Origin of the sequence: Cohnella endophytica (genome assembly GCF_003628305.1) — a bacterium.
Lineage (GTDB): Bacteria > Bacillota > Bacilli > Paenibacillales > Paenibacillaceae > Cohnella > Cohnella endophytica.
In genome coordinates this window covers 1-114927 of sequence record NZ_RBZM01000012.1, presented here as the reverse complement: position 1 = coordinate 114927, position 114927 = coordinate 1, and the positions used below count along the sequence as shown (strand labels likewise).

Annotated in this window: 94 protein-coding genes and 1 pseudogene; 68 read left to right on the top strand and 27 right to left on the bottom strand. The window is 52.2% G+C overall.

The window, feature by feature from the left end; all coding sequences use genetic code 11:
- From D7Z26_RS24570 to D7Z26_RS24545, 6 genes are all read left to right on the top strand, one after another.
- On the top strand, window positions 1–980 hold a 980-nt coding region (locus D7Z26_RS24570; RefSeq protein WP_147423900.1), incomplete at its 5' end, for a carbohydrate-binding protein.
- 167 nt (window positions 981–1147) lie between these two features.
- Window positions 1148–1609, top strand: coding sequence for an SHOCT domain-containing protein (locus D7Z26_RS24565; RefSeq protein WP_120979679.1), 462 nt, complete (start codon window positions 1148–1150; stop codon window positions 1607–1609).
- A 36-nt stretch (window positions 1610–1645) separates the two neighbouring features.
- Window positions 1646–2110, top strand: coding sequence for an SHOCT domain-containing protein (locus D7Z26_RS24560; protein WP_120979678.1), 465 nt, complete (start codon window positions 1646–1648; stop codon window positions 2108–2110).
- Between the two features lie 228 nt (window positions 2111–2338).
- On the top strand, window positions 2339–5065 hold the full coding sequence (locus D7Z26_RS24555) for an ATP-binding protein (protein WP_120979677.1): 2727 nt from the start codon (window positions 2339–2341) through the stop codon (window positions 5063–5065).
- Window positions 5066–5073: 8 nt separating this feature from the next.
- On the top strand, window positions 5074–5958 hold the full coding sequence (locus tag D7Z26_RS24550; RefSeq protein WP_120979676.1) for a CheR family methyltransferase: 885 nt from the start codon (window positions 5074–5076) through the stop codon (window positions 5956–5958).
- Between the two features lie 9 nt (window positions 5959–5967).
- On the top strand, window positions 5968–7101 hold the full coding sequence (locus D7Z26_RS24545; protein WP_120979675.1) for a response regulator: 1134 nt from the start codon (window positions 5968–5970) through the stop codon (window positions 7099–7101).
- 36 nt (window positions 7102–7137) lie between these two features.
- Here D7Z26_RS24545 and D7Z26_RS24540 read toward each other — a convergent pair whose 3' ends face one another.
- From D7Z26_RS24540 to D7Z26_RS24530, 3 genes are read right to left on the bottom strand one after another with little or no spacing between them, the layout of a single operon-like run.
- Window positions 7138–8760 carry an extracellular solute-binding protein gene (locus tag D7Z26_RS24540; protein WP_120979674.1) on the bottom strand — a complete coding sequence of 541 codons (1623 nt, stop codon included), beginning with the start codon at window positions 8758–8760 and terminating at the stop codon, window positions 7138–7140.
- Window positions 8757–10238 carry a response regulator transcription factor gene (locus tag D7Z26_RS24535; RefSeq protein WP_120979673.1) on the bottom strand — a complete coding sequence of 494 codons (1482 nt, stop codon included), beginning with the start codon at window positions 10236–10238 and terminating at the stop codon, window positions 8757–8759. Before D7Z26_RS24535 ends, D7Z26_RS24540 begins: the two co-directional genes overlap by 4 nt.
- A complete protein-coding gene (locus D7Z26_RS24530) occupies window positions 10231–12036 on the bottom strand; it encodes a sensor histidine kinase (protein WP_120979672.1) in 1806 nt (601 codons plus the stop codon). The genes D7Z26_RS24535 and D7Z26_RS24530 overlap by 8 nt, the downstream gene beginning before the upstream one ends.
- A gap of 240 nt (window positions 12037–12276) precedes the next feature.
- Between D7Z26_RS24530 and D7Z26_RS24525 the strand changes: the two genes are divergently transcribed.
- The 7 genes from D7Z26_RS24525 to D7Z26_RS24495 all read left to right on the top strand — a co-directional run bounded on the left by D7Z26_RS24525 (window position 12277) and on the right by D7Z26_RS24495 (window position 20035).
- Window positions 12277–13689 carry an ABC transporter substrate-binding protein gene (locus tag D7Z26_RS24525; protein ID WP_233567186.1) on the top strand — a complete coding sequence of 471 codons (1413 nt, stop codon included), beginning with the start codon at window positions 12277–12279 and terminating at the stop codon, window positions 13687–13689.
- Between the two features lie 92 nt (window positions 13690–13781).
- Complete coding sequence (locus tag D7Z26_RS24520; protein ID WP_120979670.1) at window positions 13782–14690, top strand: carbohydrate ABC transporter permease; 909 nt, start codon at window positions 13782–13784, stop codon at window positions 14688–14690.
- A gap of 15 nt (window positions 14691–14705) precedes the next feature.
- Window positions 14706–15548 carry a carbohydrate ABC transporter permease gene (locus tag D7Z26_RS24515; protein ID WP_120979669.1) on the top strand — a complete coding sequence of 281 codons (843 nt, stop codon included), beginning with the start codon at window positions 14706–14708 and terminating at the stop codon, window positions 15546–15548.
- Window positions 15549–15573: 25 nt separating this feature from the next.
- Window positions 15574–17625 (top strand): DUF5107 domain-containing protein, encoded by a 2052-nt coding sequence (locus tag D7Z26_RS24510; protein WP_120979668.1) that lies wholly within the window; start codon window positions 15574–15576, stop codon window positions 17623–17625.
- 246 nt (window positions 17626–17871) lie between these two features.
- A complete protein-coding gene (locus tag D7Z26_RS24505) occupies window positions 17872–18165 on the top strand; it encodes a hypothetical protein (RefSeq protein WP_120979667.1) in 294 nt (97 codons plus the stop codon).
- A 155-nt stretch (window positions 18166–18320) separates the two neighbouring features.
- Entirely contained in the window at window positions 18321–19415 is a 1095-nt protein-coding gene (locus D7Z26_RS24500) for a glycosyltransferase (protein WP_120979666.1), read from the top strand.
- Complete coding sequence (locus tag D7Z26_RS24495) at window positions 19412–20035, top strand: glycerol-3-phosphate acyltransferase (protein ID WP_325050474.1); 624 nt, start codon at window positions 19412–19414, stop codon at window positions 20033–20035. Before D7Z26_RS24500 ends, D7Z26_RS24495 begins: the two co-directional genes overlap by 4 nt.
- 82 nt (window positions 20036–20117) lie before the next feature.
- On the opposite strand, the gene D7Z26_RS24490 is transcribed toward D7Z26_RS24495, so the two are convergent.
- On the bottom strand, window positions 20118–20816 hold the full coding sequence (locus D7Z26_RS24490) for a metal-dependent hydrolase (RefSeq protein WP_120979664.1): 699 nt from the start codon (window positions 20814–20816) through the stop codon (window positions 20118–20120).
- A 199-nt stretch (window positions 20817–21015) separates the two neighbouring features.
- Between D7Z26_RS24490 and D7Z26_RS24485 the strand changes: the two genes are divergently transcribed.
- The 3 genes from D7Z26_RS24485 (at window position 21016) to D7Z26_RS24475 (ending at window position 24332) form a co-directional block, all read left to right on the top strand.
- Window positions 21016–21633, top strand: coding sequence for a hypothetical protein (locus D7Z26_RS24485; protein WP_120979663.1), 618 nt, complete (start codon window positions 21016–21018; stop codon window positions 21631–21633).
- Between the two features lie 14 nt (window positions 21634–21647).
- Window positions 21648–23474, top strand: coding sequence for a cyclic nucleotide-binding domain-containing protein (locus D7Z26_RS24480; RefSeq protein ID WP_120979662.1), 1827 nt, complete (start codon window positions 21648–21650; stop codon window positions 23472–23474).
- A gap of 108 nt (window positions 23475–23582) precedes the next feature.
- Window positions 23583–24332 carry a class I SAM-dependent methyltransferase gene (locus tag D7Z26_RS24475; RefSeq protein ID WP_120979661.1) on the top strand — a complete coding sequence of 250 codons (750 nt, stop codon included), beginning with the start codon at window positions 23583–23585 and terminating at the stop codon, window positions 24330–24332.
- Between the two features lie 86 nt (window positions 24333–24418).
- On the opposite strand, the gene D7Z26_RS24470 is transcribed toward D7Z26_RS24475, so the two are convergent.
- On the bottom strand, window positions 24419–24898 hold the full coding sequence (locus D7Z26_RS24470) for a MarR family winged helix-turn-helix transcriptional regulator (RefSeq protein ID WP_120979660.1): 480 nt from the start codon (window positions 24896–24898) through the stop codon (window positions 24419–24421).
- Window positions 24899–25046: 148 nt separating this feature from the next.
- On the opposite strand from D7Z26_RS24470, the gene D7Z26_RS24465 reads away from it, so the two are divergent.
- The 6 genes from D7Z26_RS24465 to D7Z26_RS24440 all read left to right on the top strand — a co-directional run bounded on the left by D7Z26_RS24465 (window position 25047) and on the right by D7Z26_RS24440 (window position 34662).
- Window positions 25047–25970, top strand: a complete 924-nt coding sequence (locus tag D7Z26_RS24465) for an NADP-dependent oxidoreductase (RefSeq protein WP_120979659.1) — start codon at window positions 25047–25049, stop codon at window positions 25968–25970.
- An 86-nt stretch (window positions 25971–26056) separates the two neighbouring features.
- The gene (locus D7Z26_RS24460) at window positions 26057–26992 is read left to right on the top strand and encodes an aldo/keto reductase (RefSeq protein ID WP_120979658.1); all 936 of its coding nucleotides are present in this window, start codon (window positions 26057–26059) and stop codon (window positions 26990–26992) included.
- A gap of 522 nt (window positions 26993–27514) precedes the next feature.
- On the top strand, window positions 27515–30301 hold the full coding sequence (locus tag D7Z26_RS24455) for a carbohydrate-binding domain-containing protein (protein WP_120979657.1): 2787 nt from the start codon (window positions 27515–27517) through the stop codon (window positions 30299–30301).
- A gap of 263 nt (window positions 30302–30564) precedes the next feature.
- Window positions 30565–32448: a molecular chaperone HtpG gene (htpG, locus tag D7Z26_RS24450; protein ID WP_120979656.1), complete on the top strand. Its 1884-nt coding sequence runs from the start codon at window positions 30565–30567 to the stop codon at window positions 32446–32448.
- A gap of 95 nt (window positions 32449–32543) precedes the next feature.
- A complete protein-coding gene (locus D7Z26_RS24445) occupies window positions 32544–33779 on the top strand; it encodes an amidohydrolase family protein (RefSeq protein WP_120979655.1) in 1236 nt (411 codons plus the stop codon).
- Between the two features lie 418 nt (window positions 33780–34197).
- Window positions 34198–34662, top strand: coding sequence for a YdeI/OmpD-associated family protein (locus D7Z26_RS24440; protein WP_147423897.1), 465 nt, complete (start codon window positions 34198–34200; stop codon window positions 34660–34662).
- A 620-nt stretch (window positions 34663–35282) separates the two neighbouring features.
- On the opposite strand, the gene D7Z26_RS24430 is transcribed toward D7Z26_RS24440, so the two are convergent.
- The 5 genes from D7Z26_RS24430 to D7Z26_RS24410 form a co-directional block, all read right to left on the bottom strand.
- Window positions 35283–36275 carry a lipoate--protein ligase gene (locus D7Z26_RS24430; RefSeq protein WP_120979652.1) on the bottom strand — a complete coding sequence of 331 codons (993 nt, stop codon included), beginning with the start codon at window positions 36273–36275 and terminating at the stop codon, window positions 35283–35285.
- A 115-nt stretch (window positions 36276–36390) separates the two neighbouring features.
- The gene (locus D7Z26_RS24425; protein WP_120979651.1) at window positions 36391–37224 is read right to left on the bottom strand and encodes a sugar phosphate isomerase/epimerase family protein; all 834 of its coding nucleotides are present in this window, start codon (window positions 37222–37224) and stop codon (window positions 36391–36393) included.
- A gap of 13 nt (window positions 37225–37237) precedes the next feature.
- Window positions 37238–38161: a helix-turn-helix domain-containing protein gene (locus D7Z26_RS24420; RefSeq protein ID WP_120979650.1), complete on the bottom strand. Its 924-nt coding sequence runs from the start codon at window positions 38159–38161 to the stop codon at window positions 37238–37240.
- Between the two features lie 28 nt (window positions 38162–38189).
- Entirely contained in the window at window positions 38190–38954 is a 765-nt protein-coding gene (locus D7Z26_RS24415; RefSeq protein ID WP_120979649.1) for a sugar phosphate isomerase/epimerase family protein, read from the bottom strand.
- A gap of 31 nt (window positions 38955–38985) precedes the next feature.
- Window positions 38986–40095: a Gfo/Idh/MocA family protein gene (locus D7Z26_RS24410; protein WP_120979648.1), complete on the bottom strand. Its 1110-nt coding sequence runs from the start codon at window positions 40093–40095 to the stop codon at window positions 38986–38988.
- 187 nt (window positions 40096–40282) lie between these two features.
- Here D7Z26_RS24410 and D7Z26_RS24405 point away from each other — a divergent pair, with 187 nt between their 5' ends.
- A complete protein-coding gene (locus D7Z26_RS24405) occupies window positions 40283–40840 on the top strand; it encodes a DUF1273 domain-containing protein (protein ID WP_120979647.1) in 558 nt (185 codons plus the stop codon).
- 30 nt (window positions 40841–40870) lie between these two features.
- Here the strand turns inward: D7Z26_RS24405 and D7Z26_RS24400 are convergent, their stop codons facing one another.
- Entirely contained in the window at window positions 40871–42478 is a 1608-nt protein-coding gene (locus tag D7Z26_RS24400) for a response regulator transcription factor (protein WP_120979646.1), read from the bottom strand.
- Window positions 42479–42482: 4 nt separating this feature from the next.
- On the bottom strand, window positions 42483–44225 hold the full coding sequence (locus tag D7Z26_RS24395) for a sensor histidine kinase (RefSeq protein ID WP_120979645.1): 1743 nt from the start codon (window positions 44223–44225) through the stop codon (window positions 42483–42485).
- Window positions 44226–44438: 213 nt separating this feature from the next.
- On the opposite strand from D7Z26_RS24395, the gene D7Z26_RS24390 reads away from it, so the two are divergent.
- From D7Z26_RS24390 to D7Z26_RS24330, 12 genes and pseudogenes are all read left to right on the top strand, one after another.
- On the top strand, window positions 44439–45821 hold the full coding sequence (locus D7Z26_RS24390) for an extracellular solute-binding protein (RefSeq protein ID WP_199731776.1): 1383 nt from the start codon (window positions 44439–44441) through the stop codon (window positions 45819–45821).
- Window positions 45822–45893: 72 nt separating this feature from the next.
- Window positions 45894–46778, top strand: coding sequence for a carbohydrate ABC transporter permease (locus D7Z26_RS24385; protein WP_120979644.1), 885 nt, complete (start codon window positions 45894–45896; stop codon window positions 46776–46778).
- Window positions 46779–47618 carry a carbohydrate ABC transporter permease gene (locus D7Z26_RS24380; RefSeq protein ID WP_120979643.1) on the top strand — a complete coding sequence of 280 codons (840 nt, stop codon included), beginning with the start codon at window positions 46779–46781 and terminating at the stop codon, window positions 47616–47618.
- 28 nt (window positions 47619–47646) lie between these two features.
- Window positions 47647–48669 carry a glycoside hydrolase family 130 protein gene (locus D7Z26_RS24375; RefSeq protein ID WP_120979642.1) on the top strand — a complete coding sequence of 341 codons (1023 nt, stop codon included), beginning with the start codon at window positions 47647–47649 and terminating at the stop codon, window positions 48667–48669.
- A gap of 813 nt (window positions 48670–49482) precedes the next feature.
- Window positions 49483–50091: a DUF2087 domain-containing protein gene (locus tag D7Z26_RS24365; protein ID WP_120979641.1), complete on the top strand. Its 609-nt coding sequence runs from the start codon at window positions 49483–49485 to the stop codon at window positions 50089–50091.
- An 82-nt stretch (window positions 50092–50173) separates the two neighbouring features.
- Window positions 50174–51004 (top strand): MerR family transcriptional regulator, encoded by an 831-nt coding sequence (locus D7Z26_RS24360; protein WP_120979640.1) that lies wholly within the window; start codon window positions 50174–50176, stop codon window positions 51002–51004.
- 214 nt (window positions 51005–51218) lie between these two features.
- Complete coding sequence (locus D7Z26_RS24355) at window positions 51219–52997, top strand: sensor histidine kinase (RefSeq protein ID WP_120979639.1); 1779 nt, start codon at window positions 51219–51221, stop codon at window positions 52995–52997.
- Between the two features lie 16 nt (window positions 52998–53013).
- On the top strand, window positions 53014–54342 hold the full coding sequence (locus D7Z26_RS24350; protein ID WP_120979638.1) for a response regulator: 1329 nt from the start codon (window positions 53014–53016) through the stop codon (window positions 54340–54342).
- A gap of 105 nt (window positions 54343–54447) precedes the next feature.
- Window positions 54448–55896, top strand: coding sequence for an ABC transporter substrate-binding protein (locus D7Z26_RS24345; RefSeq protein ID WP_233567183.1), 1449 nt, complete (start codon window positions 54448–54450; stop codon window positions 55894–55896).
- 75 nt (window positions 55897–55971) lie between these two features.
- Window positions 55972–56877 (top strand): carbohydrate ABC transporter permease, encoded by a 906-nt coding sequence (locus tag D7Z26_RS24340; protein WP_325050473.1) that lies wholly within the window; start codon window positions 55972–55974, stop codon window positions 56875–56877.
- Complete coding sequence (locus D7Z26_RS24335; RefSeq protein WP_120979637.1) at window positions 56874–57749, top strand: carbohydrate ABC transporter permease; 876 nt, start codon at window positions 56874–56876, stop codon at window positions 57747–57749. Before D7Z26_RS24340 ends, D7Z26_RS24335 begins: the two co-directional genes overlap by 4 nt.
- Window positions 57750–58156: 407 nt before the next feature.
- Window positions 58157–58294, top strand: a pseudogene (locus D7Z26_RS24330) (SDR family oxidoreductase); the annotation flags it as partial.
- A gap of 76 nt (window positions 58295–58370) precedes the next feature.
- Here D7Z26_RS24330 and D7Z26_RS24325 read toward each other — a convergent pair.
- The 3 genes from D7Z26_RS24325 to D7Z26_RS24315 are packed head-to-tail and all read right to left on the bottom strand — an operon-like array spanning window position 58371 to window position 61843.
- Window positions 58371–59927 carry a DUF3369 domain-containing protein gene (locus D7Z26_RS24325; protein ID WP_199731775.1) on the bottom strand — a complete coding sequence of 519 codons (1557 nt, stop codon included), beginning with the start codon at window positions 59925–59927 and terminating at the stop codon, window positions 58371–58373.
- Between the two features lie 5 nt (window positions 59928–59932).
- The gene (locus tag D7Z26_RS24320) at window positions 59933–61435 is read right to left on the bottom strand and encodes a sensor histidine kinase (protein WP_120979635.1); all 1503 of its coding nucleotides are present in this window, start codon (window positions 61433–61435) and stop codon (window positions 59933–59935) included.
- A gap of 27 nt (window positions 61436–61462) precedes the next feature.
- Window positions 61463–61843: a hypothetical protein gene (locus D7Z26_RS24315; RefSeq protein ID WP_147423896.1), complete on the bottom strand. Its 381-nt coding sequence runs from the start codon at window positions 61841–61843 to the stop codon at window positions 61463–61465.
- A gap of 175 nt (window positions 61844–62018) precedes the next feature.
- Between D7Z26_RS24315 and speD the strand changes: the two genes are divergently transcribed.
- The 4 genes from speD to D7Z26_RS24300 all read left to right on the top strand — a co-directional run bounded on the left by speD (window position 62019) and on the right by D7Z26_RS24300 (window position 65311).
- Window positions 62019–62822 (top strand): adenosylmethionine decarboxylase, encoded by an 804-nt coding sequence (speD, locus tag D7Z26_RS24310; protein ID WP_120979685.1) that lies wholly within the window; start codon window positions 62019–62021, stop codon window positions 62820–62822.
- Window positions 62823–62872: 50 nt separating this feature from the next.
- Complete coding sequence (locus D7Z26_RS27355) at window positions 62873–63028, top strand: hypothetical protein (protein ID WP_158602428.1); 156 nt, start codon at window positions 62873–62875, stop codon at window positions 63026–63028.
- A 130-nt stretch (window positions 63029–63158) separates the two neighbouring features.
- Window positions 63159–64343 carry an ROK family transcriptional regulator gene (locus D7Z26_RS24305; protein ID WP_120979633.1) on the top strand — a complete coding sequence of 395 codons (1185 nt, stop codon included), beginning with the start codon at window positions 63159–63161 and terminating at the stop codon, window positions 64341–64343.
- Window positions 64344–64363: 20 nt separating this feature from the next.
- Window positions 64364–65311 (top strand): ROK family protein, encoded by a 948-nt coding sequence (locus D7Z26_RS24300; protein WP_120979632.1) that lies wholly within the window; start codon window positions 64364–64366, stop codon window positions 65309–65311.
- Between the two features lie 121 nt (window positions 65312–65432).
- Here the strand turns inward: D7Z26_RS24300 and odhB are convergent, their stop codons facing one another.
- Both odhB and D7Z26_RS24290 read right to left on the bottom strand, forming a co-directional pair.
- A complete protein-coding gene (odhB, locus tag D7Z26_RS24295; protein ID WP_120979631.1) occupies window positions 65433–66692 on the bottom strand; it encodes a 2-oxoglutarate dehydrogenase complex dihydrolipoyllysine-residue succinyltransferase in 1260 nt (419 codons plus the stop codon).
- Between the two features lie 5 nt (window positions 66693–66697).
- Window positions 66698–69586 (bottom strand): 2-oxoglutarate dehydrogenase E1 component, encoded by a 2889-nt coding sequence (locus D7Z26_RS24290; protein WP_120979630.1) that lies wholly within the window; start codon window positions 69584–69586, stop codon window positions 66698–66700.
- Between the two features lie 309 nt (window positions 69587–69895).
- Between D7Z26_RS24290 and fliD the strand changes: the two genes are divergently transcribed.
- Window positions 69896–71155 carry a flagellar filament capping protein FliD gene (fliD, locus tag D7Z26_RS24285; RefSeq protein ID WP_120979629.1) on the top strand — a complete coding sequence of 420 codons (1260 nt, stop codon included), beginning with the start codon at window positions 69896–69898 and terminating at the stop codon, window positions 71153–71155.
- Window positions 71156–72002: 847 nt separating this feature from the next.
- On the opposite strand, the gene D7Z26_RS24280 is transcribed toward fliD, so the two are convergent.
- Window positions 72003–72305, bottom strand: a complete 303-nt coding sequence (locus D7Z26_RS24280) for a hypothetical protein (protein ID WP_147423895.1) — start codon at window positions 72303–72305, stop codon at window positions 72003–72005.
- 197 nt (window positions 72306–72502) lie between these two features.
- Between D7Z26_RS24280 and D7Z26_RS24275 the strand changes: the two genes are divergently transcribed.
- Genes D7Z26_RS24275 through D7Z26_RS24265 form a run of 3 tightly spaced genes read left to right on the top strand, consistent with a single transcriptional unit; the run spans window position 72503 to window position 74814 of the window.
- The gene (locus D7Z26_RS24275) at window positions 72503–73420 is read left to right on the top strand and encodes an ABC transporter ATP-binding protein (RefSeq protein ID WP_120979627.1); all 918 of its coding nucleotides are present in this window, start codon (window positions 72503–72505) and stop codon (window positions 73418–73420) included.
- Window positions 73377–74213 (top strand): ABC transporter permease subunit, encoded by an 837-nt coding sequence (locus tag D7Z26_RS24270; protein WP_120979626.1) that lies wholly within the window; start codon window positions 73377–73379, stop codon window positions 74211–74213. Before D7Z26_RS24275 ends, D7Z26_RS24270 begins: the two co-directional genes overlap by 44 nt.
- A gap of 25 nt (window positions 74214–74238) precedes the next feature.
- Window positions 74239–74814 carry a TetR/AcrR family transcriptional regulator gene (locus D7Z26_RS24265; protein ID WP_120979625.1) on the top strand — a complete coding sequence of 192 codons (576 nt, stop codon included), beginning with the start codon at window positions 74239–74241 and terminating at the stop codon, window positions 74812–74814.
- A gap of 73 nt (window positions 74815–74887) precedes the next feature.
- Here D7Z26_RS24265 and D7Z26_RS24260 read toward each other — a convergent pair whose 3' ends face one another.
- Entirely contained in the window at window positions 74888–75721 is an 834-nt protein-coding gene (locus D7Z26_RS24260) for a 1,4-dihydroxy-6-naphthoate synthase (protein ID WP_120979624.1), read from the bottom strand.
- Window positions 75718–76371, bottom strand: a complete 654-nt coding sequence (locus D7Z26_RS24255) for a futalosine hydrolase (RefSeq protein ID WP_120979623.1) — start codon at window positions 76369–76371, stop codon at window positions 75718–75720. Before D7Z26_RS24255 ends, D7Z26_RS24260 begins: the two co-directional genes overlap by 4 nt.
- A gap of 195 nt (window positions 76372–76566) precedes the next feature.
- Between D7Z26_RS24255 and D7Z26_RS24250 the strand changes: the two genes are divergently transcribed.
- Window positions 76567–77136 carry a ribonuclease H-like YkuK family protein gene (locus D7Z26_RS24250; protein WP_407643549.1) on the top strand — a complete coding sequence of 190 codons (570 nt, stop codon included), beginning with the start codon at window positions 76567–76569 and terminating at the stop codon, window positions 77134–77136.
- Window positions 77137–77178: 42 nt separating this feature from the next.
- Here the strand turns inward: D7Z26_RS24250 and D7Z26_RS24245 are convergent, their stop codons facing one another.
- Window positions 77179–78057, bottom strand: a complete 879-nt coding sequence (locus D7Z26_RS24245; protein WP_120979622.1) for an AraC family transcriptional regulator — start codon at window positions 78055–78057, stop codon at window positions 77179–77181.
- Window positions 78058–78191: 134 nt separating this feature from the next.
- On the opposite strand from D7Z26_RS24245, the gene D7Z26_RS24240 reads away from it, so the two are divergent.
- The 16 genes from D7Z26_RS24240 to D7Z26_RS24165 all read left to right on the top strand — a co-directional run bounded on the left by D7Z26_RS24240 (window position 78192) and on the right by D7Z26_RS24165 (window position 98077).
- Window positions 78192–79253: a Gfo/Idh/MocA family protein gene (locus D7Z26_RS24240; protein WP_120979621.1), complete on the top strand. Its 1062-nt coding sequence runs from the start codon at window positions 78192–78194 to the stop codon at window positions 79251–79253.
- Window positions 79250–80128, top strand: coding sequence for a sugar phosphate isomerase/epimerase family protein (locus D7Z26_RS24235; RefSeq protein ID WP_120979620.1), 879 nt, complete (start codon window positions 79250–79252; stop codon window positions 80126–80128). Before D7Z26_RS24240 ends, D7Z26_RS24235 begins: the two co-directional genes overlap by 4 nt.
- Before the next feature lie 2 nt (window positions 80129–80130).
- Entirely contained in the window at window positions 80131–81015 is an 885-nt protein-coding gene (locus D7Z26_RS24230; RefSeq protein ID WP_120979619.1) for a sugar phosphate isomerase/epimerase family protein, read from the top strand.
- Between the two features lie 20 nt (window positions 81016–81035).
- Window positions 81036–81254, top strand: coding sequence for a cysteine-rich CWC family protein (locus tag D7Z26_RS24225; RefSeq protein WP_120979618.1), 219 nt, complete (start codon window positions 81036–81038; stop codon window positions 81252–81254).
- A 101-nt stretch (window positions 81255–81355) separates the two neighbouring features.
- Window positions 81356–81649, top strand: a complete 294-nt coding sequence (locus D7Z26_RS24220; RefSeq protein WP_120979617.1) for a late competence development ComFB family protein — start codon at window positions 81356–81358, stop codon at window positions 81647–81649.
- Window positions 81650–81782: 133 nt separating this feature from the next.
- Complete coding sequence (locus D7Z26_RS24215; RefSeq protein WP_233567182.1) at window positions 81783–83144, top strand: MDR family MFS transporter; 1362 nt, start codon at window positions 81783–81785, stop codon at window positions 83142–83144.
- A gap of 48 nt (window positions 83145–83192) precedes the next feature.
- Complete coding sequence (locus D7Z26_RS24210; RefSeq protein WP_158602427.1) at window positions 83193–83528, top strand: cupin domain-containing protein; 336 nt, start codon at window positions 83193–83195, stop codon at window positions 83526–83528.
- Window positions 83525–84532 carry a Gfo/Idh/MocA family protein gene (locus D7Z26_RS24205; protein ID WP_120979615.1) on the top strand — a complete coding sequence of 336 codons (1008 nt, stop codon included), beginning with the start codon at window positions 83525–83527 and terminating at the stop codon, window positions 84530–84532. The genes D7Z26_RS24210 and D7Z26_RS24205 overlap by 4 nt, the downstream gene beginning before the upstream one ends.
- Before the next feature lie 132 nt (window positions 84533–84664).
- Window positions 84665–85678, top strand: coding sequence for a LacI family DNA-binding transcriptional regulator (locus tag D7Z26_RS24200; protein WP_120979614.1), 1014 nt, complete (start codon window positions 84665–84667; stop codon window positions 85676–85678).
- A 163-nt stretch (window positions 85679–85841) separates the two neighbouring features.
- Entirely contained in the window at window positions 85842–87977 is a 2136-nt protein-coding gene (locus tag D7Z26_RS24195; RefSeq protein WP_120979613.1) for an amylo-alpha-1,6-glucosidase, read from the top strand.
- 70 nt (window positions 87978–88047) lie between these two features.
- Window positions 88048–89403 (top strand): ABC transporter substrate-binding protein, encoded by a 1356-nt coding sequence (locus tag D7Z26_RS24190; protein ID WP_120979612.1) that lies wholly within the window; start codon window positions 88048–88050, stop codon window positions 89401–89403.
- A gap of 125 nt (window positions 89404–89528) precedes the next feature.
- Window positions 89529–90470 (top strand): carbohydrate ABC transporter permease, encoded by a 942-nt coding sequence (locus tag D7Z26_RS24185; RefSeq protein WP_120979611.1) that lies wholly within the window; start codon window positions 89529–89531, stop codon window positions 90468–90470.
- A 7-nt stretch (window positions 90471–90477) separates the two neighbouring features.
- Window positions 90478–91314 (top strand): carbohydrate ABC transporter permease, encoded by an 837-nt coding sequence (locus D7Z26_RS24180; RefSeq protein WP_120979610.1) that lies wholly within the window; start codon window positions 90478–90480, stop codon window positions 91312–91314.
- Between the two features lie 7 nt (window positions 91315–91321).
- Window positions 91322–93691, top strand: a complete 2370-nt coding sequence (locus tag D7Z26_RS24175) for a hypothetical protein (RefSeq protein ID WP_120979609.1) — start codon at window positions 91322–91324, stop codon at window positions 93689–93691.
- Entirely contained in the window at window positions 93660–95978 is a 2319-nt protein-coding gene (locus tag D7Z26_RS24170; protein WP_120979608.1) for an alpha-L-rhamnosidase-related protein, read from the top strand. Before D7Z26_RS24175 ends, D7Z26_RS24170 begins: the two co-directional genes overlap by 32 nt.
- 8 nt (window positions 95979–95986) lie before the next feature.
- On the top strand, window positions 95987–98077 hold the full coding sequence (locus tag D7Z26_RS24165) for an alpha-galactosidase (protein ID WP_120979607.1): 2091 nt from the start codon (window positions 95987–95989) through the stop codon (window positions 98075–98077).
- A gap of 73 nt (window positions 98078–98150) precedes the next feature.
- Here the strand turns inward: D7Z26_RS24165 and D7Z26_RS24160 are convergent, their stop codons facing one another.
- From D7Z26_RS24160 to D7Z26_RS24140, 5 genes are all read right to left on the bottom strand, one after another.
- Entirely contained in the window at window positions 98151–98846 is a 696-nt protein-coding gene (locus tag D7Z26_RS24160) for a hypothetical protein (RefSeq protein WP_120979606.1), read from the bottom strand.
- Between the two features lie 489 nt (window positions 98847–99335).
- The gene (locus D7Z26_RS24155; protein WP_120979605.1) at window positions 99336–100613 is read right to left on the bottom strand and encodes an MFS transporter; all 1278 of its coding nucleotides are present in this window, start codon (window positions 100611–100613) and stop codon (window positions 99336–99338) included.
- A 53-nt stretch (window positions 100614–100666) separates the two neighbouring features.
- Window positions 100667–101008, bottom strand: coding sequence for a hypothetical protein (locus D7Z26_RS24150; RefSeq protein ID WP_120979604.1), 342 nt, complete (start codon window positions 101006–101008; stop codon window positions 100667–100669).
- A 152-nt stretch (window positions 101009–101160) separates the two neighbouring features.
- A complete protein-coding gene (locus D7Z26_RS24145; RefSeq protein ID WP_120979603.1) occupies window positions 101161–102246 on the bottom strand; it encodes a phosphodiester glycosidase family protein in 1086 nt (361 codons plus the stop codon).
- Window positions 102243–102683 carry a hypothetical protein gene (locus D7Z26_RS24140; RefSeq protein ID WP_120979602.1) on the bottom strand — a complete coding sequence of 147 codons (441 nt, stop codon included), beginning with the start codon at window positions 102681–102683 and terminating at the stop codon, window positions 102243–102245. Before D7Z26_RS24140 ends, D7Z26_RS24145 begins: the two co-directional genes overlap by 4 nt.
- A gap of 235 nt (window positions 102684–102918) precedes the next feature.
- Between D7Z26_RS24140 and D7Z26_RS24135 the strand changes: the two genes are divergently transcribed.
- From D7Z26_RS24135 to D7Z26_RS24100, 8 genes are all read left to right on the top strand, one after another.
- Window positions 102919–103782 (top strand): DUF72 domain-containing protein, encoded by an 864-nt coding sequence (locus D7Z26_RS24135; protein WP_120979601.1) that lies wholly within the window; start codon window positions 102919–102921, stop codon window positions 103780–103782.
- A 21-nt stretch (window positions 103783–103803) separates the two neighbouring features.
- Window positions 103804–104790 (top strand): Gfo/Idh/MocA family protein, encoded by a 987-nt coding sequence (locus tag D7Z26_RS24130; RefSeq protein WP_120979600.1) that lies wholly within the window; start codon window positions 103804–103806, stop codon window positions 104788–104790.
- 247 nt (window positions 104791–105037) lie between these two features.
- Entirely contained in the window at window positions 105038–106003 is a 966-nt protein-coding gene (locus D7Z26_RS24125) for an ABC transporter permease (protein ID WP_120979599.1), read from the top strand.
- Between the two features lie 82 nt (window positions 106004–106085).
- Window positions 106086–106913, top strand: a complete 828-nt coding sequence (locus tag D7Z26_RS24120) for a carbohydrate ABC transporter permease (protein WP_407643552.1) — start codon at window positions 106086–106088, stop codon at window positions 106911–106913.
- Between the two features lie 64 nt (window positions 106914–106977).
- A complete protein-coding gene (locus D7Z26_RS24115) occupies window positions 106978–108681 on the top strand; it encodes a type 2 periplasmic-binding domain-containing protein (RefSeq protein ID WP_233567180.1) in 1704 nt (567 codons plus the stop codon).
- 124 nt (window positions 108682–108805) lie between these two features.
- The gene (locus tag D7Z26_RS24110) at window positions 108806–110713 is read left to right on the top strand and encodes a sensor histidine kinase (RefSeq protein ID WP_120979598.1); all 1908 of its coding nucleotides are present in this window, start codon (window positions 108806–108808) and stop codon (window positions 110711–110713) included.
- Window positions 110688–112229 (top strand): response regulator transcription factor, encoded by a 1542-nt coding sequence (locus tag D7Z26_RS24105; RefSeq protein WP_120979597.1) that lies wholly within the window; start codon window positions 110688–110690, stop codon window positions 112227–112229. The genes D7Z26_RS24110 and D7Z26_RS24105 overlap by 26 nt, the downstream gene beginning before the upstream one ends.
- Window positions 112230–112412: 183 nt before the next feature.
- Window positions 112413–113570 (top strand): MFS transporter, encoded by a 1158-nt coding sequence (locus tag D7Z26_RS24100; protein ID WP_158602426.1) that lies wholly within the window; start codon window positions 112413–112415, stop codon window positions 113568–113570.
- Between the two features lie 198 nt (window positions 113571–113768).
- On the opposite strand, the gene D7Z26_RS24095 is transcribed toward D7Z26_RS24100, so the two are convergent.
- Entirely contained in the window at window positions 113769–113996 is a 228-nt protein-coding gene (locus D7Z26_RS24095; RefSeq protein WP_147423894.1) for a hypothetical protein, read from the bottom strand.
- Window positions 113997–114927 lie beyond the last annotated feature (931 nt).

Here is a 114927-nt window from a genome sequence, read left to right as displayed (position 1 = left end):
CAACACCAACACCAACACCAACACCAACACCAACACCAACACCAACACCAACACCAACACCAACACCAACACCAACACCAACACCAACACCAACACCAACACCAACACCAACACCAACACCAACACCAACACCAACACCAACACCAACGCCAACAGCGACGCCGACACCGATAACCCAGTTGGAAGCGGAAGACGCGGATCTGGTCATCGCCAAGAAAGCGACGGACCATAGCAATTATTCGGGCACCGGCTTTGTAGACAATTACAACACGGGTAACATAGGGGCCGCAACGACGTTTACGGTCTATATGGCAAGCGCCGGACCCGCCAATATAACGCTAAGATATGCGAATGGCTCGGGAAGCTCCAAGACATTAAGTCTTTACGTAAACGGCGTGAAAATCAAACAAACCTCGCTACCGGCAACCGCGAATTGGGATACTTGGGGCAACAAAGCGGAATCGCTTACCCTTAAAGCCGGCAGCAATACGATCGCTTATAAATACGACGCCGGAGATACAGCGAACGTAAATTTAGATTATATTTCGTATGCGGGAGGCACTTCCCCGCCACCGACTCCGACGACAAAAGCCGAAGCGGAAAATGCGGCATTAGTAATTGCTAAGAAAGCCACGGATCATAGTAATTACTCGGGCACCGGTTTTGTCGATAATTACAATACGGGCAACATCGGGGCATCAACGACTTTTACGGTCTATACGGCAAGCGCCGGACTCTCGAATGTAACGCTAAGGTATAGCAATGGAATGGGAATCTCCGAAACCTTAAGTCTTTACGTGAATGGCGTAAAAATCAAACAAACGTCGCTACCCGCTACCGCGAATTGGGATACTTGGGGCGACAAGACGGAATCGCTGAACCTTAATGCCGGGTTCAACACGATTGCTTATAAGTACGACGTTGGAGACACGGCAAACGTGAACTTGGATTATATCTTGATGTCGACTCCTACGCCCTGATACCTCCAAAGTAGCGATATTTTCATATTTCCGATCTAACCGACCTCTAGAGGTCGGTTTTTTTATGGTGAACGTTCGTCTCGCAAGCCTTCCAACGAAGCTTAGATCTTTTTCTTTGATTAATGTGGTAAAATAGACCAAAAAACGCGTTTTGTGGAGGTTGCGGAATGGAGCAAGAATTCCACGGAGTGGGCGGTTGGATAATCGTGGATCCCGTAAAGGTTACTCTTAAATTCAGAAAGTCGTTTGGCGACGGGAGAAATTCGACGGAAATTTATTTACGCAGCATTTCGGCTATCGAAATAAGAGAGCCCAAAATGTTCGCGGAGGGATTTATCGAATTCATCTATGCAGGCAATCATCCCACGCCGGGAGGCTCAGCGAAGAGCGAGAATAAGATCGTTTTAGCTACGGGTTCCCAGTATCGCGAGATGTTAAAAGCCAAATATTTAATAGAAAGGTATATCGCGAATCCGAATTTCCAGGAACAAAACCATGCAACCGCAGAGCCCGTTCCTCATTCAACGCTTTCCGTTCTCGAAGAGATCAAGAAAGCCGCCGAGCTGCGCGATGCCGGCGTACTATCGAACGAAGAGTTCGAAGACTTCAAGAAAAGATTGCTGAGTTAAAGGGACGTAGACAAAAAAAGTCGGAGGTTGTTGGAGATGCAAACGGATAGCAAAGAATTCGAAGGGACCAATGGGATCATTATCGTGGATTCTACTAAAGTCATTTTGAAATTCAAGAAAATGTTTCAAAAACCAAACACGGAAATCAATATCTCCGATATCTCCTCGATAGAAATCAAAAAACCGCCTGCTTTAATAAATCGGATCGGATACATTCAGTTTATACTTAAAGGCGAATTTTATCGCGCGCCAATGGAAACCGTAAATGATATAGTGGCCAATGACTACGCTATATTCGTGGCCAAAAATGATCATTTCGAGCAAGCGATGAAGGCCAAGCAATTAATCGAAGAGCGCATGGCTACTTTGAACGCTCGCGCTCAAGTTGCCGCGACTTCGGTTTCCGTCATGGACGAGCTAAAAAAAGCGCTCGAGCTTAAAAATGCAGGCATACTGACGCAAGAAGAATTCGACAAGCTGAAAAGCAAGCTTATGGGTTAATAGAAGGGGCGAGCCGAATGCGGGCTGCGCCCTTTTTTGTTGTGCCACGCAGTTGCGATTAGTCCAATTATGTCGTAATTTGGCGTTAAAATAGGTACTTTGATCGCTTTAAAATGATAAAGTTCAACATTATTTTTTGTCTTCCATATTTTTCTGGCGCATCGTGAAAAATTCGGATATAACTATTGTTGTAGGCTATTTTTCGTTCCTAGAAGGGTGCTACCTCTCATGAAATTTCGCACGAAATTATTTGTTGGTTTTGGCACCATTTTGACCTTATTAATCATTTTTTCTGTTTTTGCGCTTAGAATGTTCTTTAGTATGAATCGAGCCATGCACGGAGTCGTCGACGATAATTATTCCAAGGTCAAGCTTGCCAACACCGTTCGATGGGATATTAATATGCTCAATACGGAGACAAGCGCGTTTTTGCTGGATGACAATTTGGATAGGCTGAACGAAAGTTCCGATAAAATCAATGCAACTAAATTAAACATGGATGCGAATCTGAATAAGCTGGAACATATGTTCGAAGATCAGCCGGATGCGCGTAAGCTAGTACAGGAGATGCACCGGCTGCACGATTCGTTTCTTGATAGCACGGATCTTGAAATAAAACTGTTGCTTGAAAATAAGAAGGAAGAGGCAATTAAATGGCATAACGGAAACACGGAGCCGATTCGAATAAATCTGTTCCAGAATATCAATAAATTCAACAACCTGCAGGAGCAGGATATGGATCAGGCCTTAATACGGTCGACCGATACTTATAATTTCGCCATCCGCCTCATTATCGTACTTGTTATCGTTACGATATTATGCGGAGTATTTGTCGCTGCATGGGTTTTCAGGAGCGTAATCAAGGGTTTAGGGCATATTATATCCGTTATGAAACAAGCTTCAGTTGCTGAACGCAACGATCAGTTGCCCAGAATAGAGGTACAAACAAAGGATGAAATGGCTAGTATCGGTCTTGCCTATAATGTCATGGCCGCTGCTCTTGAAGAACAAGCCGTGTTTCAACAACAAGCGAATCTGCTATTGCAGGATCAGAATTGGAATAAATCCAAGGTTGCCGAAATAACGGCCCTGTACCAAGGAGTTCAAACGCTGAGCGGGCTCGCTAAAATTTTCATTACGGCAGTCTCTCCGGCAATCGGGGCGAGCTACGGAGTTTTCTATCTTCGCAAGGAAACGGATAGCGGCATCCCTCGGTTGATTAAAAGCGCTGCCTATGCGGCTGACAATACGGACATTGGTGCGGATGGTTTTGCCTTTGGGGAGGGATTAGCGGGACAGAGCGCCGCGGAGAATAGAACGATTATTCTAAGCGAACCTCCGAAAGATTATATACAGATAGGCTCGGGTCTTGGAGCGGCAACGCCCTTTCAGATTGTCATCGTACCCGTACAGTTCGAGAACAATGTAGTAGCCGTCATCGAGCTTGCTTCCTTTCATGAGTTTACCCGATCCCATCTGCAACTGCTGGACAATCTGACGGATCTATTGGGCATTACGATCAATAGCGTTTCCGGACATATGAAAATTCAACAATTGTTGAGCGAATCCCAGATCTTTACCGAAGAGCTGCAGACGCAATCGGAAGAACTGCAGCTGCAGCAAGAAGAATTAAGGACGCTAAACGATCAGTTGAGGGATCAGGTCGAGGCTTCGGAGAAGAAGAGCACGGAGCTGGGGAAGATCAAGGATGAGCTTGAAGAAAAAAACGAGCATATTCTGCTTGCATCCGGATATAAGACGGAGTTTCTGACGAATATGTCGCACGAGCTTCGAACGCCGTTGAACAGTCTTCTGATTTTGTCCCAAATGTTGGCAGGTAATAAAGAGGGCAATCTTAGCCCCAAACAGGTCGAGTATTCCCAAACGATCTATTCCTCGGGAAAAGATCTTCTCGGTTTAATTAACGAAGTGCTGGATTTATCGAAAATCGAATCGGGGAAACTCGAGGTTGCATTCGATTGGGTCAAAGTAAAGAACTTCGTCGATTTCGTAGAACGCCAATTCGATCCAGTCGCCAGCGATAAAGGCCTCCTGTTTAACGTAAAGGTAGACGAAGAAATATCCGATCTGATGATCCATACGGACGAGCTACGGTTGCAGCAAATTTTACAGAACCTGCTGTCCAACGCCTTTAAGTTTACGGAAAAAGGAAGCGTCTCCATGGAGATGCGAATTATTGCGAAGGAGGAAGTTGAAGGAACGTCAGTCGCTTTGATGGGCGATTATGGGATTGCTATCGTGGTGTCGGATTCCGGCATCGGCATTCCCAAGGAAAAGCAGGCGGTCATTTTCGAAGCTTTCCGCCAGGCGGACGGTACGACCAGCCGCAAATACGGAGGAACCGGATTAGGGTTATCCATATGCCAGAAAATCGCTCAGTTGTTGGACGGAGTTATTCGGGTCGAAAGCGAAATAGGAATCGGCAGCACATTTACCTTGTACCTTCCGATCAGTAAAGTTCGAGGCGAATTATTAGCTTCATCCGTTCATGAAGCGGCTGCCACCCATGACACAGGTGCCGCCGACTCGCCGGATGGAGCGAGCTCAATCGATAACACGTTAGAAGGTAAGAAAATCTTGCTCGTTGACGATGATTTGCGAAATATTTATGCGTTGACCACGGTACTGGAGGCTTATCGAATTCAAGTCCTATTTGCCGAGAATGGACAAGAAGGAATAAATCTATTACTCGAGAACAGCGATATCGATCTTGTCATTATGGACATTATGATGCCTAAAATGGACGGTTACGAAGCCATTCGGGAAGTTCGTAAAATCGCGCAATTCGAAAGCTTGCCTATTATCGCATTGACGGCCAAAGCTATGAAATACGACAGAGAAAAGTGTATAGAAGCGGGCGCGAACGACTACATCAGCAAACCGATCCTCTTGGATCAACTCATGTCCTTAATCCGGGTATGGTTGTACAGATAGGAGAATAAATGGCCAAGAACAATGAATCTTTAACGCCGCATGAGGATATCGAGAAGCTTGAAATCAATTTGCTGCTAGAAGGCATATATCGGCACTACGGTTACGACTTCAGGAATTATTCCTTCCAGTCGATCCGAAGAAGGATTCAGTATCGCATGCAGGGAGAAAATCTGGATTCGATTCTGGCCCTATTGGAAAAAGTGCTTCATGATCGGCAAACGATGGAGCGGTTGTTTGCGGATTTCTCGATCAATGTCACGGAAATGTTCAGAGAGCCTAGTTTCTTCCTTTCGTTCCGCAGAAACATCGTTCCTCTGCTCCGTAACTTGCCCGCGATCCGTATTTGGCATGCCGGCTGTTCAACCGGAGAAGAAGTATATTCGATGGCTATTCTATTGCACGAGGAAGGCTTGTATCCTAAGACGATGCTGTACGCTACGGATATGAACGACAGAGTATTGGGGCAAGCGGCACGAAGAGTGTTTCCTCTTAATAAGATGCAATTGTATACGAGAAACTATTTGTGTTCCGGCGGCGAGGAGGCGTTCTCGAAGTATTATACCGTTATAGAAGAGGGAGTCGAATTCAAGCCGTATCTGTCCGAGAATATGATATTTTCTCAGCATAACTTGGCTATCGATCATTCCTTTAACGAATTCCATGTCATTATTTGCCGGAATGTATTGATCTACTTCAACGATGTTCTACAGCGGCGCGTTCTCCGTTTATTTAACGAAAGTCTCGTTCAATCGGGCTATTTGGGCCTTGGGAACAAAGAAGGACTCCTGAGATCGCATGCGGTGAGTTTTGAAGAGTTGGATTCAAAGGAAAAAATATATCGCAAAATCGTCGAGCCTACCATGAATGACATTTTTCCAATTTTGTATGAATGAGGGCCTATCATGGAAACCAAGATCGATATCTTAATGGTTGACGACCATCCCGAAAACCTATTGACCCTTGAAGCGGTGCTCTCCTCTCCCGATTATCGATTAATCGGTCTAAAATCGGGAGAGGATGCGCTTCGTTATACGATGCGCGAGGATATGCAAAATGTTGCCGTCATTCTTCTTGACGTGCAGATGCCGGGCATGAACGGCTTTGAAACGGCCAAGCTGATCAAAAATCGGGAGAAAACGAAAGATATTCCGATTATTTTTATTACGGCCATCAATAAATCCGCGGATCATGTTCTTCAAGGATACCAAGCGGGTTCGATTGATTATATGTTTAAACCCTTTCATCCCGATGTTCTGAAATTAAAGGTCGATGCTTTCGTAAAGATGCACCGTTTTCATCAAAATCAGTATGAATTTCTGGAGCAGATCGTTCGTGAACGCACGAGCGAGCTCATTATCGCCAATGAAGAAAGGGTCGCTTGGGAGAAAGAAATGGCGAAGCTGGCCCGACTGAATCTGATCGGCGAGATGGCGGCGGGCATCGCTCACGAAATTAGAAACCCGATGACGACAATTCGCGGGTTTCTGCAGATGTCGAAAAAAAACCAAAGTCTTACCGTCGATTACATTGATATCATGCTTGAAGAACTGAACAGAGCCAATGGCATTATTACCGAATTCCTGTCCTTGGCGAAGAACAAAACGACTCATCTTAAACGCCAGAACCTGAACGAAATTATCGCCTCCATGGAACCGCTCATTCAAGCGGAAGCTATGCTCTCGGGCAAGCATTTACACGTTCATTATGGAACGATTGACGATCTGCAGTTAGATGACAAAGAAATCCGTCAACTCATTCTGAATATGGCGATAAACGGTCTGGAAGCCATGTCTCCGGGCGGGGCATTTACGATCAGCACCTATACGGAAGGCAAGAAAGTCATTTTGAAATTAGAGGATCAGGGGAGCGGAATTAAAGAAGAGTATGTGGAGAAACTGGGCACGCCGTTTTTCACCACCAAAGAAACGGGCACAGGACTTGGCTTAGCGGTCTGCTACAGTATTGCTGCACGCCACAAAGCGGAAATCGAACTGAAAAGCGGAGACAAAGGGACCGTTTTTTTTATCAAATTCTGACTGCCGTCCATCTAAATCGGTCCTCTTCTTTTCCCCCTACTCCATACCCATTTCCTTCGCCTTCGCATTAACTTCCGCGATCATTTTATCCAACCCCTTTTCCTTGTAGCCGTCGACGATATCTTTCCAGATGGCTTCTACAGGCAGCTTGCTGATCATGACCCGGATCATATCGTCGCTATCGAAGATCGTGAAGCTGTCTTTCGTCGGAGTAGACAGATTCGTAAGTCGGCTTTCGTAATTTTGCTTTTTCGTGTTTGCCAGGGAATAGTCGAGTAATTCCTGCTGCGCCGCATGGCCCTCGGGCGAGATGCCGACGTATTCGGGATTCAACTTGAACATGCCGTCCCAGTCCAACAGGTTCGCTAGATTCGAGAAATATTTGTATTTCGTTAGCAAGCTGACGTTCGGATCGATCATGCGGTTCGTATTCCCGTTCCGGGTATAATCGACGTCTTTGAGTCCGTAATGGCGCATTTCTTCGAATTCGGGAGAGTTCATGTAGTCGAACAATTGCAAAATACGATCCAGCTTTTTGTCGTCGACTTTGGACGAAATGTAGCTTTCCGACCAAAAAGTCTTAAATAGCGCGTGATATCTGTTCCCGTCCATCGAGGGAAGCGGCTTCAATACTTTGATTTTGTCGTAAAAACGGGTGTCGCCGGGATGAAGCTTCTGCCAACGCTCTTGATTGATATTGATATCGACGCTTTGAATCGACCCCGCGATGAGAAGGGCGGCGGCTTTGCCTTGCGCGAATTTGTCTCTTCCCATTTCCCCGCGGGTAGCAGGTAGCTCGGGATCGATTAAACCTTCCGTATAGAAATCTCTGAGCAGCTTCAATGAATCCACGGAATGCTCGGAGAACACCGCAGGGATGAATTTCCCGTTTTCTTTGATCCATTTAAAGTCGCTTCCGCTGCCGTCGCTTGTCGCCGCCGGCGAGCTATATAACCAGAACAGTCCGCCAAGAAGCAAATTGCCGACGCTCGTAAGCCCGGTAATGTTTTGGTTCTCGGGGTCCTTATCGACGATCGCCTTGAGCATGGCCCGGAATTCCTCCCAAGTCTCCGGTTCCTTGGCGATGCCGGCTTGCTGGGCGAGATCCCAACGGTAGATGACGAGTCTGTCCAATACGTTGTAATCGGTGCTGTCGTACGTGTTTCTTGGAATGAAATATAGCTTGCCATTCTCCTTTAGATCTTCGATTTCCTGCGTTGCCAAATACTTGGCAAGATGAGGGTAAGGGGACAAGTCGTCAGGGATCGCCTTAATGACGCCCCGTTCTCTCCAATTTTTGTAATACTGGGAGTTGATCGCGTCGCTGGAAAAGATGTCGGGCAATTGATCCGTAGAAGCCCAGATTTGAAATTGCTGCATGTAATTCTCCGTAGTGATAGGAACGGGTTTGATCGTGATGTTGAGCTTTTTCTCCAAATGTCGAACGAGCGGATCGTCAACCGTCATGTTCTCGGCTAGATCCCATAAGGCAATCGAAATGTCCATATGCTCGGAGGGGGAGGATCCGGTCGAAGCATTCGGTGGCGCCTGCATTTTGTTGAATTCGTAAGAGGAGTCGCTATCCCGACAGCCCGCGATCAAGGAAATCAACAGGATAACTACGAGAGTTGAAGCCATTCGTCGCTTCGCGCCGTTCATGCTTTTTCCTCCGCCCGTCGTCCGGATTCGGGATTAATCTCTCCGTGTTTGTCTTTGAACCGATATTGACGCGGGGTTTGCAGCGTGTGTTTCTTGAAGAGCCGGATGAAATAAAAGTAATCCTTAAATCCGACGCCGTCCGCGACCTCTCCGATCGATAGACCTGTAGCCGACAACAAGTGTTTCGCTTCCTGTAGTCGAATCTTCGTTAAGTACTCGGTAAACGTAACCTTCAGTTCCCGTTTGAACAGTTGGCTGAGATAGTTCGGATTCAAGAAGAAAATTTTGCTGATGCTTTGGATGGAAATATCGCCGCGATAGTGTTCATTCATGTATTTGACGATTTCCTTGAGGTTGGCATGTTCCGTCGCGCGCTCCGTAGGAAGGGCAGAAGACGTATCGGATTCGCTCAGGAGCTCCTTCAAGCATTCGATCATCTGATCGAAGTTATGGTAGAGGTGGTACAGCTGGTCTTTGCTGAAAATGTAATCGTCCACGGATGAATTTCTGCGGTCGTAGGAGTCGTGGAAGTAGACGATGTTATAAATTTTAAGCGCATGGTGAATACGCAGGTTGCGTTTGTTAGTTGGCAATCTCATCTCGTCGAGATGGGCTCGCACGAGGGAAGGTTCCTTTTTCGCGACGGCGATCTCGAGATTACGGACGAGCGAGTTCGCGGCCTCGTTCATCGTCTCGTCTTCTTGGGCTTCCTCTTGGCGGCATATACGCCCATGGATGAAAAAATCCCAAGCGCATGTGGTGGCCAACTCGATGTGCTTCATCAACTCGTTCATACGGCGGTCGGATCGGACGACGCCGATTCCGACTATGCTTTCGGGAATCGTCTCGAATAACGTTTCGTCCGCGTTTGCCGGCACGGGGAACTGAACGAAATAACCGCATCGCGAGCTTCCGAGATGAATGCCGATCGCTTTCGTTCCTTCCGGGAAGGCTAATCTGCCTTTGCCGACGGAGACGACGACATGAACGGTATCCGCGATAAGCCCCACATCCGCTAGTATCCGGTCAAAAGCCGTTTCGGACATCTCAGAAGGCCAATGATCCATGAGATCGAGAAGGTGGCTTTCGCGCTTCATATTGATTTCTTCGATGATTTTGGCGGCGGACCTGAGCAAGGCGTCGATCTCGTAATCATCGAACGGCTTCAGGCAATATCCCAATACGCCGTAATTCAGAGATTTCTGGACATAAGCGAATTCGGCATAGCCGCTAATGACTACGACCTGGATATCATTGTCGAATTCCTTGATTTTCTTGATCAGTTCAAGGCCGGACATACCCGGCATCCGAATATCCGTGAATACGATATGGGGCTTCAACTCCTGGACCAGTTGCAAGGCTCTGGAGCCGTTGTTGGCTTTGCCCGCGACCCGAAAGCCCGACTTCGGCCAATCAACGCCGGCTTCGAGGCTTTTGATGACCCAATTTTCATCGTCCACTAGCAGCACTTTATACATCGCCGTTCCCTCCTGACAGCCTTGTTTCGACGGGCATCGTTAGCGTAATGCGAGTCCCTTTCCCGGTTTCGCTCTCGAACGATATCCCATTCCCCGGTCCGTATGCCAATCTCAGACGATTATTGACGTTAAGCAAGCCGATGCTATCGTTATCGGGCAAATCTTGTCCATCTCGGCTAAGAGCGGAAGGTTTCTCGAGCAGCTTGCTTTGAATGAGCTCTAAGCGTTCGCTTTCAAGGCCGACCCCGTCGTCTTGTATCCGGACGACGAGCGTAGCGCCATTCTCCTTCGCGACTTCGCCGCTAATCGTAAGATGTCCTTTGGATGTCTTCGGCTCCAAGCCATGGAAGATGGCGTTCTCGACGAGAGGCTGCAATATCATTTTCATGACCGGCACCCGTAACGCAGCCTCCGTAAAGTCGTACTTCACTTCGAACCTTCCCTCGAAGCGGATCAACTGAAGAAAAACGTAAGATTTAACGGCGTTCAGCTCCTGATCGAGCGTAACGTAGCCGGAACCCTTGATACTGTAATGAAACAGTCTTCCAAGCGCTTTCGTCATATCCACGACCTGAGGGGCTCCGACTTCGAGCGCGACCCCTTTAATCGATTCCAGCGTGTTATATAGAAAATGCGGATTGATCTGGCTGCGCAAATAAGCCGTGGCGGCTTTCTCCTTCTCGATCTCGGCCTCGAGAAGGTGGGTCGTCGTCTCGACGAGCTTATGGGTAAGGGCGTCGATTTCCCCTAGCATCCCGTTCAGTTTCTCGGCGACGACCGCCATTTCTACGTTTCCTTCGAGCTTTAAAGTTAATTTCAAGTCTTTGATGCTGCCGGATTTAATGCTATTGATGAACTTCACGAGAATTTGAATCGGTTGGAGAATGTTATTGACGATCATCGCGAAAGGAAGCGCCATCATAATCAAAGCCAAGATAACGATTAGAATACTGCGGGTGCGCACCGAACTCAGTTCCGCCAATAGCGCCTCTTCCGGAACGAAGCTGAGCACGGAAGCTTGAATCGGGTCCAGCTTCTGAATTTGAATGGCCCCCTTGACCCCGCCGACGTAATCCGTCAGCTTCCGTTCTTCGCCCGGACTTCGGCTTAGTGCGCTAATGCTTCTCGCGATGTCGGGAGAATGGGTTTCCGGGAAAATTTTGCCGTACCTATCGATAAGGTAGAAGCCGACGCCGGGTTCGCCGCTGGCATTGTCGATATCGAAAAACATGGAATCCACGTTGACGATAACGGCGATATAGCCGATTTGCTTCCCGTCGGCCCCGGCGCTCATGTCGATGGAATAAATGTTTTGCGCGAATACCATGCTGTTCTGCAGGTTGTTGCTATAGTTAAACTTTTTCAATCCGCTGACGTATGCGGATTTGCTGGCTTGGATTTCCGGCTCCAATTGCCGCACGTATTCGATGCCCCCGTTAAGGCTGTACTTCGTTCCGAGTTTCCCGATCAGAACGATATCTTCGAAGCCTTTCCGGCCGGCTTTGAGAGAGATGATTTTGCGATCCAGTTCCTTGCCCATTTCGTAGGACAGGCTCGGATCGTTCTGATTCAAGTACTTCTGGACGAATGGATCGAACCCGAGATTCAGCATGATCTGGCCGATCTCGTCTGTCTTCTGCGAGAGGGAGAGCTTGAATTTACGGATGGTATCTTCCGAATATTGATCGTTGTCATGAATGACGATCCGGGAAGTTTGGGCGTACAAGGAATAAATGATGATGAGCATAATGACTAAAATACAGGCTACCGCGATCGTGATTTGTGTTTTTATGCGCAATTTCTTCAGCAGACTCAGGGTAGCACCACCTTCGGGAAAGCAAGGATTATAACGTTACGAACCATTCAAGTCTATGCACTCTGATTATATCATCTTCTTTTCCGCAAGAATCGGTTCCTGGCGCAGTCCTAATCTAAGTCCATGTTTAACTAATTGGGAGACATACTTTACGCGGAATAAGTTCCCTATACTCACACTTGTAACCATAACGCCACCTACAGGGGGAATCGATCCGTGAACATGAAGAGAAAAGCATTCGCGTCCGTATTGTTGTCCACAATGTTAGCGCTTACAGTAATTACGGGCTGCGGTAAGTCCAACGAATCGGAAGCCTCGATGTCCTCGCCGAGTGCTTCGCCGTCTTCGTCTCCATCCGCATCGGCATCTGCCTCCGCGTCCGCGTCGGAATCGCCGGCGTCCGAGCTTTCGGGCAAAGTCGTCTTCTGGTCGATGTGGAGTAACGCCGAACCGCAAGCCAAAGTCATCGACGAAGCCGTCGCCGACTTTAAGGTAGCTAACCCGAACGTGGAAGTGGAAGTGAAGTATAACGGACGGGACATCAACAAGCTGCTTAAGCCGGCTTTGGAAAGCGGACAGCAGATCGATATTTTCGAACAGGATCCGGGGGCCGCGCTCTCCACGCTCAAGGATCACGTGCTCAAGCTTGACGACCTGCTTGCGCAGCAAGCGATCGGCAGCGACGGCAAAACCGTGAAGGACTCGATCATCCCTTCCTTGCTGGATTGGGTCAAATCCCTCGCCGTGCCGGCAGGGCTGGAAGACGGCTATTACGCGATTCCGCAACAGCCGTACGCGGTATTATTCTTCTACAATAAAGCGTTGTTCGCCAAAGCGGGCATTACCGCGGTTCCGACGTCATGGGAAGAGTTCCTGGCGGATTGCGAACTGTTGAAGCAAGCGGGCATCGAACCGATCACGTTCGACGACGCTTACCGCGACCTCTTCATCGGCGGTTATTTGGGAAGCGCGATGGGCAGCGATTGGACCGACAGTCTCGTTAAAGATAAAACCGGTGAAATGTGGAAGGATCCGATCGTTCTTCAATTCGCGAACGATATGCAGAACCTGCAGGCCAAAGGATATTTCTCCAAGAAGATCGCGGGCAACAAGTACCCTGCGGGACAGCAAGACTTGGCGCTAGGCAAGACCGCGATGTATTTGAACGGAACTTGGTTGCCTAACGAGATTGCCGCTACGGCCGGGCCGGATTTCCAATGGGGTTCGTTCCAATTCCCTGTCGTTCCTAATGGCAATGGCAAAGGCGGGTTCCAAGGTCTAAGCTTCGGCGCTCAAGGGCTGCTGATGAACAAAAACGGCAAAAACGTTTCCGCGGCGTTCGAGCTCGTGAAATACTTGGTCGGCAAGAAGGCGCAAGAAGGCATGGCAACGAAAGCGTTGGCCATTCCGGCAACCGTCGATTCGACATGGCCGGCTCCGCTGGCCGAAGCGGAAGTCGCCTTCCAGAACGCGAAAGTGAACATGCCATGGGGGTTCGGAATCGATAACGGCGGCGACTTCTCGACGGGTACGGTTATCCCTACGTTTATGGAGCTGGCGACGGGTAAGCTCAGCCCGGATAAGTACGTCGCGAAAATGGCGGAGCAAGCGAAGAAGTTTTACTCCGGCAAATAGGAGGTTGTCCGAGCGCGGCGGCTTTGGCATCGTGCCGCGCTCGGTTTTCCCGTTAGGCCACAATATGGAGGATTCGCTACGGAGGTGTCGTCATGAGACTGAATAAATCGATTATCGCGCTGTTCCTCTTACCTGCCGTCATCATCTATCTCGCTATTTTTCTCTACCCGACCCTGAGAACGCTGGCGATGAGCTTCTACGATATTCCCGCCCTCTCCAGCAAGGTCGCCGAATGGAAATACGTCGGATTGGTCAATTACGAGGATCTTGTGCATAGCTCTTATTTCGTCGGTTCGATGAAGAACGTGCTTGGCATATGGTTGATCGGCGGAGTTCTTATTTTCGCCTTCGCCTTTCTGTATGCGGTTATTCTGACTTCCAAGGTTCGGGGAGTTCATTTCTGGAGATCGTTGATTTTCTTGCCTAATACGGTTTCGGCCGTCGTCTTGTCGGTCGTATGGCTTCAATACGTTTTTAATTCGAGTTACGGTTTGCTCACTTCCGTATTTAATCGCCTCGGTTTGACGGCGCTCGCCAATATACAGTGGACGGATAACGAACACATTTATTTCTCGATGATCATCGCGTTCAGCTTCGGCTCGATCGGTTATTTCATGCTCATCCTGAATGCCGGAATTAATCGGATTCCGGGAGATTACTACGAGGCGGCGACTTTGGAAGGCGCCAGCCCGTGGACGAAGTTTTTCCGAATTACTTTGCCGCTATTGCGGGACGTGTTCCGCACGACGCTGGTCTTATGGACGATAACGGCGTTTAACTTCTTCGTATGGTCGGCGACCTTCGGATTAGACGACCCACATACGGTTACGCCCGCCTTCTACATGTATCAGAAAGTATTCGGAAAGGGCGGCAACGTGTATGTGGAAGAAGCCTTTAACGTCGGATCCGGCGCGAGCGTCGGCATTCTGATTACGCTGGCGACGCTGATCGTTTCCGCGCTCATCGGTCGGCTATTCCCTAAGGAACGATTAGAATACTGAGGAGGAGGGGCTCAGGTGAACACTGGTACATCGAAGACAACGAGAGGTTCATGGCTGGCTTACATTCCGCTTTACGCTTGGCTGATTTTTAGCGTTATCCTTTTCGGGTGGGTCATTTTAGCCTCGCTCAGCACGACAAGAGAAATATTCACGAATTCGCTTCTCGGCAGCGGAATTCATTGGTCGAATTATACGGGCTTGTTCAAGGATCAAGGAATGGGCCGTTATTTCTTGAACAGCATCGTCTATACGGTCGTTTCGTGTGTCGGCATCGTCGTAGTCGCGGCGCCGGCAGCCTATATCATGGGACGCGTCAGGTTCAGAGGGAGCCGTTGGGTCGGCACGATGTTCATGTCCGCTCTAGCCATTCCAAGCATTTTGATTACGATCCCTTTGTTTTCCATTTTCGTAGAGCTAAAGCTTACCGGATCCATTATTACTTTGATTATCGTCTATGTCTGCACGAATGTTCCTTTCGGCGTGTTTTTCCTGACGGGGTTTTTCTCGTCCATTCCGAAAGAGTTCGAGGAATCCGCTTCGATGGACGGTTCCGGGCCGATCAAAACTTTCGTCTCGATCATATTGCCTATTGCCCAGCCGGGGATCATTACCTTATCGATCTTTAACTTTCTCGGCATATGGAACGAGTATTTTTACGCGTTGATCTTCGCGAACGATCCCAGCACGCGAACGTTGGCTCTTTCCTTGCAATCCATCGTGTACGGATTTGCCAACACGGGTAACTACGGGGGCATTTTCGCTGCCTGTATGATCGTGTTCTTGCCTAGCTTTATCGTATATATGCTCGTATCCAAGAGAATAATCGCAGGCCTGACCGTCGGTGCCGTAAAAGGATAATCATAGAGGGAGACGAATCGAGCAAATGAGAGTAACCACTTCGTCATTAACGTTGGAAGGCACCAAGCCGGAAGGCGAAAATCCGCTCCCGGTATTCAGGAGCCGCAACCCGCATCGCGAAGCCGCGAATAACGGAAGCCTTACGCCCGAGTTGATGCTTCATATGGGCGAGAACGCAGGCGAGAGAATATTGCCGTATCGGCTGCAGGACAGATATACGAGACATCGGGAAACGATCCGACTGAAGACGATTACGCTCGAGAACGAAAGCCTTAAAGCCGTATTCCTGCCCGAATATGGAGGTAGATTATATTCCCTTAAGGACAAACGGGCGGACAGGGAAATCTTATATAAGAATCCCGTGTTTCAACCCGCCAATCTGGCGATTCTGAATGCCTGGTTCTCCGGGGGAATCGAGTGGAACGTCGGACATTTGGGGCATACGTTCACGACGTGCTCGAACGTTCATTGCGCCAAGCTGACCGATGGCGAAGGGAACGAGTTTCTCCGGATTTCCGAGTACGAGCGTTGCAAAAACGTATTCTGGCACATCGATTTTCATTTGCCGAAGGGTGCCGAGCAGCTTCAAGTCTACGTGCGAATCGTAAATGACAACGATCGCCCCGTCCCGATGTATTGGTGGACCAACATTGCCGTGCAAGAAACCGAGAAAGCCCGCGTTTTTTCTTCGACCGGCAACGTGATCTACATCGATCCGAATTTCAAAGGATACGGCTTCGATCGCTTGCCCTATTTGCCTTCCGTTCCCGATGTCGACGTCTCTTACCCGATGGGATTTCCGTATTCCAGCGAATACTTTTTCCAGACTCCCGTCGACTATAAATCGCCTTGGGAAGCTGTCGCTTACGAGGATGGACGCCTGTTCTATGAACGATCGACTTCCCGATTGCGGTATCGGAAAATGTTCTGCTGGGGCCATCATGCGGGCGGCAGGCGCTGGTGCGACTTCTTGGCGAAGCCGGGAGAAGGCAATTACATCGAAGTGCAAGGCGGACTGGCACCGACACAGCTTCACGACATCGAGATGCCCGCCCGTTCGGTATGGGATTTCACCCAGTTGATCGGCATGACCGACGTCGAGACGAATCCGGTCTATCAAGAGAGCTGGGATGACGCGAACGAATACGTGGGAAGACGGATTGGCGAGTTACTTAGCGAAGACGAGGTTTATGCCATCCATGAGCGCTTGCAATCGTATGCCGATGATTACCCGTCGGATTCTCTGCATGACGGCTCCGGTTGGGGAGCACTGGAGAAGATGCGCAGGGAGCAGACGGAAGGAAGAACGGTTCCGGACGGCTTCGAATTCGCGGAGCGGACGCTGGGTGCTGCTCAGAAACCTTGGATTGCGTTGCTTCGAGAGGGACGGATGCCCGATCATGGGGTTGAAGAAGTACCGGCATCATGGATGATTCAAGAGGAATGGAAGGAGCTCGTCGAAGCGAGCGTTCGATCGGCGGATTCGGGAGAAGGTTCGACTGAGCAAAGCTTGTCTTGGATCGCTCTTATGCATGCGGGAGTGATGGATTTCGAACAAGGAAAGGAAGCGTCGGCGATCGAGAGCTGGGAGAAATCGATCCGCGTTCAACCCTCCGCATGGGTGTTCCGCCATTTGGCCGAAGCGATGAGACTGCGCGGAAACACGGACGAGGCTCTCGTATACATGGAACGGGCTTACGGCGTCTCGAACGGCTACCCGGACAGGGCTTTTGCCGAGGAGCACTTGAATCTGATCATTCAGGCCAAACAATTCGAGCGGGCATGGAATTTGTACGAGTCATTGCCTGAGGAATTCGCCGAGAGCGATCGCATTCGGATTATCATTGGCGCGGTGGCGCTGGAGATGAACAACGACGAGTTCTTGGAGAAGCTCTTCGGAACGGAGTTCGCCGTCATTCGCGAAGGCGAAACGTTGATCATCGAGCTCTGGTACGCATACAACGCCAAGAAGCTTGCCCGTGCCAGAAACGTCGAATTCACGCCGAAGCTGCTGGAGGAAGCGATCGAGAAGTTCCCTCCGCCGGCATCTCTCGATTTCAGGATGATCGGAGCCTAAGCGGCGGGAAGCACGGGCTATCCCAAAGCCGGTTTCCGCTCGGAAAAGGTTGTTTTTTATACGGTTAAACGAACCGGTTAAAGGATAACCCTTTGTTTGTCTTGCAAGAAAGGGTATAGTATGAATGTCCCTAATTCACGTCTGATGCCAGCGCAAAGAAAAAATAACTTCATGGGCCGGTTTAGATTAGAATGAAGTCATTCATATAAAAACTCTAGGAGTGGTACTTTGAGAAAGCAAAAACCAATGTCGTTCGATGAACTGTTGAAGGATTTGCAAGGCCAGAAATCGATTCAGGAAGATCCGAATCATATTTCCTTGGACGAGTTGTTTAATGAATCGTTCATGAGCAAGCATTCGACTTGCAAAAGTTTTGAAGAGTTTTCCGAGAAGGGCAATTTTCAAATAAAGACTCGCGAAGATATCGCCAACGTTCTGGAAGAGCTCTGGGATCGGCACGTCGCAAGGGAGACGAATTTTGCCAATTGGCAATCCATGCTGGATACGGCGAATGCCGAGTTGCCTGCCAAAAAAGGATGAAAGTATTAAATACCGTGAATGGATCGCTTTATCCCCGTACGGCCTAACGGCTGCTCGGGGATTTTTTGCGTCGCTCAGGAAATGGCCGAAATCCGAAACGAAAATAATACACGCCAGTCCCTCATATAGATAGAAATAGGAAGGGGGATTCGTGTATGTGGATTATCGTTCTCGCGCTGGCAGGTTGCGCTTCCGGCTTTTTTCTGTTCAGAAGAAACACGTTGCCCCTCTCTCGCGAACCCTACCGGGGAGAGCGGAAATTGTCCGTGATCATCCCGGCTCGGAATGAACAATGCAATTTGCCCTATTTGTTGGCCTCTCTCAAGTCGCAAACCGTACAACCCTTTGAAATTATCGTCGTGGACGACTTTTCGAATGACCGAACGAAGGAAATCGCCGAAAGCTACGGAGTCAAGGTCATTGCCAATAGCAATCTCCCGCAAGGCTGGACAGGGAAGAATTGGGCCGTATGGAACGGCTATTTACGCGCTTCCGGCGATCTATTCGTTTTTTTGGATGCCGACGTCAGATTAGAGCCTAACGCGATAGCATCCTTGATTCAGGCCACGGAACGAACGAAGGGAGTCATTTCCGTCGTTCCTTACCATCATACGGAGAAGCTGTACGAGAAGCTCGCTCTGATCATAAACGTGCTGGGCGTATTCGCGTTTACGTCGGTTTTCGAAAAGAGCAATCCCCGGAAAGGTCTTTACGGCTCCTGCATAGTGGCTTCGAGGGAGGATTACGAGAAAATCAACGGACACGAAAGCATCAAGTCCGAGGTGCTGGACGACCTGTTCCTAGGCTCGAAATTCATGGACGCGGGCATTCCGGTGACCAATTATATCGGGCGCGGCTTGGTGTCGTTCCGCATGTATCCGCAAGGTATTCGCAGCGAAATCGAAGGCTTTAGCAAAAGCGCTGTGCTAAGCACCTCGACGTTAAGCCTATGGACGATTATCCCCATTGCGTTGTGGGTGATCGGGCTTCTCGCATCCGAATCCGTCGTTATTTTCGCGAACACTTCTTGGGCGCTGCCATTGCTCATCGGATATGTCCTCTATTTGCTTCAATTATCGTATTTCATGAGATACGTCGGCGTATTCGGGATCGTAATCCCCGTTCTTCATCTCGTCTCTTCCTTGTTCTTTCTTATGATCATGCTTTATTCGTTATATCAGGTCGTCGTATTAGGGAATGTCAGATGGAAAGGAAGGAACGTGCAAGTGGGGGGCAAAAGAGGCCGATGATGCTATTGTTGTTGTCCGCGGGAGCGTTTCTATCGGGTTCTCTTATGTTCTCGTACTGGCTTGGTCTATTGGCCCGAAAAAATCTGAAAGACGTTGGAGACGGGAACCCCGGCGCCTTGAACTTGTGGAAGGCATCCGGTTACCGCCTCGGCATCGCCGGAATCGCGCTGGATTTCTTGAAAGGTTATCTTCCTCTTATGTTCGTTAGCGGCAGTGATTATGCGCAGGGATATTCCATAATTCCGCTTGCGTTGGCACCGATTGCGGGTCATGCCTTTTCACCGTTCCTTAGAGGAAAAGGAGGCAAGGCTATAGCCGTCACCTTCGGGGTATGGAGCGCTTTGACGGGTTTCGAGGTTTCATTGGCCTATGCCATGATTTTGGCGCTTATGACGGCCGTTGCCCGTTTGGCTCGCAGAAGCGGAAGCGCGGAGTCGGACGGCTTGCAGGTCGTGAGCGGAATGCTGTTGCTTTTCGTCTATTTGTATATCCGAATGTTCTCATCCGCGATGCTCTGGGTTTGGTTCGGGAACTTCACTGTTATTGTCTATAAGCATAGATTGGAAATGAGAACTTGGGTGAAGAGAGCGTTTATGAGAGGCGGGGAGGGGTCGAAGTAGGAGCAAGTAGGCTTCGGTTCAGGAATCCCCGTCCAAGCAACCCCCGTCCAAGCCATCTGGACGGGGGTTGCTGTTGTTCGTTCTACTTCGCGGTAATGGAGATCTCTTCCCCGGGAGCCATGACTTTTCCTTTCAAGCCGCGTTCTTCGAGCCTCTTCACGAATAGGTCCGCATCTTGTTTAATCGCCGGGAACGTACTGTGATGCACGGGGATCACGAGCTTTGCGTTGTACCACTCGGCTGCTTGCAGCGCATCCTCTGGCCCCATCGTGTAGTGGTCGCCGATCGGAAGGAAAACGACGTCGATACGATTGCGTTCGCCGATGAGCTTCATATCGCCGAATAGGGCCGTATCGCCCGCGTGAAGGATCGTTAAGCCTTCCGCGAATACGAGGAATCCGGCGGGCATTCCCGCGTATAGAATTTGTTTGTTGGCCTCGTCTACGATTCCCGAGCTATGGAAGGCTTGGACCATCTTGGCTTTGGCGAAGCCGAGGTCGTACGTTCCTCCCATGTTCATCCCGACCGTCTTCGTGCCCTGCCAGCTCATGTAGGAGGCTAGCTCAACGATGGAAACGATGGGAGCGTCATTGGCTTTCGCGATCGGGGCGGCGTCAAGGATGTGATCCATATGGGCATGGGTCAATAGAACGGCATCCACCTTAATCTCTTCCGGTTTAATGACGGCCTGGGGATTGCCGCTGAGAAACGGATCGATAATGAGCGACTTATCGCCCGTAAAGAGCTGTATGCTGGAATGGCCATGGTACACGATTCTCATTGGGGATCTCTCCTTGGAATCAATTTTGGACTACTTCTAATATTGAAGGAAAATCAATCAGGAATCAATTTTCTGACCCGATCGACCTGCGTTTAACAAATCTTGTTGCAAAGTGTAAGAGTTTGTCTGATTTTCATTGACTATGGGTTACCAATAAGAATATTCTGGATATAAATAGATTTTGATAAGGGGAATGGATATGAGTACGAAAAAGACGGTGTTGTCTATGGCAGGAACATTAGTATTAGGCGTCGCGATCGGAGGGACTTTGATGTACAACGACGATGTCTACCATTCGGTCAAGGATGCCATTAACGGCGGCGCGACGCAGAACGCGGTCGGGGATATCGGAGCCATAACGCAAGTAAACATAAACTCCATGGATCTTGAGACGGCGCTTATGATGGTCCAGAATCAACGCGCGAGTCTGTTGGAAGATCAATTGAAATCCCAACTCGAGGCCGTACAAGCAAAAAATGACCAAATAACCAAATTGAACGAAGTCATGGTGGGAGTTACCGCTCAGCTTGGCACGCTTTCTTCCGCAGCCGCCAGTCAAACAGTTACCGTGCCGGCTGATTTGTTAGCCAAGATAAAGGCAGCGGGCCTTACCGCGCAAGTGGCAACGAAGGCTGATCTCGAGAAATTCAGGGAACAGGTTAAATCGATGATCGATGCTGCAAGCAACTCCCAGCAAATGGACATGCTCCGCTTGCAAAGCCTGACTAACAAACGGAACGAAGCTTTCGATGTCATGACTAATTTCGTTAAAAAAATGCAAGACTCAAGAAGTTCGATTATCGGCAACATGAGATAACGGGATAAACGACAATGCCATTCAACGCTATAATCGATTATTTGCGCGATCACCCTTTGTTGCAAGGAATACCCGATGACGAGCTTGAGCACGCGGCAAGCTCTATTGAACTCGTGGATTTCAAGGATGCTCAGCCTCTTATTATCGAAGGAGCCCCCTCCAAGGACTGTTTCTTCCTATGGACGGGGAAGGTGCAAGTTTCCTCCCGCAACTTAGTGGGAAAGACAATGCTGCTAGCCGAGCTTGGACCTGGAGCGTTAGTGGGCGAAATGGGCCTTATCCGCAACGAAAGAAGATCGGCTCGCGTCACGGCGATCGGCGACGTAACGGCGCTGCGATTGGAACGACAAGCGTTCGAACGTCTGGCGGAGAGCAGCCCCTTATTTCACGAGAGCTTGATGTTAAACGTTCGCATTCGAATGATCCATGGCATGCTTCGCAAGGCCTCGATCTGGTCGGCTATACCCGATGCCGAGCTTCGAGGGCTTGCGGAGATTACTTTAATCAGAAAAGTAGCGAAAGGCGAGGAAATCATCGCGGAAGGATCGCTCGTCGATCAATTTTTCATGGTCAGCAAAGGTCGATTGGAACTTCGCGAAGAAAAGAAACGCAAAACGGTTCTCCGCGATGGCGACTTCTTCGGCGAAAGAGAACTGCTGACCGATTTGCCCTCAACGAGTACGCTGATCGCATCGGAAGATAGCGAACTGCTCGTCATGGGGAAAAGCGAATTTCTTTGCATCCTTAGTTACTATGCTCCCGTTCGACTTCAGTTCATTGAAGTTCTGCGGATTAGGGCTCCTCAACTGATCTCGCAAGTAACGATAGGAACGGAGAAGGAAGAACCGCAGCTCGACAAGAAGAATTCGCCGCTGCCCGAAGCCAAAGACAAGTGGATCGACCTTCTGCTATGGCTGGGCGGAGGGTTTTTAGCGTTCTCCATGCTGGCCTTGTTCTTGCATAACTCCTGGTGGAATATCGCCGCCTTGATCGTCGGGGGCATCGTAGGTCCCGTTACGTTCGTGGCCTACGTTCGCAGCCAGCAGTTATTAGGGTTCCGCCAGACGCGGCTTGGCATGGTTTTCGTAGCGACTGCCGCGATTGCCGTACCTCTTGCTTGGATACTCGAACGAATGTGGTTATTCAACGTAAAGGCCGAAACCTTTGATTTTACGCAATTGTCGGTTCCCCTGTCCGTTGCCGTAATCGAAGAAACCGTCAAATTGCTAGTGTGCGTAGCGCTGGTCCGCACGAAGCAAATGCATTTTCTGATGGATGCTGTGGTGTTCGGCGCGGCGGCGGGGATGGGATTCGCCGCCGTGGAAAGCGTCATCTACGGTTGGACGCATCTCGGTCAGGCTTCGTCTCTCGGAATGCTCTCCGTACTGTGGATGAGAGCCTTATTATCTCCTTTCGGCCACGGCACATGGACGGCTATCGCTGCGGCGGGAATTTGGTATGGGACTCGATCGCGAGAGCTAATCATCGGGAAGAACACGAAAGCGTGGGCGCGATGGAGGCATACGATCAGTTTGCTGACGTTGGCGATCGGGCTACATATGTTATGGGACTATCGTTTTACGAACGGATTCATGAAAATGGGGATGATGATCGCCGTAGGGTGCGTCGGGCTCTATCTGCTGTATATCCTGATTCGTACCGGCAGGCGCGAAGAATATCATGCCTTAACGGTTTTGAATCCTTACATGCAAGAGGAGCTGAAGCACGACGATCAAGGAACCACAGCATCCAAAGAGCTTCAATGCGAGGCCTGCGGGACGATGTCGCCTCATGATACCCGTTATTGTGCGCGTTGCGGCCAGGCGTTGCGGATGAAATAAGTCGGGGCGAGCGAGCTTACTGCTGCTTTACTGTCTGTAAGACGCTCTCAGCGTGTTAGAGAGTCGAAGCTGGCGGTCGCTACACTCCTCTATAAAAGGTGAAGAAAAGTGAATTCACTCGAGTACGAGCAATTTTACGATAAAGTCGGGAAAGCGAACGGGTGGGACTTCAGCAAATTAAAAGTCGTCGCCGAGGGCGTGAAGTGGGACTTTTACGAGAAAGTCGTCGAACTCTGCAAACCGACCGATCTCTTGCTCGACGTTGGCACAGGCGGGGGAGAAGCGTTACTGTCGATCGCCGATTGCGCTCGATTGCTGGTTGGAATCGACCTGTCGGAGAGTATGGTCGAGACGGCGACGAGTAATTTAGCGGCTTCGAACAAGTCTAATGTTCGTTTTATCCGGATGGACGCGGGGAAGCTAATGTTCCCAGGGAACTTTTTCGACATGGTCTCTTGCAGGCATTCGGGCTTCAATGCTCAAGAAGTCGCGAGGGTATTGACGGATGAGGGCGTGTTCCTCACGCAACAAGTAAGCGAGAGCGATAAATTAAATCTTAAAGAAGCTTTCGGCAGAGGACAAGCTCAGGGGACCGAGGAGGGTACGTTGCACAATCGGTATAGGACTGAGTTAAGAGAAGCCGGCTTTACCGATATCCTGTCCTACGAATACGACGCTACCGAATATTATCGGACTCCGGAAGATTTGATCTTCCTTTTGAAGCATACGCCGATCGTTCCCTACTTCGGGCAGACCGACGCGGATTTTCAAATCCTTCGTCAGTTCGTTGAGGATAACCGGATGGAAAAAGGGATTCGGACGAATTCAAAGCGCTTCATGCTCATAGCGAAGAAATAAGGGCGAAAATAGCCGAAGGAGATACTCGATCAAGAGTATCTCCTTCTTTCATGTTTGCGTGTATCCGTGGGCTAACGTGGCTAATGCTACTCTTCGCTGATCCCGCTTACCCCATGTGCAAGCCGGTTCAGAAGTTCGTGCAGTTGAGTACGTCCTTCGGAAGGGAACGCCGCAAGAACTTTCTCGGCCGACTCGCTCATTGCGGCTCTGGCTTTCGTCATTAGGGGTGGCGCGATATCGGAAAGCTGCAGGAAAGTAGCGCGGCGATCATCGGGATCCGGAATTCGGATCAGGAGGTTTTCTTGTTCCAGGGCGTCGACGAATTGAGTGACGGTACGCGGTTTAATTCCAAGCTTAGCGGCTAGATCGCTCATGCGGATTTTGCCGACTTCTGATACGGCTACGAGCAATCTCAACCTGGGACCGGTCAGGTATGGCGGAATATCGAGAGCGGACAGCTGCGCCTCGAATTCGTGATGAAGCCTATGAGTCGTTCGTATCAAGAGTTCCAGCAAGGCCCCGGCCGGCGGGGGCGACTCCGATGGTAGTAATCTCGAGGTACTCATTTAATCCTCCTTGACGGATTTGGAACTACTGAGTATACTCACATTAATTCAAATGCTGTGTATACTCACAATGTTTATGCCTTGTAATAGACAGTTTACTCTACGTAAGGATTAATGAAAACCTTATTCAATAGGAGGATCGATTCGAATGTCCGAAAACACGATGCAAGCCGTCCGATATCATCAATTCGGAGGCTCGGAAGTATTGCACTTGGAAGAGGTGCCGCGTCCGCAACCTCAAGCCGGAGAAGTGCTTATCCGGGTATGCGCGGCCGGCGTGCTGCCAGTTGATTGGAAAATCCGCAAGGGCCTTTTCCCGATGCCCGTGCGCTTCCCTAACATTCCGGGCACGGCATTGGCCGGAGTCGTCGAGGAAATCGGACCTGACGTTACCCGGTTTAGGAAAGGCCAAGCTGTGTTCGGAAGAAGCACCAAGGGGACGTATTCGGAATATACGACGGCTCCGGAAGAGGCGCTTGCTCTTAAGCCGGATTCGATAAGCTTCGATGAGGCAGCGACGATATCCGGGGGAGCGACGACCGCATGGCGGACGATCGTAATCGACGGGGGAGTAAAGGCAGGGGATCGCGTTCTCGTGCATGGCGCCGCGGGAGGGGTAGGTTTATTCGCTACCCAATTCGCCATATGGAAGGGAGCTCGAGTGATCGGTACGGCTGGCCCCGCCAATATCGATTTTGTCCGTTCATTGGGGGCGGAAACCGCGATCGATTATACGTCTACCCCGTTCGAGGAAGTCGTGGATGACGTCGATCTAGTCCTGGACACGATCGGAGGAGAGACGCTAGACCGTTCCTGGTCGGTCATTAAGCGGGGAGGAAGCTTGATCTCCATTGCCGGACAACCTCCACTAGAGAAGGGTCAGGAGTTGGGCATTAAAGTGATGAGATCAAGTCTGGCCACGAGCCAAGACTTGACGGATATCGCCCGCTTGCTCGACGATGGCGTCGTCAGAACCTATATCGAGAAAACGTACTCGTTAAGCGAGGCGAGGCAAGCCCACGAATGGAGCGAAAAAGGTCATGGAAGGGGACGTATCGTACTCCGCGTCTAGACAAACCGATCTTTTACTTCATAACTTTCCTAAGCGATAATGGGAGAAGACACAAGTAAACCGCAGAGTCGCGAGGAGAGATTACGATGATAAAAAGACCCTATGGAAACACGGGTAAATGGGTTTCGGAAATTGGTTTCGGTGGTTGGCAGCTCGGTAATCAACGGGATTGGGAGCCGATGGAGGATGCCGCGGCCATCTCCCTCGTGCACGAGGCATTGGATCGGGGAATGCAGTTTTTCGATACGGCGCCGAATTACGGACAAGGGAGAAGCGAGGAGCTTCTAGGAAAAGCATTGGCCGGCAAACGCGCCGACGCCGTTATTAATACGAAATTCGGTCACGGGGCAGACGGAAGCACAGGTTACGATGCCAGTCTCATTCGGGATTCCGTAGAACAAAGCTTGAAGAGGCTTCGGACGGAGTACGTCGATTCCGTGCTTCTTCACAATCCTCCTTTCGAGGATCTGGACGGAAAACATGGTCACTACGAGGTGTTGGAAGAGCTGCGGAAAGAGGGCAAAATTATAGCCTACGGAGCCTCGGTAGATTCCGGTACGGAAATGCTGGAACTGATCCATAATACTAACGTCGGCGTTATCGAGGTAATGTTCAATATTTTCTACCAAGAGCCTGCGGAAGCGTTTAAGATAGCGAAGGAAAAGGATATCGCGATTATCGTTAAAATTCCTTTGGACTCCGGTTGGCTGTCCGGGAAGTACACGAAAGAGAGTCGATTCGAAGGCGTAAGGAAACGCTGGTCGTCCGATATCATCGGTAAGCGCGCGGATCTTCTCGGGAAAATCGGATTTATCGCCGATCAAGATACGACGATGACGATGGCCGCGTTAAGATTTATTTTGGCGCATCCGGAAGTATCGACGGTCATTCCGGGAGTAAGGAATCGCGCGCAACTGATCGAAAATATTGCCGCAGGCGACGGCTCGATGCCGGACGATCACGTTCGCAGGCTTCGACGGCTGTGGGAAGATGAGATCCGGCATATGGGGCTGGGATGGTAGTTTTTCCAAAGAAGAGCGTACAGTGAGAAAGCCAACCTGCATTTAATACAGCACCTTAGCTCCAAAATCGGTATTTTCGCCGAACAGCCTGCATTTGCTACAGGCTGTTTGGCTGAAATTCTCTTAATGCGTCCAATACCCGTCATTCTACTGTACTGTTTGCAGGCAGTATCGCGATGTGAGCCGTATTCGAGAAACAAGATGTACTTTTTGCAGGTCGATCGTACGGATTGGCGGCGATTTTGAAGGGACAAGCTTAGGAACATGAAGACGAATTTCGTTAGCTATAGGGATTGAAATCCTGGCTTTCATGAGCTATATTAAAGAAAAAGAAAACGTTTTCCGGAATTAAGATAATGATTTGAGGTTAATTCTCCATTAAACCGCAAAACATTATCTTTTTTTACAAAATATTTAGAAAACGTTTTCCAAAAATCGCGATAAGGAGGAAGTGTTTTGAATCGATTTAACCATTGGCCTTTAAGAGTTCAGACTGAATCTTGATCTTGGGAGGGGTTCATAGTGAGTAAAATCATTCATAACCGGATTATGGCCTTAATGATCGTTCTATCCTTAGTTCTGGCAATCTCTCCCGTCAGTAGCTCGGCTGCCGAACAACCCGGCAACGATAGCGGGGGCTCGTCTAAGCAATATGTACCGAGCGCTTCAGAAGCTGCGAATCCTCACTTAATCGGGAACGACAAGGTAGTGAAACCATCCAAGGGCGGTGCGCTGCAGCTACTGAAGATTAACGGGGTGAAAACCTTATGCGACCAAAACGGCAAACCGATTCAATTGCGGGGCATGAGTACGCACGGCTTGCAATGGTTTCCCGATATTATTAATGATAACGCTTTCGCGACGTTGGCTAAGGATTGGGAAGCGAACGTTATTCGGCTAGCCATGTACGTAGGAGAGGGCGGATATGGGACGAACTCTGAAGCAATGAAGCAACGAGTCGTGGACGGGATCGACTTTGCAATCGCCAACGATCTGTACGTAATCGTGGATTGGCATGTCCATGCGCCGGGAAATCCGAACGCGGACGTATACGCCGGAGCGATGAAATTTTTCTCCGAAATCTCGAAGCTTTATCCGAACGATAAGCACGTTCTTTACGAATTGGCGAACGAGCCGAATAGCAACGCTCCGGGGATTCCGAACGATGCGTCGGGATGGAAGGAAGTTAAGGCTTACGCGGAACCGATCGTCGGAATGCTGCGCAAGGCCGGCAACGACAATATCGTCATCGTCGGTAGCCCGAATTGGAGCCAACGTCCGGATTTGGCCGCTAATGATCCGATAATAGACCCGAACACCCATGCCGCCGATGTCCGAACAATGTATTCGGTGCATTTCTACACCGGGACGCATCTACCCGCGGCGGATGCCGCGAATCGGGACAACGTCATGAGCAATGTCAGATACGCGCTGGAACACGGCGCTGCCGTGTTCTCGACGGAGTGGGGGACGAGCGAAGCGAGCGGCAATAACGGCCCATTCCTGCAAACAGCCGATCAATGGCTCGATTTCTTGAACGCGAATAATATTAGCTGGGTGAACTGGTCGCTGACGAATAAGAACGAGACCTCAGGTGCCTTTACGCCATTCGAACAGGGTAAGTCGCAGGCAACGTTGCTGGATCCCGGTTCGGATAAGAAGTGGGATATTCCGGAGCTTAGCGTGTCGGGAGAATACGTTCGCTCCCGTATTAAAGGAATTACATACGAACCGATAGACCGGACTGCAAGAGAGCCGTTCTCTACGGTCGTCTGGGACTTTAACGACGGAACCGCGCAAGGGTTCGGCTTAAATGCGGATAATCCGGTAATGGGCATTAAGGTCTCGAATGCAGACAAAGCCCTGAAGCTAGCGGGAATGTCGGGAAGCCATGATGTGTCTGCGGACAATTACTGGGCGAATGTTCGGATATCCGCCGACGATTCAAACGCGCGTCCGAACATTCTCGGCGCCGACAAGCTGACCATGGACATCATCGCAGCCAAGCCGACGAACGTATCGATCGCGGCGATACCGCAGAACGCGACGTATGGATGGGCAAATCCAACGAATGCCGTAAAAGTTCAAGCCTCTGACTTTGCCGTTCAAGAGAATGGGACTTACAAAGCTAATTTAACGATCGCGAAGAAGGATTCGCCTAACCTCAAGGCGATTGCCGAAGACGCCGACCATAGCGTGTTGAGCAATATCGTCTTGTTCGTCGGCGCGGAGGGCGCCGATTGGATTTCCTTGGACAATATTACGGTTTCGGGCAACCGTGCCGTCGTGGAAAAGCCGATCGTACATGCTCCGTTAGGGACGCCGACTTTTCCTTCCGGATTCGAGGATTCGACGCGCCAGGGCTGGAGTTGGGATGCCAGCTCCGGAGTCCAAAGCGCGATAACGATCGCAGAAGCGGCGGGCTCCAAGGCGCTTTCCTGGGAAGTCGCATATCCGGAAGTCAAACCTTCCGATGGATGGGCATCGGCGCCGCGAATTATGTTAGGCGGCATTAACGCCACTCGCGGCGATAATCGATACTTATTATTCGATTTCTACTTGAAACCGGATCGCGCAACGAAAGGCAAGCTTTCGATCAATCTCGCTTTCGCTCCGCCTAGCTTAGGGTATTGGGCGCAAGCCACGGACAATTACGACATCCCGTTGGCTTCTTTAAATCAACTGAGCAAGACGGAAGACGGACTCAACCATTTCGCGGTTTCCTTCGATATGACGAAGATCGCGGACAATAAGAAGCTCGCCGCGGACACGTTATTACGGGATATTACCGTCGTCGTGGCCGACGTAGAAAGCGACTTCGCCGGAACGATGTACATGGATAACGTAAGGTTCGGAATGAAAGGAGCTGCTTCCGTTAGCGACTCCCTCACAAGAGCGGAATTCATAGCTTTGCTCGTTCGCGCGCTCGGTTTATCCCCCGGTGAAACCGCCAAGTTCGCGGATGTAGATCCGAAGCATCCTAATGCGGGAGCGATTGCCGCTGCAAGCGAAGCCGGAATCACCACCGGCAGAGATATCGAGCATTTCGCGCCGGAAGACAAGATTACGCGCGAAGAAATGGCGGTCATGATCGTACGCGCCTACGAAACGAAGTCCGGCAGGAAGGCACCCGCAGGCTCGACGGTTTTCGCGGATAAGAGCAGCATCGCAAGCTGGGCTCAAGATGCGGTACGCGCTGCCTATGCTTTAGGCATCGTGAAGGGCACAGGTTCGAACAAATTCGATCCGAAAGGCTTGGTGAGCCGAACGGCAGCCGCCCAAGTCATCCGGCAAATGACTAACCGATAAGATGCAACCGTTAAGCTGACGAATTGGAAGGCCCTCGAACTGCGCTCATGCGCGTTTCTGGGGTCTTCTTTGCGTAGAGTCGTCTCCACGCCTTTCGGTAGACGAGGCAGAGGGATAAATGAAGCATAGATGAAGCGATCGGAAGAAACGCCTCCTTGACCGGGAAAAATGAAAGTGGTATAAAAAAGAGAGTTAGCACTCAGGTTACAGGAGTGCTAAAATAAATATAAATCCAATTATAACTTCGAGGTGACCGATCTAAGATGGCGAAGCAGGAGTTCAAAGCGGAATCAAAGCGATTGCTCGAGATGATGATCAACTCGATCTACACGCAGAAGGAAATTTTCCTCCGGGAGCTCATTTCCAATGCCTCAGACGCAGTAGACAAAATCTATTACAAAGCGCTCACCGACGATTCGTTGGTTTTTAACAAAGAAGATTACTTCATTAAGGTGACGGCGGACAAAGCGAATCGCACGCTTACGATTTCCGACACGGGAATCGGGATGACGAAGGAAGAGCTCGAGAACAACCTCGGCGTCATCGCGAAGAGCGGATCGCTCGCGTTCAAGAAAGAGAATGAAGCCCAAGACGGCCACAACATCATCGGCCAATTCGGCGTCGGGTTCTACTCGGCGTTCATGGTCGCGGACGTTCTGACCGTAACGAGCAAAGCGCTCGGCAGCGACGTTGCCTACAAATGGGAGTCCGAAGGCGCGGAAGGCTACACGATCGAGCCGGCCGACAAAGTAACGGTAGGTACGGAGATCGTCTTGAAGATCAAGCCGAACGCCGAAGAAGACAATTACGACGAGTTTCTTGAAGAGTACCGCTTAAAGGCCATTATCAAGAAATACTCCGACTTCATTCGTTATCCGATCAAGATGGACGTGAAAGGCAAACGTCCGAAGGAAGGCGAAGACAACGAGTTCGAGGACTACGAGGAAGAGCAGACGGTCAACAGCATGGTCCCGATCTGGCGCAAAAATAAAAGCGAGCTGAAGGACGAAGACTACGCGAATTTCTACAACGAGAAGCGCTATGGCTTCGACAAGCCGCTTAAGCATATTCACCTGAGCGCGGACGGCGCGGTTCGTTACCAGGCGATTCTTTTTATCCCGGAAAACACGCCATTCGATTTCTACACGAAAGAATTCGAAAAAGGGCTCGAGCTATACTCCAACGGCGTTCTGATCATGGACAAATGCTCGGATCTGCTGCCGGACTTCTTCGGTTTCGTAAAAGGGATGGTCGACTCCGAGGATCTATCGTTGAACATTTCGCGGGAACTCCTGCAGCATGACCGTCAATTAAAGCTGATCGCGAAAAACATCCAGAGCAAGATCAAGGGCGCGCTGCAAGGCCTGCTTAAGGACGAGCGCGAGAAGTATGAGAGCTTCTACAAAGCATTTGGCAGACAGCTGAAATTCGGCGTGTACAACGACTACGGCATGAACAAGGACGTGCTTCAGGATCTGCTTCTGTTCTCCTCTTCGAAAGAGAAAAAGTTAGTGTCCCTTGAAGAGTACGTAGCAAGAATGCCGGAAGACCAGAAGTACATCTACTACGCGTCCGGCGAATCGATCGAGCGCATCGAGAAGCTTCCGCAAACCGAGCTTGTCGCTGACAAAGGCTACGAAATTTTCTACTTCACCGACGATATCGACGAGTTCGCGATCAAGATGATCATGTCCTACAAGGACAAAGAATTCAGATCCGTGTCCAGCGGCGATCTTGGCATCGAAGAGTCGGAAGCCGACAAGAAGGAAGCCGAGGAAAAAGCTAGCGGCAACAAGGACCTCTTCGAATATATGCAAGGCATTTTGTCGGGCAAAGTGAAGAGCGTCAAAGCTTCCAAACGGCTTAAATCCCATCCGGTTTGCTTGTCCACCGAGGGCGAAGTGACGATCGAGATGGAAAAAGTGCTCAAGGCGATGCCGAGCGGCCAAGACGTGAAAGCGGAAAAGGTGCTCGAGATCAACACCGACCATGAGGTGTTCAAGTCGTTGAAGGATGCTTTCGACAACGACAAGACGAAGCTAAGCCTGTACACTAGCCTTCTGTACAACCAAGCGTTGCTGATCGAAGGCTTGCCGGTTCAAGACCCGGTGGAGTTCACGAACGACATCTGCAAAATCATGGTATAATAAGCATAGCGACATACCCCGATTCCGGCATACCTTTGCCGAGTCGGGGTTTTTGCGAAGCAGGAACTCAATTCAACTTAGACGGGAGATTCTCGATGACCTATAGAACCTATTGGCTAATTAACGCAACGTTGGAAACCGGGTATCGATACGATAACGGCGGCGCCGTAGAAGGAACGGAGACGAGCATCGCTCATTTACGCATTGCCGATGGGAAAGTGGCGGAGATCGTGATCGGTGACGTTCCAAGCGCGGACGAGCTTCCGAAGCTGGACGCGAAAGGCGCCTTATTGCTTCCCTCGTTCAAAGACGCGCATATCCATCTGGATAAAACTTATTTCGGCGGTCCTTGGCAGGCGGTCAAACCGGTTCGGAGCATTTTCGACCGGATCGAAGAGGAGAAGGAATTGCTTCCGAAGCTTTTTCCGGTTGCCGCCGAGCGGGCGAAAAAGATTCTCGGGTTGCTGATTGGCAACGGGTCGACGCATGTTCGCGGACATGTGAATATCGAGCCGACGAGCGGATTGAAGGGGCTTGAAGCCGTTCAGGAAGCTTTGGCCGCCTACAAGGGTCAAGTCAGTTGCGAGATCGTCGCTTTCCCGCAGCACGGGCTGTTGTTGGCAAAGTCCTCGGAACTGATGAAGCAAGCGGTGCGGCTGGGAGCCACGCATGTCGGCGGACTTGACCCGACGACCGTGGACGGCGATATGGAGCGCTCCTTGCAGGAGATGATGGACATTGCCGTCGAGACGAATGCCGGGATCGACATCCATCTGCATGAGGGAGGAGCGACCGGGATCGCGACGATGGAAAGGCTGGCGGATCTGACGGTGGACGCGGGATGGCAAGGCCGGGTGACGGTCAGCCATGCTTTCGGTTTCATCGGCGGAGTCGCCGCGGATACGGAGAGGTTGGCCGAGCGGTTAGCCGAAGCACGGATCTCGATTGCTTCGACCGTGCCGATCGGAGGCTTCATCATGCCGATTCCGATGCTGCATCGGAAAGGCGTGAAGGTCGAGCTTGGGACGGATAGCTTGACCGATCATTGGTCGCCGTTCGGCAACGGCGACAATCTGGAGAAAGCCGGACGTTTGGCCGAGGTGTATGGGATGTCGGACGAGCGGGGCTTATCCCGTGCGATCGGCTTCATTACGGGCGGCATCATGCCGCTCGACGACGAAGGCAACCGGGTATGGCCCGCAGTCGGAGACGAAGCTTCGATGGTGCTGGCCGGAGCGAGCTGCTCTGCGGAAGCAGTGGCGCGAAGAGCCCCTCGTCTTGCCGTTCTGCACCAAGGTAACATCGTTTCGGGGACGCTTCAAAGGAGTTAGCGTACGGAGAGTCGGGTTGGTTAGAGAAAGAGGCTAAGGTGGGAGTGGCGGAATTGCAAAACAATGCGATTAGTTGGGGTAGGTAAAGGGAGCTGACTAATTGCATTACACGGATGAGTTGGAATAGAGGAGAAGTCGAATTAAGAAGATGATTTGGTGGGATAAGCGGATTCATCGAGCTAAGATGATGTTGTTTGGAGGATAATCGGAATAGTCGAGTTAGGGAAGCTTGAGGAACAGTTTTTCTGGATGGTTTATGTGCGGTAGGTGTAGTAGCGAGGCTTGCGAGTTAGTTGAAAGGGTAGCTGCTAGCTGATTTGAGCGGTACGCGGAGTAGTTTATCTAACGGGAATATGAGAGTTAAGCGATCGAGTTGGAGATAGCAGATACTGCGGATAAAGCAGAGGAGTGTGCTTACTTGAAAGCTTTTAGCGCAAAACTCATTCGGCCGGAAGGGACGGGCACGTGGACGTATTTAACCGTTCCATTTCCGGCCGAAGAGACATTCGGAAGTAAAGGGCAGATCAGAGTCAAAGGAACGGTCAACGGAGCCACCTTCAGAAGTTCGCTCATGCCCCATGGCGACGGTAGACATTACCTTGTCGTTAATCAGGCATTACGCGCCGCATCCGGCGTGACGGAGGGAGATTCCGTTGATGTGACGATGGAACTGGACACTGAAGAGCGGGGGCTTGAGGTACCGGAAGATTTTCTCGCGAAGCTCGGCGAGAGCGCAAGAGCTCAAGCGTTTTTCGACGACCTTGCATACTCCTACCGCAAAGAATACGTAACGTGGATCGATTCCGCGAAGAAAGCGGAAACGAGAGCAAACCGAATCGTGAAATCGATCGGGTTGCTAGAGGCGGGAAAGAAGCTGAAATAGGAATGGCCGTCATTCTGCCCGGAATAGATAATAACGTCCCTTAGGGACGCTATAATCCATTCCGGACTCGACTTGAAACAACGGTGAAATGGTCGATTTTATCCAGATTCAGGCATAATAACGTCCTTCAGGGTCGTTATTTCATCAACCATCTAGATTCCGCCGAAATAACGCCCTCCGGGACACTTGTTCCTTCAACCAACTAGATTTTGCCGAACTAGCGTCCTCCGAGGCCGTTAATTCCGCGAACCAACCCGATTCCTCGGAAATAACGTCCCCCGGGGCCGTTAATGCCGCCAACCAACCCGATTCCGCGGAAATAGCGTCCCCCGAGGCCCTTATTCCATCAACTAACTAGATTTCGTCCAAATAGCGTCCTCAGGGGCTCTTATTTCCTCCAATACACCCGATTCTGCTGAAATAACGTCCTCCGAGGCCGTTAATTCCGCGAACCAACCCGATTCCTCGGAAATAACGTCCCCCGGGGCCGTTAATGCCGCCAACCAACCTGATCTCGCCGAAATAAGGTCCCCCAGGGCCTCTAATTCCGCCGACCAACCCCAACACGCAGAAATAGCGGCCCCGAAGGCCGCTATTTTCCTTTCCATCCACGCAGCAACTTAAAGCAGCAGCTCCAGCCACTGTTCCTTCGTGATCGGACCGAGATAGTAAGGTAAGTCGATTCCTTCCAGCAGCGAGCTCAACGTTTCCGTTTCGTAGCGCGTACCGACAAGCTTAGCCGCTAGCTCCGAGCTGTCTCCGCGTCCGAAGAAGTCCCCGTAGATGGTCGCTTCTTTAATGATCCCTTCCTCCACCAGCAGGCGAACGTCATACGTTCCCGCACCTTCGATTCGTTTGGTCTGGCGCATGTTAAACGCAGGAGAACGGCCGTAGTTCCACTCCCAGCTTCGGTAACGCTCGTCGGCGAGCCTACGCACGTTATCCCAGTCCTGCTCGGTCAGCTCGTAATAAGGAATTTCCGGCTCCCCCTCGAACAGCGAGGATAGCAGGCTCGTACGGAATTGCTCGATCGTCATCGGCTCCGGCAGGAACTCTGAGATATTGGCGACCCGGCTGCGGATCGACTTCGTGGACTTGGAAACGTACTTCTCGGCGTTCGACTTGAGCGCGGAGGAGACGTTGTCCATCTCGGAGTCGAACAGTAGCGTCCCGTGACTGAACATTTTGCCGCGAGTGGAGAATTGCGCGTTGCCCGAGATTTTGCGTTCGCCGACCTGGAGGTCGTTGCGACCCGTTAGCTCTGCATCGACGCCGAGCTTGCGCAAAGCGCTCACTACCGGCTCGGTAAACTTCTTGAAGTTATGGAACGACTGACCGTCGTCCTTCATGATGAAGCTGAAGTTCAAGTTGCCGAGATCGTGGTAGACGGCGCCGCCGCCGGACAGCCTACGAACGACGTGGATGTCGTTCTGTTCCACGTATTCCGCGTTGATCTCTTCGACGGTGTTCTGGTTTTTGCCGATAATGATCGACGGTTCGTTAATGTAGAACAGCAAATAATCGTCGGTGTCGGGCATGGAGCGTAAAATATATTCTTCCAACGCCAAGTTAAGAGCCGGATCGGTATTGTCGTTATTGCTGATGAATCGCATGACGTCTCTCCTTCGGGTTAAGGTTGCCTCGGAACTATAAGTCATTCATGTTCCTATCTTACATCGCAACCTTGCCCATGTCACTCCAACGGGGGCTATAGCGCGAACGATGCAACTAGATCGCATACGTTTGCTTGATGGCGCTTAAGCCGCGCTTCGCGACCTCGAGTGCGCTGCTTCCGCCGTAATCGGCCGCGAACAGCTCGAGAGACAGGAAGCCTTCATAACCGGCTGCATGGAGCAACCTTGCAAGCTCCGACGATGGAGCGATGCCCTCGCCAGGAAACAGGCGATCCGCATCGGAGATCGTCTCCCTTGCCGGGCTGGCGGGATAATCGTTCGCGTGCACGATACCGATGCGATATCCGTTTAGGTGCGCGATGTCGCTCACGGAGCTGCCGCCCGTGTACATATGGAACGGATCGAGCAGCAGAGTAGCGCCTGTCACTCCGCTCTGTTTCGCTACGTACGCGGCTTCGCTCAGACGCGACAGCTTTTTCGCTCGCCCCCAGAATTCGAGGATCGGAGCGACGCCGTATCCTTTCGCGAGCTCGCACAACTCCGCGTAACGGACGGCAAGCTCGTCCAAGGTCGCATTATCCACCGTGCCTAAGGGCGGCGCGGCGAAGGAGGGACAGCCAAGCTCGGCGAGCAAGGACAATTCCTCTTCGGTTTGCCGCTTGCCGCGCGAGCGTAAGCCAGCATCGTCGTCCGCCCAGGGAATGAACGAGATCGCGTTCGCGATCTCGATGCCGAGTTCGGAGGCCGTCCGCTTAAGATCGTGAACGGAGCCGCCGGCCTCCGCGTAAGCTTGCAGATCCTTCATCCAGATTTCTATGCCCTTGTATCCGGCTTCGGCCGCGACCTGCAGTTGATCTCGTATGCCGAGCCGGTAGGGGAATAAAGTCGACGCGTTCAATGCCGCCCGAAACGGGAATAGGTTTTCCATGCCGTGACTCCTCTCAGGATTGTTCCCCGAAAAATACCCGATTCGCCGGGTAGAGCGATTCGCCCTCGCCGGCGGGAGCTAAGTCCCCGAATCTCGGGTTGTAGTGTTTGGCGCGGTATTCCGTCGCCGTTATCGCTTTCGACGATTTGAACACGCGGCAGAAATAGTTCTCGTCGCCGAATCCGACCGCGTACGCGATTTCTTTGACGCTCATTTGTCCGTATAGAAGGAGCTGGCATGCCCGATCGATTCTCCGTCGCGCGATCGTTTCTTTCGGCGTCATGCCGAGATGCCGAACGAAGGAGCGGGATAGATGCTCCGGGGTCCAACCGACCATTCTGGCCAAGCCGTCGACGGTAAGATTGTCCGAGAGCGAGAGGTCGATCGTATCCAGCGCCTTCTGGACTTGGGGAGGCAATCTTTGCGCTTCCGCGGGGTTCGGTTCGTCTTCGTCGGCTAAAGATTGTATTTCCGCAAGCAAGGTAAGAAGCAGCAGGCTTCCCCGTTCCTGCAGCTTGTCAGGCTTCAAGTGCGCGATCGTCATGATCTGCCTCATCATCGAGGCGAGCAACTCGCCTTCGTACGGAATGACGGAAGGACCTTCCGGCTGTAGGAGCGGGAGCGAGGAAACCGGGAACGCCCGCAGCCAGAAGTGGATGAACAAATGCCGCGTCGGATGTTGGGAATCGTAGCGGTAGCTATGGATTTCACCTGGACGAGTCACGACGAAACAGGGTTGGTCAAGGTAAAAATCCCTCTCGCCAACCCGGTAGACCGAACCGTTGCCGTCCGGAAAATAAAGCAGCTCGTAATCGGGAATATCCCGTTCCGCCAAACCCGTGCCCGCTTTCTTCACGAAGTCTCCGAGCACGCGGATAGAGGGCAAACGAATTGCCGAACGTATCGACGGGGCGGGACCCACAAGCCGATTTACCATATTCGAATCGTCCTTTCCTTTCTTACGACTAATTCGCAGGCGAGCCGACCAAGCCCATGCGCAACAGGTTACGATGGCTGATCGCCAAGCTCTCGAACGGATCGCGCCGGGACGAATCCTGCTCCACGACGAGCCATTCAGTGGCGACCTTGGCGGCGATCTCCGCGATCGCGGGGAAATCCAGAGTGCCTTCGCCGATCTCCGCGAAAAATTGCTCTTCGCCGGGCTCGACATCCTTAATATGCAGCAGCGGGCATCGATTCGCTAACTTGCTTAAATACGCGGCCGGATCTTCCCCGCCTCTGCGGACCCAATACGTATCGAGCTCGAGCTTCACGAACTCCGGATCAGTCGTGCGAAGGATCGTATCGAGCACGTATTCCCCGTCGAAGCGCTCGAACTCCCAATCGTGGTTGTGATAGAGGAAGGTCGCTCCTTCTTTCCGGCATTGCTCTCCGATCCGGTTGAAGCGCTCCGACTTCCGAAGTACGTCTTCCTTGGATTCGAAACGCATCGACACCGCGACGTAGCGGCCGCCGACCTGTTGCAGATAATCGGTCAGTCTTCCGAAATCCACGTCCAGATTGTCGAACGAAGCGTGAGCGCCGACGACCTGGAGATTCAAACGGTCCAGTATCGCCTTCTGCTCGGAAATCGTCATCCCCTCGGGCGGCAAGCCGAGTTCGATACCTGAATAGCCGATGGCGGCAAGCTTCTCCAGCGTGCCGACGTAATCTTGGCTCATGGCTTCACGGACGGTATAAGGTTGAACGGCAATCGGAAACGTTGGCATGGGAACGGACACATCCTTTGTGGGAAGTTTTCTAATCCAAGCGGTTATATTTCAATCCTAACGGCAACGGAGACGGCCGATCGACGGAAGAGGCGATCGCGATATGGCGTCCCTGGTCAGAGGACTCGAAAATGCCGAGCGAGACGTCGAGCACATGGCGGGCAAGCCGTCCGCTTGCGCGATGCGGCCGTCCGGTGCGAATGGCGTAAGCCATGTCCGCCAAGCCGATCCCTCGGCTATCTTCGGTAAAGCCGTGGGAGGCGGGCACCTCTTTCGTCTCGCCGTTCGGGAATTGAATGGCGATCCGGCCATCGAAGAAATTCGGATCGGGCAAGATCAAGTTGCCTTCCGTTCCGAAGATCTCGAGTCTCGGCGTATAACCGAAGCTCTCTTTCGCGGCTTGCAGGCCGGCTACGGCTCCGCTGTGGAAATCGAGCACCGCCGACACGTTGGTCGGCGCTTCGACCGCGACCGTATCTCCGTAACGGGGCGATCTCGGATTCTCGACGACGATCTCGCTGCGAAGCTGCTGAGCCGTTCCGGATACGCGGCGTACCGGACCTAGCAGGAAAATCAATGCCGTCAAATAATAAGGAGCCATATCCATGACGGGATCGCCGCCGAGCTTCAGAAAGTTATGAAAATTCGGATGCATTCCGCCCGAAGCATTGCCCATGATAATCGTTCCGTTAGCGGAGTACGGCGTGCCGATCCAGCCCTCGTCGATCAGCTTGCGGCAAGTTTGGAGTCCCGCGCCCAAGAACGTATCCGGCGCGCAGCCGACGAGCAGACCTTTGGCTTCGGCCAACGTCAGCACCTCGTCCGCGTCTTCGCGCGTTAAGGCGAAAGGCTTCTCCGTATACACGTGTTTACCCGCATGAAGGGCCCTAGCGTTAACCGCCGCATGCACGGACGGCGCGGTCAAGTTCAATACGAGCTCGATCTCGGGATCCGCGAGCAATTCATCCACGGTCCATGCGTTCGGTATCTCGTATTGCTCGGCGCGTTTCCGCGCAAGCTCCGGTAACATATCCGCAACCGCTTTCACTTCCAGGATGCCGTCGAACGTTTCCGTCATGTTTTTTAAGTAGATCCCGCTGATCTGTCCCGTTCCTATGACTCCGACTTTGACTTTGCGCATGGCGTCTCCCTCATCTCCGTGAATAGCATATCTTGACCCCATTATTGCGCATAGCCTCGCGAATCTCAATGGAGAAAGCAACAACGGAACTGGACGAATCTGATTTGTTCAACGATGGACAATGTTCTGCTAAGATGGAGGTAACGCTTTACCACGCAAGCAAGCCCTAAGGAGAACCCTCAATCGAATGAAAAATTTACTCGTAACCGGATATCGCGCGCATGAGCTCGGTATTTTCGATCAGAAGCATAAAGGCATTCCTTATATTCAGAAGGCGATCGTCTCCAGGCTCGTTCCCTTGCTGGAAGAAGGATTGGAATGGGTCATTTCCCCCGGCCAGTACGGCGTCGACCTATGGGCATGCGAATCGGCGATCGCGCTTAAGAAACAGTATCCGCAGCTCAAAGTGTCGATCCTGACGGCGTTCGTCAATCCCGACGAGAAATGGAAAGATGACCGTAAAGAATATTATAATGGAGTCCTAAAGGGGCTGGATTACTATGGCGCGGTAAGCAAGCAACCCTATACCGGGGCGTGGCAATTCATCGCGAGAGACGATCTATTGCTCCGCAAGACGGACGGAATCCTCCTCGTCTACGACGAGGATGCGAGCGAGGGCAGTCCGAAATTTTTCAAGGAGAAAGCTCTCAAGAAAAGGGAAGCGGAAGGATACGGGTATTTCTCGATCAGCGCGGAGGATATCCAGAATATCGCCAACGAGGAAACTCTTAACTCATTCGAATAGCCGCAGACTCCCAACTTAGCGGAACAACGGCTATTGCGATTTGAACTCCTTGTATTCCTTGGGCGAGAAGCCGACGAACCGTTTAAACATTTGCGAGAAATACTTGTAGTCGCTATAGCCGACCTTCTCGGCAATGGAGTACGTTTTGGCTCCCGGCTCAGCGAGAAGAGTTTTGGCTTTTTCTACGCGAGAGCGGTTAAGCCATTCGACGAAATTGAGGCCCATCTCTTCCTTGAAAATTCGGCTTAAATAGTTCGGCGTCACATAGACGACGGCGGCCACTTCGGCGAGGCTCAAATCCCGGGCATAGTTTTCCTCCATATACCGTAGCGCCGTTTTGATAATACCTTTGAACTTCCGGTTTTTGTTCTCTTGAACGAGGTCTGACAGTCGTTGAAGCAATGAATTTATCCAACCTTGCAAATCCTTGAGCGTATCGAAACGCTCCATCTCCCGATAAGGGTTGAAGTCTGCTCCGATCACGCTTCCAGTATCGAAGCCCATCTCTTCGATGCCGCTCGCCGAGACAAGGATCATTCTTCCGCAGATGCTCCGAATCCTTCCGACATCCGTGCGGTTGGCCACGAAGCGGTCGAATATTTGATCGATCGCGGTTGTAAGGCCTGCCGTATCTAGCGTCTTCAGGCAACCGACGATGGCTTTCTCTTCTTCGGAGGGATAGAGCACGGCTTGCGGTAGCGCGGAGTCGGCTTCTTCGTATAGGATTTGGCTATCCTTTCCTTTGAAGATTTTGGTCTTTAACGCGGCGAAGGCTTCGGCATAGACTTCGTCGAGGTCCGCGATGCTACCACGGGTTCTGCCGATGCCGATGGAGACGGACAGCTTTAGATACTTTCTAACGCAACTGCGAATATCCGCGCACAAGCTACCGACGAACTCCGGCGTAAGTTTATCACCGCAGAGGAGTCCGATCAGATGATCGAACTCGCTGTAGCAGATCACACCCGACGTCTTAGAGAGCAACAGTTCTTCGGCAACGTTCATGACGGAGAAGCGGAGGAGTTCCCGTTCGGCCGGTGGCAGGTCTTCGGTCATTATGGTGAAGTCGTCGATATCGATTACGACCATCGCGTATTGCTGGCCTATTAGCCGAATATTGAGCAGTTCCGCGCGTTCGTAGACGGTATTCGGGTCGATGATGCCGCCTTTGACGATCCGATTGATGAAGTCGGACTTGATCGCGGGATAATTTTCGTTAAATACGAGATCGCGCGACAGCCGGTTGCGTTTGCCGGCTTCCAACTGCTCGATCTCAACTTTAAGTTGCTTAAGAACCGTGACCAGTTCCTCGGCGCCGACCGGCTTCAGCAAGTAGTTTTGCACTCCGATGGAAAGAGCTTCTCTGGCATAACTGAAATCTTCGTAGCCGCTCAGAATCACAATACGCGTGTCGGGTAGCTGATTTCTTAGATGTCGCGATAGCTCGAGTCCATCCATGCAAGGCATGCGAATGTCCGTCACTACGATTTGCGGCTTCAATTGAAGCGAGCGATCCAAGGCCTCCGCTCCGTTCGCCGCCTCGCCTACGATACCTATCCCATATTCCTCCCAATCGATAGAAGTTCGAATTCCTCGGCGAATAATCGGTTCGTCGTCGACGAGCAATAGTTTGATCATCGTATTAGCCTCCTAGAATGAACGGTTGTCGAACGATAACGGTCATCCCGTTGCCAGGCGCCGTCTGAAAGTCAAGGCCGAAGCTTTGACCGAAATTGAGTTGAATCCGGTCGTTGACGTTCTTAATTCCGAAGCCCCGATTATCATGCTCCACTTTATGGAGCAGGGACACCAATTCCGCTTCCTCGGCGCCCGCTCCATCATCGGAAATCCGGTACACCAATTGGTTGTCCTTGCGGTAGATGCGAATCCGGACGGTACCCTTCGTTCCTTTTTTCTCGATTCCGTGCTGGATAGCATTTTCGACCAGAGGCTGAAGGACAAGCTTGACCGCTTGGCAGGAGCGCGTGTCGGGTGAGACCTGAATGTCGAAGCGAATGCGGTCCTCGAAGCGTTTTTCCTGAATCGTAATGTAGGACTTCAGGTGTTCAATCTCGTTGTCTACGGTCGTCAATTCGTTGCCGCTATTCAGACTGAGCCGGAACAGCTTAGAGAGAGCTTGCACCAGATTGGAGCTCTCGAACGCTTTCTCCATCCGGCACATCCAATAGATCGTATCGAGCGTGTTGTATAGAAAATGGGGATTGATCTGCGCCTGCAGCGCCTTCAGCTCCGCTTCCTTCTGCTTGATCTGCACCGCGTATACTTCGTTGATCAGCTCTCCAAGCCGTTTGGACATCCGGTTGAAGCTGGTACCGATCAGCGCAATTTCGTCATTCCCCTTTATCGGAATATTGACGTTGAAGTTTTCCTTCTCGAGCGTACGCATCGACTTGCGTATTCGGTTTAGCGGACTCAGCACCTTGTGGGAGAAGAGAATGATCATGAGCAAGCAGAGGGCGAAGCTGCTCAGAACGGCGTATAAGGTGACGTTGCGAATCATCCTTGCATCACTGGACAGCTCGTTCATGGGTACGAGATTAACGAGCTTCCAACCCGGCCGGGACAAGCTGTAGTAGGTTTCGATGAACGGATTGCCATTCAGTGTCGCTTTGAAGTAGCCGTTGTCGTCTAGGTAGAGCCGAGGGTCATCGTACTTGTCGTCGAGCGTCGTACCGACTCTGGATTGATCGAGCGAAGAAATGATCCGCTTGTGCTCGTCGATGATAAAAAATTCGCTGTTGCCGCTGAGTAGCTTGTCCTTGTAAATATCGGAAATCTCCTGCTCCTGGACATTGATTTTGATGATGGCCAGATCGGAGGAGATATTGTCGATGTCCTTGAGCACCTTGATGTAGGAAATGACTTTTAATCGGGAGCGGTCGTATTGCGTCACTTCGTCGGCGATAAACTGTCCTTCGCCGCGCAGTAAGAACAGCTGCTTTTGCAAAGGAATGCCGATCGTGTTGGTACTGCTGGCAGAGTCGAACTCCAGTCCGTTCATCCCTTTCACATAGATGGAGTAAATGTTCGTATGGAAGACGGCGAACCTGTTCAATGCATTTTGCGCGGAAAGCAAGTGATTACGCGAGCGAGCGACCTCATCTCGCGGGAATGCGAAGTATTTCATGAACTCTTTGTTCTGCCAAAGGCTCAGAGCAGAGTTGCTCATGTCGTTAAAGAAGAAGTCGATGTTCTCCGCGATTTGTTGAACGGTTTTGAAGTTGGAGAGACTGACCTTTTCTTCAATGACGCTCGTGGATTTGAAATAGGAGAATCCGCTTACAAGAATAAGAGGAATCAGCACGATCAACAGGGAGAAGATCATGAATTTGTATTGTAGGCTGAAGAACCGTATTTTTAGCATAATGCCTCCTTTTGCTTGTGAGTCTACTATATACGCAGTATTTTTCGTTTGGCAAAGAGATTTTTGCCTAATCGCGATTCCGAGGCATATTCGCATAATTCGCAGACGTTTTTGTAGAAACGTTACCTGTTGGATACGGGATACCCTCTGTACAATGAAAGGCGTGCACAAACGAAAACGGTTAAAAATACGAAGCGAAAACAGGAGGAAGTCATGAAAGTAAAACTTTGGAAACCGATGGGAATGTCGGTTGCCGCGCTCGCCTTGGGGATGTCCCTGATTGCGGGCTGCGGAGGAAAAGATGCGACTAAAGATTCCGCGCCTTCGGCAAGCGGAAACCAAACTGAGGCTTCGGCCGATGCTTCCTCGCCAGCTAAGGCCCCCGTTAAAGTCACCTTCATGAACTTGTGGGCCAAAGACAGTACGGAGAACATCGCCGTGACCGTTAGAGCGGAGTTGGCCAAGTTCAAACAAGAGAATCCCGACATCGTCGTGGTAGAAGAATCGATCGGCGATCAGAATGCGTATTACACGAAGCTGAAAACGTTGGCCGCATCCAACGATCTTCCGGATATTTTCATCAGCAAGGGCTCGGAACTCGCCATGTTCGCTCAGAACGAGACGGTCGCATCGCTCGACGACGCGCTCGGCGAAGATGCGGCGTGGAAGGACGGATTTCTGAGTACGGCGTTTAACGATCTGAGCAGCGGCGGCCATACTTACGGCGTACCGTTCTCGATGCTTGCTACCCACGTCGTCTACTACAACAAGCAGATTTTCGCCGATGCGGGATTTGCTTCGTTCCCGAAGACGTGGTCCGAACTGGAGGACGCCATCGCCAAGATTAAGGCGAAAGGGATTACCCCGATCGCTCTTGGCAACAAGGAGCAGTGGGTGGCTGAATCGTGCGTCCTGAGCGCGCTCGGGGACCGATTCACGGGTACGGAATGGTTCACGAGCATCAACGCCAAATCGGGCGCGAAGTTTACTGATCCCGACTTCGTGAAAAGCTTGGCCGCGCTTCAGAATTTGGCGAAGGCGGGCGCCTTCAACGCGGATTTGAACAGCATTAACAACGATCAGCAGAAGACGCTGTATTTTAACGGCAAAGCAGCGATGTTCATGGAGGGTAGCTGGGCCATTGGAGCCGTATCCGCCGCGCCGAAGGAAATCGCGGACAATACGGAAGTCGCCGTGTTGCCATCCGTTGAAGGCGGCAAAGGCAATGCGCGGGCAACGTCGGGCGGAGCTGGTTCGGGTTACGCGGTTGGCATTAAAGGATACGCGGCTAAGAAGGACGCGATCACGAAGGTACTCAAGGCGATGAGCGGAGAAAGCTTCGCCAAGAGCCTGGCCGAGAAAGGAGAGCCGGCCGCTTTCAAAGTAGGGGAATATGACAAGAGCAAGGTAAGCCCGCTTTCCGTCAAATACGCGGAGCTGGCTTCGCAACTGCAATTCACTCCGATCTATGACTCTTACTTGAGTCCGGCATTGACCAGCGTCATGAATGCGGGCTTGCAGGATCTGCTTATCGATGCAGTCTCTCCGGAGGATCTGGCTAAGAAGATACAAGCCGCGTACGAGAAGGAAAGTTAATTGACCTAGAATAAGAAATCGGCGCCATTCGGGGAGCAAGTCTCCCGGATGGCGTTTAAGGAGTCATACGCAATGAGCCGAAGCTCTTCCTTAAAGATAACCAGGGTCGGATTGCTGGGACTTCTGGCTCCGAGCGTCGCGATCTATACGTTCGTCATTATCGTTCCGCTGGCATTGTCGTTCTATTATAGCTTGACGGATTGGGTGGGAGGGCCGACGAAGAACTATATCGGCTTTCGCAATTATTCGCTGCTGGTTCACGACAGCCTGTTCTGGCATTCCTTCAAGAACAATATGATCATTCTCGCCCTGACGTTGATTATCCAGATGAGTCTGGCGTTCCTCTTGACGACTTTATTCATGTCTAAGGCGCTTCGTCTAAAGGAGCTCCATCGGACCGTTATTTTCTTCCCGGTCGTTTTATCGGCGGTTGTCGTCGGCTTCGTCTGGCAGATGATCTATAGTCATGATTATGGGATTCTCAATTCCATCCTGCGGTCGATCGGGCTAGAGTCCGCCATCCGGCCGTGGTTGGACGACCCGAAGATCGTCATCTATTCCGTTACGGTTCCGCTGATCTGGCAGTATCTCGGAATTCCGCTCATGATCTTCGTCTCCGCCGTTCACGGTATTCCCAAGGACATTTACGAATCTTGCGAACTGGACGGCTGCACGGGGTTCAAAAAGGCGCGGTACATTACCTTCCCTTTGATCTACGACACGATCAAGGTCGTCGTGATGCTGTGCATCTCGTCGAACATGTTGGTGTTTAGCCATATTTATGTCATGACGGGCGGAGGACCCGGAACCAGTTCCATGGTAATGGCCCAATACGCCTACAAGACTTCGTTCGGGAGCATGCAGCTCGGATACGGAAGCGCGGTGACGATCGGCATGTTTGTTATCAGCTTCGGGATCGTGCTGATCTTTAAGCGACTGGCGGAGGTGAGAGTGTAAATGACCGTCAGGATGCTGTTAGGCAAATCGGGTAAGCTCGTCTTTAACGCGATGATGCTCGCGTTCTCCGTCGCCTGCGTGTTTCCGATAGCTTGGATCGTGTATTCGTCCCTCAAAACCAAGGACGAGTTCATGTTGAATTCCGTCTCCCTGCCTCATCGGCTGCAATTCCACAACTACTACAAAGCTTTCGTGGACGGGAAGATGTATCAGTACTTCATCAGCAGCGCCTTGAACACCGTGACGACGGTCGTCGTCGTCGTATTTCTGTCGTTCTGCGTCGCGTATGCGTTGTCCAGATTCCGCTTCAAGTGGCGAAACGGAATCTACTCGTACTTCATCGTCGGCATGCTGATTCCGGTATACGGGCTGATTGTGCCTCTCTATTTGCAGTTTAAGCAATTCGGATTGTACGACAAATTCTACACGCTGTTCCTGCCTTACATCGCCATTCGATTGCCTCTGCCGATCTTCTTGCTGGAGAGTTTCATCCGGACTGTTCCTGCCGAGCTGGACGAGGCGGCGCATATGGACGGCGCTTCGACGTCTTATCTGATGACCCGGATTCTGCTACCGATCTGTAAGCCGGCGATCGCCACGATCGTCATTCTAACCTTTCTGGATACGTGGAACGAGTTTCCGTTCTCGCTCGTATTGGTCAGCCAGGAGTCGCTTAAGACGTTGCCGGTCGGCTTGACGAACTTCTACGGCCAGTTCACGTCGGATTATACGACTTTGATGGCGGCGATGGTGCTGTCCATTCTTCCGGTTATGGCCGTCTATCTGGCATTCTACAAAAATATCATACAAGGCATGACCGCCGGAGCGGTCAAAGGATAACCTTCGCGGCCTGACAGGAGACAAGAAGATGAAGCTGACAAGACACGAGAATAACCCGATTGTCGTGCCCGGAGGAGCTGAATGGAGGCGAGCCGCGGTTTTCAATCCGGGCGTAGTCGAAGCGGACGGTAAGTATTACATGTACGAGCGGGCCGCGGGTTCTCTTCGCCCGTTCCGGACGAGCATTGGCTTGCTGGAGAGCGAAGACGGCGTGAATTTCCGGCCCGTAGCAGACGAGCCCGTGTTCACCGCCGACATGCTCGGTTTCCCCGGGGGGAGCGTGGAGGACGCCCGTGTCGTCCGCATCGACGGAACCTATTACATGTGTTACGCGCTCCAGCCCTACCGATTCGATTGCTGGCCGACGGGCACGGGATTGCCCGCGTACTACCCGGACAATTACCCGGAGTGGCGGGAGAACGGCGTAGAGCCAATGATTACGCGCTCCGGCATCGCGGCGTCCGAAGACGGTATCCGGTTTACGCCGCTCTGTTATACGACGCCGGCGGAGATCGACGACAGGGACAATGCCCTGTTTCCGGAGAAAATCGGAGGGCGGTTCGCCTTGCTTCGCAGGCCGATGCAGTATGTAGGTGAGAAATACGGAACGAATACGCCGGGCATCTGGATCAGTTATTCGGACGATCTGTTCGAATGGACCGAGCCGGAGCTTGTAGCGGTCGCGGAGAACCCGGAATGGGAAGGGACGAAGATCGGGGCGGCGGCGACTCCGGTGAAGACCGACCGGGGCTGGCTCGTGCTTTACCACGGGGTGGATGCTCATTCGGTGTACAGGGTGGGGGCCTTGCTGCTCGACCTGGACGATCCGAGCAGGGTAATCGCCAGAATCCGGGATCCGATCATGGAGCCGGAGACGTACTACGAGCGATTCGGGCTCGTCCTCCCGAACGTCGTCTTCCCGACGGCGAATGTCATGGTGGACGGTTTGCTTTACATTTATTACGGCTGTTGCGACGCGAGCATCGGCTTGGCGACCGTACCGCTTTACGAGTTGCTCGATGCGTTGACGGGCGGGGAAGATCGGGCATAAAGGGCATTAAGTTGAGGCTCCGGGCCAATTGGCTATTATGACCCAATGACTCGGTTATTCCTGCAATGACATAGCGACACTATGCCTGCGCCGTTGCAAGTCGCAGACTATCCATTCATTATGAAGTCCGCAAACATTCGTTTGCGGCTTTTTTTATTGAGAACAGGGGTGATGTCGGTTGTTAAGAATATGTACCGATTGCCGAAATATTTGTACAGCTCCATTAAACTAACGGGCAGGATAGTTCAGTCATTCCTCGAATACTTCAGTGAAGGTAAAAAGTATGGGGGTAATGGAATGTGCAGTAGGTGCGATGGTTTTTCAGAGAGAATTCGTATCGACCATCCATACGAATACTTTAATATTGTTGAACAAGTGAAGGAAATTCTATATGTAGGAACGCTGGAGATCATCCAAGGTAATTGCGACTTTTATTCTCTTCAAAAAGGACAGCCTTGGCCAGGTGATGTTTTATATCACATTTTTAAATGTACTTCATGTGAAAGAAAGTTTGAGCTAAGTGTTGAGACCTATCATGGTTCAGGTGGAGTCTGGGATGTAGCGAATTTGTGATTCCATTTTCAATAAACGATTAAGCTAACGGGAAACGATAGTTTAATGACTACATCAAGCAGGTTGCCTTGGCAGCTTGCTTTTTTATTGAAGGCAGGATGTCCGGGAATCGATACAAATTCTTGTCACACAACATTATGTGGCGAGTCCGAGGCTTTAGTGGAAATCCTCTTCTTGTATTTAATAACTAATTTAGTTATCATCTAATTAGATAATTATTAAATCAGGAGGCACAGCACCATGCAATTGGAAAAAGTCGTGAACTTCCATAAGGCGTTAGCCGACGCGACCCGTATCAAAATCCTGATCCTGCTCGCGGAAGGCGAATTGAACGGGCAAACGCTGGCGGAGAAGCTGGGGGTTACGCCCGCAACGATCACCCATCATGCGACGAAGCTGCGGGATGCGGCGCTTATTAACGAACGCCGGGAGAAGAATACGATATATTTTACGCTGAACGATTATTTCATTAAGAGCAATTCCGCGGCCACCGAAGCGTTAATCTATCGGAGGGTTGGGGCTAGCAAAGGAGAGTCGGGGACGATGAACGAAGAGAATCAACGGACGAGAGACAGCGTGCTAAGGAATTTCTTCACGGCGGAAGGGAAATTAAAGAGCTTGCCTGCGCAGTTAAAGAAGAAGCTCATCGTGTTGGAGCATCTCGTATCCCGCCTGGAGAAGGGGCGAGCGTATTCCGAGAAAGAACTTAACGCGTTTATCAAGGAAGTACACGAGGACTTCGCGACGATTCGCCGGGAGTTCATCATGCACCAGTTCATGTATCGGGAGCGCGAGGTGTACGAACTGAACCCTCCGGAGCTGTGGGCGAGGTGGGAGGAGCTTTCTTAAGCTTTTTCCGCGGAAAATGCGACAAAGGTGTTGACTCTTACGTTACGTAAGAACGTACATTGGAAGCGGGAGGGCGGACGCTATGAAAATAAAAGAGGTTTGCGAGCGCACGGGATTGACGGAAAGAACGATACGGTACTACGTAGAGGAGGAGCTGATCTCCCCTCGGTCCAACGTGGTCAACGGAAGAGAGTACCGCGATTACTCCGAACGGGACATTGCGGAGTTGAACGCGATCGCGGATATGCGCAAGCTGTTCTTCACGATCGATGAGATTAAGACGATGAAGCGGTCGCCGGATCAAATCGCCGAAGTACTCGAGAAGTATCGGGCCAAGACGAACGAGGACGTTCAGGCCAAGACCGCGATTCTGTTGGCGTTGGAGCGGCTCGATCTGTCGAACGCAATGGACATGGAGGCGTTGGCGCGCAAGCTGAAAGACGTTTCCGCCAACCTGGCGCTACCCCAGCATGATATATCGCCGCCAAGCTTCGGCAAGTTCGACGGGGAGTCGAAGGAGGAGCGGGAGGAAGAATACGAGCGCTATCTGAAACGACAAGAAAGGCGGTATAAGGTCGGCAAGGGGATCGTCTTCGCCATCGCGGCGATTAACGTTGCGGCTGCGATTTTCTCGGCCGTGATCAACTTGGCCTTGTTCTCGCTCATCGTTCAGATCGCCATCTCGATTGCGCTGTTCGCCGGAGTGACATGGGTGCGGTACGTGTTCATTTTCGGAGCGGCGTTGAGTACCTTGTCCGGGTTCTCGCTTCTCATGCAGTGGGGAGAATACAGTCTGCCGAGTGCCGTAGCGGTGCTGATCGTCGGGATGATGGTCTACTCCGTCGTTTCCTGTGTGCTCTTATTAAGGAGCGAGGCCGTTAAAGAGTTCCTATACACTCAGAAATATAGTTGAAATCCTTGACCTATCCGATCAGCGAACCCCGCCCTTTCTAAGAGGGCGAGGTTCTTTTTCTATGGCGGGACACGGGACCGTAATAATGCACCGCTTAATCGTCATATCGAACATCGCGCGTAACGTTAGGCGGAACTATGATAGAGTAGAGGGGAATATTGGAAAATAATATTCATTCGAGGCGTAAAGCTTAGCGAGGGTGGATGGTTCGTACATGGTGAAGTGGCTATCCCGGATGAATTTGATCCAGAAGCTGGTCGTGTTTTTCGTTTTCCTCATCGTGATTCCGATTCTGGTCGCCTATTGGATCGTGTCGGTCAAAGTGGCCAAGATCACGGAAGATCAGATGGGAGATACGCTGTTCCAACTCGTCAAGACGAGTCATCTGACGCTGGACCGGGACGTGATGTCGGTGGACGGCACGACGGAGAAGCTGATGTTCACTCCGGAAACCCAGTTGATGTTCGACACGACGGAGCTTAGCGAATACGACCGCTTGCAAAAATATCTCGTGCTCGATAAGCTGCTGACGAATTACTCGAAGAGCGGCGTTAATTTCTCGGTGTTCATTCCCGAGCTGGCGGACGGCTATCCTTTCGCTCCGGCTTCCAGCGTCAAGGAGAACGGGGTGTTTTTCTCGTGCGACCTATCCCCCTCCGGTTGGTTTCAGACGGCAATTAACGCCAGGGGAACCGGCATTATCCGCGTCATGAACGAGCTTGGGAACAATCCTCACGGCGTGAAGACGGCCGCCTACATTCGGGGGATGAGCAATAATACGTTAGGGGATCGGACGATTGCCGGCGTACTCGTGATGACGGGACTGGACTCGCTCCTGCAGAAAGATCTCGAATCGCTCAAAATCCCTAAGGACGGGCAGATCGTCTTGCTAGACAAGAGCAACTCGGTACTGGCGAATACGGCCGGTCTCGAGATCGGCGGCCTCTTCAGCCTTCCGAAACAAATATTTCGCTCCTCGGAGGGCGTATATATCGACAGAGATGACAAGGAATCATGGCTCTATGCCATCCATACAAGCGAGAACAGCGACACGAAGCTGCTGTTCAAAATTCCGATCCGGTCGATTATCGGGCAACACGAATCGATGCGGGAGCTCGTCAATTATTTGATGATCGTTTACTTCTGTATTTTGCTCCTGGCGAGCATTTACTTTTTCCGGCATATTCTAAGCCCGCTTTCCCGTTTGGCTAGGTTGAGCCGTTCCTTCGAGCCGGGAAGACCGTTAACGAACGAATATAAGGTGAAACGGGGCGACGAGATCGGTTTGTTGAACAATGCGTTCATCGAAATGACGAAACGGCTCAACCAGACGATTCACGATAAATACGACCTTGAATTAAAACATAAGGAAGCCGAACTGACGATACTTCATTCGCAGATCAATCCGCATCTGCTCTATAACACGTTGGAGTCGATATTCTGGCGCACGACGATCGAAGGGAACGAGGAATCGGCCGAGATGATACGCGATCTTTCGCTGCTAATGCGTATCGGGCTGAGCCGGGGGAAGACGCTGATCCCGATCTCCGAGGAACTGAAGCATATCGAGGCTTACGTCAGATTGCAGCAGAAGCGCAACAATTACGAATTCAAGATCCACTGGGATATCGAGGAACGGACGAAGAGCTACCTCATTCCGAAGGTCGTCATGCAGCCGCTCGTGGAGAACGCGATCTTGCACGGCATCCGCAAGATGAACAACGAGGGCGAGCTCTGGATATCGATCAAAGGCAAGGATGAGCAAGTCGAGATTCGCATCGGCGATAACGGATACCGGGCGGCGGATATCGGCAAGCTGAACGCTATCGCGAACGGGGAGCTGCCGGAGATGGGCTTCGGCATCCAGAACGTAAACCGAAGGATCAAGCTCCATTTCGGAGAGGGCTACGGACTCGTTTTCGAAGCCCGGCCGGAGGGCGGCACCTACGCCGTCATGATCATTCCCGCGAACGCGGAAGAAACCCAGATGTAGCGAGGAGAGGGTCGGGATGTATAACGTATTGGTCGTAGACGACGAACCGATGATTTGCATGGGAGTAGCCACGATGTTGAAGAACGCGAACATCGACATTTCGGAAGTGTTCGTGGCTTACAACGGCTTCGAGGCGCTCGATTATATCCGCTTGGAGAAAATCGATCTGCTCATTACCGATATCCAAATGGATCTGATGAGCGGCATTGAGTTGATCGAGACTTTATTTACCGAGAACCCGCTCATCCCCGTCATCGTCCTCTCCGCGCATGGAGAGTTTGAATACGCGCAGAAGGCATTGAGGTTCGGCGTGAAGGAATATCTCGTGAAGCCGGTCGTCACGAAGGAGCTCATTCGGTTAGTGCGGGGACTTCTTACGGAGAGGGACACGCAAATGCGCGTTCTGACGGATTCTACGCTCTCGCAGAAGTTTTCCTTCGAGGACATGGCTTCGAACCGCAATCATCTGTTGAACGAGCTTGTCTCCGAAGGGTTCGACGAATCGGAAGTGGAAGAGGTATTCGCGTACTTGGGGCGAAGATTCGACGGGCCTTTCTATTGTATGCTATCCATCAAGCTGAATCTGGCCAAGGCCGGGATGTACGAAGCGGATATCCGTTCGTTCCGCGATCGGAACCTGCTCCGGTACGCTGCACTTAACGTCGTCGAGGAAACGCTGAGCCGTTGGGACAGTCTCGTTTTCCATGGCGGCAGCCATTCGGTTTCGGTCGTCCTGCAATTCTCGCGCGAGGAGATGGATAACCCAAGCCGGTTGAACGAGCAGACGATGATCGCCCAATTGCTGCACAACAACTTATTGAAGTTTTTGCGGATGAAGAATGCGATCGGGATCAGCACGATCCGCGAAGGCATGCAGAGCTGGGCGGACATTGCCCGGGAGGCGGACGAAGCTCTTCGCTGGAGCGAGATTCACCGGGACCACGACGTGTTCTATATCGGAGATTTCGGCAAACACGGGGGACCGCCGTCCGCGGGAGAGATTCTGGCGACAAGCCGCATACTGGACGACAATAACTCGTTTATCGCGAACGCCGTTCAATATATGGAAGGGCATTACCGGCAGAAGGGCTTGAAGCTCCAGGAAATTGCCGAATACGTATGCCTAAGCCCGAATTATTTAAGTTATTTGTTCAAAAAAATCGTCGGAATCAACCTCTGGGATTACGTTACGAAGCTGAGGATGAACGAAGCCAAAAGGCTGCTGCTGACGACGGATATGAGAAGGTACGAGATTTCCGACGAGATCGGTTACGAGTCTCCCGAGCATTTCAGCAAAATCTTCAAGAAGCATTTCGGGGTCAATCCTTCCGAGATCAAATCATAATGAATCCCCTCGTAAACGATATATCGCTCATCGACTGGTAATATTATGTTCTTTTATAATAAAAATGTAAGATAAAAGAGCAATCGAGAGGGGATTGAACGTACGATGAAAAAAAGTATGCTGATTGGCGCGCTGGCGTTCGTTATCGTGCTGGCTGGGTGCGGAAGCGGCAAAAACGAAGGTAACGCGAGCTCGACGCCGCCGGCATCGACGACGGATGCAACGGACGGAAGCACTCCCGACGCGAGCACACCGGCGGCACCTACGCCGAATGCCGATCCCGTGAGCATCGTCGCTTACGCGTGGCCGGCGGACAAGACGGAAGAGAACGCGACGCTGGACGCTCGCATCAAACGGTTCGAAGCGAAGTATCCGAACGTTACGGTAACGCCGAAGTATTGGAAATACGAGAACACGGAAATCGCGATCAAGATGGCTTCCAACAGCGCGCAAACCGAGTTCACGACTTGGGCGACGGAAGCCCAGATGTTATCGAGCAAGAAATGGATTATCGACTTGACCGATAAGCTGAACGGTTGGACTTATGCTAAGGATCTGAACTCGGTCGCATTGGCGCCGTTCATCATCGACGGCAAAACCTACGGCATACCGATCGACGCATACGGCATGACGATTACGATCAACAAGAAGCTGTTCAAGGACAAAGGCGTAGAACTGCCGCCTCTCGATTGGACATGGGACGATATGCTAACTGCCGCCAAGGCGGTCAACGACCCGGCCAAAGGCATCGCGGGCTTCGTGCCGATGGGTAAGGGAACCGAATCCGGCTGGAACTGGACGAACTTCCTGTATTCCGCCGGAGGCGAGGTCGAATCCGTTGCCGATGGGAAAGTAACGGCCACGTTTAATTCGGAAGCGGGCCTTAAAGCTCTCCAGTTCTATAAGGATTTGAAAGACGCGAACGTCATTCCGAAAACCTGGGCGCTCGGTTACGGCGACGCATTGACATTGTTCAAACAAGGACGCGCCGCAATGGTGATGTGCGGAAGCGGCAACGCCCTCGACACCGCGATTAACCAAGGCGGACTTAACAAAGACGATCTATTGATCTACCCGATTCCTTCCATGACGAAGGGCGGCAAGCATATCGGTATCGCGGGAGGCAACTATAAGGTCATCAACGGCCTCGCTACCAAGGAGCAACAACAGGCGGCATTCGATTTCGTGGTCGACGAATATTTTACGGATGCGTATCTCGACTCCATCGATGCCCAGATCACTTCGCAAAAAGGGAAAAATCAAGTGTACGTGCCGCAGCTCATTAACTATTGGAACGACGACTCGGAGTATGGCAAGAAATACGAGGCGGTATTGGCGAAGCACGATAACGTCTACAAGTTCCCGGCAGAGCTTAGCCAACTGATGGAGTCCAAGAAGGAAGCTAGTTACGAGACGCAAGCGTATTACGGCGAGCTGGCGAACGTGATTCAGAAAGTGTTCACGAGCAAAGGCGACATCGATCTCCAGAAAATCCTGGACGACGCGGCGGCCAAAATTCAGAAAAACAACTTCGACAAAGTCAAAATCGAATAGCATCCGAGAGACGAGAGAAGGGTCTATGCTGATTCGCAGTATAGGCCCTGATCTATGAATGGAGAGTGTTGAACGATGGAGTTACAGCTGGAAACGCCCGTCGCGAAGCGTAAAATGGCCAGGAAAACGCGGGTGTACGCCACGGGGACGCTGTTCCTGTTGCCGGCCTTCGCCGTGTTCCTGATCTTTCTATGGGTTCCGATCTTCAAAGGCATATCCTACAGTTTCTATAACGTCGATTTCGTGAGCGGGAATACGTTCGTCGGCTGGGATAATTACAAAGAGGTTCTGAGCAACCCCGACCTGTACACGGCGATCAAGAACACGCTTGTCTATATGGGATTGGCGGTCGTCATCGGCTTCTGGGTGCCGATCGCGATGGCGATATCCGTGTCGGTTCTCAAGCGATTCCAATCGGTCGCCCGCATCATCGGTTATTTGCCTAGCATTATTCCGGCGATCGTCCTGTACGGAATGTGGCAATGGTTCTACGATCCGGTCGGACCGATCAACTCGTTCTTGAATTTCATCGGCTTGCCCAGCTTCGATTTCTATAGCAAAGAGCACGCCGTATTCTCGTTGATTATTCTGGAAACGTGGCAGAATTTCGGAAGCGCGACGCTGATCTATATCGCGGGTCTTGCGGCGATTCCCAAGGACCTGTACGAGGCCGCGGAGTTGGACGGAGCGGGCGTATGGGCGCGCATTCGTTACGTGACCCTGCCTAGCCTTAAGGGGCTTATCTTGTTATTGCTCGTATTGCAGCTGATCGCCACCTCGCAAGCGTTCCAGTCCCAACTGCTGATGTTCGGAGGAGGTCCCGATAACGCGACTCTGACGTACTTGCTGCTCACGACGCGGGAAGCCTTCACTTATATTAATTTCGGTAACGCCAGCGCGATGGGGTCGCTCATGTTCGCGTTCCTGGTCATCTTCACGGTCGTCACGCTCAAGCTGAGACGGGGAGGGGACGAAACATGAAGACGACGCAAGAGAGGGATCTCATGTCGCGATACGATTTCCGTAAGCCGGGAGTCAGAGCGGTATACGGAATCATGGTCGTTTGCATCGTACTCATCTCCTTGTCGATGTTGTATCCGTTCGTGAACACGTTTCTGAACTCCCTGAAGTCGACTAAGGAATTTTTCGCGTTTCCGGCGCCTTTTTTTCCGAGCCATTGGTTGTGGGGGAACTACAAAGAGTCGCTGACTTATTTGAACGTTGGCCTTCATTTCAAAAATACGCTGTTGATTTTCGCGGGGAGCGCTTTGTTCTCCTTGACGGTACTCGGACTCGCGGCGTTCGGATTGGCTCATCTGAGGGTGCCTTTCAAGAAATGGGTTGCCCTTTACTTTTTGTCCACGTTGCTCATTCCCTCGGCTTCGTATTTGATTCCGAACTTCCTGAATCTTAAAAATTTGGGCTTGCTCAATACGTATTGGGCTTATTGGCTACCGTCCGGCGCGAACGCCTTCTTCTTGCTGCTGCTGCGGAATTTCTTCGAAGGGATCCACAAGGAGCTGTTCGAATCGGCGCGTATCGACGGAGCTTCCGAGCTTCGAAGTTTCCTAGGCATCGCCGTTCCGCTGTCCGCTCCGATTCTAGTGACGCTACTGTTGCTAGGCTTCTCGAGCATCTGGAACGATTTCTACTGGTCCAGTCTCGTCATGCAAGAAGATAAGCTGCCGATCGCGGGAGCGATTTACACGAAGATCATCTACGCCGGCTCGACGATCAATTGGAACGTAAGATTCGCCATCCTGAGCATGACGCTGCTTCCGCCGCTGTTCGTGTTCCTGTTTTTCCAGAAGTACATCATCAGCGGGCTAAGCGTAGGCGCGGTGAAGGGTTAGTTTACGCGGAAAGCAGGCATTCCTCCAGCACATAGTGTGGGGTTATGCCTGCTTTTTTGCTAACTGGCTAGCTGAGAGCTATGTTCGAGCGGGAGTTAGTCGGTTAGGAGGAGTAACTGCTAGCTGAGAGCTATGTTCGAGCGGGAGTAAGTTTGTTTGGAGGAGTAACTGCTAGCTGAGAGCCATGTTCGAGCGGGAGTTAGTTTGTTTGGAGGAATAACTGCTAGCTGAGAGCCATGTTCGAGCGGGAGTTAGTTGGTCTGGAGAAGTAACTGCTAGATGAGAGCCACGTTCGAGCGGGAGTTAGTTGGTCTGGAGAAGTAACTGCTAGATGAGAGCCACGTTCGAGTGGGAGTTAGTCGGTTTGGAGGAGTAACTGTTAGTTGAGAGCCGCGTTTGAGTGGGAGCTGATCGGCTTGCATCCGATGGGACGGTTGGGCAGACCGGAAGAAGTCGCCAAAGCCGTACTGTTCCTCGCGAGCGCCGATGCCTCCTTTATCACGGGAACTACGTTGCTCGTGGACGGCGGATACATGGCACAGTAATGCGCCGCCATTCTTCGCGCCGCCGATCATGAAAAAAGAGAGCCCTCCGCGGGCTCTCATTTTCCATGTCCGAATATTAACTTCTCGCGTCCGTGTATTGGTCTCTGATCTTCAGAATGCTCGGCAAGTTCTCGAAGAAGATGTCCACGAGCTTCGGATCGAAGTGCTGACCGCTCTCTTCTTTGAAATAAGCGAGAATTTCATCTAGCGGCCAAGCTTTCTTGTAGACTCTCTCGCTGCCCAGCGCGTCGAAGACGTCCGCGATCGCCGCGATTCTTCCGTAAATATGAATGTCCTCCCCGGCCAATCCGTTCGGATACCCTTTGCCGTTATATTTCTCGTGATGCTGATGGGCGATAATGGCGGCCGTCTTGATGATATCGCGATTAGAATGGTTGAGCATGGCGTATCCGTGGTTCGTATGGTTCTTGATCGTCTCGAATTCTTCGGGCGTAAGTTTTCCCGGCTTATTCAAGATTTCGTCGGGAACGGCGACTTTGCCGACGTCGTGCATTGACGACGCGAGTCTGACGATCTCGGCTTCTTCTTCCGTGAATCCGTATTTCAGCGAAAGCAACTTAGAATATTCCGCAACGCGCTTGACGTGGTTGCCGGTTTCCTTGGACCGCGTCTCCGCGATTTCGCCTAACGTGAAGATGATTTCTTTCTGCGTGTTCTCGACCTCTTCGTTCAAATAAATGTTCTCGAACGCCACGGACACGTTGGAGCTATAGATCTCGATTAAATACCGGTTCCATTCGTTAAGCGGGACGGTACCCTCGAAGTAAATGACGTTCTCGCTGCCGGTCTTGCTCTGGAAATAACAAGTGAAATGATCGTCGAAGAAGCCGCCTTTTTTGTCCCGAAACGTATTCTCGATGCTATTCAGCACATGATGCGGCACTACGTCTTCGATTTTGTCGTTCTCGTTCGGAGCGTAGTCCCCGCTCGCGGCCAGAATATAGATTTTCTCCAGCCCCTTGGAGACGGCATAGCTGTTGCAATGGAGAGCGTTTTTATTCAGATTCAGGATCGACGTCAGCTGTGTCAGAACGCCGGAGGCGAATTTGCGCATCGACTTGAGCTCGAACAAGTCCGCGGAAGAATTAATGATTTTTTCCAAACCGATTTTGTTGTTTTCGATGACGATAATATCCCGATAGGAACGAAGCGCCGACATGACCGTCGTAAAAAGCTTCTGGGAAGTGAGCTCGGTTTTCTCTTTATAGTCGTTAATGTCGTATTCCGTGATGACCAGCTTCTCCGGAGCTTGTCCCGGTTGCCCCGTGCGCAGGATAATGCGAACCGAGGAGTACTTCAATTGTTCGCGAATATATTTCACCAGCTTTAAGCCGGTATCGTCTTGGTCCATGACGACATCGAGGAGAATAATGGCAACGTCGGGATTGTTCCCGAGCAGTTCCATCGCTTCGGTCTCGGAGTAGGCGCTAAGCATTTCCAGCCGTTTACCGTCGAACGTGAAATCCCCAAGCACCATCCGAGTCACGTTATGGATCTCCTGCTCGTCGTCCACGATGATGACCTTCCAGCCTTCTTTGTCGCTAACGGAATCGGCCTGTTCAGGCTCGTCGTCCGCGAAGAACAGAAAGTCGTCTTGTTGTTCGCTAACCATATGTTTCATCCCTCGTTCATAATAGGTATTTGGATAATAAAGTCCGTACCGGCTCCGGGGGTGCTCTCGCATCTGATCGTGCCGCCAAGCGATTGAGTGACCAGGTTGTAAACGATATGCATGCCCAGACCGGTTCCTCCGCCGGAGCGATTCGTCGTGAAGAAGGGATTAAAGATTTGCGTTAACACTTCTCTTGGCATGCCTTTGCCATCGTCTGAATAGTGGATCGTTGCTTCGTTTTTGTAGGAGGATGTATTGATCGTAATCGTACCTTCCGTATCCGCGTCGTAGGCATGGATAATCGAGTTCATGATGAGGTTCGTCACGATTTGCGAGATCGCTCCCGGATCGCTGTACACCTCGACGCCTTCCCGCCCGAGTTGCACGACGCGCAGTTTCGTTTTTTTCAGATTCGGTTGCAGACTGATGAGCACTTCCTGGATGTATTCCTTTACCAGGAATTTTCTCTTCGTCTCTACGGACCGGTCGACGGCTACTTGCTTAAAGCTGCGGATCAATTCCGAAGCCCGGTACAGATTCGTTTGAATCATTCCCGTCGTTTCGCGTACCGTCTTCAAATAATCCTCGAGGTCGGAACGTTTCATCTTGCTCTCCTGGAATAAGTTCTGGAAAGCCCTTGATTTCTCGTCCAAGTAGGAGGAGGCCGTCACTCCGATGCCGATAGGCGTATTGATCTCATGCGAGACGCCGGCGACGAGATTGCCCAAGGCGACCATCTTCTCCGATTCCACAAGTTGCTTCTGCGCGAGCTGGAGATCCAAGTATCGGCCTTCCAAGTTATGTACCATCTCGTTGAATGCGGAGGCGACCTCGTTGATTTCCTGGCTGGAATCGAGGTTCAGTTCCTTGTAATCGTCTCCATGCTTAACGGAGAGAGCAGCTTCGCGCAATCTTAAGAGGGGACGGATAAGCAGCTTGCGAATAATGAGGGAGAGGGAAACTAGCAAGATAATGGCGATCGAAAGTCCGACGACGATGATAAACGTGATGCGATTCCGGATCAGATTCGTGTTCTCGGAAGTATCCAACAACAGCTCGATCGCCCCGATCGTTACGCCGTCTTCCTTAAGCGATGTCATAAGCTTATCCTTTGGGATGCCGTCGGCGTCATGCCTAATGTGCTCCACGAGCGTTTCGTTTTTTGCCAGCAGCAACGAGTTCAAGAAGCCGGGAGGACTAGGTTTCCCTACAAGATCGCGTCCCGTCGAGGCGAGCACCTTGTCTTTGCCGTATAAGGTGAGTTGAAGGACGTTGCCGTTCTTATATTGGATATAATCGAAAATTTGCTGGACGTCCTCGATATTATGAGATTCCTCGTAGCGTCCGTTAATCGCGGTCGTCATTCCGTTCAACTGGCTGACGTAGGTTTCTTCGACGGAGCGTTGCAAGCTGTACGAATCGAACCAGACGATCACGGACATCAGAACGACGGTTATGGAGGTGACGAGAATCAGAATGCGGCTTTGCAGGCTAAATTGTCTAAGCACGGCAACGGTTCTCCTATAGGGGGAATATTATTTGATCTCGAAATCGAACGTCTTTGTCACGTCATAGGGGGTATGGTCGTTGTTGTGCAAAGATACTTTAATCGTGTGCTTACCGGGCGGAAGATCGGGAAACGTCTTATGCGCTTCCTTGACTGCGATTTTGTCCCCGTTGTCGAGGTACATATGGATATGTCCCTCCATGTCGTGGCGTGCCATTCCGTAATGCTCGGGAGAGATGGTCATATCGGTAATCACGTTAACCGTGACCTGGTTGCCTTCGACATCAAGTTTGACGTCCATCTTCGGCTGGTGAGCAGCATGTCCGTTTCGGCTGCCTGAAGTCGTTTTCGCTCCGCCGCAAGCGGTAAGCATTAGACAGCAGGCTAGCAACATACATAGGAATCTCATTTTCGCACCCCGTTTGAATAGTAGCTATCAATCTCATCCTATTATAAATAAATTCGTCCTTTTTTGTTGGAATATTTTGCCGAACGGTGGTGGAAACTTCATGGTATACGGACTAGCCCATGAATCGGATAAAGGTAATAGGGGTAATATGAGAGAAGAACGGGAGGCGACGACGATGCTAACGCCCGAACAGCGATTTACTTTGCATGGTTTTAACAATCTCACCAAATCGCTAAGCTTCAATATGTACGATGTTTGCTACACGAAGACGAAGGAAGAACGCGAATCCTATATCGCGTACATAGACGAGCAATATAACTCGGATAGGCTGACCAAAATCCTGAATGCCGTCTCCAACATTATCGGAGCGCATGTGCTCAACACGGCCAAGCAGGACTACGTGCCTCAAGGTGCCAGCGTAACTTTGCTCGTGTCGGAAGGTCCCGTCGTGGAAGTTCCGAACGAATCTTACGACCAGTCTCCTGGCCCTCTGCCGGGCAACGTCGTCTTGCAGTTGGACAAGAGCCATATTACGGTTCATACGTATCCGGAATATCATCCTAGCGAGGGCATCAGCACGTTCCGGGCGGATATCGACGTATCGACCTGCGGGGAAATTTCGCCGCTTAAAGCGCTGAACTACTTGATCCATTCGTTCGATACCGATATCATGACGATCGATTACCGCGTAAGGGGCTTCACGAGAGACATTAATGGCCACAAGCTGTTCATCGACCACGATATCAATTCGATTCAGAATTATATTCCTAAGGAGGTCATTCAGCAGTACGACATGATAGACGTTAACGTCTATCAGGAAAACATTTTTCATACGAAGTGCAAGCTTCGCGAGTTCGATCTGAACAACTATCTATTCGGATATTCGAAGGATATTCTGGACTCTCGGGAACAAGTCGAAATTACGCAAAAGCTGAAAGAGGAAATGGACGAAATTTTTTACGGGAAAAATATTAAATAAGGCGCTCCGATGTTGTAGAATGGATAAGTACAATGACAGGGGGCGAGCCCATGAGCCAAGAAGACGCGATCAAGAGAATTCTAGAGAAGAAGAAAGCCCAGCAGCAAGCAGGCGGCAAGCAAGGAAACTTCTCCTCCAACACGAAACAGATGAAGACGCAGATCCATAAAGTACAGAACAACCAGAAGCGGCGCACGGGCGTATAAGTCCGTTGCACCGCTTCTTTTTTATCTTTATACTGTAATTAGTCCAGTGAATGAAATAATACAATATAGATTGAATGGACAAGTCTAAGCCGTATCGCAAGCTGGCGATAATCGGGAGGGTAAACCTGCTATGAGAATCAAAGGCAATCTGCGATTAATGAAACAAATCAATACGGCAATGATCATGAACCTGCTTCATCGGGAAGGGCGGATTACGCGCGCGGAGCTGACGAAGATCACGAAGCTGAGCGCGACGACGGTGTCCGCGCTAATCGAAGAACTGATCGCCCAAAATTTCGTCGAAGAGGTGGGGGAGAAGATCACGGCGGGGGCAGGCCGCAGGGCGACCTACTTGCAGATCAACAAGGACGGCGGCTGCGTTATCGGCATCTCCCTAGGCAATAACTCCCTCATCTGCGCGGTCATGAATCTTCATGGACAGTGCATCACGGAATTCGCTACGAAGATTGCCATCGGCAACGATTCGCTTGCGGAGCAGATCGGCTCGGCGCTTCGGAACTGCATGAACCATGTCGGTACTTTAACCGCGAACAAAATCATGGGCATCGGCATCTCGACCCCGGGCATTATCGACGAGAGGGAGGAGACGGTGCTGTATTCCAGTCTATTGAAGCTGAACAACTTCAACTTGCGGAAGCAAGTGTCCGAGATTTTCCCTAACGTTCCGATCAAGATCGTGAACGATTCCAACGCGGCAGCATTCGCGGAGCATTATATCGGCGCCGGGAAGGACAAGAGCAGCTTGGTGTATTTGACGATCAACGAAGGCATGGGAGCGGGGATTATTCTGAATTCCCAGATCCACTCGGGTTTTCGCGGCGCGGCCGGCGAGATCGGACATATCCCCGTAGACCCGCAAGGCGAAATCTGCAATTGCGGTCAGCGGGGATGCGCGGAAACGGTGCTTACGAGTCCTTACATCGTGAGCAGATGCCGGGAGCTCGCGGCGCAGCAAGGCAAAGATGAGCCGCGGACGTTGGACGAGATCATCTCGATGTATGATGCCGGAGAGGCATGGCTGGAACCGGTATTCGATCGAATCACGCAAGTAGCAAGCTTGATGATCGCGAGCGCGGTTAATCTCGTCAGCCCCGAGGTCGTCATCATCGAAGGCTGGATCAACCGTTCCTCCAAGCTCTCGGAGCAAATCAAGCAAGGGCTGGAGAAGTTTCCTTTCTCGTTCCGGTTCGCAAGAGACCGCGTATTGGCAGCTTCTTTAGGAGAGAAGGGCGCGCTATACGGATCGGCTACGTTAATGCTGCAACAAATATTCAGCGCATCCGTGTTGAAGTAACCTAGAGGGGATAATCGGTTATGGAGAAGAAAGTTTATGTAGGCATAGATCTTGGCGGAACGAAAATACTCGCCGTCCTCCTCGACGAGAGAGGAAAGAAGCTGCACCAGGCGGAGACGGCCACGAACGCGAGCGAGGGCGCGGACGCCGTCATCGAGCGAATGATCGCGCTCATCCGGGAGGGTCTAGAACCGGAGCATCGATTGAAGAGCATCGGCGTGGCGACTGCCGGAACGTTAAACGCCGAAGAGGGGATCGTCGCCATGGCTTCCAATTTGAGATGGAATCAGGTGCCGCTAGGCAAGAAGCTTAGGCAAGCCTTCGGCGTCCCGGTCAGCCTGGAGAACGACGCGAACGCGGCCGCTTACGGAGAGTGGGCGGCGGGAGCTGGTAAAGGAACGAAAAATTGCGTATACGTCACAGTATCGACGGGGATCGGAACGGGCATCGTCAGCGCCGGCAAGCTGATACGTGGCCGGGATTCGAGCGCGGGCGAGCTAGGTCACATTACGCTGGATTGGAACGGCCCGCGCTGTGCATGCGGCAACGTCGGTTGCGTGGAGTTGTACGCGTCGGGAACGTCGATCGGCAGAAGCGCGCAACGGCTTGCGGCGGATAGGCCGGAAGAGGCTGAGAGGCTGCTGTCTCTCGCAGGCAATAGCCCGATCACTTCCCGACATGTGGCGGAAGCCGCGGCGGCGGGCGACGCGCTGTCGCTCGGCGTCTTGAAGGAAGCGGGCAGGGCGCTTGGAACGGGGCTTGTCAGCCTCATCCATATGATGAACCCTGAAGTCATCGTACTCGGTGGAGGAGCCTCTAGCATCGGCGAACCGTTGCTTCGACCTATGCGTGAAACGATCGACGATGTTGGAATTCCTTCTATGGTAGCGGGGGTGCGAATCGTTAGTCCGCAGCTCGGCAAAGAGGCCGGAGCTATCGGTGCCGCATTGCTGGTAGCTAACGCGTAAATCGTAGAGGGATTGAAGAACCGAAGTTAGAAGGCGATCGCAGCAAAAAAACCGTTTCGCAACCCGTGCATGAAGCGCGGGAGGCGAAACGGTTTTTTATTTAAGCATCGCTATCCGAGGATCAACCCTCGAGCAGCAGCGTTTCCGGATCTTCGAGCATTTCCTTGATCTTGACGAGGAATTGCACGGCTTCCGCTCCGTCTACGATTCTGTGATCGTAGGACAGGGCGATGTACATCATCGGACGGTTCTCCATGCGTTCGGCATCGATCGCGACCGGACGAATCTGGATTTTGTGCATGCCGAGAATACCGACTTGAGGCGCGTTCAGGATCGGAGTCGACAACAGGGAACCGAATACGCCGCCGTTCGTGATCGTGAACGTTCCGCCTTGGAGCTCGGACAATTCAAGCGTATTGTTACGCGCTTTGCCGGCAAGTTGAACGATGTTGCGTTCGATTTCGGCGAAACCGAGACGATCCGCATCGCGCAGAACCGGAACGACCAAGCCTTCTTTCGCCGATACGGCGATACCGATGTCGTAGTATTTCTTGACGATAATGTCATCGCCGCTGATTTCCGCGTTTAAGTGCGGGAATGCTTTCAACGCGCCGACGACCGCTTTCGTGAAGAAGGACATGAAGCCTAAGCCGACATCGTGTTTTTCTTTGAAAGCGTCTTTGCGGCGTTTGCGAATTTCGAGAATCGCCGTCATATCGACTTCGTTAAACGTAGTCAGCATCGCAGCCGTTTGTTGAGCTTCGACAAGACGTTTCGCGATCGTCAGGCGGCGACGGGACATTCGTTTGCGCTCTTCCGGTTTGTTCGAGTTGGAAGTCGGTTTATCGATCGCGGGAGCGGCTTTAGGCGCTTGTGCGGCTGGCGCGCTAGCAGAAGCCGTTCCCGCGTTGGCGACGTCGTTTGCGTGCACGCGTCCGATCGGATCGCGGGCGGTTACCGCGTTCAGGTCGATGCCTTTCTCGCGGGCTAGCTTTCTGGCTGCCGGAGTCGCAAGCGTCGAGCTGCCGTCGATAACCGCAGCTGCAGCGGCAGGCGTCGGAGCGGAAACGGGAGCCGGAGCGGCAGGAGCTGGCGGCACGCTTTCCTTTTGAGGTGCGGCGGCAGGAGCCGCAGCGGGAGCAGCGCCCGCCGCGCCGATTTTACCTACGGCATCTCCGATTTTGACGGTATCGCCTTCGTTCGCGAGAATTTCAGTGATGACGCCGTCTTGATCGGCGCTAATTTCCAGGTTTACTTTGTCCGTCTCCAGCTCGAGCAGGAGGTCGCCTTGATGGACTGCGTCTCCGACTTTGACGATCCATTTCGAGATCGTTCCTTCCGTTATGGACTCGCCCATGGCTGGTACGATTATGTCATGCATTGCTGTTACCTCCCGGATTTAATTGCCGTTTTCTTTTTCTGAACCAGCGCTTGATTAATAATGAATTGTTGTTCGAAAACATGGATTTGCTGATAACCGCTCGCGGGACTCGAACGTTTCGGACGTCCGTTGTAGCTGACGGTCACTTTGGACGTGTCGACTAACTCGCGAAGACGCGGCTCCATGTAACTCCATGCTCCCATATTTTTTGGCTCTTCCTGAACCCACAATACCTCGGAGAGGTTCGGGAAGCGATCCATGATGGCTTTAACCTCTTGTTTCGGGAATGGATACAGTTGCTCTACGCGCACGATATGCAACCAATCGCGGTCGATATCGGGCGTTTTGTCGAGCTCTTCCGCGAGATCGATCGCTACTTTGCCCGTGCAGAGAACGAGACGTTCCACGCGTTTGGCATTGGGACCGGTGCCCGGTTGTTCGATGACGGTCTGGAACGTGCCTTCGCTCAGCTTCTCCGCCGGTGAAGCGACATAAGGGTTCCGGATCATGCTCTTCGGAGCCATCATAATTAGCGGACGCGCTTCTTGCGTATTCAGGATCGAAGCTTGACGGCGAAGCAGATGGAAGTATTGGGCAGCGCTGGACAAATACGCGACCGTCCAGTTTTCTTCGCCCGACAATTGCAGGAAACGCTCCATTCTTGCGCTGGAGTGCTCCGGACCCTGGCCCTCGAAGCCGTGAGGCATGAGCATGACCAGGCCCGAACGCTGTGCCCATTTCGACTGTCCGGCGGAGATGAACTGGTCGATAAGCACTTGCGCGACGTTAACGAAGTCGCCGTATTGCGCTTCCCAGATCACCATTGTTTCCGGAGCGTATACGTTATAACCGTACTCGAGTCCGAGTACGCCTGCTTCGGACAACGGGCTGTTGTGGATAGCGAACGAAGCATTCGCTTCCGGCAACGCATGCAATGGGCAGAATGTGTCTCCCGTCTCCGAATCATGAAGAACGAGGTTACGGTGAGCGAAGGTCGCTCTTTCCACGTCTTGACCGCTCAATCGGATCGGCGTGCCGTCTGCCAGTATGGAGGCGAACGCGAGCGTTTCGGCTTGGCCCCAGTCGACTTTTTCCCCGTCGTTCAGCGCATCGGCGCGACGCTCGAGAATACGTTGCAGCTTGCCGTATACTTTGAAGTTCTCCGGCCATTTCAGCAAGTTGGAGTTGATCTGGCGCAGCTTCTCGATCGGCACGGCCGTAACCGGTTTAGGCGCGGCAGGGTTGAACTCCTTCGGATGCGATTGTTGGATCGGATTTCTCTGTTCCTGGCCTTTTACTTGTTCGTAGGCGGTTTTGAGCTTGTTTACGACGTCGCGCTTGATTTGATCCGCGCCTTCCGCCGACAAAGCGCCTTCGCGAACGAGTCTTTCCGAATACAGGCTCGCGACGGGAGAATGGGCTTTGACTTTCTTATAGATAAGCGGTTGAGTCGTTTCCGGATCGTCTGTTTCGTTATGGCCGTATCGGCGGTATCCGATCAAGTCGATCAAGAAATCCTTCTTGAACAGAGTGCGGTATTGGCTAGCCATACGGGCGACGAGGATACAAGCTTCCGGATCGTCGGCGTTAACGTGAACGATCGGAATCTCGAAGCCTTTGGCCAGATCGCTCGAGTAATGAGTCGAACGGGAATCATGGCTTTCGGTCGTGAACCCGATACGGTTATTGGCAATAATATGAATCGTTCCGCCGCTCATGTAACCTTTAAGGTTGCTGAAGTTCAACGTTTCGGCGACGATGCCTTCGCCGGAGAATGCCGCGTCGCCATGTATGACGATCGATGCGGCGGAGTCCAGGTTCTGTTCCGGGTAACCGGGTTTGCTTCTGTCTTCCTGTGCCGCGCGAGCGAAGCCGCCGACGACGGGATTCACGTACTCGAGATGGCTCGGGTTGTTGGCGAGGGTAATGCGCGTTTCAGCCGTTTGGCCGGATTGTACCGAGCGATTAGCTCCCAAGTGATATTTCACGTCGCCCGTCCAACCGTAGTTGATACCGATCGAACCTTCCGAAGGAATGAGGTTCTTGTTCGGCGAGTTATGGAACTCAGCGAAAATGTTGCCGTAAGGCTTGCCCAATACGTGAGCGAGCACGTTCAAGCGGCCACGGTGCGCCATGCCCATGGCAATATGACGGGCTCCGTCATTCGTGAGCTCGTGCACGATTTCGTCCGTTACCGGTATAAGCGATTCGATGCCTTCCGCGGAGAAACGTTTCTGTCCGACGAAGGTACGCTGAAGGAAATCCTCGAACTGCTCGGCTTCAAGCACTTTGCGAAGCAAAGATTCGCGCTCCGAAGCGAGTAGCTTCGTAGAAGGGATGACCGTTTCCGCTTGCTTGTTCAGCCATTTGCGTTCTTCTTCCGCATGTACGTGACCGAATTCGAACGCGATAGGTCCGGTGTAGATCTCGCGTAGCTTCTGCGCGGCTTCCCAAGCGTTATTAAACGCGTAAGGGGCATCTTCCCAGATGCAATCCGGAGGCAATAGCTTCAGGTCGTCTGCGGTTAACCCGTAAGTGGCGGGTTCGATCATTTCGGCGCTTGCTTGAGGGCTAAGGCCTAGCGGATCGATATCCGCAGCCAAGTGACCGAAAGCTCGTATATTCGAGGCCAGTTGGCCGGCTGCGATCGCTTTTTTGAGCATCGATGCGTCGAACGCCTTGGCGTTGCCTTGCGACAGTTCGCTTGCCGCGTTCGAGGTTGTGCTCGCGTCCGTGCGAGGAGGAGCTCCGTATTGCGCGAACAGCTCGCGATATTGCGGGCTCACCGCTTGAGGATCCTGCGAATAAATTTCGTATTGTTCTTGGATGTAGCCTAGGTTAGGACCGAAAAACTGTTGCCATGTCGCTTGCATTTTTTCATTGTCAACAGACATTTGTGCATCCCTCTGCATTCATGTTAGTCATACTATGGCGGGCAGGACAAATCTGTACGCGCCTGTTCTCATTCTAAATCATTTTTCTGTTCGGAAATAGACATTATTATGCATAGGAATGATCTATATAGTAGATCGATTCGCTCCTGCCCTCGTTAGAGGTTAGATTGCGCCATTTTGGAGGATTTGACTCTTCCCTTCCGGTTTGGATTTTTTTCGGTTTGGGGAATAGGTAGGAGGAGAGTTAGACGAATAAGACGAAGATATAGTGATTGGCATCCATTTTTATCCATTGGGAGTGATTTCAGGATGGCATTTCCTATTCGCAACGTAGGTTTTATGAGAAAAGTGCCGCGCGTATCTCCGATCGAACGAGCGTTGAGAGAACAGGAAGCCTACAGACAACTGGAGGACCCCTGGATAAGACTGTCGGAGTCGTATCCTTTTCAAGCGATAGCTAGGGAAGCGGCTTCCGTCATGGCGAGCTTTCTTCAGGCCGCTCAGGATGTAAATTCGAAGGCGAGCGGTTTTTCTTCAGCTTATCGGGAAAGAGAAGCGTTTTCTTCGGATTCTTCTACGGCGACAGCCGTTGCCTTGAACGGTGCTGCGATTCAACGTTATCGACTGGCCGTTCAATCGATTGCCGAGCCGCAGATTAATATAGGGAGAGAAGCATCTATCGAGGAACCCGCATCGGTTCATGTCGGCGCGAATCGAATCGCGATCACAATCGACGAAAGGACGACAAGGATCGATGTTCGGATAACCGGTACGGAAACGAACGGGCAGATGTTAGCGAAAATAAAAAGCGCGATAAACGCGGCCCGAACGGGCGTCACCGCAAGCATCGAGAACAAAAAGGACGAGGGAACGTCCAGACTCGAACTCGTAAGCGACAAGACGGGAACGAGACAGGCTTTCGCCTTTACGGACGAGATAGGTAATGTCGTCGCGGCAACGGGTATCGGATCGGTTATGCGAAACGCAGCCGACGCTTCGTATTCGTTAAACGGAGGCGCGATCAGGACATCTCAGACGAATGCGATCGAGTTGGAGAAAAGTAAAGTTTCGGCAACGTTAAGGCGGCCTACCGCTAACAAGGGGACCGATTCAATCGAGATCGCCATTCGACAGCATTCCGGCAAAGCGATCGAACAAGCCAGACAGTTCGTCGAGAGCTATAACGAGATGAGAGATCGGCTCGGCGAAGCGGGAGATTACGTGAACTCGGCCGTCACGAAAAGCTTGGATCAGGCGGTTGCGGTCGGCGCCGAAACTTTGGAACAGATCGGCATCCATGCGGCAAGCTTCGGAAAGTTGGTGCTGGATGAACAGCGGCTAGCGAGCAGTTTGCAACTCAGCTATGAGGAGACGAGCCAGGCATTCATCGGAAGCCAGGGTTTGGCCAGAAACGTGGAAAGATTAACGGCCAGATTCAACGAAGTGCCGGCAAACGGATTGCTTAATCAGAAAATGCAGGCTTTGCAATCCTTCTCCACGTATTCGGGTTCCATGTTACCTTCGCTGAAGCTTCCGGGCAACGGCTTGTTGGTCAACGGTATGGTTTGAGTAAGGTGAAGTGAAGGCTGACGGTTTAAGGAACGAGCGGCGAATGGTGACGGTTAAACCGCAATAGCTGGGGGGATTGACCGCTGAATGTTAGTGCGGCGATTGCCCGGCGACCGACGACCGATGACCGACGAAGAGAGATCGGAGATGAGCCTCGAAAGCTGATCGGCGACGAGCGTCGAAAGCCGACCTGCGACGAGCGTCGAAAGCCGACCTGCGAACCCGCGACGCTGGTCCAGCTCGACGTCTTGAATCATTTAGCGGCATTTATTGCCGCTATTACTTCAATTAAGGGGACTTCCTGTTGAATAACGTCCCTTATTGTCGCTAAAGTCATCTCCAACGGCGATTATAGCGATTTTCCACTCATATAACGGTAAAAGTTGCCGCTATCAGTCCCATTCCAGTCCTTAACCGATTTATAGCGGCATAAAAGACCGCTAATACTTCGAGGTGAGAATCGCTTCAATATACTTACACACGTATTTAGAAATTGAAGCTGCACCCTCAACCTAACTCGCTATAATCTCATTGACCTTTAAACTTTCACATCGACCTCCGAACCGTAAACTCTACATCCGAATCAAACATCGACCTCCGAAAAATCACAAATCGAACTCCGAACCGTAAACTCTACATCCCAACCATCACACATCGACCTCCGACCGTCACACATCGCGCGCTGATCTGCCTCATCTCTCAATCCGCCGAAATAGCGGAAACCTGTTCCGCTGTCAGCCTCGGGTTAGCCCAATTCGACGAAATAACGGAACCTCATTCCGCTAATGACCACCATATCGCCCAATCCACCGAAATAGCGGAAGTCTGTTCCGCTATTATCCATGCCTTAGCCCAATCCACCGAAATAGCGGAAGCCTGTTCCGCTATGAGCCACGCCATAGCCCAATTCGCCGAAATAGCGGAAGCCTGTTCCGCTATGAGCCACACCGTAACCCGATACGCCGAAATAGCGGAAGTCTGTTCCGCTATCAGCTTCGCCGTAGCCAGATACGCCGAAATAGCGGAAGCCTGTTCCGCTATGAGCCACGCCGTAACCCGATACGCCGAAATAGCGGAAGCCTGTTCCGCTATCATCCACGCCGTAGCCCAAGCCACCGAAATAACGGAAGCCTGTTCCGCTATCAGCCACACGCCGCAGCAACCTAATACGGTTGTCGAAGCTGATAACGCCGACTGCCGAACTTTTGCCCGCATTAATTGTCGCAATGGAGTTTGCTAAAGAGTGACGCGGGTACATCATCTCGTACAATTAGGTTGACTATTTATCGTATAAAGAGCATATTTTATACTACAATCATTAAAATAGTATAAATCGGAGGCGCGATCATGTCGGTAATCCAAGCACGACAGCTTACGAAAAGGTATGGAAACGGCAAAGGCGTGCAAAGCTTGGATTTAGAGGTTAGGGAGGGAGAAATCTTCGGATTCATCGGCCCGAACGGGGCAGGGAAATCGACGACAATTCGCATGCTGTTGCAACTGATCGCGCCCACCTCCGGCGAGCTTTTCGTTCTAGGTACGCGAATCGCGGGCGATCATCCGAAGCTTCGCCGGCGCATCGGATATTTACCTTCGGAAATCCGGCTTTATCCGGACATGACGGGCAAGCAAGCGCTCGAATTCGCGGCGGCGGCTCATGGCGTCGACCTGGCGCGTTCTCCCGCGCTGAAATACGCCGAGCGTCTCCAATGGGATATGAAAGCCAAGATCAAATCGTATTCGCTAGGGAACCGCAAGAAGCTCGGCATTCTCCTGAGCATTCTGCACGAGCCCGAGCTGCTCGTCCTCGACGAGCCGACGTCGGGACTCGATCCGCTTATGCAGCAAGAATTTTACGCTTTGTTGCGCGAGTTGAACGAGACGCGCGGCACGACGGTGTTTTTCTCGACGCACGTGCTGACGGAAGTCGAGAAGCTATGCGACCGGGTAGCCATTATTCGGGAGGGAAAGCTCGTGAACGTGGCGACGGTAGAGGAAATCACGGCAAAGGGCGGACACCGAATCGAAGCGAAATTTCAAGCGGAAGGCGACCTTAGAGAGGCCTACGGATTGTTGCGGTTGGATCCGGAGGCGCAATTCTCGCAGGGGCACCATGTGTTCCATATCGGGGAGTCTTTGCAGGAAACTCTTAAGCTGTTAGCGGATAAGCCGCTTGCGGATCTGAATATAAGGCGACCTACGCTGGAGGAACGGTTCATGGATGAGTATCGGAAGACCGAAGATCGCGAAGGAGGGGAACGATAAAATGTTGCACTTCGCGATGTTCGAATCGCGCCAGAATAGGCGCAGTTTCTGGATCGGAGCCGCGGCGGTGGTATTTCTGCAAGCATTATTCGCGGGAATAGGCCATCTCTATCTGAACAATCCTGATATGGAGAAGATGATGAAACAGATGCCCCAAGGCATGCTTGAGGGTTTCGGCATTCATCCGGAAAGCTTCTCTACGTTCGAAGGCTGGATATCGAGCGAACCTTATACGTTCTACGTCTTGTTGCTAGGATTCTTCGCCATGAACTGGTCGATCGGAGGCATAGTAAAAGAACGCGACCGGCAAACGGCTGAATTTCTGTTTACCCTGCCTCGCAGCCGGACGGCAATCTATTGGGCCAAATGGGGCTCGCATGTCGCGCAAGTTATCGCGATTTCGATCGCGGCTTACGCTGCGACGATCATCGCGGGCAAAGTAACGGATTCGCTCACGGATGTAGGTGCCGTTACAAGCGTAGCCGCCGCGGGATTGTTCATCGCCCTAGCTTTCATGGGAATCGGGTATGCTCTTACGCCATGGCTTTCTTCGGAACGCTCGGGGTTGTCTCTGGGTATCGGAATCGTTCTGCTCATGTTTCTGTTTAATCTGATGGCGGGTTTCGGGGATCGTCTGGACTGGATGGCCAAGATCAGCCTCTTCCATTTGTTCGACGCTTTTTCCCTAAGCCAAGGCGGGGGCATGAATGCCGGGGCGATCGTAACTGCGGCGGCTTTATTCGCGCTCGGCAGCGCCGCGGGCTGGGTTGCGCTCTTGAAGCGGGACTTGTAAGATAGTACCGAAGGGGCGAGGAAGCATGAGCCGCAAGCGCGCAGCCATCATTCATACGGGGAAAAAGCTGTTTCTCGGCAAAGGGATTTCAGACGTGTCCATGGAACAAATCGCCGAAGCCGTCCCCGTATCCAAAATGACTTTATACAATACGTTCGGCAACAAAGAAGGTCTGCTGGACGCCGTAATCGACGACGTGATCGCCGAAAGCATGGCGTTGTTCGATCGCGCGGTACGCGAAGCGAGCGATCCGTTGGATGCCTTGAATAAGCTGGCGGATTCGCGCTTCATGAACATCGAGATATCCGAAGCTTTCATAAAGGATTTACAGTCGGGATATCCGCAACTGATGGACAAGATCCTCGAAACCGGAATGGGCCAAGCGATGCCCCGATTCGAGCAACTTATTCTCGAAGGCCAGCAGAAGGGTCAAATTCGCAAAGACTTATCCCCGATCGTGGTCATGTCGTTCCTCAGGTTTCTTAAAGAATACGTGTCCCGAACCGATGCGTTATTTCAGATGGGCAACATCCAGACGGTTAAAGAACAATTGACGACGATTTTCTATCACGGTATCTTAGTCGATCCCCCAAATAAATGAACGAGCAAATGAAAAACCTCCGGAATCCGCTAGCACAGTTTAGCGCGGGTTCCGGAGGTTTTTTTGATTGCGATCAACGAAGCGATGCGAGATCCATCCGCGGCACGAGTCCCTCGTCCATAGCCCGTTGCAGCAAGGTGGAGACCGCGGCGAAGCCGTCGTCCCCAAGATCCGCGGTGAATTCGTTCACGTACAGATCGATATGCGATTGCGCGACGCCGGCATCCATCTCCTGGGCATGGGCCATGACGTATTCCCGCGACGCATCCGGATGCTCCCATGCATAATGAACGGATGCTTGAATCCAACCGCGGATTTGCTCGAGGTCCAAGGAGCGGCGGGCGATAATCGCGCCAAGCGGAATAGGCAAGCCGGTATCGGATTCCCACCAGCTACCGAGATCGACGACTTGAGCAAGTCCGTAATTGCCGTACGTGAACCGCGCTTCGTGGATAACGAGTCCGGCATCGATCAAGCCGTCGCGAACGGCCGGCATGATCTCGTGGAATGGCATGACGACGATCTCGCCGACGCCGCCGGGAACGTTCTGCGCAGCCCATAAGCGGAACAGCAAATAAGCCGTCGAGCGTTCGCTCGGCACTGCGACGCGCTTGCCGGACAGGTCGGCGGCACTGTTCGGAGAGGAGCCTGCCGTTAGCACGAGCGGGCCGCAGCCTCGGCCGAGCGCACCGCCGCAAGGGACAAGCTTGTATTCAGGTAAAATCCATGGCAATGCGGCATAAGAGATTTTGAGAATGTCGAGCTCGTTGTTCGTTGCCGCAAGATTGTTCGTAATATCGATATCGGCGTAGGTAACGTCGAAGGAAGGAGAGTCCGGCACTAATCCATGCACGAGGGCATGGAAGACGAATGTATCGTTCGGGCAAGGAGAGTAGGCGATTTTCATAAGATGACCTCCGTTAGATGAGTACCTGCGGCTTCGAGCGCGGCGAAGGCATCGCCTAGCTTCCAGGCGGACCTGTCGCGCGGCCCTACCGCGTTCGAGATTGCGCGTATTTCCAAGAATGGAATTCCGACACGATGAGCGGCTTCGGCGACGCCGTAGCCCTCCATCGCTTCCGCGGCGGCGCCGGGCGCGCGCTTGGCCAGCTCGGCGGCTGTCTCCGCCGTTCCCGTAACCGTGGATAAAGTCAGGACGGGCGCATAACAAGTGACCCATCCGGCCGCGGTAAGCCTATCCGTTAATCCGAGCGCGAGCTCCCGGTTTACGGGCAGTCGGTTCGTACCGAAGCCGAGCTTGTCCACCGCGGCGAAGCCGTCCGGAGTTTCCGCGCCAAGATCGGCGGCGATCGACTCGCTGGCAACGACGAGCGAGCCGACCGGAGCCGCACCGACGAATCCGCCCGCGATTCCCGCGCTAATGACAAGCGAATACGGCGAAGAGGCGGAGCTTAACGCCATCGCCGTACTAACGGCGGCGGCAACCGGCCCCACTCCCGCCGCCACGACATCGAACCGACTATCCCCTCGCAATCCGCGCTGAATGGCCTCTTTTTCCGCATCGACTGCTGTCATGACCAGTACTTTTTTATCCATATGATCCCCTTCGGTTGGGCAGAAAGTTGAAATCTACTTTACTAATTATAGTGATCTTCGACGAACGAGTAAAATCATTCGACAAACAAGCCCCCCGGATTCGGTTAAGAAACAGCCTTCGCGGCGGTTCGAGCCGGCGCTGCATCGCCATACAATAACTTATGTAAGACAGCATGCGGGACAGAGGTGAAAGCGATGACGATGATGAGCACGATCTCGACGTGGGATGAACTATGCTTTCAGAATTTGTCCGAGATCGATATGAGTCTTGACCATGTGCTAGAGCGGATTGTGCGTTTCATTTCCAAGGACCCGAAGGGCGCATACCAGTTCGTGATCGGAACGGATAGCCAAGTCCATCGCGGACAAACGAAATTCGTCACGGGAATCGTCATTCATCGGATCGGGAGAGGGGCATGGGCTTGTTACCGTCAGTTGGCGATTCCGAGACAGTTGAATTCGATTCGGGAAAAATTAACGCTGGAGACGTCGTTCTCGCAGCGGGTGGCGGGATATTTCGACTCGAAGGCGGTAAGCCGGATGGAGGAGCCGCTATTGCCGTACCTCTATCAAGGCGCGATGCTAGAGACGTTCATCGATATCGACGCGGGAACGGAGCCGGTCGTCAACAAGACGGCGATGTACGTGCAGGAGATGGTGGATCGGGTCGAAGCGATGGGGATGTACGCGCCTCGCGTGAAGCCGGATGCTTGCGTGGCCTCGTCTTACGCGAACCGTTTTACGAAAAACCGGATGGTGCGTTAAGAGATGGACGCATGAAACGGGATGGAGGGTGAAAGCCGAAGCTCAAGCCTCGATATTGCGCCACTCCGAGGGGGACACTTTCTTGAGCTTCTTGAACGTGCGGCTGAAATAATAAATATCGTTGAACCCCGTAGCCAGCGCGATCTCGGAAATGGTCAACCGCTTGCTGCGGAGCAGGCTCTCTGATTTGTTGATGCGCACCAGGTTCAAGTATTCGACGAGCGATTTGTCCGTTATTCGCTTGAACAGCCGACTGAAATGGAAACGGCTAAGTCCAGCCTGGTCAGCTAACCGCTGCACGGTCAGCTTGTCTTTATAATGCTCGTCGATGTAGGAAAACACGGGCGCAAGTCTCTCTAATTCCTTCAGGCGCGTACGGTATTCGTCCTGCTCCCGCAGCGTCGAGACATACTTGCGGACCAGCAGAGCGAGGAGTCCGTAGAGGTGCGACTTGATCGCGAGCTCGTATCCGAGTTCCTTCCGTTCCAGTTCCCCGATGATTGCATGTAGGTTACGCGTAATTTCCGCGTCATCGGAGATCCGGTTCTGGAAGAGAATCCGGTTATGGGTAATCGGGGCGATGAACTTCGTCTCGATGGCGTCCTCGGAATGGCTATGGAGCAGAGAGATGTCGACGATCATGGCATGATAAGACAAATCTTCCGAACCGCTGATTCCGTAGTGCAGCTCGTTGCTATTTACGACGCATAGATCGCCGGTTTGAAAGGAAAAAGGGACGGAACCGCACTCTATCGTCGCTTTTCCCGAGACGAAATACAGGAATTCCATATGTTCGTGCCAGTGATGGGGGAATAATGTCGCGCCCTCAGCCAAGCCCTGGTTCCCGGCGGGATGGATCTTGATCGGGAATGACGGATCGGGCATCGGCATGTGCTCGCGCAAAGCAGCCAGCTTCTCCAATTCAACGCCTCCTAGAGCCGCACGATCGTGCAAATATAGAGCATGGTTATTCATGGCGAACGCGGTTAATCCCATTATAATACGAATTAAGAAGGATAACGATAGGGCCAAGCCATAGGAGAGTGTTGAACCGTATGAAACCGTTTCGCATCGGCGTCATTGGAACCGGATCGATCTCGGAGTATCATCTGAATGCCTACGCTAGCAATCCCCGCTCGATCATCGTCGCGATATGCGACGTAAACGAAACGAGGGCTAAGCAAGTCGCCGCCAAATACGGAGCGGACAAGTCTTATTCGGATTACCGCGAGCTCTTGGCGGATCCCGATATTGACGCGGTCAGCATCTGCACATGGAACAACACGCACGCTTCGATCGGCATCGCCGCGCTTGAAGCGGGCAAACACGTGCTTGTGGAAAAACCGATGGCGCGCACGGTGGAAGAAGCGCTCGCCATGGAGCAAGCCGTACGGAAATCCGGCAAGCTGCTTCAAGTCGGATTCGTACGCAGATATGATCCGAACGTGCAAATGCTTCGCAGGTTCGCCGACGAAGGAGAATTTGGGGAGCTTTATTACGCCAAAGCTTCCACGATTCGCCGTCTTGGCAACCCGGGAGGCTGGTTCGCGGACGTCGATCGTTCCGGAGGCGGGCCGCTCATCGATATCGGAGTGCACGTGATCGATCTGTGCTGGTATTTGATGGGGCGTCCGAAGGCGAAGACGGTCAGCGCGAATACCTACAGTAAGTTGGGCAATCGGGCGAACATCGAGCATTTGTCTTTTTACAAAGCGGCCGATTACGATGCTTCCAAAAATACGGTTGAAGATTTGGCGAACGCGCTTATCCGTTTCGAGAACGGCGCTTCGCTATTGGTCGACGTGAGTTATACGCTACATGCGAAGCAAGACGAAGGCTACGTTAAGCTATATGGAGATAAAGGCGGATTCGAGATCGACCCGACGGTCTCGATCGTCACGGAGAAGCATAATACGATCTTGAACGTACAACCGCAAACGGACAGCGCGGCTGGCTTCAGCGGAGCTCCCGCATTCCAAGGCGAAATTGACCATTTTATCGATTGCATCGCCGGCGGAGCTTCGCAGATCAGTCCGGTCGAGGACGGCATCGAGATTACGAAAATATTGAGCGCGATCTACGAATCCGCCGCGAAAGGCGAGGAGATTCGGATATGAAATTCGGAATAAGCACGTATTGCTTCTGGCAAGCGATGCAAGCGGGCGAGCTTGACGTCGTTCAAGCGATCGGACTAATCGCCGAGATGGGCGGGGAACACGTCGAGATCGTGCCGCTAGGCTATGATCTGACGGCGAATCCGGAGCTGATCGGCTTGATTAAGAACAAAGCGGCGGAGGCGGGAATCGAAGTTTCCAACTATGCGATCGGCGCCAATTTCGCCGGTCTTGACGATCAAGCCTTCGAGCAAGAGATCGAACGCGTGAAGCGGGAAGTCGACATCGCGGCCGCGCTAGGGGCAAAGCTAATGCGCCACGATGTCGCGAATTCCGAGGATCGCTCGATCAAGCAGTTTAATCGGGATTTGCCCAAGCTGGCCGAAGCCTGCCGCCGAATCGCGGATTACGCCGCGCAATACGGAATAACGACGAGCGTGGAAAACCACGGTTATTACGTACAGGCGAGCGATCGGGTGCAGGCGCTTATTCACGCGGTCGACAGACCTAATTTCCGAACGACGCTCGATATCGGCAACTTCGTATGCGTCGACGAAGATCCGGTCGTCGCGGTGCGAAGCAATATTCCGTACGCGTCTATCGTTCATGCGAAAGACTTCTACAGGAGACCGTCTGTCGCGGATCCGGGCGAAGGCTGGTTCCGGTCTTCCGGCGGCGCTTATTTGCGAGGGGCTATCGTCGGACATGGCGATCTCGACATCCGGGCGGCATTGACGATCGTTAGAGACTCCGGCTACGATGGGTACTTGTCGATCGAATTCGAAGGCATGGAGCCTTGCGTGAGCGCAACGAAGCTGGCGCTGAACAACGCAAAGCGGATATGGAAACAAATCGAATCCACCGAAGGAGCGAGATGACAATGGCCGAGATCATAGTACCCTGGAAAGTCGGGGTTATCGTGGACAGCTTCAGAGTCGGAGTGCGCGAAGGGTTGAAAAAGGCGCAGGCGCTAGGTGCGGACGGCGTGCAGATCTATGCGGTCGAAGGCGAGATGGATCCGGCTAACCTGTCCGCCTCCGAACGGAGAGGATGGAAGTCGTACATCGAATCGTTGGGTTTGCAGGTTTCCGCTTTGGTCGGGGATCTAGGCGGCCATGGCTTCCAGGACAAATCCGCTAACGCCGCGAAAATAGAGAAGTCTAAAAGAATTCTGGATCTGGCCGTAGAGCTCGGCACGAACATAGTCACGACTCATATCGGAATCGTACCAGAAGACAGGAATAGCGAAGTATACGAATCGATGCATGTCGCATGTTCGGAGTTAAGCCGTTACGCGAAGGGCATGAATGCCTATTTCGCCATCGAGACCGGCCCCGAGACATCGGCGCACTTGAAGGGCTTCTTGGACGGTCTAGGATCGAAAGGCGTATCCGTCAACTTCGACCCCGCGAATATGGTGATGGTAACGGGCGACGATCCGGTGCAAGGCGTATATACGCTGCGAGACTATATCGTTCACACGCATGCGAAGGACGGGATCCGGCTTCGCGAGGTCGATCCTCGCCTGATCTACGGAGCGCTTGGGTTCGATCCGCTCGACCACGCGAAGATCGCGCGGGATGCCGAATCGGGAGATGCCTTCCGCGAAGTTCCGCTCGGTACGGGCGGCGTTGATTGGGACGGTTACTTAAAGGCGCTTCGGGATATCGGCTACGAGGGCTACTTGACGATCGAACGCGAGGTCGGCGCGAATCCGGAAGCGGATATCGCCGCCGCCGTTCAATTCCTTAAGGCTAGAAATTAATCGACACGGGAACGGAGTGCATGAACTTGTCCGAGGAAACGACCAATGCCAATAATTGTCCCCTTTGCGGCCGCGATAACGACTGCGGCAATCTAGCGGGTTTGCCCCAGGGAGCCTGTTGGTGCTCCAAAGCGGAATTCCCCGAGGATATCTTTAAGCGAATTCCGGCCGACCGACTGAACAAATCATGCATATGCCAGGCATGTCTTGCGAAAGCAAAGACGCATGAAGATGCATGAAGCTGCATGTAGATCTCCAATAGCGTCTCCGAAGCCGATGGGGATTTGTGGTATAATAGGAAAGTCGCAGATTTCCTTACATAACGGAGAGTGTACATACTATGATTTTTTCCCGAGATACGTCCATACTGAACGTAATGGAGCCGATCGTAGGCCACCTATTCGAAGATCACTATGTCAAAACAGGGCTGTTAAAATGTCATTGCGAGAAGTGTAGGATCGATATTTTATCGTTAACGTTGAATCACGTGCCTCCTCATTATACTTCGAGCCAGGCGGGAGAAGCTTACGTTAAGGCGCTCTACCAAGAACCTCAGCTCCAATCGGACATTCTAAGGGAACTTACGAAAGCCGTCCAAGTGATCCAGGAGCATCCCAATCACGAATTGGAATAAGGAAAAGGCGGGGGACTCTGTCCTCGGCCTTTTTCAATATATTCGCGGATAATTATGCGATTATGCCGCGCGATTATGACCCGGAACGGGGCAATAATAATTTTCAAGGGAAAGTTGGATGGTAATGTCGGAAATGAAAACGAATCGCACATTCGTTACGATCGGTCTGCTCGCCGCCCTGTTTATCGGGGCATTGGACGCGACGGTCGTAACAACGGCGACGAACAGCATCGCCAAAGACTTGAACGGGTTAAGCCTGATCAGTTGGATATTCTCGATCTATACGCTCACCACTTGCGTGACTACGCCTATCTTCGGCAAGCTGGCGGACCTATTCGGACGTAGATGGATATTCGCGATCGGTCTCGTGTTATTCCTGGCGGGATCGATTCTATGCGGCGCGGCCCAGACGATGACGGAATTGATCTGGTTCCGGGCGATTCAAGGTATCGGAGCGGGAGCGCTGACGCCGGTCACGTTCACGATTATCGGAGATTTGTATACCGGAGAGCAACGCGGCAAAGTTCAAGGCGTTTTATCTTCGATGTGGTCCATTGCGGGGTTGGTCGGTCCGTTCGTCGGAGGTTACTTCGTCGATTCGATTTCCTGGCGTTGGATTTTCTTTATGAACGTGCCCGTGAGCGCGCTTTCGTTCATTCTCGTGTTCGGCTTCCTTCGCGAGCGATTCTCCAAAGTGAAGAAGAGCATCGATTACTTGGGCGCTTTTGCTTTTACCGTCAGTGTCTCCTGCTTGCTGTTGGCCGTGATGACCGGCGGAAGAACTTATGCCTGGGATTCCGCGACGATACTCGGTTTGTTCGCGGTGGCAGCGGTATTTCTCGCGGCCTTCCTTTGGATCGAGTCGAGAGCGAAGGAACCGATGCTTCCGCTCGTGTTGTTCCGCGAGAGACGGCTTGCCGTTCCATATGCGCTAGCTTTTGTCGGATTCTGCATCGTAGCCGGCGTAACGATCTACATCCCCCTGTGGGTTCAGACCGTAATGGGTCTCAGCGCCACGAAATCGGGTTTGATGCTGATGCCGATGTCGCTCGCATGGCCGATTACGTCGAATTTGTCGGGCAGATACATGTTCCGCTTCGGGGCGAAAATATTCATGTTGTTAGGTACGATCATCGTGGCCGGAGGAGCTATTTGGCTATATATGTTGGACATTTCATCGCCTTATTGGCATGTTATCGGGATCGTCGCGATTATCGGATTCGGGATGGGGTGCATTACGACTCCGGCTATCGTTACGATTCAGAATTCTGCTGCAGGGAACATGCGCGGCGTTGCGACGTCGACCAACTCGTTCATGGGAACGCTCGGACAGACGATCGCGGTTGCCGTGTTCGGAATGCTGCTTAATCGGGTGGCAACGGACGATACGGCCATTCAGATGGCCGAAGGCATGCATTTCATTTTCGTCACGATTCTCGCGCTCGCGATCGTGAAGTTGTTCGTCGTTAACCTGTTGCCTTCGAATAGGGGCTAACGATAGGATAAGCGTATTCGCATTTTTACTAGAAAGAGGTGGATTATTTTGCCGGTTATTCGCGTGGACGATCAGGAGCGGGCGCTATTTCCCGCATGGAGCGAGATTAATCACTATGGAATTAATCATCTGGCGGTGGGCCAGGAAGTTCCGCTGCATTACCATGAATGCAATGAGTATTGGATTATCGTTAAAGGAAAAGGGATTTGTACGACGGAAGGCGATACCTACGAGATTGGACCCGGGGATTTAGTGCTGACCGAGCAAGGCCAAGAACATTCTTTGATCGTCACGGAAGAAATGACGGCCGTATATATTTACGGCATACTGCCTCCCGGCGGTAAAATCGGCTATTTGTATCGCTCGCAGGAGGGGAAGAAATGAGTATGAAAATGATTCAAGTCGGATTGGGGGCTCATGGACGGGGAGTAGGCAGTAACTTCGTCATTCCATCGCCTTATTTTGAATATGCCGGATTGGTGGATTTGGATTTAGCGGTGTTGGAGGCTTATGCGGAACAGTTCCGGCTATCCAAGCAATTGTTATTTACGGATTATAAGCAAGCCTTTCAATTAACGAACGCGGATGCGGTATTTATCTCGGCAATCTCGCCGGTTCATTATGAGATCGCCAAAGAGGCGTTGGAGCAAAATCTCCATGTGCTTATCGAGAAGCCGTTCGTCTTGACGATGGGAGAAGCCGAAGAGCTTGTGCAGTTAGCGGCCGAGAAAAAACGGAGCCTCATGATTAGTCAAAATTATCGTTTTGCCTCGATCGTGGTTACTTTAAAACAAGCCTTGCAGCATTCGGCGCTCGGGGAAATACAGTTTATTAGCGCGGAATTCTATTGCGACCATGACGGTAAACGATATCAACGCGAGATGGATAACTATATTCTGCTCGAGATGTCCGTACATCATATCGACATGATTCGTTTCTTGTTGGACAGCAATATCTTAAACGTTTCGGGAAGAACCTGGAACTATCCGGATAGCGGTTATAAGAGCGATCCGAACGTAAACGCGGTGTATTATACCGGTATCGGAGTTCCCGTATTTTACACGGCCAGTTTGCTTGCTAAAGGAGCTTCGACGCCATGGGAAGGCAAATGGAGAATCCAGTGCCGCGAGGGCTCTATCCATTTGGACGATCTTGGAGAAGGGTACGGGGTGTACGTCGTTCCGCACAATCAGTCGATAATCAAGAAACCTTTATATGTTCCGCAGGAAGATAATATTCACGGCGTGCTTGCCGAATTCGCCCGTTCGATTAGGGAAGGGAGCGAGGCAGCCACCTCTGGCCGAGACAATCTGAATACGCTCGAGGCGCTTCTAGCCACAAGCGAGTCCTCGAGAGAAGGAAAAGAGATTCGACTTTCGAACATTTAATGGGCGATGTCTACCAATAGGCCTTCAAGCCGATTTTGCGTACAACCTTTTTAAAATTACTATTGAAAGTGCTTACATTATGATTTACAATGACCTCAGAAGGTTCGAAACGTTTTGGAAAGGTGTGTAACGGTGACGACGATTAAAGATTTGGCTAAAGCAGCAGGCGTTTCCGTGACAACGGTTTCAAGAGCGTTAAACGGATATAGCGACGTGAACGAGGATACGAGAAAGAAAATCAAGCGATACGCCGAAGAGTTGAATTATCGTCCCAATGCCGTAGCGCGCAGTCTGGTTACCCGGAAGACGCGGACGATTGGGGTCGTTCTGTCGGAGATTAACAGGGAAGGCGCCAAAGACTCGCTCGCTTTCGAAATCTTATGCGGCATCAACGATCGGGCGGTCGAGTTGGATTACGATATCCTGCTTTTCAGTACCAATTCGAAGAAACAACTGTCCAAGTCATACGCCGATTTATGCAAGGAGCGTAATGTCGACGGAGCCATATTGTCCGGACTTCGCTTGGACGATGCCTATTTGCAGGAAGTTTTGAATGATACCAGCTTCCCATGCGTGCTTATCGACATTCCGGCCACACACCAGAACGTAGGGCACGTAACGACGGATAACGTTTCGGGAGCTCAAACAGCCGTTTCGCATCTGATTCGGCTCGGTCACCGTCACATCGCGATGATTAACGGACATGACGAAGCTTCGGTAAGCAAGGAGAGGCTGGAAGGATACAAGCGGGCGTTGGAGCTTAATGGAATCGCTTTCAATCCCAAAAGAGTGTACAACGGGTATTTCAAGGAAGAAGGCGGCTCCGCGGCCATGTATCAAATCTTGCATGATCATCCGGAAGTGACGGCGGTATTCTCGGCGAGCGACTTGATGGTGCTGGGGGCATTGCGCACGATGGAAAGGATCGGCCGTAAAGTTCCGGACACGATGTCTTTCGTCGGTTATGACGACATAGCGATCGCTTCCTATTGCTCTCCGCCGATTACGACAATCCGTCAAGATAGGTACGAAATGGGCTACCAAGCAGCGCAACTGCTAATCGATATGCTGCAGAAGAGGGAAGTCAGCCACAAAATCATCTTAAATACGGAATTGGTAACAAGACAGAGTACTGCATCCATATAGAGCTTAAAATTATTATTTTGCGTAAATCCGAAACGTTTTCGTAAAGGCCGATTGATTGGGAATTGTCGAAACTTAATGGATTCGATTGTTTTGTCGCTAAATCCGAAACGTTTTGGGGAATAACGGAAATAACATCATGCGATGATAGGAGCTAGTGAAAGTCATGGATTATAGAGTCATTAAAGAAAATGACCTGTTTTTATTGACGGATAGAACGGGAGACATACCGGAGGGGCAAAAGGAAGGCTTGGGCCTATATACGAAAGATACTCGGTTCCTTAGCCGGATGGAGCTCAAGATCAATGGCGTAAAGCCGATCGTGCTGGCATCCGAGGCGGACCAGAATTATATATCTACGATTATTCTAACCAACCCGCACATGGAAGAAGCGGAGAAGCTCGTGTTATGGCGCGAATCGATCGAGTTAAGAAGAACCCGTTTCATTTATGAAAGCGTTCTATACGAGACGCTGAAAGCGACGAACTTCAGTCCGTATGCTTGCTCCTTCGAGCTTTCGATTAAACTGGATGCCGATTTTACGGATATGTTCGTCGTTCGGGGGTTTATGGGCGGCAAGCTTGGAAGCAGGACGGAAACGGTTGTCGAAGACAATGCCATGACCTTCGGATACGCGGGTTCGGACAATATCGGGCGCGAGCTCAAGTTCGGCTGGAGCGGTCTTGAAGGACAAATCGGCGAGGACGGAAGCGTGACCTTCGGCGTAAGCCTCGAGGCGGCGCAATCGACCGAAATCGAACTGTATATGATGCCGATCTTCAATGGAGACGAGCCGAAGCTTTACCCCAAGGAGCAGGCGATTCGAACGCTGAAATCGGAATACGAGCGATGGAATGAGGGCTCGGTGTCCATATCGAGCGATCTGCCGTTATACGACGCCTTGTACGATCGCGGAATTCAAGATCTTCGCGTGCTAATCTCGGATATCGGGTACGGACCGTTCCCCGTTGCCGGATTGCCGTGGTATGCGGTTCCGTTCGGCCGCGACAGCCTGATCGCGGCGCTCCAGATGCTGCCGATTAAGCCCGAGATCGCGCTTGGAACGCTTCGAACGATGGCCCATTTCCAAGGGGAGAAGCTAGACGGCTGGCGGGATGAGCAACCCGGAAAAATCATGCATGAGCTTCGTAAAGGCGAGCTGGCCAATACGAACCAAGTGCCATTCGGTCCTTACTTTGGTTCGATCGATTCGACGCCGTTATTCTTGGTTTTGTTGGCCGAATACGTAACTTGGACGGAAGACGTAGCTTTATTGAAGGAATTGATGCCGAACGTATTAAGCGCTCTTGATTGGATTGAGCAATACGGGGAACGAGAGGGCAGCCTGTTTACTTCCTATTTCAAAGAGTCGGAGAAGGGCATTGCGAATCAAGGGTGGAAGGATTCGGCGGATTCCGTCGTGCACCGTGACGGGCGATATGCGAAGGCGCCGATTGCTCTAGTGGAAGTGCAGGGTTACGTATATCAGGCGAAAAACTTGCTGGCTACGTTATTTAAGACTCTGCCGCAGGCTAAAGAAGGCGAATTGGATGTACATCTGCTGGCGGAACGGCTATCTGACGAGGCGGAACAACTGCGCGTCCGATTCGAAGCCGAGTTCTGGATACCCGAGGAGCAGTATTATGCCATTGCCCTCGACCATGAGAATAAGCAAGTCGTATCCATTACCTCGAACCCGGGTCATGCGCTGATGTCCGGACTATTCGCTCCCGAGAGGGCTGCCGCGGTTGCCAAACGACTCGTATCCCCCGCGCTGTTCTCCGGTTATGGCATACGCACGATGGCGGAAGGCGAAACGGGCTATAACCCGATGAGCTATCATGACGGCAGCGTCTGGCCGCACGACAATTCGATGTGCCTGATAGGGCTTAGCGCCCTTGGGTTCTCCGATGAGGCGAATGTCGTGATCGAAGGTCTTCTGAACGCGGCGCAGGATTTCGAGAATTATCGTCTGCCCGAGCTGTTCTGCGGATACTCAAGCGCGGAAGGCAAGCCTGTACGATATCCGGTGTCCTGCTCTCCGCAAGCATGGGCCGCGGGAACGCCGCTCGTGTTCGTGACCTCCGCGCTTGGCATTCGGCTAGACTATGCAAGCCGGACGATTCGGATGAGGCCTTCTCTCCCGAATGGGATGAACAGGTTGACCGTCCGTGGGCTGCGGCTTGGCGCAGGTCGGATCGATGTCGAGATTACTCGCTCCTCCGAGGGCTATAAGCTCGATATTGCGAATACGAGCGGTTGGAAGGTCGAACAGGCCCAAACCGTCATGCAACTTCAATAGGATTTTTACGGAACCCCGATAGGGGTACCTTAAAAATATAGATTAATAATTAAAAGGGAGTGTTCTAACAATGGGTAACAGAGGAAAAGCGTTATTCGCACTAAGTACGTCTTTAATGTTGGCTCTGACCGCGTGCGGAGGAAATTCGAATTCATCGACTTCCCCATCGGCCAGCCCTGCTAGCAGCCCCAAAGCTAGCGAGTCCGCAAGCGCAAGCCCGAGCGAAGCGCCGCCGGTCGAACTTCGTATCGGTACGTGGGATGGCGGAGACGGATTAAAGCAACAACAGCAAATCGCCGACAATTATAAGAAGCTTCACCCTAACGTGAAGATCAGCATCGAATCGGTTCCCGACCAATACGGAACCAAGCTGCTGACTCAGATTGCCGCGAATCAAGCTCCGGACATTTTCCAAATCGGAGACGGCGACGTCAAAATGTTTATGGACAAAGGCGCGTTGGAGGATTTGACTCCATATATCCAAGGAAACGACGGCATCGATCTGAACGATTATTATTCGACCGTACTGGATGTCGGTAAGCTGGGTGACAAGTATTACACGATGCCTAAAGACTATTCCGATATCGGAATTTATTACAACAAGAAACTGTTCGACGAAGCGAATGTTCCTTATCCGCAAGCGGGCTGGACTTGGGACGAATTCTACGATACGGCCAAAAAATTGACCAAACAATCCGGCGGCAAATATACGCAATGGGGCGTTAACCTTCCAGGAGGATGGCTGCGCGCGATTCTTCCGCTCATCAACTCCTATGGCGGCAGCGTAATTAGCCCTGACGGCAATTCGTTCGAAGGCTATTTGAACAGCGACGGTACGGTTAAAGCTCTCGAGCTTTACCAAGACATGTACCTGAAAGATCACATCGCTCCTTCCGGCACGGATACCGCGGCTCTTCAAGGCGTTGATCTGTTCTCCGCCGGAAAAGTTGCTATGAGCATGACGGGAAGATGGCCGGTTATGGACTACGAGAAAAATCCGGATCTTTCGTTCGGCGTCGCTCAATTACCGGTAGGTCCTAGCGGTGCGGCCAACACAATTTGCTACGCTGGTTACGGCCTGTATTCCAAGTCGGCCAACAAAGAAGCAGCATGGAATTACCTCAAATATTTGACAGGTCCGGAAGGACAAGAAGTTATGGCCGAGTTTGCGTTCACGGCAGTGAAATCGACATCCGAAAAGCTTGGTCAAGCAAGCAACGAGCACCTGAAGCCGTTCTTGGACGATCTTGCCAACCTCAAAGAATTCCCGGAAAAAACGAGCACTTATTTCGGAGCATCCGGCGGAAAAGCAATGGGCGCAGTGTTGGAGAAAATGATGCTCGGCAAGCCGATCGACGTCAAAAAAGAACTCGACGCAGCGGCCAAGCAAGCAACGAAAGATTTGGAAACGGCTAAAAACGAATAACGAACGAATATAGTCAAAGAGTTGTCGGAAGAGGGCGGGAAGAGAAAACTCTCTTCCCGCCGCCTTCTATAACAAGGAAGGTGGGAATTCATGTTTTCCGATTTTGCACAGAAAGAGGTGTTCCCATGGAAGCGCTAGCAGAAGGCGTCAGTAGCAAAAAGAAAAAAAGAAGACTTACCAAAGCGGAGCGGAAAGAAGAACGGGCGTTTTACATTTTGACGGGGCCATGGCTGCTCGGGTTATTGTTGTTTTTCGTAGTTCCAATGATCGCTTCTCTCTGGATCAGCTTGAACAAGTGGGATATGCTTACGCCCGCCAAGTTCGTCGGGTTGAAAAACTATTCCACGGCGATCAATCATGATCCGCTGTTCTGGCAGTCGCTTAAAGTAACGGCTATGTTTTCCGTGTTATCCGTTCCGCTAGGTTTGGTTTTTTCATTACTGCTTTCCTTGCTGTTGAACCAAGCGGTCGGAGGGATGAGGCTGTTCCGCACGATTTTCTATTTACCGGCGGTCGTCAGCGGCGTATCCGTCATGGTTCTATGGATGTGGATTTTCAACCCTCAGATCGGACTGCTTAATACGTTGCTAGGTTATATCGGAATTCAAGGACCCGGCTGGATTTTCGACCCGAAATGGGCGCTTCCTTCTTTGGTCATCATGAGCTTGTGGACGACGGTCGGCGGCAGCGTCATTATCTGGTTGGCCGGCTTGAAAGGCGTTCCTCCTTCTTTGTACGAAGCTGCCGAGCTGGATGGCGCGGGAGCCTGGCAAAAATTCAAAAACGTAACGATTCCGATGCTTACTCCGACGATCTTCTTTAATCTCATTATGGGGATTATCGGCGCTATGCAGACATTCGGCGAAGCCTACGTCATGACCAAGGGCGGACCTCAGAACTCTACCTTGTTCTTCAACTTCTATTTGTTCGACCATGCTTTCCAGAATTTCAAAATGGGCTATGCTTCCGCATTGGCCTGGGTCTTGTTCCTTCTTATCCTAGGGCTGACGCTTCTCGTCGTGCGTTCTTCGGCAGCTTGGGTTTATTACGAGGGAGAAAGGAACTGAGCATACGATGACGAATACAAGCCGTTTATGGATTAAAAATACACTCGTTTACGCTTTGCTTCTGATCGGATCGGCCGTCATGCTCATTCCGTTTATTTGGATGCTGTCGACATCGCTTAAGGAATCCTACCAAGTGTTCACATGGCCGCCCAAGTGGATTCCCGACCCGATCAAGTGGAGCAACTATGTCACGGCGTTCACGAGCCTTCCTTTCGGAAAATGGTTTAATAACACGTTGATCATTACGGGAGCGAACATCGTTGGAGCCGTGTTGTCTTGTACCTTAGTCTCCTATGGCTTCGCTCGGTTTCGGGCGAGAGGAAAAAACCTCTTCTTCATCTTGACGCTGTCGACGATGATGCTTCCGGATACGGTTACGATGATTCCGAAGTTTTTCATGTTTTCCCAGATGGGGTGGATCAACACGTTCTACCCGCTGATCGTTCCGCTCTTCTTCGGGAAGGCTTACTTTATCTTCCTGCTGCGCCAGTTCTTCATGGCCATTCCCGCAGATCTTGAGGAAGCGGCCAAAATCGACGGCGCATCGACGTTCGGTATTCTATGGCGCGTCATTCTTCCCTTGACCATACCGGCAATCGTCACGATTACGATTTTCCAATTCAATGATTCATGGAAAGATTTCATGCAGCCGATTCTTTATTTAAGCAAGCCGGATTTGTATACGCTGACGCTGGGCATTAACTTCTTCAAGAGTCAGAATAATATTCAATGGAACTTCTTAATGGCGGCTTCCGTCGTAACGATGCTCCCTTCGTTGTTCTTCTACTTTATCGGGCAAAAATATTTCGTGGAAAGCATTACTTTGACCGGGATGAAAGGGTGATTTCGCGGTGCGGCCGAACAAAAAAAATTCCTTGTTATGGCTTATCGGAGTCGCTTTTATGTCGGCTGCCACGCTCGGTCTGGAAATCGCTCTGACGAACGTATTCAGCGTGTTGCTGCAGTACCATTATGTATCCTTCGTGGTATCGTTGGCCGTCTTCGGAATCGGGGTGGGCGCCTATGCCGCCCGGCGTTCGGGAGCGGTCGGCGCGCCGGGGTGGCTGTGCGCGATAACGGGCGTTTATATCGCTTTGCTCAGCCTATTCTTGGCTCAATTTCCTTACGTGAATCAGCTTGCCCTGTACGGAGTGCTCGGCGCCGTGCCGTTCGCGTTCTTCGGTTGGGTCATGGGTAAAGCCCTTTCCAGCGGCGTCATTTCCGCGCGTTATATTTATGCCGCGGATTTGCTGGGAGCCGGGATCGGCGTGGCCGCCGCATACGGGCTGCTTCATCTGTTCGGCGGATTGATCGCGATGTTCGCCGTGTCCTTATTTGCCTTTGCCGGCGCAATTGCGCTCTTTGCTTTGTCGCGGGGACAAGAGGGCAGCAAGCAGAGGAAGCATTATAGATACGGTTTAACTTTATCGGCCTTCATGCTTCTCGTAGGCGGACCGATCGGACTTTTCGCAGGTCCCGCGGCAGGAGTATGGGATATAGATTTTGCGGGAATGAAAGGGGCCGCTCCGGATAAGACGCTTGTCGGCACGCTGCAAAGTCCGGGAGCTCGCATCGAACGCACGGCATGGGATGAGTTCGCGCGCACGGATGTTGTCGTCACGCAGGACGCGTCCCGCAAAATGGTATTCGTCGGCGGCGGCGCGGGAAGCTTCATGTACAAATTCGACGGCAATCTGAATTCGGTTGCCGGGCTTGCCAAGGACATCGAATTTTTACCGTTCGTGCTAGGATCGGCGGAGAAATCTATCGTTGTGGGCTCGGGTGGAGGTCGCGATATTCTCTATACCCTGCTTGCCGGAGCCAAGGACGTAACGGCCGTGGAATTAAGCGGGGGAATCATAAGCAACATGCGAGAGGACGCCGCATATAATGGGGGCCTTCTTGATCGTCCGGGCGTTCGTACCGTCGTAGGCGATGGCCGCGGAGTTCTTGAGGCTAGCAACGAGAAATACGATTTGATCGTGCTTGACCTCGTCTATTCCCAGGTAGGCGGCATGAATGGACAATCGCTTTCGGAAAACTACGTGTTTACCCAAGAGGCTTTCGAAACGTATTTAAGCAAGCTTAATGCCGACGGCCGGATCATCGTCATTTCTCACCAAGGTATCGAGGGTATCCGAGCCTTCTATACCGGGTTTGCGGCATTGCTCGCGAGCACCGGGGGAACCCCCGGCGAGGTTGCCAACAATACGGCGCTCGTCATGGCACCCGAAGGCTCCGCTTCGCCTAATTTGACGTTATCGGTCATTCAGAAATCTCCGTTATCCGCGCAGCAATTAAGCTTGTTGCAAGCGGGAGTTAGCTCGCTCGGGCTACAAACGTTATTTTTGCCTCAATCCTACGAGCAGCTTCTGAAACCGTTATTGGAAGGTAAAATGTCGTTTGATAAATTCGTGCGGGATTCGGACTTTAATGTCTATCCGACAACGGATGATCGTCCCTTCTTCTATCAATTACAGCCCGGCCTGCCGGATTCCTTGAAAACCTGGCTGGCGGTCATCGTAGGCTTGACGGTTCTGTTTGCCGTATACGTGTGGTGGAAAGAAGTCGCCCCGGTCGCCGAAGCGCGTAATAAAGGCGGCAATCTACCCGCTAAGGAAGCTGCAAGGATAAAGCTTAAGTTCGGTCCGATCGTCTACTTCTCCCTTCTTGGAATCGGTTATATGTGTTTGCAATTGGTATTGATTCAGAAAACGATGGTCTATGCCGGCAGTCCGGTACTGTCCGCATCGGTCGTCATCTTCGCGATGTTGGTCGGCGGAAGCGCGGGAAGCAGATTCGCGGGCTCAAGGCGCTTAACGGCAAGATCAAGCCTGATTGCCGTCGTCATCGTCGCCATTCTCTTGGCTGCCGTAGACGCAACATGGGGCGGGGGCTTGTATCAGATCGGAATCGCGATGAGATTGGTTCTGATCGGTATTGCCGTCGGTTTGCTCGGATTCGCTCTAGGTATACCATTACCTTCCCGATTGGAAACGGAAGAAAGACGGCAAGCGGGAATTTCTCCTTTTCTATTCGCCGTGAACGGGATCGCCGGCATATGGGGCTCCTGGTTAGGATCGGTCGTATCGATGGAGGCCGGATTGACGCTGACCCTCGCGGCAGGTTGCTTATGTTATCTAATTCTGGCCGTATCGGTCTGGATCACCAAGGGGAGGAAAAGTACAGATGACAATTCCGCAAGCGCGACGGCGAGTTGAACGCTCGCTTGAATCGTTTCACGAACATAGAGAAGTTAAGAATGCAACCATCCAGGATCTCTACATTTGCGCGGGTAACAGATCGTATATGGTTGGATCGCAGAACGGGGATTTCCCCGATTTCGGACATCACGTGCAGGACGAGATGGGCGGCTTGTGGAACCATCCGATTAAGCTGTTAGACGGCTTCTGGCTGCGAGTTTCGGAACAATGGCTGGAGAAGGCGGATTCCTTTCATAATTTCCCTTATTACAACGAGCATCATTATTCGTTGCCTTCGTTGAATCTGGAAATCGTTCGCCATCAGTTTTGCCCGGACGATGTGGAAGGCTTCGTCATTACGTACCGAATTCGCGATACGAGCGGCCAAGCCAGACAGCTGCCGGTCGACTTTCTCGGCAGAACCGATCTGAGTCCGGTGTGGTTTTCCGAGCATGCAGGCATCGAGGACGGAGCCGACGAAGGCCGGATCGATTGGAGCAGTATGACGTTCCGCGCTCGGGATAGCCTTAATCCTTGGTTTGCGATCGTAGGTTCGGACCTGGCTTTCTTGAAGGCCGAGACTGGCCCCGAGTTATTCGGCCCGCATCCGACTAGCGGTCAAGGAACATCGGGACTCCTGTCTTATCTGGTTCATGTACCGGCTAACGGAGAAGCTGAAATTCGCTTTTTTATCTCGGGTTCATATCATTCGGAAGTACAGGCCGTTCACGTCTACGAACACTTAAAGCAAAATCATTCGTCGTTGCTTGAGGCAAAAAGAAAACGGTATGAGTCGCTGTTGAATAAAACCGTCATTTCGATTCCCGACGAGCAGCTTGGTCGCATTTTCGACTGGGTTAAGTTTCATAATGATTGGCTTATCCGCGAAGTACCGGAAATCGGGAGAGGCTTAGGAGCCGGACACCCGGAGTATCCTTGGTGGTTCGGTTGCGACAACAGCTATGCATTGCTGGGGTTGTTGCCTGTCGGACAACAACGGTTGGCGCTCGAAACTTCCGATTTGATTCGTAGCGTCTCGGAGCAAACAAACGGCAACGGTCGCATTATCCATGAACTGTCCACTTGCAATGTCGTTGCCAATCCCGGCAACACGCAGGAGACGCCTCATTACATTCAGAGCGTATGGGAGCTGTTTCTCTGGACGGGCGACATCGAATTCCTGCGTAACGCTTATCCGACGGTTAAGAAAGGGATCGCTTGGCTGTTGGACGAGATGGATCCGGATGGGGACCTGTTGCCCGAAGGGTACGGGATCATCGAGATCGAAGGGCTGAACGTCGAGCTTATCGATACGGCCGTCTATACCTGGTCCGCATTAAACGCGGGAGCAAAGATGGCGGAGCTGTTCGGCGAACAAGAGATCGCGGAACAATATCGGGATACTGCGGTCAAGCTTGGCGATAAGATCAACCAAGATCTATGGCTGAAGGAAGAGGGATTGTACGCGGACGCGATGGCGCCCGTTGGCATGGTGCTCGAGCGTATGCCTCTATACATCGAACGGGCAAGGTCGAGCGATGCCGAGCATGCGGCGTTGGAGATGGAAGCCATGCAGCTCGCGATGAGCGGAATGGACAAAGAGGCGGAGCATCCGTGGCTGTTCAAGAATTGGGTTATTAATACTCCGATGGAGATGGGACTAGCTCCGCGCGATCAAGCTTTGAGGGCATTGGATCGGATGGGTACCGACGAATTTACGGGACCATCGGGCACCTATTTATCGGGGATGTACCGAACGAATATGATGACGATTTCTACCGGCGTTCAGGCGGTAGCGGAAGCGCGATACGACCGAATGGACGAGGCTTTGCGTTACATTCGTTTAATCGCTTCGACGTTCAACAAGCGCCTTCCCGGTTCAATTTCCGAGATGTCGCCGGATTATGGCTGCTTTGTTCAAGCATGGACGAACTACGGGCTAAGCTGGACGGTTATGAGGTTTATGTTCGGAATTCAACCGGAAGCGCATTCCCGAAAGCTGAATCTTCGGCCCCGTCTGCCCAAGGAATGGAATGAAGCCTCGGTTGACCGCGTTGAGCTGGGCTTAGGAGACTTAGCGAATGAGCTGGATTTCAGTATCTCGCTCGGCCAAGAAAGCGATGTTTATCGGATATCGATGAAGCAAAACAGTTGGACCGTCGTTTTGAACTTGCCGAACGCGCAAGGGGCAAAGCTTTTGTTGGACGGAGAGCCGGTTAAGCCGGATCTGGTAGATTCGGACGGCTCCGTTACGTTCACGATTGAAAGAGCGGGATCGCATGAAGTTCGAGTGGAAAGAGGGTAGAGAGCACGGTGACCTTCCCGGGTACATTGGATCTATCTAATGAGGCTTTGCGTTACGAGCTGGATTTGGAGAAAGGCGCGGCGCTAAGGACGTTCGGGCTTCCCGATGGGGCAGAGTGGACGTCGGAAGATCGCCCGGGGCGCGAATTCGCCGTATTTGCCTGCGGACAACGAATTGATGGCCAATCCGCAGGACTCGTCGTACTCGGCGTTGATGAGCAAAAGGACGAATCGCCCTTGTCAGGCTCCCATAGCGTAACTGTCAAGCTGCGCCATGATCCAACGGGACTAGAGATAGACAGCCATACGATCGTGTACCGGGGAACGCCCGTGGCAGAGAAATGGATTACCGTACGCAATACGGTAGACGAGCCGGTAACCATCGATCGCTTAGATTCCTTTCATCTTTCCCTTCCGCTTGATGAATGGCAGGTTCTAGCTTACAAAAGCGACTGGGGGGCGGAGTTCGCTCCGATCGTTACGCCCTTGAGGGACGCGTTCATTGCGGAGACCCGACAAGGACGATCGTCGAAGGATTGGCACCCCTGGCTGACTCTATTAGGCAGCAGGGGAGATCTGCTTACGATTTGTCCGATGTGGTCGGGTAATTGGGTACTGCGCTGCGAACCGGAGGAAGACGGATCGTTCGCGGTAAGCGGCGGGTTGCATGACTGGGAATTTTCTAAAGTGCTGGAACCCGGACAACAAGCGGACAGTATCCGTGTCGTCCTGACGTTAGGGAGCGGCGGAGACTTGAATACAGTTTCCATACCGCTTGCCCGCGTCGGTCGAACTCATTGGTATCCCCGCAACGAGCTTTCCCGTTCCCTTCCTATCGAATGGAACCATTGGTGGAGCTATGAGGACAAAATAATCGATGAGCGTGCGTTCCTCGACAATGTCGAGGTTGCCGCCCGGTTAGGCATGGACATCTGTACGCTGGATGCAGGCTGGTTCGGTCCCGCGGACGGACAATCGGAATGGTACGATTACCGAGGCGATTGGCAGTCGGTGAACGAATCCCGCTTCCCGGGAGGCATTCGGGTTCTCTCGGACGCCGTTCATGGAAAGGGAATGAAGTTCGGCTTATGGTGCGAGATCGAGGCGGTCGGTAAGTTAGCTCGACTGGCGAATGCTCATCCAAGCTATGTAGCCAGGCGGGACGGTGAATCCTTAGGTTATCTATGCTTCGGAAATCCGCAGGTACGCGAATGGGCATTCGGGACGCTAGATCGACTTATTCGCGAATACCGATGCGATTGGATCAAGTTAGACTTCAACTTGGATCCGAGGGCCGGTTGCAGTTGCACGGACCATGGCCACGGCGCCGGAGACGGTTTGTTCGAGCATTATTATGGTTATTACGCCGTTCTGGATCAGATCCGCGCCAAGCACCCCGAGGTACTGCTGGAGAATTGCGCGTCCGGAGGACTGCGTATCGATCTGGGAATGATGCGACACGCTCATACGACCTTCCTAAGCGATACCGATTGGCCGGAACACGGCTTACAGGTATTCTGGGGAGCGACGACGTTCCTGGCGCCGGAAGTATGCCTGCATTGGAGTTATTCCGAATGGTTGGGTCAGCATCCGCACCAGAAGTTTAAGCCTAATGATCCGGCGCTGCTGCCACATCAATTCGACTTCTATACCCGCATCGCGATGCTGGGAGGGTTTGGCTTCTCTCAGAAGCTCCCGGAATTACCGGTATGGATGCTAGAGCGTATTGGCTACCATATCGAGGATTATCATTTGGTTGTGCGCAGGTTTATTCTAGAGGCGGATTTGTATCGTTTAACCGCGCAGCCGGAACGGGAGGGCAAAGGCGATCGCTGGGCCGCTTTCCAATACCGGATGCCCGAGGGGAACGAGCATCTGCTGTTCGTCTTCCGTCTGTCAGGCGCGGAGTCCGAGCGCAATATCCGGCTGCGGGATCTGAATTCGGACAGCCTCTATGAATTGACTTGGCTTTCGGCGGAAAAGGTGCATACGATCCGAGGTGCCGAGCTTCTTGAACGCGGTTTGCTATTCGCGGAACTAGCGGAAGAGGATTCCGCCCTCCTTTATATTCGAGAGTTGCCTGCTGCTTCTCGGTTATAAGCTTCAAAGGTACTCAAAAGCGAACGAGGGTCTTCCATGGAGTATGGATGCCCTCGTTCGCTTTTTCATCTAATCAATTGCCACTCGCTTGAGCGGATGCAGCCGGAGCGTCGTCTGGCTGCTGTCCTCTGCGGCCTCCGCCGCCCATTCCTCCGCCAAAACCGCCGAAGCCCCCTTCGTTTAGCGTAATCGTTGCCGCATTCTGCGTGCCGTCTTCCAAGTCGATGCTGACGATGTCGCCTTCCTTCAGATCGGCTGCCGACAAAACCGTTTCCTTGCGCTCATTGTTCTCGAAAGTCGTCTTAACGATCTTCGTCGCGTCCGTTAGCTGGATGTCTTCCGTTTCATCCGTAAACATGTCGGCCATCCCGCGTTGCGGCCGATCCGTGCCGTCTCCTTGCGGCGGCAGTTCTCCGCCCTGAGCGCCGTTGGATTGCTGCGCGTCTCCGCCATTTTGAGTGCCACCTTGCTGCTGCTGTTGCGTGCCTCTACCTTGCCATTGTCCGTTGCCGCCCCGGGCTCCGGGTACGAAGGACGATTTGTATACGGTCACGGTTTGACCGTTCACGCTTTTGATTTTGCCGATCAGGTCCGCGGACATCATCGGCGACCCTCCTCGGTTCGGAGCGCCGTTCGCCGCCTGGCCGTCTTGTCCTTGCCCCTGCGCCGCAGCTCCCGCATTATTGGCAGAATTTCCACCGCCGCCGCAACCGGCAAGCAACAGCAAAGAAGCCATGGCCACCGCGAGAATCGAATTTTTAGTCAACATCCGTAGTTCTCCCCTTCGAGCTCTTAATCGTTTTCTTATCTACGAATAGTTGCGCCCAAAAGTATCGCTGCATGGAACGGATAATTTAGGTGGGGGACGGGTGGCAGCTGAGTGGTATGATTTAGTTGGGTAAAACCTTCATGCGTGCAATGGAAGCGGTCTGTGTGCTGGCTGTAGTTGGGTAAAACCTGACTGCGAGCATGGATGCGGTCCGAATGCTGGCTGTAGTTGGGTAAAACCTAACTGCGAGCATGGAAGCGGTCCGAATGCTGGCTGTAGTTGGGTAAAACCTGACTGCGAGAGTGGAAGTGGTCTGAGTTATGGCTGTAGTTGGGTAAAACCTGACTGCGAGCATGGATGCGGTCCGAATGCTGGCTGTAGTTGGGTAAAACCTGACTGCGAGCATGGAAGCGGTCAGAGTTATGGCTGTAGTTGGGTAAAACCTGACTGTGAAGCGTGTTAGCCGCAATAAAAACAGCGCGCCGGCGATTATACACCTGGACGCGCTGTTTGAGGTTTGACCCGGAAAATAAAATAATAGTAGGTTGCCGAGCTAACGTATAACAAGCCCGTTATGCTGAAGGTGACGACGTATCCCCAGTAGGTTCCGTAGTGCTCGATGATCCGGGGTTGGACTTGTCCCATCGAGGCCCATCCGAGCATGAAGACGGTTTGCGTAAGAGAGTTGGCGACGCCTCGGCGCGAATCCGAGATTCGGTCGACCAAGAGGGACGATTGAATCGGGTTGGCCGCATTCATCAGCGCTTGACGGAACAAGAAGGCGATGCCCGCGACGAGCAGCAGGTTCGTGAATCCGGTAAGCAGCAAGAAAGGTAAGGACAGCAGTTGGAAAAGCACGATAGCTCGCACTTGGCCGACCTTATTGACGAGCGTCGGGCCGATTAGCATGGAAATGACCGTCATAATCTGCCCGAGCGAGATGAGTAAACCGATCGCCGATAACGATACAGTGAAGCGGTCCGAGAAATAAATGTTTAAATACGGGACGACCATTCCCGAGCCGAAGCCGATGAGCAGCTGCGTAAAGGTAATTTTGCTAATGAGCGTCCATTCCGCGCGTTGGCTTGTCCGATCGGCAGCCGACTGCGGCGGCTTCAGTCTTACGGTTATCGTTTCGGCCGACTTACCCTTGCCGCCGATTCGTTCCCGAACAAGCAGGAGCGGAGCGCTCGCGACGATGCTCATGAGACCGCCGAGCATTAGCGCTCCTCTCAAACTCGAAGTTTCGCTCCATCCAAGCTGCTGCAGAAGATCGCCCAGCAGTCCTCCGCCGAAGCTGCCTATGACTTGCGCCGCCAACATTACGGAGAAGTGGAAGCTGAACAGACGCAGGCGTTGTTCTTTCGTCGAGTTGGCCGCGAGATAAGGCACGGCGGTTACTTGGAAAAACGCGGTGAACAGACCCGAAGTGATCGCGAACCCGCGCAGCCCGAATTCCGACTGGGCGAAAGAGCTGCCCATGAAGGAAAATCCGGTGATCAGCATCCCGATCGTCAGAATTATTTTCCGGCTGGACCGGTCCCCCAATAGCCCGATCGGAATGATCATGAGCGCCGCGGCCAAAGACTGCACGCTGACGATGGAGCCGATCATGCCTTGCCCATAACCGAGGGAGTGGACATATAAATTGTACAAGACCGAGAACATGCCGTTCCCGATCTGATAAAACAAGTTCGCCAGGAAGAATAACCGGACATTCCGATTCCAGCCAGAGAAATCCTGCCGGGCGCGCCGAAGCCATCGCATAACTTTACCTTCAATCGCTCTAAGTTGAATTCATCCATTGTAGCATATCTTTGTTACGTCTGGACGTAGAGAAAAGGAGTTCGGCTCGTTTTGTAAGTGCCCTCGAGCAGTTTCTCCGACAACAGGCTCGTCTTGACGAAGGCCGAGATTTTAGAGGAGTCAGCTTTGAACAGCGCTTTCCACAGCTCGGGATCGGGCACCGCTTCGAATAGCTTGGCATCGTCGTAGTGTCGTTTATCCTGATAGATGATTTTCAGCGTATATCCGTCCAATTGAAATTGCACGTCCCCGGGATAGGCGGCAATGATTTCTTTGCGAAGCTCCTCTAGCTCTTCCTCGATTTTTTTCTGTTGGGTCTTGAGCTCGCAGAATCTCTTTAATTTGCGTTCCTCCAAACCGTCATCTCCTCGCCTTTTTGCTTGATCTCTATGAGATTACGCCTTGGAATATGCACCAAATGCGACCGGTCGGCGTGAAGCTTATAAAAAAGGAGCAGCATTCCGAGGTCTTTCAACACCTTGGAACGCTGCACCTATTTCGTTGCGGGTTATTTGAAGAATAAGAAGTTCGTCGGTACTTTGCGAAGCGATCCGTCCGAGGGGTGGTTGATGACTTTGCCGTTGAAGACGAGCGAAGTCGAGCCCCCGCCGTCAAGATTGTAGCCGTCCAAAGCTCCGAAACGCTGAAGCAGTATTTGCATTTCGGCGAGCGTTGCGCCGGAGCTGCCGTTCTCGTTATAGCCGTCGGCGACCAGGATGAGCAATTGATCGTCCTTGTAGCTCGCGATGACCGTACGGGGTGCGCGCTTCGGACTCGTCTGCCATTTCGACGGAATTTCCGCGGTCTGTCCGTTCCGGAGCAATACAGGTACGAATGAAGCCCCGAACTGGGGATTAAGCGCGTCCAACTGATCCTTGCTCGTGAATTTGCCGCCGATGAGCTTGTTGCCGCTGCTTAAGCCGACAAAGAACAAATCCTTGAACGTAGCTTGGAACCCGCTTACGTATTCCCCGTCGACGACCGTCGTGCTCAGCGGGTATCTTTTGCCTCCGCTGTCCGCGAAACCTCCGGCGTTAATGCCGATTACCGCGTTCGTGCGATTAACCGCGGCCAGCGTCGTTTCGGCTCCGCCCGACTGGTCGTTGGCGAGGGCGAGCTTCATGGCGCCTTCCTTCTTGAGCTTTATTTTCAAAGCATAACTCTTGAAGTTCTGGGTGCCGAGATAAAATAGCTGGGCATGCAGCTTGTCCGATTGAATCGTCGAAGCCGGCGTTCCAAGCTTGCTCGTAATTCGCTTGTCGTAGATCGCATAAGGTCTCGAGGCTTGACCGGAAGCCATCGTAGCGATCGTTTTCATGTCGGCATTCGTCTTCATGTAGATCGTAAGCTGCTTTTTAAGGGATTGTCCGGTGCCCTTGGCGATCTGTTCCGCTTGTCCCAGCTTCGCCATCGTAATTTCGGTAACGGCGGAGGTAGCAACGGACGGAGAAGCATCAATGGTTGGTCTAGGGAAAGAGCTATCCGGTAGCGAGATGCCAATATTGGCAATGAACAGCCATACGAACAGTCCCGCGAAGGGGGCGCAGGCCATCAACAACGTGCGGTTAAAGGATCGTACGGCTAACGCGCTCATTTCAGCACGTCCAAGCTTTTTTTCAACTCTGCGAGCTGTTTCTTTACTTCGGCCAATTGCGTATAAAGCTTGTTGCTGTTGTCCGTCTTCGTGTCCGCGTTATCCTTGGCGAAATTGAGCAACTCGTTAAGCGATTCGATTTTGCTATTCATCTCGGCGATCTGCTCTTGATAGCCGGTTTCCAGCTTGGCGATTCGGGAGTCGTAATCTTGTTGAAGAGCCGTAATTTGTGCGGCGGTCTGTTGCGCGAGGTCTATGGTGACTTGTTGCTGGATCCGGTCGGAATACCATTTGGCTCCCATCGCTCCGCAAGCGATCAGAATGATCCATAAAATTAGGAAAAAGAGGAAAGCGCCTCGTTTCTTGCTTCTAGGCGGCGTCTCTCGATAAGCGTCGGGGTATGAATCTTGCGTTTGGCGTACTGCGGATTCTCTCATAACTAAGTGAACTGCACCTCTCTTGTTGCCCTTGAATAAGTGGGCTTCAGTATGTATGGGACTAACCTATGAACGAAAAAGATGTCGAAAAGTTGCGCCCGTCTTGCGATTGTAACATAAGAGGGGGCCGAATTTCGCTAGAGTCGACATTCTATCGATGGTATAACTTGCCGAACATGGGATAAAGTTTTAGACTCAGTGTATCGAAAGCGTTAGCGGCGAACGGAGGGGATTTATGATTATTGTCGGTTTGGCGGGCTGGGGAGATCACGACTCGCTGTACCCGTCCGGTACGTCGGCCAAGGACAAGCTTCGCCGGTACGGCGATCATTTCCCTCTCGTGGAGATGGATAGTTCGTTCTACGCGGTGCAGTCGGCGGATCGAATGGCGCGTTACGCGGAGGAAACTCCCGGCGAATTCCGCTTCGTGGTGAAGGCGTACCAAGGGATGACGGGTCATCTGCGGGGGAAACCCTATTACGCGAACGACGACGAGATGTACGAGGCATTCTGCGCAAGCTTGGACCCCATCCTTCGCTCGGGCAAATTGGCGGCGGCGCTCTTCCAATATCCGCCTTGGTTCGATTGCACGAAGGGCAACGTCGGTTTGCTTCGCGAGACGAAGAAGAGGATGGAAGGTTTTCCGTGCGCGCTAGAGTTCAGGCATCAAAGCTGGTTCGAGCCCGCATTCCGCGAACGGACTCTCGCCTTCATGCGCGAGGAAGGCTGGATCCACAGCGTCTGCGACGAGCCTCAAGCAGGGATCGGCTCGATTCCGATCGTTCTGGAGGTTTCCCGACCGGATTTTACACTCGTTCGCATGCACGGTCGGAACGTCGGCGGATGGAATCAGAGCGGGGCGGCGAATTGGCGCGAGGTGCGTTATCTGTACGACTATAACGACGACGAGTTGCTGGAATGGAAAACACGGATCGAGAAGCTCGTCGCCCAGTCCGGTACGGTAGGCATCGTATTTAACAACAATTCCGGCGGACATGCCGCGGAGAATGCCAAGCGCTTCATGCGTTTGCTGGACTTGCCCGTACCTGAGTTCCCGGGCACGGATGCGCCGGAGCAATTGGATTTGTTCGACTTTTAAATAGAGAAGGAGAAATCGGGAATGGTTAGATTCGGAATTATCGGAACCAATTGGATTACGGATAGATTCGTGCAAGCCGCGGGGGAAACGGGCGAATTCGAACTTACCGCGGTCTATTCGCGGACGGAGCAACGGGGGAACGAGTTCGGGGAGAAATACGGGATTCCGTTTCGTTACACGGACTTAGAGCAATTCGCATCCAGCTCGGAGTTCGACGCGGTCTATATCGCAAGCCCAACGTATATGCACGCCCGTCAAGCGATCGCGTGCATGGACGGCGGGAAACACGTGCTGTGCGAGAAGCCGATCGCTTCGAACGCGAAGGAAGCCCGCGCGATGATCGAAGCAGCCAAACGCAACGACGTGTTATTCATGGAGGCGATGATGACGACCCAGCTTCCGAACTTCGAAGCGGTTCGGGAACATCTTGGCGAGCTAGGAACGATTAGGCGCTATTTCGCGAGTTACTGCCAATACTCTTCCCGTTACGATGCGTACAAGCAAGGGGAAGTTCTAAACGCCTTCGATCCCCGGTTCTCGAACGGAGCGCTTATGGATCTCGGCGTCTATTGCCTGTATCCGCTCGTTGCGCTGTTCGGTAAGCCCGACCGCATTCAAGCGAACGCGCATATGCTCGCGTCCGGCGTCGATGGCGAAGGTAGCATCCTGCTTGCCTACGAGGAGATGGACGCGGTCGTCATGTATTCGAAAATCTCGAGCTCGTACGCTCCCGCCGAAATCCAGGGAGAGCTTGCTACAATGGTTATTCACCCGATCAACTCTCCGGAGTCGGTGGAAATCCGCTACCGGGACGGAAGCGTCAAGAAGTTGACGAGGCCTCAGGATCATAGCTTCATGTATTACGAGGCACGGAACTTCATCGACTTGCTGAAGCGCGGAGAGAGGGAGGACGCGACGAATTCGTGGTCGAACTCCCTATACACGATGGAGGTCATGGAGGAAGCGCGTCGGCAAATCGGGCTCGTTTTCCCGGCCGACATGGAGTAGCTAGGGCTAGATTCGCGGTAATCGCCGTTATACTCGGAGAAGATGATCTCGTTAAAATAGAGAATTAGGACGATACCCCCAAGTCATTCGACTTTCGGGGTATCATTTTTTTAAAACGTCCTAAACCCGAAAAAATGAGACCAAATACGAAATTCCAAGCCTTACGACTCTTCCGAAGAGACGATTACAATAGAAATAACTCTTGAAAGCACTTTCAATTCGGCCGAACGAGGAGGGTCCTGCAAGCATGAACGTCAACTTAGGTTCCGACACCCGAGGACAGCCGACCGCTAAAGTCGGAATCCGGAACAAATTCCTCGCCAAGCTGTGGAGCCAGCGCTATTTGCAGGTGATGGCGCTTCTCGGCGTCGCTTGGATGATTCTATTTAACTACATTCCGATGTACGGTATCACCCTGGCGTTTAAAGAGTACATCGGAGTCGGTAGCCCTGCGGATGCCCCGTGGGCGGGATGGACGCATTTCCAGGCCATCTGGGATGACGAACGGATGGGAGAGGTCGTCCGCAACACGCTCGGCATCAGCTTGCTCAAGTTGATCATCGGGTTCCCGCTGCCGATCCTGTTCGCGCTGTTCCTGAACGAGCTCCGTTCGTTGAAGTTCAACCGGGTCGTGCAGACGATCTCGTATCTGCCGCACTTTCTGTCCTGGGTCATCTTGGGCGGCATCTTGACGGCGTGGCTGTCAGACGTCGGCATCCTGAATGATATCCTGAGGGGTCTCCATTTCATCGACGAGCCGATATCTTACTTGGCCGAACCCCGTTATTTCTGGACGATCGCCATCGGATCGGATATCTGGAAGGAGTTCGGATGGAACGCCATCATCTATATCGCCGCCATCGCCAGCATATCGCCGGAGCTTTACGAAGCGGCGACCATCGACGGGGCCGGCCGGTTTCAGAAAATGTTCTACGTCACGCTCCCTTCCATACGGGGAACGATCTCGATCCTGTTCATTCTGGCGGTCAGCGCGCTCTTGAACTCCAACTTCGATCAAATATTGATTCTCAAAAACCAGGTCAACGAGAGCATGAGTAACGTCGTCGACACCTACGTGTATGAAATCGGTATCCGGCAAGGGCGATTCTCGTATTCCACGGCGGTCGGGTTGGTCAAAGCGTTCATTGCGCTGTTCCTGCTGCTGTTCGCCAACTCCGTCACGAAACGCATGAACCAATCTTCCCTATTCTAGAATCCGGGCGGTGATAACCCTGTTAACGAGAAAACGCAGAACGCTTGGAGAAATCCTTTTCGACAACCTTAACGTGACTGTCATGCTGCTCCTTTGTTTCGTCACTCTGTACCCGATATGGTACGTTCTGGTCAACTCGTTCAACGACGGCAAGGAAGCCATGACCATGGGCAACATTTACTGGATTCCCCGGATGTTCAGCACAGAGAACTATTCGACGGTTTTCAAAAACGCGGGGATTATGACGGCAATGGGCATCACTGTCGCCAAGACGGTCATTGGGACCGTCATCCATGTTTTCTTCACGGCGATGGTCGCCTACGCCTTTTCAAGGAAGGAATTGATTGGGCGCAACTTTTACATGATCATCGGGACGATCACCATGTTCTTTAACGGCGGGCTGATCCCGACCTACTTATGGTACCGCGACCTGGGATTGCTTGACCATTTCGGCGTGTATATCTATCCGGCCATGTTCAGTTTCTTCGATCTCATTATCTTCCTCGCGTTCTTTCGGGAAATTCCCGAAGGATTGGAGGAAGCAGCCAAGATCGACGGGGCGAACGATTTCACGGTTTTCGTGCGGATCGTTCTGCCCGTGTCCATGCCGGTCGTCGCCACGATCGCCCTGTTCCATGGCGTATGGCAGTGGAATGACTACTTCACGGGATTGCTGTATACGAACACGGAATCCCTGCAGCCGATACAGACGTTCCTGTACCGGGTCATCGCCCAGTCCAGCTCCAACCAGATGGTTCAGAACGTAGGTGGGGCCATCAACCGAAGAGTGACGGGTCAATCGCTGAAGATGGCGACCATGGTCATCACGACGCTTCCGATTGTGCTCGCTTACCCGTTCCTGCAACGATATTTCGTGAAAGGCCTCATGATCGGCTCGCTGAAAGGCTAATCTCGCGGTTTCACTTTTCCCGATAGGGAGAATCTTATACAATCTATCTCAAAGGGGTATGACAATGAGAAAATGGCTTGCCTTTGCAGTAATCGCATCACTAATGATTACCATTGTCGCTTGTTCCGGCTCGAAGAACGAACCGGAATCCAGCGGCACGAGTTCCAGCACGCCTTCGGCTTCGAGCGAGCCTTCCGAATCGGCAGAGAACGCCAGCGCTTCGCCGTCGGCCGACGAACCGGGCTGGAAGGCGGATACTTCGCCGATCACGTTCGATTGGTACCTGAACTTCGCCTGGTTCCCGAACAAATGGGGCGTCGACCCGACTTCCCAGTACGTCACGAAGAAAACCGGCGTGAACATCAACTTCATCGTACCGGCCGGTAACGAGAACGAGAAGCTCAATGCCTTGATCGCATCCAACCAGCTTCCGGACTTCATCACGCTGGGTTGGTGGGAAGACAACGTGAAGAAAATGGTGGAGGGAGGTTTGGTCGAGTCTTTGACGGATCTGGCCGATCAATACGATCCGTATTTCTTCAAAGTCGCCGACCCGGCCAAATTGTCCTGGTACGCGCAGCCGGACGGCAAGACGTACGTGTATCCCAACGCTTCCTCTTCACCGAAAGACTTCCAGACGTACGGCACGCAGTTCACGTCCAACCAAACTTTCGCCGTGCGCAAAGATATCTATGAAGCGATCGGCAAACCGGATATGCGGACGCCGGAAGGTTTCCTGAACGCGCTGAAACTCGCCAAAGAGAAATTCCCGGAAGTGAACGGACAACCGCTCATTCCGATCGGATTCCATGAATTCGGCGATAGCGGCAACTATTCGTTCGTCGACATGTCGCAGGATTCTTCTTACTTGTCCAGCTTCCTAGCCTTGCCGCGCGAGAAAGACGGCAAGCTGTACGACCGTACGACCGACCCGGAATTCGTAAAGTGGCTCAAGGTATTCCGTCAAGCGAATCAAGACGGCTTGATCGCGAAGGACGTCTTCGTCGACAAACGCGCGCAAATGGAAGAAAAAATCGCGCAAGGCCGTTACTTCGCGATGCTGTATCAACGCACCGACTTCGCGGCGCAGCAAAACGTGTTGTTCGCCAACGATCCGAATTCCGTCTATATTGCGGTCGAAGGACCTGCTAATGCCAACATGGACGCGCCGACGCTTGCCGGCCCTGCGATCTCCGGTTGGACGGTCACGCTGATCTCCAAGAAGGTCAAAGACAAGGAAAGAGCGATCAAATTCCTTAGCTACCTGATCAGCGAAGAAGGACAAAAAGATCTGTACCTAGGCGAAAAAGGCGTCTCCTACGATACGATCGACGGTAAAGACCAATTCCTTCCGGAAGCGAAAACGCTGATGGATACGGACCGTTCCGCATTCGATAAGAAATACGGTTCTTCCTATACGTTCTGGATGCTGATGGACACGAACATGAACCTTCAGTGGGCGCCTCCGGCCGTCGAACCATTCAAGCAGCTCGAAGATTGGACGAAAGGCAAAACGAAGAGTTACTCGGAATTCGACTTGTTAAACCCGCCGGCGACATCTAAGGAAGGCATCAACCTGACGAAAATCTCCAACGAATGGGGCAAAGTTCTTCCGAAATTACTGCTCTCCAAGTCGGATGCCGATTTCGATCAAATCCTGAGCGATTTCGTCGCCAAACGCGACAAGATGGGTTACGCCGATGTGCAGGCTTATCGCCAGAATCTGTACGAAGCAAACGTGAAAAAGCTTGCCGAATTCATGAAGTAGTTCCATATGCAGTCCGAAAAAAACCCAGCCTGCCTGGGTTTTTTCGGGCGTTTACGGGACCGCTGGCAAGCGGTCAGTGATACAATGAAATCAAACTTAAGGCAGCGAAACGGAAGTGACGCGGATGCGGCGATTTCGGCCAAGCAGATTCGACAAATGGCGCTTCAGATTAGAGCAGATGACTTTGCAGAAGAGGCTCGTAGTCGCCTACATTCTGATTATGCTGCTCCCTAGCGTACTGATCTCGCTCTACGTATTCAGGGGATTTACCAGCAATACGATTGAGGAGTTGAAGAAAAATAGCCGCAATTCGCTCGAGATTGAACAGGTACATATCAAAAACAATATGGAGACGATGATTCGCGCCGCCCAGATCGCAACCAATGATAAGGTTCGGGAGTATCTGGAGCAATCGGTCGAGCTCACGGCTCTAGAATTGATCGATATTGACAACATCCGGATGAAGGATATTCTCCGGTTACAGTACAACAACCCCAGCTTGGATGACATCCGGATTTACATGAGCAATCCGAAAACCTACGAGATCTCGCCGGTATTCTTCTACGAGAAGCGCATCCAGCAGGATCCGTGGTTTCCGGTAGTGATGAATGCCGGCGAGACGAACGTATGGAATTTCAGCCGGGAGAAGAGGGAGTTGCTTCAAGCTCGTTCAGACCCTAAGAATGACCATATCCCGAGAATTTCGCTGTACCGGGGAATCGAATATCCGAAAGGCTCGCACGTCGGCATCGTCCAAGTAGACATGCAGCTAGCAAGCTTTTTCCCGAATACGTTCAGTCCGCTGCAGGACGATAAATCCCAGTTGGTCGTGTTGGACCAGGCCGGAGCCATTTACCGTTATCCGGGCGAAAGCTTTCTGGACCGGGCGGGCCTGACCGAGGAAACGCTGAAACAGCAGGTTTCATCGATTCGCACTACGGAGGGCGGAACGGGGAACTTCGATTTCTCCGTTTCGGGAAAGCCCTACCTGGTCGTTTATTCTTATATCGAACCGCTTCAAGCCTATATGGTGAAGCTCGTGTCGCTCGATCACGTGTATGAGGAGATCAACAGGACGCGAAACTGGATTCTGCTCGCCAACGTCATTTTGCTGGCGATTCTCACCCTCTCCACCTATTTCATGAACGCGATCATCTTGAAAAAGCTGCACGTGCTTACGGATTCCGTCAAAAAGGTGAGGCAAGGGGACTTCAACTTCGACGTAGGCATCCGAGGCGGAGGCGAAGTCGGGGAGCTCGCCCATCATTTCCGCAAGATGCTCCGCAAAATGGGCGAGCTGATCGCGGAGGCGGTCAACAAGCAGGCCGCGGCCAAGGAAGCCGAACTTGCCACGCTCAAGAACCAGATCGATTCACATTTTCTGTACAACACGCTCGAGAACATCAAGATGATGGCGGAGGTTCACGACCACCGCGAGATTTCCGACGCGCTCACTTCCCTCGGCAGCATGATGCGCTACAACATGAGATGGACCAAGGAACATGTTCGCCTAAGGGACGAAATCAACCACATCAGCAACTACGTCAACATTGCGAACGTCCGCTTCGAAGATAAAGTGACGTTGGTGACAGATATTCCGGACGACGCGCTGGATCAAGAGTTGCTCAAGATGTCGCTGCAGCCGATCGTCGAGAATTCCGTGAAACACGGTCTTCTCAATCGACCGTTAACTATCGAAATCCGGGCGGAGGCTTCCGGCGGCGTCATGATGATTTCGGTGACCGACGACGGGGCCGGGATGACCGATGATCAGGCGGAAGAGCTGAACCGGCGCATCGGTCGCGCGGAGCGGTGGGTTGCCCCGGCTCCGGACGGAGATGAGACGCCCGGCAAAGGAAACGGAATCGGCCTAGCGAACGTGCACAGCCGGATCCAAATGCATTACGGCAACGAATACGGATTGCAGATCGACAGCGCGGAAGGCCGGTATACCCGCGTGACGATCCGTATTCCTTATTTTATCGTGGTTGGGAGGTTATCCGGACATGAGGACGCTGCTGATCGTGGATGACGAGCGCAATATCCGGGTGGGCTTGAAGGCGATGATCGAACGGGAGTTTCCGGATCGTTACCGCATCGAGCTCGCGGCCGACGGCAAACAAGCGACGGAGCTGCATGAAGCGGTTCCGTTCGATATCGTGATCACGGACATCCGGATGCCGGAGATGGATGGAATCGAGCTGATTCGTACGCTGGCCATTCGCCCATACGTTCCGGCTATGCTCATTCTGAGCGGGTACGATGATTTCCAATACGCCAAGGAAGCGATCAAGCATAAGGTGAAGGAGTATTTGCTCAAACCGATCGTTCGCGAGGATCTGTTCGCGGCATTGGGGCGGATCGAGTCGGAGCTTGCGCAGCAAGCTTCCATCCATGATCGCCTGGAAGCGACGGATCGTTACTTGGAAGGCATGCAGGTCAATGCGCTCGGCTACGTCTGGGCCCGGTCGGATATCGGCTCGGCCGAGGTGGAAGCTAGATGCCGCGACGCAGGATTGGACATTTTCGAGCCGTGTTTCTACGTCGGAATTCTGTCTTCGCCGGAATACGAACGGAACGTGGTAAAAGGCAAGGAATTGTTGGCAAGAGGCGGATCGGAAGGGGATTGTCTGACGCTAGAGAACAAGGACGGCCGGCTTGTCGTACTAACGACTCGCATGGAGCGGTTCCGGGACATGGTCGCCGACTTGGCAACCTTTCCCGGTTCCGCGGGGACTTTCGCCGCGGGGATCAGCGATCGTGGACAATCCCTTCTCGAGCTGAAGATCAAATTCGATGAAGCGTGCCATGCCTTGAAATATCGGATTCTGCTCAGCCGGTCCGATTCCGCGCTGATCCGGTTCGAGCAATCGGAACGCCGCGACCGCACGTACCGCCTGTCCGAGGATACGATACGCAAGCTGGCCAACATGCTGGGTACGGATAGGGACAAAGAGATGAAGGCGCTGCTCATGGAGCTATTCAATCCGAAAGCGCTCGCGGAAGCGGACATCGGGTACTTCGAATCCGTCAGTCTGGCGCTGAACGAACGGGTTTTCGACCAAGCGTTCCATACGTACGGGGAAGCCTCCGTCGATATCATCAAGATGTATAAGCTGGCGGGCAGCCTATACAACTTCATGAATATCCAGGATTACATCCATTGCGTGGAAGGGCTATTGCTTCGTCTTAGCGAATACGCGCGCGGCGTAAAATCCGTCTATGTTGACCAGAAAGAAATGGCACGGGCCCTGGCCTACATCCACACCCATTTCGATAAAGACTTGAGCATGACTGTGGTGTCCAATCATGTGTCGCTCAATTACTCCTACTTCAGCGAAAGGTTCAAGGAATATACCGGCGAGAGTTTCGTGAACTACCTGAAGAAAATCCGAATCCAAAAAGCGAAGGTCTTGCTGGCGGAGACGGACGGTCGGATTTACGAGATCAGCCGCCAAGTCGGATTCGAGAATCCGAAACAATTCAACCGGGTGTTCAGGGAAATCGAAGGCATCACGGCCATGGAGTACCGGCAGAAGCAGTTGTAAGTTAAAATGGTCGCGACCTGGAAGAAGTCGTGCGGCGACAAAGTTACCCAAGAAGTGAACCAGTGGTATCAAGGTACGTTAAAGTAGATGACGAGAACCTTTCGCCCCTCCAGGGGGGTGAAAGGTTTTTTGTATTGCGTTACAATAAAGGACATTCGTATCTATAGAAGGAGAAATCGCAGCTTGTCTACTATCGCGCGTTTAAAAGGCTTCAACTTTTTTTATTTCGCACTATTCGCTTTGTTTATTTCGTTCTTGCCGGTGTACAGCGCCGGCGTCGGCGTGTCGGGGACGCGCATCGGTATCATTCTCGGATTCGGCAGCTTGATCAGCATCTTCGCCCAACCGTTATGGGGGATGGTCAGCGACAAGAACCGTACGATCAAAAAGGTGCTGCTTCTCTTGCTGACGGCTTCGATGCTTGTCGGAACATTGCTTTACCGAGCGGATACGGTTTGGAGTCTGGTCGTCCTGGTCGCGCTCATGAACGTATTTTATTTGCCGACGGATTCGCTCGTGGAGAGCCTTAACTTTCAGACGTCGCAGCGGGAGAAGGTCGGGTACGGATCCGTTCGTATGTTCGGCGCCCTCGGATACGCATGCGTATCGCTGACGGCCGGGTTCGCGCTGAAGCAATGGGGAATGAGTAGCTTATCGTGGATTTTTCTTGGCATGGGAGCGATCGCGCTAATACTGGCTTTCGGACTATCGGACGTTCAAGCATCGTCCTCTTCCCGAGCATCGTTCGTTCAATTGAAGTCGTTCTTCGGACAATCGCACACTTGGGCGTTTTTCCTTGTCGTGCTGATCGTGGCGATCCCGCATAAGATGAACGACACCTTTATCGGCCTTTATATGGAACAGTTAGGCGGAGACGTGCGTTCGACGGGAATGTCCTGGTTCATCATGACGCTGACCGAGACCGTAATGTTCGCGGTTAGCTCGCGATTGATCAAGTCGGGCAAAGAAGCGCAATGGATGACGGTTGCGGCGGGCTTATACGCGTTAAGGTTCCTGCTTAGCTCGTTGATTGGATCTCCATACGGGCTCGTCGCGCTTCAAGTGTTCCAAGGATTTACTTTCGTAATATTTTACGTAGGCGCCATGCAATACTTGTATCGGATCGTGCCGGAGCAATGGAAATCGACGGGACAAACGGTCCTTACCGCGACCTTCTTCAGCGTGTCCGGCATTATCGGCTCGACGGTCGGAGGCTGGGTCATCGAACATTTCGGCGGCGCGTCATTGTACAAGTTTATGGCTGTACTGGCGCTGGCCGGTTTCGGAATGGGGTTAGCTTTAGTGAAGAGATCGGGAGCGCAAGCGACGGGAGGGGCGTAGGCGTAATCATTTGGCAAAGTCCCCGCAGCTGCCTGCAACACGCTGTCAGCGTGCTAAATGGTCGAACGGAGCGCCGAAACTGCTTGTAACACGCTGGCAGCGTGCTAAATGGCCGAATGGCGCACCGCAGCTGCCTGCAACACGCTGACAGCGTGCTAAATGTCCAAACGGAGCGCCGCAACTGCCTGTAACACGCTGTCAGCGTGCTAAATGGCCAGACGGAGCGCCGCAGCTGTCTGCAACACGCTGACAGCGTGCTAATTGTCCAAACAGCAATTTGTCTTTGTCGATGCGTCCGCCTTGGAATTCTTGCAACGCCGCGCCGAAAGCTTGCGTCGTGCCGTCCGGGAAACGATTCCAGTGCCAGCCTTTGACGCGACCCGGATAGTCGGCTTTGACGGGTATGGCGCCCAACGAGTACCGCAAAGGGCATTCGTTGTAGGATGGTGCTTCGTGAACGCTAGTTGCGGCAGTCGTGAAACTCGCCTTAGGCGAGTTTTTTGTTGTGTTAGGTGTTGCCTAACTACATGCCCCACTCAAGTCACCTTCTACGCACGCAGTCAGGTTTTAACCAACTAGATCTCCCGCTCAAGTAACCCCGTACCTTGTAGTTAAGTGTTGCCTAACTACAGCCCTCACTCAAGTCGCTTCTTCGTACGCAGTCAGGTATTACCTAACTACACCCCTCACTCAAGTCGCTTCGGCGCACGCAATCAGGTTTTACCCAACTACAGCCCTCACTCAAGTCGCTTCGGCGCACGCAATCAGGTTTTACCCAACTACAGCCCCCATTCAAGTCGCTTCGGCGCACGCAATCAGGTTTTACCCAACTACAACCCTCACTCAAGTCGCTTCTTCGTACGCAGTCAGGTATTACCTAACTACAGCCCTCGCCCAAGTCGCTTCGGCGCACGCAATCAGGTTTTACCCAACTACAGCCCTCACTCAAGTCGCTTCGGCGCACGCAATCAGGTTTTATCCAACTAATGCCCTCACTCAAGTCGCTTCGGCGCACGCAATTAGGTTTTACCTGACTAGAGCCTTTGATTCCCAGAGGATGAGCTAGTTTGGATAAATTTATGTAGTGGCTGCATGTTCGCCACAATTGATCTGCATTTTGTACAGGTTGTTGGTCGCGAGACTCGATTTTTGGCGAACAGCCTGCAGAAAGTGCAGGTGTTTTTATCCCAATTGACTATTTGGTCCGTTTCGAGACATTCCTACTGTAGTTTTCTCCAAGGCCCCCTAATTAAACTGGAGTCTTGTCCCCCAATTGAATTAGACTATTTGTATAGGGGAGGCGGACAGTATGCGTTTAGGGAAAGTGCTTGAGGAGAAACGAATGCAGATCGTAAGA

Excerpts from the sequence above, each read along its gene's own strand:
- D7Z26_RS24140 (WP_120979602.1), bottom strand. The coding sequence starts at position 102,683 with ATGAGAGAATCCGCAGTACGCCAAACGCAAGATTCATACCCCGACGCT.
- D7Z26_RS24395 (WP_120979645.1), bottom strand. The coding sequence starts at position 44,225 with ATGCTAAAAATACGGTTCTTCAGCCTACAATACAAATTCATGATCTTC.
- D7Z26_RS24275 (WP_120979627.1), top strand. The coding sequence starts at position 72,503 with ATGTCGGTAATCCAAGCACGACAGCTTACGAAAAGGTATGGAAACGGC.
- D7Z26_RS24220 (WP_120979617.1), top strand. The coding sequence starts at position 81,356 with ATGATTTTTTCCCGAGATACGTCCATACTGAACGTAATGGAGCCGATC.
- D7Z26_RS24105 (WP_120979597.1), top strand. The coding sequence starts at position 110,688 with ATGAGGACGCTGCTGATCGTGGATGACGAGCGCAATATCCGGGTGGGC.
- D7Z26_RS24510 (WP_120979668.1), top strand. The coding sequence starts at position 15,574 with ATGAGAGTAACCACTTCGTCATTAACGTTGGAAGGCACCAAGCCGGAA.
- D7Z26_RS24520 (WP_120979670.1), top strand. The coding sequence starts at position 13,782 with ATGAGACTGAATAAATCGATTATCGCGCTGTTCCTCTTACCTGCCGTC.
- D7Z26_RS24430 (WP_120979652.1), bottom strand. The coding sequence starts at position 36,275 with ATGCGATTCATCAGCAATAACGACAATACCGATCCGGCTCTTAACTTG.
- D7Z26_RS24130 (WP_120979600.1), top strand. The coding sequence starts at position 103,804 with ATGGTTAGATTCGGAATTATCGGAACCAATTGGATTACGGATAGATTC.
- D7Z26_RS24195 (WP_120979613.1), top strand. The coding sequence starts at position 85,842 with ATGGATTATAGAGTCATTAAAGAAAATGACCTGTTTTTATTGACGGAT.
- D7Z26_RS24260 (WP_120979624.1), bottom strand. The coding sequence starts at position 75,721 with ATGAAAATCGCCTACTCTCCTTGCCCGAACGATACATTCGTCTTCCAT.
- D7Z26_RS24425 (WP_120979651.1), bottom strand. The coding sequence starts at position 37,224 with ATGGAAAACCTATTCCCGTTTCGGGCGGCATTGAACGCGTCGACTTTA.
- D7Z26_RS24205 (WP_120979615.1), top strand. The coding sequence starts at position 83,525 with ATGAGTATGAAAATGATTCAAGTCGGATTGGGGGCTCATGGACGGGGA.
- D7Z26_RS24240 (WP_120979621.1), top strand. The coding sequence starts at position 78,192 with ATGAAACCGTTTCGCATCGGCGTCATTGGAACCGGATCGATCTCGGAG.
- D7Z26_RS24355 (WP_120979639.1), top strand. The coding sequence starts at position 51,219 with ATGGTGAAGTGGCTATCCCGGATGAATTTGATCCAGAAGCTGGTCGTG.
- D7Z26_RS24230 (WP_120979619.1), top strand. The coding sequence starts at position 80,131 with ATGGCCGAGATCATAGTACCCTGGAAAGTCGGGGTTATCGTGGACAGC.
- D7Z26_RS24350 (WP_120979638.1), top strand. The coding sequence starts at position 53,014 with ATGTATAACGTATTGGTCGTAGACGACGAACCGATGATTTGCATGGGA.
- D7Z26_RS24345 (WP_233567183.1), top strand. The coding sequence starts at position 54,448 with ATGAAAAAAAGTATGCTGATTGGCGCGCTGGCGTTCGTTATCGTGCTG.
- D7Z26_RS24265 (WP_120979625.1), top strand. The coding sequence starts at position 74,239 with ATGAGCCGCAAGCGCGCAGCCATCATTCATACGGGGAAAAAGCTGTTT.
- D7Z26_RS24550 (WP_120979676.1), top strand. The coding sequence starts at position 5,074 with ATGGCCAAGAACAATGAATCTTTAACGCCGCATGAGGATATCGAGAAG.
- D7Z26_RS24180 (WP_120979610.1), top strand. The coding sequence starts at position 90,478 with ATGACGAATACAAGCCGTTTATGGATTAAAAATACACTCGTTTACGCT.
- D7Z26_RS24400 (WP_120979646.1), bottom strand. The coding sequence starts at position 42,478 with ATGATCAAACTATTGCTCGTCGACGACGAACCGATTATTCGCCGAGGA.
- D7Z26_RS24170 (WP_120979608.1), top strand. The coding sequence starts at position 93,660 with ATGACAATTCCGCAAGCGCGACGGCGAGTTGAACGCTCGCTTGAATCG.
- D7Z26_RS24340 (WP_325050473.1), top strand. The coding sequence starts at position 55,972 with ATGGAGTTACAGCTGGAAACGCCCGTCGCGAAGCGTAAAATGGCCAGG.
- D7Z26_RS24270 (WP_120979626.1), top strand. The coding sequence starts at position 73,377 with ATGAGTATCGGAAGACCGAAGATCGCGAAGGAGGGGAACGATAAAATG.
- D7Z26_RS24185 (WP_120979611.1), top strand. The coding sequence starts at position 89,529 with ATGGAAGCGCTAGCAGAAGGCGTCAGTAGCAAAAAGAAAAAAAGAAGA.
- D7Z26_RS24250 (WP_407643549.1), top strand. The coding sequence starts at position 76,567 with ATGACGATGATGAGCACGATCTCGACGTGGGATGAACTATGCTTTCAG.
- D7Z26_RS24375 (WP_120979642.1), top strand. The coding sequence starts at position 47,647 with ATGAAGCTGACAAGACACGAGAATAACCCGATTGTCGTGCCCGGAGGA.
- D7Z26_RS24110 (WP_120979598.1), top strand. The coding sequence starts at position 108,806 with ATGCGGCGATTTCGGCCAAGCAGATTCGACAAATGGCGCTTCAGATTA.
- D7Z26_RS24135 (WP_120979601.1), top strand. The coding sequence starts at position 102,919 with ATGATTATTGTCGGTTTGGCGGGCTGGGGAGATCACGACTCGCTGTAC.
- D7Z26_RS24380 (WP_120979643.1), top strand. The coding sequence starts at position 46,779 with ATGACCGTCAGGATGCTGTTAGGCAAATCGGGTAAGCTCGTCTTTAAC.
- D7Z26_RS24225 (WP_120979618.1), top strand. The coding sequence starts at position 81,036 with ATGAACTTGTCCGAGGAAACGACCAATGCCAATAATTGTCCCCTTTGC.
- D7Z26_RS24215 (WP_233567182.1), top strand. The coding sequence starts at position 81,783 with ATGAAAACGAATCGCACATTCGTTACGATCGGTCTGCTCGCCGCCCTG.
- D7Z26_RS24485 (WP_120979663.1), top strand. The coding sequence starts at position 21,016 with ATGAGTACGAAAAAGACGGTGTTGTCTATGGCAGGAACATTAGTATTA.
- D7Z26_RS24540 (WP_120979674.1), bottom strand. The coding sequence starts at position 8,760 with ATGAACGGCGCGAAGCGACGAATGGCTTCAACTCTCGTAGTTATCCTG.
- D7Z26_RS24565 (WP_120979679.1), top strand. The coding sequence starts at position 1,148 with ATGGAGCAAGAATTCCACGGAGTGGGCGGTTGGATAATCGTGGATCCC.
- D7Z26_RS24545 (WP_120979675.1), top strand. The coding sequence starts at position 5,968 with ATGGAAACCAAGATCGATATCTTAATGGTTGACGACCATCCCGAAAAC.
- D7Z26_RS24465 (WP_120979659.1), top strand. The coding sequence starts at position 25,047 with ATGTCCGAAAACACGATGCAAGCCGTCCGATATCATCAATTCGGAGGC.
- D7Z26_RS24335 (WP_120979637.1), top strand. The coding sequence starts at position 56,874 with ATGAAGACGACGCAAGAGAGGGATCTCATGTCGCGATACGATTTCCGT.
- fliD (WP_120979629.1), top strand. The coding sequence starts at position 69,896 with ATGGCATTTCCTATTCGCAACGTAGGTTTTATGAGAAAAGTGCCGCGC.
- D7Z26_RS24410 (WP_120979648.1), bottom strand. The coding sequence starts at position 40,095 with ATGCGCAAAGTCAAAGTCGGAGTCATAGGAACGGGACAGATCAGCGGG.
- D7Z26_RS24120 (WP_407643552.1), top strand. The coding sequence starts at position 106,086 with ATGCTGCTCCTTTGTTTCGTCACTCTGTACCCGATATGGTACGTTCTG.
- D7Z26_RS24480 (WP_120979662.1), top strand. The coding sequence starts at position 21,648 with ATGCCATTCAACGCTATAATCGATTATTTGCGCGATCACCCTTTGTTG.
- D7Z26_RS24500 (WP_120979666.1), top strand. The coding sequence starts at position 18,321 with ATGTGGATTATCGTTCTCGCGCTGGCAGGTTGCGCTTCCGGCTTTTTT.
- D7Z26_RS24415 (WP_120979649.1), bottom strand. The coding sequence starts at position 38,954 with ATGCCAACGTTTCCGATTGCCGTTCAACCTTATACCGTCCGTGAAGCC.
- D7Z26_RS24390 (WP_199731776.1), top strand. The coding sequence starts at position 44,439 with ATGAAAGTAAAACTTTGGAAACCGATGGGAATGTCGGTTGCCGCGCTC.
- D7Z26_RS24535 (WP_120979673.1), bottom strand. The coding sequence starts at position 10,238 with ATGTATAAAGTGCTGCTAGTGGACGATGAAAATTGGGTCATCAAAAGC.
- D7Z26_RS24255 (WP_120979623.1), bottom strand. The coding sequence starts at position 76,371 with ATGGATAAAAAAGTACTGGTCATGACAGCAGTCGATGCGGAAAAAGAG.
- D7Z26_RS24420 (WP_120979650.1), bottom strand. The coding sequence starts at position 38,161 with ATGGTAAATCGGCTTGTGGGTCCCGCCCCGTCGATACGTTCGGCAATT.
- D7Z26_RS27355 (WP_158602428.1), top strand. The coding sequence starts at position 62,873 with ATGAGCCAAGAAGACGCGATCAAGAGAATTCTAGAGAAGAAGAAAGCC.
- D7Z26_RS24115 (WP_233567180.1), top strand. The coding sequence starts at position 106,978 with ATGAGAAAATGGCTTGCCTTTGCAGTAATCGCATCACTAATGATTACC.
- D7Z26_RS24490 (WP_120979664.1), bottom strand. The coding sequence starts at position 20,816 with ATGAGAATCGTGTACCATGGCCATTCCAGCATACAGCTCTTTACGGGC.
- D7Z26_RS24235 (WP_120979620.1), top strand. The coding sequence starts at position 79,250 with ATGAAATTCGGAATAAGCACGTATTGCTTCTGGCAAGCGATGCAAGCG.
- D7Z26_RS24460 (WP_120979658.1), top strand. The coding sequence starts at position 26,057 with ATGATAAAAAGACCCTATGGAAACACGGGTAAATGGGTTTCGGAAATT.
- D7Z26_RS24470 (WP_120979660.1), bottom strand. The coding sequence starts at position 24,898 with ATGAGTACCTCGAGATTACTACCATCGGAGTCGCCCCCGCCGGCCGGG.
- D7Z26_RS24365 (WP_120979641.1), top strand. The coding sequence starts at position 49,483 with ATGCAATTGGAAAAAGTCGTGAACTTCCATAAGGCGTTAGCCGACGCG.
- D7Z26_RS24300 (WP_120979632.1), top strand. The coding sequence starts at position 64,364 with ATGGAGAAGAAAGTTTATGTAGGCATAGATCTTGGCGGAACGAAAATA.
- D7Z26_RS24385 (WP_120979644.1), top strand. The coding sequence starts at position 45,894 with ATGAGCCGAAGCTCTTCCTTAAAGATAACCAGGGTCGGATTGCTGGGA.
- D7Z26_RS24405 (WP_120979647.1), top strand. The coding sequence starts at position 40,283 with ATGAAAAATTTACTCGTAACCGGATATCGCGCGCATGAGCTCGGTATT.
- D7Z26_RS24360 (WP_120979640.1), top strand. The coding sequence starts at position 50,174 with ATGAAAATAAAAGAGGTTTGCGAGCGCACGGGATTGACGGAAAGAACG.
- speD (WP_120979685.1), top strand. The coding sequence starts at position 62,019 with ATGCTAACGCCCGAACAGCGATTTACTTTGCATGGTTTTAACAATCTC.
- D7Z26_RS24495 (WP_325050474.1), top strand. The coding sequence starts at position 19,412 with ATGATGCTATTGTTGTTGTCCGCGGGAGCGTTTCTATCGGGTTCTCTT.
- D7Z26_RS24445 (WP_120979655.1), top strand. The coding sequence starts at position 32,544 with ATGACCTATAGAACCTATTGGCTAATTAACGCAACGTTGGAAACCGGG.
- D7Z26_RS24145 (WP_120979603.1), bottom strand. The coding sequence starts at position 102,246 with ATGAGCGCGTTAGCCGTACGATCCTTTAACCGCACGTTGTTGATGGCC.
- D7Z26_RS24155 (WP_120979605.1), bottom strand. The coding sequence starts at position 100,613 with ATGCGATGGCTTCGGCGCGCCCGGCAGGATTTCTCTGGCTGGAATCGG.
- D7Z26_RS24315 (WP_147423896.1), bottom strand. The coding sequence starts at position 61,843 with ATGAGATTCCTATGTATGTTGCTAGCCTGCTGTCTAATGCTTACCGCT.
- D7Z26_RS24325 (WP_199731775.1), bottom strand. The coding sequence starts at position 59,927 with ATGGTTAGCGAACAACAAGACGACTTTCTGTTCTTCGCGGACGACGAG.
- D7Z26_RS24290 (WP_120979630.1), bottom strand. The coding sequence starts at position 69,586 with ATGTCTGTTGACAATGAAAAAATGCAAGCGACATGGCAACAGTTTTTC.
- D7Z26_RS24525 (WP_233567186.1), top strand. The coding sequence starts at position 12,277 with ATGAAGAGAAAAGCATTCGCGTCCGTATTGTTGTCCACAATGTTAGCG.
- D7Z26_RS24505 (WP_120979667.1), top strand. The coding sequence starts at position 17,872 with ATGTCGTTCGATGAACTGTTGAAGGATTTGCAAGGCCAGAAATCGATT.
- D7Z26_RS24560 (WP_120979678.1), top strand. The coding sequence starts at position 1,646 with ATGCAAACGGATAGCAAAGAATTCGAAGGGACCAATGGGATCATTATC.
- D7Z26_RS24125 (WP_120979599.1), top strand. The coding sequence starts at position 105,038 with ATGAACGTCAACTTAGGTTCCGACACCCGAGGACAGCCGACCGCTAAA.
- D7Z26_RS24305 (WP_120979633.1), top strand. The coding sequence starts at position 63,159 with ATGAGAATCAAAGGCAATCTGCGATTAATGAAACAAATCAATACGGCA.
- odhB (WP_120979631.1), bottom strand. The coding sequence starts at position 66,692 with ATGCATGACATAATCGTACCAGCCATGGGCGAGTCCATAACGGAAGGA.
- htpG (WP_120979656.1), top strand. The coding sequence starts at position 30,565 with ATGGCGAAGCAGGAGTTCAAAGCGGAATCAAAGCGATTGCTCGAGATG.
- D7Z26_RS24555 (WP_120979677.1), top strand. The coding sequence starts at position 2,339 with ATGAAATTTCGCACGAAATTATTTGTTGGTTTTGGCACCATTTTGACC.
- D7Z26_RS24190 (WP_120979612.1), top strand. The coding sequence starts at position 88,048 with ATGGGTAACAGAGGAAAAGCGTTATTCGCACTAAGTACGTCTTTAATG.
- D7Z26_RS24160 (WP_120979606.1), bottom strand. The coding sequence starts at position 98,846 with ATGTTGACTAAAAATTCGATTCTCGCGGTGGCCATGGCTTCTTTGCTG.